Consider the following 86528-nt stretch of genomic DNA (forward strand, 5'->3'; position numbering starts at 1 on the left):
CGCGCTGCGCAACACGATCAAGAGCGTCGGCGACAAGTTCGACCTACGTACCGCGCAGATCCCGCTGATCGATCCGGTCAAGGGCAAGCTGCCGACCGGCGGCAATGCCGTCGTCATCCTCGCCCGCAATGCCGAAAAGCAGCAGGCCGCCTGGAAGTTCGCCAAGTTCGCCGCCGGTCCGTATGGCGCCTCGGTCGTCGTTCCGGGCACCGGCTACGTTCCGAACAACGAGCTTGCCGCCAAGTCGCCCGACTATCTCGGCAATTTCTACAAGGAAAACCCGCTCTTCGTCGCCGGCCTCAGCCAGATGGACCGCATGGTTCCGTGGTACGCCTTCCCGGGCACCAACGGCGTCAAGGTCACCCAGGCGATCGTCGAGAACTTGTCGCGCATCGTCGAACAGCAGGCGACCCCGAAGGAAGCTCTCGAAGACGCTGCTTCCGAAGTGAAGGGCCTGCTGCCGCGCAGCTAAGATCCGTCCCAGCTTGATCGCATCATGGACCCGCCGTTTCCGACCGGAAGCGGCGGTTTTCCTTTTGCATGAAGCGTTAGTGGATTGCCCGCACTGTGCCGCCCCGGCGCAGCATATAGGCAACGTCGAGATGCCGGGGGGGCGCCGCATTCTCGGCCATGTCCAGCAGCAGCGAGGCCGCCGCCGCCCCCATGCTCGCATCCGGCATCTCTACCGTCGTCAGCGGCGGGTCCATCAGCCGCCCGATGGCGATCCCGTCGAAACCGGCGACGGAGATGTCGCGGGGTACGGAAATTCCTTCGCGCCGCAGCGCGCTGATGACGCCGAGTGCAAGAAGATCGTTGGAGGCGATGATCGCCGTCGGCGACACGGTCGCGAGCGCCGGGGTGAGATCGAGCTGGTCATAGCCGTTGAGGAAGGAAATCTCGACCGCTTCCAACGGTTCAACGCCATTCTTGTTCATCGCATCGCGATAACCCTCATGCCGACGACGCGCGCGGTCGGAGGCCACGAAATTTCCGGAGACGAACAGGATGCGTCGATGGCCGAGACCGATCAGCATCTGCGTCAGCTCCCGGCCGGCACCGCGATTGTCCACGGTCACGGCGGCAGGAAACAGCGAGGTCGGCATGTTGTTGAGAAGCACGGTCGGCGGCAGCGAGGATGTGAGGGCAACGCTCGTGGCGGGGTCGCAGACGGTCAGGATCAGCCCGGTCGGCCGGTCGTTGAGAAGCGAGGCGACTGCATCCGCCTCGCGTGCAGGGTCGTAGTTCGACTGGGCGATTAGCACGCCATGGCCGGCAACCAGCATGCGGTTCTGGATGCTGGAAAGCGACGAGGCGAAGACGGGATTGGTGATGCTGGGGATCAGCACGCCGACCACCGGCCGTTGCCCGGGTCTGCCGGCCGCTGAATTGATCGGCCGATACCCGAGCTCTGCCGCCGCGCGGCGAACCCTGCGGGCCATGCGGTCGCTGACATTGCCGTTGCGACTGAGCGCCCGGCTCGCCGTCGCGAGCGAACATCCGGCTCGTGTCGCCACCTGCTGCAATGTCGTCATCGGAGAAGGTCCTCTTCCGTTTGCCAGGCCTCGAGGCCTGCCGACAGCAGATTTCCTCCCGATATGTAAGAGTTTTATGTCAGCAACGACGGATTTTCCTCAAACGGCAAGGCCGACTGCCGCCAGGCAATCTGTGAGGTCCTTTTGTCCTGCCGCGTCAAACCCGCAAGCTGCCCGGCGCTGACGGCTAGCGTGAACCAGGCAAATGTCACCATCGCAGGGATTGACAACAGCCGCCTATGTAATGTTATTACGCTCAATACTGAATGTAACGATATAACATGCATAAACCCGCAACCGAGGCAGCCGTAAATCTGCAGGCAAGTCATGTTCCGGATAGCCGCTCGGCGCGACAACAGTTCAAGCAATAAGGAAGGAACCTCATGAATTTGTCCCTCACTCCAAACCGTCTCCTAGCCGCTGTCGCATCAGGCCTGATCTTCGCAGCGTCCGGAGCGTTTGGCGATGAAGATCACGAGACGAAGGAAGCATGGCGTCTGTTTGTCGGCGATCACACGAACCCCGTCGTGCGTGCCATCAACTTCGAGGACGGCAAGGAACTCGGCCGCTATGACCTCAAGGGTCCCGCGGCCCTGACCGCTAGTGCCTCCGGCCAGACCGTATTCGCTACCCAGTCAGATCATGACATCGTGCACGTCATCAGGACTGGCATCGATTTCTCCGATCACGGGGAGCATCGGGATCTGGAGGTTTCCGACGTCGGGCTGTTGCCCGTGACTTTCGAGGGCAAGCGTCCTTTCCACGTCGTTCCGCATGACGACCATGCGATCCTCTTTTACGATCGAGGCGGCAAGGCGGATATCATCGACGAAACCGCTCTTCTCGGTGGCAGTGCTGACGTGAAGACAGTCGACACGACGAAGCCGCATCACGGCGTAGCGGTGACGATCGGTCGTTTCGTGCTGGTGTCGGTCCCAAACGCTGACGTCGAAACCAAGCCCGACGAACTGCCGCCGAGGATCGGCCTTCGCGTCGTCGATGAGGCAGGCAAGCAGCTCGGCGACGTCGCGAAATGCACCGATCTTCACGGCGAGGCCACCTCGGCCCGGCTCGTTGCCTTCGGTTGCAAGGAAGGCGTTCTCGTTGCCCGGCCCGGCGGCATTGATGGTCCGAAGCTGGAAATGCTCGCTTACCCGACAGACCTGCCAAAGGGCAGCACCGGGACCTTGCTTGGTGGCAAGGCGATGCAGTTCTTCCTCGGCAACTACGGCGAGGACAAAATCGTCCTGATCGATCCGGACGCCGAGGAGCACTTCCGGCTGATCGCCCTGCCTACCCGCCGCGTCGATTTCCTGCTGGATCCGGCAACGCCGCGCAATGCCTACATCCTGACCGAGGACGGCGATCTTCATGTGCTGGACGTGATCAAGGGCGAGATCGCTCGCAAGGCCAAGGTCACCGAGCCCTACAGCAAGGACGGCCATTGGCGTGATCCGCGGCCGCGTCTTGCCGTTGCGGACGGCCATATCGTCATTACCGATCCGCGGCACTCGCTGGTTCGCGTCGTCGATACGGAGAGCCTGAAGGAGGTCCGGACGATTCCCGTCGAAGGAAAACCCTTTACGATCGTTGCCGTCGGCGGCTCCGGAGCATCGCATTGACGCGGTAGCGTTTGGGTCCGGAATTCCCACGGCAGTTCCGGACCAGGATCCGTTCAGGAGATGACGATGCAGCAGCCGGCGCCTGATCGACAGCCTGTCTTCCTGCCTGACCTTTGGCGAATCTTCCGGATCCTTTTCGCACCTTGGGAACGACGAGCCGCGTGATGCGGCATGAAGCGGCGCCGTTGACAGTCGGCAGAGGGAGTGTAAGTTCGCGGCGTCAAGGTTCTTCCATCTCGCGATGGAAGCTAAGAGGGAATCCGGTCAAAACCGGAGCTGTCCCGCAACTGTGAGCGGTGAGCCGTTCGCCCAACATGTCACTGGCAGCCAATGCCGGGAAGACGGGCGATGACGGCTTTGACCCGCGAGCCAGGAGACCTGCCTGACGATAGAAGTTCCGTGGTCGGGGTGTGCCACAGGAATGACGGTTCGTCGGGCCATCGTGCCTGCCGCAACCTTCATTTTTGCTGCTCCTCCTTGAGTGAGACGAAGGCAGTGAAAACACAGGGATTATCTTCCCAGCACGTATCCGGGCGCGCCGTCCTCCTGATCGGCAAATCCGCCTTTGCGGCATCACCGCATCTGGAAATGCAGCGGCTCGCGGAGCTTGCGGCCGGCATGACCGGGGCCGGAACGGTGCGCTTCGCCTTTACCGAACAGGGAACCCCCTCGCTGCGCCAAGCGGTCCAATCTGGTCGCTTAGCTGCCGCATCGTCGAGGACTTCGCCTATCATCCAACAGGCCGCAAGCAGCGGCTTCGCACCCCATCCGAACAGAACAAGAGGAGAGACAATTGAGGTCGCAGACTTTATCGCGCCTGGCCGCCGCCTGGCTCACCGCCACAACCTTTGCCACCGCAGGCACCGTCTTCGCAGGCGAGCCGCTTCGCGTCGGTGCCACCTACATCACCAGCGGCACGGACCCGGCCAAGGGCTCGAACGGCTGGGCGCTGGTCAGCCATGGCGTCGGCGAGAATCTCTTCACCGTCGATCGGGACGGCAAGCTCGTGCCGGAGCTGGCCGCGAAGGCGGAGCGCATCGCAGACCTGACCTGGACCGTGACCCTGAAACCAGGCCGCCGGTTCTCCGATGGCACGCCTGTCACCGCCAGGGCACTGGCAGCCGGTTTCGATACCACGTTCGCCATCAACAAGGCGACGCTCGCGACCGGCGGCAAGCTGACCTTCGAGGCGGTCGACGACCTGACGCTGAAGGTGACGACCGAAAAGCCGGTGCCGTTCATTCAGGCGCTCTTCGCCGAATGGCCGCTGATTGCCTACAAACCCGCCGAGGCCGGCAATGCCGTCTTCAGTGGTCCTTACCGGATCTCCGCCTTCAAGACGGATGCCTCGATCACGCTGGAGCCCAACGTGCATTTCGCTGGCGCCGATGAGCGTTCGCCGGTCAATTTCCGCAAGTTCGGTGATGCCCAGACCCTGACGCTGGCGCTGGAAGCAGGCGAACTCGACATGGCCTTCGGCTTGCCGTCGGAGGTCGTTACCCGGCTCAAGACAAATCCGGACCTGACGATCAAGTCGTTCCCGGTCGGATACCAGTATCTTGCTTTCTTCAACACCGCCCGGCCGCTGATGGCTGACGTGAAGGTACGCCGGGCGATCGATCTGGCCTTCGACCGCAAGGAGCTTGCAGCCGCGATCAACGGCGGCGAACCCGCGACCGGTGCCTATGCCGCCTATTTCCCCTTTGCCGGCAGGCAGGCCCGTCCGACCGATCTTGCCAGGGCCGGCGCGCTGCTCGACGAAGCCGGCTGGGCAAGAGGCAGCGGCGGCATGCGCGAAAAGGACGGCATGCCGCTGCGCCTGCTGGTCATCACCTACCCGCAGCGCCCCGATCTCGTCACCATGCTGCCGGTGGTCAAGGCGGAACTCGTCAAGATCGGCATCGCGGTCGATACGCAGGTGGTGGAGAACATCCAGCAGGTCGCTTCGGCCGGCGACTTCGACATTGCGCTCTGGGCGCAGCATACGGCCCCGAGCGGCGACGCCGCCTTTTTCCTGAACTCGATGCTGAGAAGCCGCGCTTCGCTGAACTATGCGAAATATGCCTCGCCGGATTTCGATGCGATCCTCGACCGATTTGCTTCCGAGGGCGATCCGGCAAAGCGGGTGGCGATCGCGCTGGATGCCCAGCAGAAGATCTTCGCCGATGCGCCCGCCTCCTTCCTGGTATCGCCCGTGTGGTATGTCGGCCTGTCGAAGCGGCTGAAGAACTACGAGCCGTGGGGATCCGACTATCACGTCCTGCGCGCCGATATCGGCGAGACGGAGTAGGGCCACGTGATGCGACTGGCCCGGTTCGGCATACAATCGATAACAGGGTTGCTGGCGGTTTGGCTCGCCTCTTTCTCGGTCATCACCTTGATGCCGGCCGATCCCGTCGCGATCGCCATTCGCGTCTGGAGCCTGCCGGCGACGGAAGAAACCGTCGCCGCGCTGAGGGCGGAGTGGGGGCTCGATCGGCCGTTGCCGGTCAGGTATCTGCATTGGCTGGCGGATTTCCTCGGCGGCGACTGGGGCCGCTCCTTCCGGACCGGAGAGCCCGTAACTGCCGAGTTCGCCGAGCGGTTGCCGGTCTCGTTGACGCTCGGTCTCGCCGGCCTGGCACTGGCGATCGGGCTGGCAATTCCGCTCGGGTTCTTCTCGGCAGCCTATCCGGGGGGTATTGCGGATCGGATGAGCCGGGCTCTGTCGGTCTTCGTCCAGGCGGTGCCTGCCTTCTGGCTGGGCCTTGTTCTTCTCTGGGTGCTCGGCGTGCAGCTGCGCTGGCTCAGACCCTTCGCCAATGATTGGACCGCGATCGTCCTGCCCGTCCTGCTGATCGCGCTGCATTCCGTTGCTGTTCTCTCCCGCGTCTATCGGCGCGACTTGAAGGAGACCGCCGGGCAGCCGCATTTCCGCACGGCACTTGCCAAGGGCCTGTCGGAAAAGCAGGCGCTCTGGGGGCATGGCCACCGCAGCGCGCTCTATACTCTCTTGTCGGCAGTCCGTTCCGAAGCGGGCTGGGTGATCGGCAGCACCGCGACCATGGAAATCCTCTTCGGCCTTGCCGGCATCAGCCAGTTCCTGGTGCAGAGCATCGCGGCACGCGACCAGATGGTGCTGCAGGCCTATGTCATGGTCATTGCGATCTGGATGCTTGTGATGAATGCCGGCGCCAATCTGGCCATGCGCCTTCTCGATCCGCGTCTCGCCTGATGCCCCGGCTGATCATGCTCGCGGCGCTCGCCGTTTGTCTCTGTGCCGGCGGCTTTTGGCAGCCATATGATCCCGATGCGGTGGACATGCTTGCCCGTCATTCCGGCATGACCGCCAGCCATCTGCTCGGTACCGATCATCTCGGTCGCGATCTTCTGTCCCGGATCATGGCCGGCGGGTGGCGGACGGCCTGCGTCGTCCTCTCGGTCGGTGCCATAGGCTTTTTGTTTGGTACCCTGCTGGGCACCACCGCCTCCGTCCTTGGCGGCTGGCGCGAAACGGTGATCCTGCGCTTTTGCGAGTTCTTCGTCATGGTGCCGACGCTCATCGTCGCCCTAACGGCGGCCGCGATTTTCGGCCTGTCGCCGCTCAGTGCCGGACTGGCGCTGGGCCTGGCCGGCATCGGTCCGCATGCCCTGCTTGCGCATTCGCTCAGTCAGCGGGTGCTTGGCCGGCCGTTCATCCTGGCGGCGAGGAGCCTGGGCGTTGGACCCTTGCGGATGATCGCCCGGCATCTACTGCCCAACACCCTGCCCCTGATGTTCGCCTATGTCGGCAACCAGGCGGGACTTGCGGCGGTCGCCTATGCCTCGCTCGCCTTCATCGGTCTCGGGGCCGACCCCTCCAAGCCGGATTGGGGATCGATGCTCTTTGAGTACCGCATGTTCATTTTCGACCACCCAATGCTGATGATCTGGCCAGGCGTCGCGATCGCCCTGGTCACCGTCTTGCTCAACGGTTTTTTTGATAATGATCGAGCGTGACGCTGGCCGAAGGCCCGGCTTTCACACCCACCAGGGAGAATGGAGGACCCTGCCGCCGTCAGCGGTGGCGGCTCACCTATCGCGCAAGAACCCCGAGTGGCGAGATGGTCTTCAGGTCCGGGTCCACCAAGCCCGTCGCCTTCGCCACCTGGGCCTGGCTCATGCTGTAGCCGTAGTCGAGGACGCGGACCCCGTCCATGATGAAGAGTTGGGTCTTGTCCAAACCGGGCCGCAGATTTCCCGTCACGGTGACGACCTCATAGACTCGCGAGAGGTGGAACGGCTCGGCAGCGACCACATGCACCAATTGGTTCGGCGGCGGCGCAGCGCTGTGGCTGCAGGCTCCCGCCCAGGGGACCAGCATGAACTCGTAGACGTTCTCGCCGTCCTGATCGACCGGCAGGATGAACCCCGTCAGCTCCACCGTACGGGCTTCGTCACGCCAGGCAAGCGTTTCCCCTTGAGGCCGGCTGGACGCCATGCCCGGCAGGGCAGCATCCAACCTCGATTGATCCGCAGGCCGCAGGGCGCTCCAAAGAACCGGCTGAGCACCGGCAAAGACGCCGGATGCCGGACAAACCGTCCCGATCATCATCGTCGTGAATTTCAGGAGGAAAAGCGCGCGCCTCATCTGCATCTCCGTTCACAGGGCGTTCCCCAGCCGACAGGCCGCCGCCGCTGTCCCGGATGTTAGCTCTATTTCTCGATTGAGGTCAAAGCCAGGATGGGAGAGATTGCTTCTCGGCCTTCGCTCAAACTCTGGCTACGGTCACTGGAGTGGGTGGCTTCGAATTCCATACCACTTCGTCTGTGGGAGCCGCCACAGACGAAGGCTCATCCCAGGGAATGCGAAGCCAGGGCATAAACCCTCGCATTGCCATTTTGTCCGGCGCCGTAGCCGGCTGCCTCCTCGGTCACCATCGTCGTCAGGGTGGCGTAGATGCTAAGCCCGCACTGCTGGACGAGCGCGGCAAACGGGCCGCTATCGAAATGTGTATCTACGCGCAGGAACCCGTCGGCATGGGCGGCAATATGCGGGTGGGTCACCGTGATGGCGTCCTCGTCGTTGCCGGCGACCACCGGCCCGACCACATGCCCCCGCCCAAAGCGCCGGCGCATCGAAAACGCGCGCATCCGCTCTCCCTGGTAAAGACCGTAGCAGATCGAACTCTCGAACAATCGCAGGAGATGCAGGCCTCGATCAGCACCGAAGGCAGGAGCATCGACGGCGATCACCGTGTCGAGATCGCCGCGGTCCAGCCGCCTCAAAACAAGCCCCTTCTCCAGAGGCGGAAGCGCCATCGGGGCTATCGCTGTGCCCTGATACTGATAAACCGTCTGCTTCGGCTTCAATCCCAACGAAGCATAAAGCCGCTGGGCTTCCCGCGTCGAGTTGAGACGAATGCGGTTGCGGCCGCACTCCGTCATGATCCGATTCATCAGCCACCTGGCCGCGCCGTTGGTCTGCAGCCTCGGAGAGGTAATCAGCATCCCGAACGTGGCAAAGCCGTCGCCATGGGGAAACCACATGCCCGAGGCTCCCACGCGGCCGATCTCGTCAAGCGCGACGTATCCTTTCCCGATGTCGAGCAGATGCTGCCAGTCGGCTGCCCTGTGGGGCCAGCCCACCGAGATCGACAAAGCCTGCAGCTTGGAGATTTCGACACTCGAGATATCCGCAAAGCGCATCTCGAAATTATCGACATTCAAGGTTCCTGGTAATTCACTATCCATCATTGTCCAGCCGAGATCGTATATCCTCCTGAGGTGAACCGCTCGGATATCCCGGCAGTCACGTTAGTCGAGATCCCGCGAAACATTTCACTGCTGAAGCGAAACCGAACACAAGATTTGACCGTATCGCGTCCACTTTCGGCAGCCATTGGTTTCTTCTGCCTCTAACCTTGCCTGCCAGGATTGGTTCGCATGCTCTGCAAAAGCAAGGTGTGGCGGCCACGAGGTCATGGCTTTGAGAGGCGGGAACAGTCGATGCGCGCTTTGGACATCCTGGAGAAGCTGGTCGGCTTTGCCTCGGTCGTCGGCACGCCCAACGGCAATATCGTCGAATGGATTGCGGACTATCTCAAATCCTTCGGGATCGCCGCGCATATCCTGCCGGGGCCTGAAGGCGACCGGGCCAATCTTTTTGCCACGATCGGTCCTGCCGGCCAGCCGGGCTACATCCTGTCCGGCCATATGGACGTGGTCCCGGCCACCGAGGCCGGTTGGGGCAGCGATCCCTTTTCGTTGAGGAACGAAAAAGGCCGGCTCTACGGACGCGGAACAAGCGATATGAAAGGGTTCTTGTCGGCCGCTCTGGCAGCCGTGCCCGCGCTTCTCGCAAGTCCGCTCTGCCGCCCGATCCACCTTGCCTTTTCCTACGACGAGGAAGCCGGTTGCCGGGGCGTGCCGCATATTCTTGCCCGGTTGCAGGACCTGTGTGCCCCGCCGCTGGGTGCGATCATCGGGGAGCCGAGCGGAATGCGTGCCATTCTGGCTCATAAGGGAAAGGCGGCAGCCCGGGTGACGATCAAGGGCCGTTCGGGCCACTCCTCCCGGCCGGATCTCGGCCTCAACGCGATCCATGCCATGACGGACGTGCAGCAGGCTGCGGTTGCCGCGGCCGTCGATCTTTCCCGCGGACCGTTCGAGGCAGAATTCGAGCCACCCTATTCCTCTCTGTCGATCGGTACGATCCGTGGCGGTCAGGCGGTCAACATCGTTCCCGAAATCTGCAGCCTTGAACTGGAGGCCCGCGCCATCTCTTCGGTAGATCCCGAAGCGCTGCTTGCCCCGGTGCGGGCGGTTGCCGAAGCCTTGGCGATGAAGGGCTTCGACGTCGACTGGCAGGTTCTCAGCGCCTATCCGGCGCTGCTGCTGGCGCCAACCTCTCCCCTCGCCGGTCTCTTGCAAGATCTGACGGGGATCGAGCCGCTGGCGGCTGTCAGCTACGGGACGGAGGCGGGTCTCTACCAGCGCGCCGGCGTTGATGCGATCATCTGCGGGCCTGGCGACATTGCCCGCGCCCATAAACCCAATGAGTTCATTCTGGCGAGCGAACTCGACGACTGCCAGGCCATGCTTGAAGCACTTGGTCGGCATTGCCGTGCGGAACTCCAATGAGCAGGAACGTATCCGGACCATGACATTCCTCTTCAATTCCGATGCGGCCCGCGGCCGGATTTTCCAGGATGCGTTTGCTCGGGAAATCCCGGACCTGCCATTCTCCATGGATCCGGCGACGGTGGATCCCGAACGGGTGCGCTATCTCATGACCTGGACAGTGCCGGAAAATCTGGCGCGTTACCGCAATCTCGAAGTGCTGTTTTCGACCGGCGCCGGTATCGACCAGTTCCGGGCCGCCAGCGTGCCTGACGACGTGAAGATCGTGCGCATGGTCGAAGAAGGCATCGTGCGGATGATGCAGGAATATGTTGTCCTCGGCGTCCTGTCGCTCCACCGCAACCTGGCGCCCTATCTGGCGCAGCAGCAGGCGGAGGTCTGGAAGGTCCTGCCGCAGGCTCAGGCCGCAGAGCGCCGTATCGGCGTCCTGGGGCTCGGCAATCTCGGCCAGGCCGTGCTTGAGCGGCTGAAACCTTTCGGTTTTCCCTTGTCCGGCTGGAGCCGGTCCGCGCGAGAGATTGAAGGTGTCAGGTGTTTCTCCGGCGAGGACGGCCTGAAGACCATGGTTGCCGAGACCGATGTGCTGATCTGCCTCCTGCCGCTGACCGACGAGACCCGCGGTTTTCTCGACGCGGAGCTTTTCGCCAGGTTGCCGGCGGGCGCTGGACTGGTTCATGTCGGACGTGGTCCCCAGCTCGACCAGGACGCGCTTCTCGCTGCACTCGACAGCGGGCACCTATCCGGCGCCGTGATCGACGTCACCGATCCGGAACCCCTGCCGCCCGGCCATTCCATCTGGCGTCACCCGCGCATCCTGCTGACCCCGCATATCGCCAGCATCACCCAGCCGCATACCGCCGCGCGCGCTGTCATCGACAATATCAAGCGGCTTCGCGCCGGGCTCGACCCGATCGGCTTGATCGATCGGCAGCGCGGTTACTGAATCTTCAACCTCGAAAGGAATACCATGTCGCTTCTCAAGACCATCGCGCCTCGCCCGTCCTTTGCACCGCGCGAAAACATTCCCGCACCGGACCGGCTGATCTCCGGCGATCCACAGTTCAAGACCTGGGCGCAGGACACAGCCCATGGCGAACTGGTGCATACCGGCGTCTGGGAAGCGACGCCCGGCGTCACACATTCGATCAAGGGCCAGACCTTCGAATTCTGCCACATCCTGTCGGGCGTCGTCGAACTCACCCCCGAAGGCGGCCAGCCCGTTGTCTACAAGGCAGGCGACAGTTTCGTCATGAAGCCGGGTTTCGTCGGCGTCTGGAAGACCATCGAGACCGTCCGCAAGATCTACGTCACCGTCACCCCTTGATAGGTGCGGCCGCGGCGCGGCAACCGCTTCCGGGCCGCTCCGCAGAATACGCCGTGATTGACCGCCAAAACGGATTTTTCCGCTGCGGCCCTTCGCTCTACCGGATCAAGCGGTTCCACCGATCCGGTAATATGCCGCCCAGTGACCGGAGATAAGCCGATGAGCCTGAGTTTCGATCCCGACAGCCTGGCCATGCCGATGGGACATTTCATCGGCGATCGCCTCGTGGCGGCCGAAGGCGTCATTGCAATGCACCGTCCGTCCGACGGCAAGGCCTATGCCGATTGCCCCATCGCCGGTGCGAATCTCGTCGACCAGGCGGTGCAGACGGCGAAGGCGGCGCTGAAGCAAAGCAATTGGGGCGGCATCCGCCCGCGCGAGCGTGTGAAGGTGCTGCATCGCTGGGCCGATCTCATCGAACAGGACGCCGTGGCGCTTGCAAGGCTGGAAGCCGTCTCTTCCACCCGTCCGGTCGGCCACCTGGTCGAGGGGGACATCGCCGTCTCGGCCGAGCAGATCCGCTTCTTCGCCGAATTTGCCGACAAGGAAGGCAGCGACCTGGTGCCGACCGACGACGGCAATCTCGGCATGATCATGACGGAACCCTATGGCGTCGTCGGCGCCATCACGCCCTGGAACTTCCCGATCAACATGGCCGCATGGAAACTCGGTCCCGCGCTTGCCGCCGGCAATGCCGTCGTGCTGAAGCCGTCCGAGATGACGCCGTTCTCAACTATCCGCCTGGCGGAACTTGCCGTGCGCGCCGGCATCCCGGCCGGATTGATCAACGTCGTGCTCGGCGACGGCATGACCACCGGCAACGCCATCACCGGCCATCCCGATATCGCCAAGGTAAGCTTTACAGGCTCCACCCGCGCCGGCTCGGCGATCATGGAAAACATCGCCCGCACCGGAATCAAGCCGATGACGCTGGAACTTGGCGGCAAGAGCCCGCAGCTGGTCTTCGCGGATGCCGATATCGACCGGGCCGCAGTCGCGGTGACCGCCAGCATCACCAGCAATGCCGGCCAGGCATGTGTCGCCGGATCGCGCCTGATCGTCGAAAAGAGCGTCGCCGCACCGCTGATCGAGGCGATATTGAAGAAAATGCAGGGGATCGTGCCCGGCCCGACCTGGGATGCGGCAAGCCAGTATTCGCCGATCATCTCCGACAGGCAGCGCCGGCGCATCGACGACATCATCGCGGCCTCCGTCGCAGCTGGGGCGGAATGCCTGACGGGAGGGCGCCCCATGGACGGACCGGGATATTTCTACTCTCCGACCCTGGTCACCGGCGTCGACCAGACGTCGCCGGCGGTGATCGAGGAGATCTTCGGGCCCGTTCTGACGCTGCAGACGTTCGAGGATGAGGAAGAAGCCATGATGCTTGCCGACCATCCGAGCTACGGGCTTGCCGCCGGCCTGTTTACCAGCGACCTTTCGCGGGCGATCCGCCTTACCCGCCGGCTGCAGGCCGGCACCATCTGGGTCAATCGCTACGGCCGCTCGCGCGACCATATCCTGCCGACCGGCGGTTACAAGCAGTCCGGCATCGGCAAGGATCTCGGCCGGGAAGCTTTCCACGCCAATCGCAAGAGCAAGAGCGTCTTGATCAGTCTTTGAGGACGAAGAACATGAAATCATACCGGATTGCCCTGATCCCCGGCGACGGCATCGGCCGCGACATGACAGCGGCCGCATGGTCGGTGCTGCAGAAGGCTGCCAACGGGCGCGGCTTTGCGCTTGAGGGCACGGAATTTCCCTGGTCCTGCGCCTTCTACAAGCAAACCGGCGCAATGATGCCGGCAGACGGGATCGAAACGTTGCGCAGCTTTAACGCGATCCTGCTTGGTGCCGTTGGCTGGCCGGCGGAAGTGCCGGATTCGGTGTCGCTGCATGGCCTGCTGCTGCCGATCCGCAAGAGTTTCGTGCAATACGCCAACATCCGCCCCCACCGCCTGCTGGCCGGTGTCGAAGGGCCGCTGAAGGCGACCATCTTCGACATTCTCTGCATCCGCGAAAACACCGAGGGCGAATATTCGGGCGCAGGCGGGCGTATCCATCAGGGCACGGCCGATGAAGTTGCCGTCGAGACGTCGATCTTTACCCGCAAGGGCGTTGAGCGCATCCTGCGCTTTGCCTTCGAACAGGCCCGGTCGCGGCGCGGCAAGCTGGCCTCGGTGACCAAGTCGAACGCCCAGAAATATTCGATGGTGTTCTGGGACGACGTCACCCGGCAGCTTTCGGCGGAATATCCTGACGTCGAGGTCACCAGCTATCACATCGACGCCATGGCGGCGCGCATGGTGATGGCCCCCGAAACGCTCGACGTCGTGGTCGCTTCCAACCTGTTCGGCGATATCCTGACCGATCTCGGTGCGGCCATTCAGGGCGGCCTCGGTTTTGCCGCCTCGGCCAATATCAACCCGGAGCGCAATGCGCCTTCGATGTTCGAACCGGTGCATGGCTCAGCACCCGATATCGCCCATCTCGGGATCGCCAACCCGATCGCCACGGTCTGGTCCGGCGCGATGATGCTCGATCATCTGGGCGAAAAGGATGCGGCGAGCGCCGTCATGACGGCCATCGAAGCGGTCACGGGAAGCGGCATCGGCACGGTTCCCGGCAAGGACCGGACAGACGCCATCACTTCGGCGCTGCTCGCCGCACTCTAAACATCGTATCGAGGATTAGACATATGCGGAATTTGAAGCTCCCCTCCCTGTTTCGGCAAGAAGGTTTGATCGACGGCACCTGGGTCGGCGCCCGCTCCGGCAAGACCGTCGACGTCTTCGATCCGGCGAGCCAAGAGGTGATCGGCACCGTTCCCGACATGGGAGGCGACGAGACGCGCGCAGCGATCAAGTCTGCCGAAAAGGCCTATCCTGCCTGGAAGAAGCGTACCCATGCAGAGCGCGCCGCCTTGCTTGAAACCTGGTACGGCCTGATGATCGAACATCTCGAAGATCTGGCGCTGATGCTGACCACCGAACAGGGCAAACCGCTCGACGAGGCGCGCGGTGAAATCCGTTACGGCGCCTCTTTCGTCAAGTGGTTTGCGGAAGAGGCGCGCCGCATCGGCGGCCAGACCATTCCCTCGCCGACGCCAGACCGCCGCATCATCGTCCTGAAGGAGCCGGTCGGCGTCTGCGGCATCATCACGCCCTGGAACTTTCCGAACGCTATGATCACCCGCAAGATCGCGCCGGCGCTCGCGGCCGGTTGTACCGTCGTGGTGAAACCTTCGGAATTCACCCCTTATTCGGCACTTGCGCTCGGGGTTCTGGCCGAAATGGCCGGCATCCCGGCAGGTGTCGTCAACATCGTCACCGGCATGCCGAAGGAAATCGGCACCGAGATCATGGCCAACACCACCGTGCGGAAGATCTCGTTCACCGGCTCCACGCCGGTCGGTTCGCTGCTGATGCGCGGCGCGGCAGACAGTATCAAGCGGCTGTCGCTCGAACTGGGCGGCAACGCCCCCTTCATCGTCTTCGACGATGCGGATATCGACCTTGCCATTGAAGGGGCAATCATTTCGAAATTCCGCAATGGCGGCCAGACCTGCGTCTGCGCCAACCGCATTCTCGTGCAGGCCGGCATCTACGATCGCTTCGCCGAAAAGCTCACCGCCCGGGTGAATGCCATGAAGGTCGGCCCCGGAACCGAGCCGGGCGTTTCGATCGGTCCGATGATCAACGATGCTGCAATCGCCAAGATCAACCGCCATGTCGAGGATGCGCTCGCCAAGGGCGCGAAGATCGTCACGGCCAAGGCCGATCTGCCGGCCGGTGGCCAATACACGGCTCCGATCGTGCTGACCGGGGCCACCACCGACATGCAGCTTGCCAGCGAAGAGACGTTTGGCCCGGTCGCGCCGCTCTTCCGTTTCGAGACCGAGGAAGAAGCGATCGCCATTGCCAACGGCACGCCCTTCGGGCTGGCCGCCTATTTCTATACGGAAAGCCTCAAGCGGGCGTGGCGTGTCGGCGAGGCGCTGGAATTCGGGATGGTCGGGCTGAATACCGGCCTGATCTCGACCGAGGTCGCCCCCTTCGGCGGCGTCAAGCAGTCGGGCCTGGGGCGCGAGGGTTCGCAGTTCGGGATCGAGGAATATCTGGAAGTGAAGGCCTTCCATATCGGCGGGCTCAACTGAGCCCGTTTCCGCACCCGGAACGCTTATCCAAAAAAGGTGGGGTTGCGGTCGCAACCCCACCTTTTTTGTTCTCGACGATGGCAAGAGTTCCGTTACTGGACCTTGTCGAGCATCTTGTAATAAAGCCCGACCAGCGGCAGGAACCACGGTTTGCCGAAATGACCCGGAACTGCCGGCCAGTCGAGCCCCTTGACGGGGTTCCTGTCAGGCCGGCCGAGGATGGCGTCGGCGACCGTCATGCCGAGGTGGGTTGCCAGCTGCGCACCATGGCCGGAATAACCCATTGCGTACCATAACCCGTCATGGAAACCCGCCCGCGGGTAACGATCCTTGGTGATGTCCACCAGACCGCCCCAGCAATAGTCGATCTCCACATGGGATAGCTGCGGAAAGATCCGGGTCAGGCTATCGCGAAGAATTGCACCGCTTCTCGCATCCGAACGCTGGTCGGAGGTCGCCGAAAATCGCGCGCGGCCGCCGAAGATCAGCCGGTTGTCCGGCGACAGGCGCCAGTAGTTGCCGATGTTCATGCTGTTGACGCAGGTGCGGTTGCCCGGCATCGTCGCGGCGACTTCCTGCTCCGAAAGCGGCCGCGTGGCGATGATGAAACTGCCGACCGCCATGATCCGCCGGCGGAAATAACCGAAATTCGGCGTCGTGTAGGCGCCGCTTGCCATCAGGACATTGTCGGCGGTGACCGAGCCTTTGGCCGTCTTCAGCACATGTCGGCCACCCGATTTCGAAACATCGGTGACCGTCGCCTTCTCGACGATAATGGCTCCGCGCCTTTTTGCCGCTTCGGCGAGGCCGACGACGTAGCGTCCCATATGCATCATGGCGCTCTTCTTCGACAGCATGGCGCCGTGGAAAGGTGATCCGATCTCTTGAGCGAGGTCTTGCGGCGACAGCAATGCCGTATCCGGATCGACCTCCGCGTGAACCACTTCGAAATTCCGGGCAAGCCCTTCGAAATGCTGCGCCTTGGAAGCAAGCTTCAGTTTGCCGGCGCGGCGGAAGTCGCAGTCGATGCCTTCCTCGGCGATGATTGCTTCTAGCGTGTCGATCGAGCTGTCGAGCGCCTTGTAAAGCGCGATTGCCCGCTCCTTGCCGAGCTCCTGCTTGGCCGAGAGGTAGCTGTGGGCAAGGCCGTTGTTCAGGTGGCCGCCGTTACGGCCGGACGCTCCGAAGCCCACCGTCTCCGCCTCCAGCACGATAACCTTCGCGCCGGCCATGGCGAGCTGGCGCGCCGCACCGAGCCCGGTAAAGCCGCCGCCGACCACGGCAACGTCGTAGTGACCTTCGATCGGCCCTTCCACGGCGCCCGTAAAACGGGGCGCCGTATCATGCCAGTAGGAGACATATTGCATCGGCTTCGGCCTTCCTTAGAGACCGACCACGCCCGGCAGGCCGGAAATGTCGGAGATTTCCACATAGCCATAGAAAGGGTTGGCCGGCTCGTGACCCCGGTTGACCCAGACCTTGTTCTTGATGCCGAGGTCATGCGCCGACATCAGGTCGTAACGGAAGGACGAGGAGCAATGAAGAATGTCCTCCGGGCCGCAGCCGAGCATATCGAACATGTATTCGAAGGCCCGAAAGCGCGGCTTGTAGGCGTTTGCCTGTTCCGCCGTATAGACGGCGTGGAACGGAGCGCCCAGCTTTGCGACGTTTGAGTGGATCTGGTCGTTCATCGCGTTCGAGAGGATGACGAGCGGGATTTCTCTGGCGACCTTGGCAAGACCGGCAGGAACATCCGCATGGGGACCCCATGTCGGCACGCGCTCGTAGACCATCCTGGCGTCTTCATCCTTGAAGGCGACGCCGTTCGCCTTGCAACTGCGCTCCAGCGAGTTGTGGACGACATCTGCATAGGGTTTCCAGTCGCCCAGGATCTCGTCCAACCGGTAGGCTGCGAAATTCTTGATGAACTTCACCATGCGCGGCTCGTCGAGACGATCACCATAGAGGTCACGCGCAGCTTCGGCCATCTGGAAGTTGGTCAGCGTGCCGTAGCAGTCGAAGGTGATGTATTTCGGGCGGAACGTCGTCATGCGCTTGGTCCTTGCGTGATGGCCCATCGAGCCTTTCGGTTGACGACATGATCATAAGGCCGCTTCGGGCAGCCGAGCCGACTGATTTCCCCCAATCCGAAGCAGAAAGTTTCGTATCGTGGCGCCGGTTTGGCATTTGGTTGCAGATCGTGGCCGGCGTGGCGACCGACGACCAGGCTTTTTTCGACCACGATTGCGGACGTGCGGCATAAGATGCGGTCCCGTGCCGCCGGTTTGGCGAAAGATACCGCCGCCGGCCCCGCCTTCGGATAATCGTCCGGCCCCTTCCCCTCGAAACTCGAAGCTCAAAATGGAGAGCATTGTCGATGCAAGTCGGAGACATCGAAACCATACCTTTCGGCATCGAGCACCTGGATCGCGCCACCCAGCTTTCGCGCGAAGCCGACTGGCCGCACCGCCTGCAGGACTGGCAGGTCGCCCTGCACCTGAGCCACGGCGTGGTCGCGTTGGACGAGACCGGCGAAGTGGTCGGCACGGCATTGATGACCCCTTACGGCGATGACTGCGCCACGATCAACATGGTGATCGTCGGCGCCAACATGCGTGGCCGTGGCGTCGGACGCCGCCTGATGGACGCAGTCCTCGGACTTGGTGGCGAGCGCCCGCTTCGGCTGATCGCCACCTCCGACGGCCTGCCGCTTTATGAAAAGCTGGGTTTCCGAAAGACCGGCGCCGTTTTCCAGCATCAGGGCACCGTTGGCGAAGTACCGGCGCCCACCGACACCGAGACCGCCACGGCTTCCGATCTCTCCGAGATTGCCGCCATCGATCGCGACGCCTTTGGCGCCACCCGCTCGGCGCTGATGGCAAAATTCGCCGAAATCGGCGAGTTCACGGTGATCCGCCGCAGTGGCAAGATCGCAGGGTTTGCCTGCATTAGGGCGTTCGGTCGCGGCGAGGTCGTCGGACCCGTCGTCGCGACGGATCTCGAGGATGCCAAGGCGCTCGTCAGGCATTTCATGAGCCGCAGGTCCGGTGTCTTCCTCAGGGTCGATACCGGCGATGCCGGCCTCGCCGCGTGGCTGGCCGAGCATTCGCTCGCCCATGCGGGCGGCGGCATCGCAATGGCACGCCCGGTCGTGGTCCGTCCCGCGACCTCGACATTCACCACCTTTGCCCTGGCCAACCAAGCCCTCGGCTGATCCGGAGACGACCATGCTCAGCAATTCCCTCATCGAACTCGACCGCGCCCATCTCGTCCATCCTGTCGCGTCTTATCGCGGCCATGAACAGCAGGGCGTGCGGGTGCTCGCCTCGGGCAAGGGCGCGACCGTCACCGACGCTCAAGGACACCAACTGATAGACGGTTTTGCCGGTCTCTGGTGCGTCAATGCCGGTTACGGGCATGAGTCGATCGTCGAGGCCGCCGCCCGTCAGATGCGGGAGCTTCCCTACGCAACCGCCTATTTCGGCCTCGGTTCCGAGCCGGCCATCCGGCTTGCCGCCGAGCTTGCCGACCGTGCACCGGGCGATCTCGACCATGTCTACTTCACGCTTGGCGGCTCGGATGCCGTCGACAGCACGATCCGCTTCATCCGCTATTACTGGATTGCCAAGGGTCAGCCGCAACGCGATCAGTTCATCTCGATCGAGCAGGGTTATCACGGTTCCTCCACGGTCGGCGCCGGCCTGACGGCACTGCCGAACTTCCATGCGGGCTTCGGCATTCCCTTCGACTGGCAGCACAAGATTCCGTCACCTTACCCCTATCGCAACCCGGTCGGCGACGACGCGAAATCGATCATCGAAGCCTCGCTTGCTGCGCTGAAAGCGAAGGTCGAGGCGGTCGGCGCCGATCGCGTGGCGGCCTTCTATGCAGAGCCGATCCAGGGTTCCGGCGGCGTCATCGTTCCGCCCAGGGGCTGGATGAAGGCGATCCGCAACCTCTGCAAGGAATACGGCATCCTGTTCGTCGCCGACGAGGTAATTACCGGCTTCGGCCGCACCGGACCGCTGTTCGCCTGCAGCGAGGATGACATCGTCCCCGATTTCATGACGACGGCCAAGGGCCTGACCTCGGGTTACGTTCCGATGGGCGCTGTGCTCATGGCGGATCATGTCTACCAGGTGATCGCCGATGGCGCCGGTGCCTCGGCGGTCGGGCATGGTTACACCTATTCGGCCCACCCTGTCAGCGCCGCCGTCGGTCTGGAAGTGCTGAGGCTCTACGAAGGCGGGCTGCTCGAGAACGGTATCAAGGCCGGCGCGCGGCTTATGGCAGGTCTCGAAAGCCTCAAGTCCCACCCGCTGGTCGGCGATGTCCGGGGTCGCGGCATGCTGGCGGCCATCGAGCTGGTTACCGACAAAGCCGCCAAAACGCCTCTGCCGGCCGAAGCCGCGCCGGCCCGCCGGGTGTTCGACCGCGCCTGGGACAATGGACTGGTGATCCGGGCCTTTGCGAACGGCGTCATTGGATATGCCCCGCCGCTCTGCTGCACGGAGGCGGATATCGACGCGATTATCGAACGCACCGCAAAGACACTGGATCAGACCCTGGAAGATCCCGATGTCCGCCGCGCGGTGAAGGGTTGACCCGGCCTCGGTGCTGCCGGCCGAAATATCGTCGACAGCCCGTTTTCGAAATTTTGTGCCGAGCGGCCCTACCGATTCGGCGAAAACCGTTCCGTCGAACTGTCACTATTATCGCTAACGAGGGCCTTAAAGCCCGAAAATCCGGGATTTTTGATAGAAAAAGGTCCAGGTTGGGAACAGCATATTCTTTCGCAGACGGCGCTCCGCCAGCAGCATCAACTGGGGATATGGAATTGACAAAAGCTCTTCCGGAATTCAAGTACATGACCTTCGACGTGGTCGGCACGCTCATCGATTTCGAGAGCGGCCTGACGTCCTGCCTGCAGGGGATCGCCGCCGAAGCCGATGTCGCCATCGACAGCGAAGAGGCGCTTTCCCTGTATCGCGCCGCCCGGTATTCCGGAGATGCCGATCTTTTCCCCGACGACCTGGTGCGCGTCTATCTTGCAATTGCGCCGAAGCTCGGACTGCCGGCCGAGGAGGCCTATGGCATTCGCCTGCGGGATTCCGCCAAGATCTGGAAGGCTTTTCCCGATAGTTCCGCGGCGATGGCAGAGCTTGGCAGGCGTTATCGCCTGATCGCCATGACCAATGCGCGCCGCTGGGCTTTCGACTATTTCGCAGCGGCGCTCGGCAATCCGTTTTATGCCGCTTTCACCGCCGACGACACCGGTACGGAAAAGCCTGATCCGGCCTTCTTCCACAAGGTGTTCGACTTCGTTGCCAAGGATGGGGACGACAAGAGCGACATCCTGCATGTCGCCCAGAGCCAGTATCACGACATTGGCGTTTCCCGCGATCTCGGCATGACGAATTGCTGGATCCAGCGTCGACATGCGCAGCCTGGCTACGGCGGCACGATCGAGCCGTCGCAGTTCACCGAACCCGACTATCATTTCAAGTCCATGGCCGGACTGGCCGAAGCTGTGAGGACCGCGCACGGCAGCTGACAGAATTCACGATTTTCAAGCATCGGGCCAAAACCACGGAAGATGGGTTACCCGCCAACCAGCGAAAAGGGGAATGACATGAACGACAAGATCACGAACTGGACCACGTCCGACGACGCTTTGATCGAGACCGCCATCCGCCGGGGCGCAAGCCGCCGCGAACTGCTGACGATGATGTTGGCAGGTGGCGTTGCGCTTTCCGCAGGTGGCCTGATCCTCGGCCGCGCCTCCAGCGCGGTGGCGGCCACCCCGAAGTCGGGCGGGCATTTGAAGGCGGCCGGCTGGTCGTCGTCGACCGCCGATACACTCGATCCGGCCAAGGCGTCGCTGTCGACCGACTACGTCCGCTGTTGCGCAATCTACAATCGCCTGACTTTCCTTGATAAGGGCGGCACCGTTCAGATGGAACTTGCCGAAAGCATCAAGAGCGGAGACGCCAAGGTCTGGACCGTCAAGCTTCGCTCCGGCGTCACCTTCCACGACGGCAAGTCGCTGTCGTCGAAAGACGTCGTCTTCTCGCTGAAGCGGCATCTCGATCCTGCCGTCGGCTCCAAGGTCAACGCGATTGCCAAACAGATCGCCGACGTCAAGGACGTCGACTCGCTGACGGTCGAGATTACCCTGGCCAACCCGAATGCCGACTTGCCGACCATCCTGTCGCAGCACCATTTCATGATCGTGCAGGACGGGACGACCGACTTTTCGAAGGGCATCGGTACCGGCGCGTTCAAGATGGAAACCTTCCAGCCGGGCGTCAAATCGATCTTCACCAAGAATCCCAACTACTTCAAGGCTGACGGTCCCAACGTGGATTCGTTCGAATTCTTCGCCATCAGCGACGACAACGCGCGCGTCAACGCTCTGCTTTCGGGGGATATCCATCTCGCGGCGTCGATCAAGCCGCGCTCGATGAAGCTGGTGGAAAGCCAACCCGGCTTCGTGCTGTCGCAGACGACGTCGGGCAACTATACCGACCTCAACATCCGTCTCGATCTCGCCCCCGGCAACAAGGCCGATTTCGCTGCCGGCATGAAATATCTAATCAACCGGCAGCAGATTCAGAAATCCGTGTTGCGTGGCCTCGCCGAAATCGCAAACGACCAGCCGGTCTCTCCGGCCAGCGTCTATCATAATGCGGAACTGAAACCGAAAGCCTACGATCCGGACAAGGCCAAGTTCCATTTCCAGAAGGCCGGCCTGCTCGGCCAGTCCATCCCGATGATCACGTCGGAAGCGCCGAACGCGGCGGTTGAAATGGCGACGCTCCTCCAGCAGTCGGGTTCCGAGATCGGCATGAAGTTTGACGTTCAGCGCGTTCCTTCCGATGGCTATTGGTCGAATTACTGGCTGAAGGCACCGGTTCACTTCGGCAATATCAACCCGCGGCCAACGCCGGACATCCTGTTCTCGCTTCTCTATGCCTCCAACGCACCGTGGAATGAAAGCCAGTACAAGTCGGAGAAATTCGATAATATGCTCGTCGAGGCGCGCGGTCTTCTCGACGAGGCCAAGCGCAAGGAAATCTACGGCCAGATGCAGGTGATGATTTCCGAGGAAGCCGGTACGGTCATCCCGGTCTACATTTCGAACGTGGATGCGATCTCGGGGAAATTGAAGGGCCTTGAAGCCAACCCGCTCGGCGGCATGATGGGTTACGCCTTTGCCGAATACGTCTGGCTCGACGCCTGAGGCTTGATCCTTGGCGGCAGGGGAAGCTTTCTCTGCCGCCGTGGTTGCGCCTGATAGCGCTGTCCTGGTTCGTCCATGGATGGTGCCGGCTATCTCGAACTTTTCAGGCAAGGAGATCCCATTGCGCACCTACGTCCTTGGACTCATCACGAACCGGCTCGGCAGTTCCGCGCTGACGCTGCTGATCGTGTCCTTTGCGGTTTTCTTTGCAACGGCAATGCTGCCTGGCGATACTGCCACGATCCTGCTCGGTCAGGCCGCGACGCCGGACGCCGTTGCCGGCCTCAGGGCCGCGATGCATCTCGACGAACCCGCCTTCCTCCGCTTCGGGCGATGGCTCATCGGATTGCTGCAGGGCGATCTGGGGATATCCTATGTCAACAATCTACCGGTCGCAGAGCTGATCGGAGCGCGGTTCGTCAACACGATGCGCCTTGCCGGCATCGTCACTCTTTTTGCGGTTCCCCTGTCGCTGACGCTTGGCATCACCGCCGCTATGTTTCGCGGTTCGGTCTATGACCGTATCGTGACGATCCTGACGATCGGCATCATCTCGGTGCCCGAGTTCATGATTGCGACCTCGGCCGTGCTCCTGTTCTCCGTCTATCTCAAATGGTTGCCGGCGCTTTCGTTCGCCAGCGATGTCACGTCCTTCTGGCAGGTGCTGAGGATTTACGCCATGCCGGTCATCACGCTCACCTTTGTCGTCTCGGCCCAGATGATCCGCATGACCCGCGCCGCCGTCATCGATACGATCAACACGCCCTATGTCGAGGCCGCGATCCTCAAAGGTGCGTCACGCTGGCGCGCAGTCCTGCTGCACGCATTGCCGAATGCGGTCGGCCCGATCGCCAATGCGATTGCTCTCTCGCTCTCCTATCTGGTCGGCGGCGTCATCATCGTCGAGACGATCTTCAACTACCCGGGCGTCGCAAAGCTGATGGTCGATGGTGTTTCCACGCGGGATCTGCCGCTCATTCAATCCTGCGCCATCATTTTCTGCGTCGGCTACCTCACACTCATCACGTTCGCCGACATTGTTGCAATCCTGGCCAATCCGAGGGTGCGCTGACCATGACGACGCTTACAACGCGGCCCCGTAGAGTGAGTTATCGTTTCAGCTGGGTTGGAATGATCGGTTTTGCGATCATTCTCTTCTGGGCGGTGATCGCCCTTCTCGCGCCCCATATCATCCCCTATCCCGTCGGCGAGATCATCGACGAAGACTATTTCGGCCCGATGAGCAGCAAACTGCTTCTCGGCTCCGACTATCTGGGCCGGGACATGTTCTCGCGCATCATGATGGGCGCCCGCTATACGGTCGGCATCTCGCTTGCGGCCGTCTGCCTTGCGTGTTTCAGCGGTGCGGCGCTCGGCATGGCGGCTGCCGTTATCGGCGGCTGGTTCGATACGCTATTGAGCCGCCTCCTCGACGCCCTCAACTCAATTCCCAGCAAGCTTTCGGGTCTGGTCGTCGCTGCCGCGGTCGGGTCGTCGCTTCCCGTTCTGATCATCATGCTCGCCGTGATCTACACGCCCGGCGCCTATCGGTTTGCCCGATCACTTGCCGTAAACGTGAATACGATGGATTACATCACGGTCGCCCGAACCCGTGGCGAGGGCATTACTTATGTCGTCTTTTCGGAAATCCTGCCGAACATCACCGGGCCACTGCTTGCCGATTTCGGCCTCCGCTTCGTGTTCGTCGTCCTCCTTCTCTCCGGGCTTTCCTTCCTGGGTCTCGGCGTCCAGCCGCCCTATGCGGATTGGGGAGCACTGGTTCACGAGAATATCGGCGGCCTGCCATTCGGGGCGCCTGCCGTCATCGTTCCCTCGCTGGCAATTGCGAGCCTCACCATCAGCGTCAATCTGCTGATCGACAATTTGCCCAAGAAGATCCGCGATCGGAGCACGTGAATGGAAAATCTCGTAGAAATTCGCGATTTGAGGGTCGAGGCAACCACCGATGCGGGCCGTCGCATCGAGATTATCAAAGGCATCGACCTCGATGTTGCGCCGGGCGAAATCGTCGCCCTAATCGGAGAAAGCGGATCGGGAAAGACGACCATCGCGCTGACAATCATGGGCTATGCCCGTCCCGGCTGTCGGATCTCGAGCGGCAGCGTCACAGTGGCCGGCAAGGACATGGTGACGCTGAGCGAGCCTCAGCGCGCACATGTGCGTGGCCTCGAGGTCTCCTATGTGCCGCAGTCAGCCGCGGCCGCGTTCAACCCGTCGAAGCGCATCATCGACCAGGTCGTGGAAGTGACGCGCATCCATCGTCTGATGCCGATAGCGCAGGCCAGGGAGAAGGCGATTTCCCTGTTCAGGGCGCTTTCGCTGCCCAATCCCGAGCAGATCGGCAACCGTTATCCGCACCAGGTTTCTGGTGGCCAGTTGCAGCGTCTTGCCGCCGCGATGGCGCTCATCGCCGATCCGAAGCTCGTCATATTCGACGAGCCGACAACCGCGCTCGACGTGACCACCCAGATCGAGGTGCTGCGCGCCTTCAAGGCGGTGATGAAGAAAAGCGGCATCGCCGGCGTCTATGTATCCCACGATCTGGCGGTCGTCGCACAGATCGCCGACCGCATCGTCGTGCTGCGCGGCGGCGATGTGCAGGAAGTCGGCAGCACCGCCGATATCCTGTCCGATGCCAAGCATCCCTATACGCGCGAGCTGCTGTCGGCGTTTGAACCGAAGTCTCGCGGCGAAAGCGTCGTCGTTGCAGCGCGGGAACACGCGCCGCTCCTGAAGGTCAATGGCCTGATTGCCGGATACGGCCCAGTCCAAGCCGACGGTCTGCCGCTCGTCAAGGCCGTGCAGGAGGCAAGCCTCTCCCTGGAACGAGGCCGCAATCTCGGCATCATCGGTGAATCCGGCTGCGGCAAGTCCACGCTTGCTCGCTCGATTGCCGGTATCCTGCCCGCATCAGCCGGTCAACTAACCCTCGACGGGCGCGACCTTGCCCGCTCCGCCCGGCAGAGAAGCCGCGAGCAGTTGCGCGAGCTGCAGATCGTCTTCCAGCATGCCGACACCTCGCTCAATCCGGCCAAAACGATCGAGGAAATTCTCGGACGGCCGCTGAAATTCTACCACGGCATGAAGGGCAAGATCCGGGATGCCCGGATCGACGAGCTTCTCGACATGGTCCGCCTGCCGAAGACCCTTCGCAGCCGGACCCCCGCCGAGCTTTCGGGCGGTCAGAAACAGCGCGTCAATTTTGCCCGGGCGCTCGCCGCCGAACCGAAACTGATCGTCTGCGACGAGATCACCTCTGCCCTCGACACCGTCGTTGCCGCGGCGGTCATCGATCTCCTCAAGGAAATGCAGCGGGAACTTTCCCTCTCCTACATCTTCATCAGCCACGATCTCTCGGTTGTCGAGGCGATCTGCGACGAGATCGTCGTGATGTATAACGGCCGCAAGGTCGAGGAAATCACGCCTGCGATCTCGAAGGTCCCGCAGCACCCCTATTCGAAACTGCTGTTCTCGTCCGTGCCGAAGCTCGATCCGAGCTGGCTCGATCGCCTGGAGCGCGATCCGGAACTCGTCAAAACCTATGTGCACGGCTGAGGCGGCAATTGCCGTCTAACTTCCATGGGCAATGCGGCTTGGACCCAAGCGCGGCTATACCCGGAACAGGCTGATGAGCGGCATATGCGCTTTGACGATCGGTGACTTCAGGACAACGAAGCTGAAATATTTGTCGATTCCGATATCCATATCGGTCAGCCGTTCCATGATTGTCTGATATTCGCCGATACCGGCGGTGACGAATTTGAGCATATAGTCGTACCCGCCCGACACCAGGTGGCATTCGATCACCTGGTCGACTTTTTCCACGGCTGCGAGAAAACGCGCGAAGTCGATCTGCCGATGGTTTTTGAGCGTGATCTCGGTGAAGACCGTCAAGGTCTGGCCAAGCTTGCCGATGTTGATCTGGGCCGAATAACCCTCGATATACCCTTCTTGCTGAAGCTTCTTGACCCGCATCAGGCAGGGGCTGGGTGAAAGATTGACCAGTTCGGCAAGCTCGACATTGGTGATGCGACCGTTCTTCTGCAACTCGTAGAGGATCTTGATGTCGATACGATCGAGCTTCACGTGAGGACACCTCCCAAGGGCAGCGGCATTTTATGCCGCAGATTTCCGAGATCGACTTTAACGTATTGGCTTGTCTTGTCTATTCCATTCTGCGCACGAACGGTCGGCACAATAAGTTGCATCATCGGCCATGAGCGGAATCTTGTGCGGTTCAAGCGGCGTGTGCAGTAACCTCGATACGGGATGCACCATTATGATGACGCACCGACCCGTCTGCGCCAGGAGATCGATTGTCATGCCAGCACCGCTCACGCTCGTCGAAACCGACGCCCGACTGCCGACTGCCGCCGACGCGGTCGTCATCGGGGCCGGTATCGTCGGCGTCTTCACGGCTTATTATCTCGCCGGACGCGGCCTGAAGGTGGTGCTCGTCGAGAAGGGGCGTGTCGGCGCCGAGCAGTCGAGCCGCAACTGGGGCTGGTGCCGGCAGCAGAACCGCGATGCGCGCGAACTTCCGATGGCGACCAAAAGCCTCGACCTGTGGGAACGCTTTGCCGCCGAGACCGGCGAGGATACCGGCTTCCGGCGCTGCGGTCTCCTCTATCTCAGCAACAACGAGGAAGAACTGGCAGGCTGGGCCCGCTGGCGGGATTTCGCCCGCACGGTGGGCGTCACCACCCACATGCTCGACAGTGCCGAGGCAACCGAGCGCGGCAAGGCGACGCGACGCAGCTGGAAAGGCGGCGTGTACTCGCCGACGGACGGGACCGCCGACCCCGCCAACGCGGCCCCGGCAGTCGCCCGCGCGATCGTAAAACTGGGCGGGGCGGTGCTCCAGAACTGCGCGGCGCGCGGCATCGAGACGGAAGGCGGCAGGCTCTCGGCTGTGGTAACCGAACACGGCACGATCCGGACCAAGGTCGCAATCCTTTCCGGCGGTGCCTGGGCGTCGTCCTTCTGCCGCCAGCTCGGCATTCGGTTCCCGCAGGCCTCGACCCGCTCCTCCATTCTCTCCGTCGGTCCCGGTGACGGGAACCTGCCGGATGCGCTCCACACCGCCCGCGTCTCGGTGACCCGCCGGGGTGACGGTGGCCACACGCTCGCCATCAGCGGACGCGGACGGATCGACCTGACGGCCCAGAACATCCGTTTCGCGGCGCAGTTCCTGCCGATGTTCATGCGCCGCTGGCGCAGCCTGTCACCCGGCGGCCTTGAAGGTCTGCGCAGCGGTCATGAAAGCCTGGCCCGCTGGCGGCTGGACCGGCCAACGCCGATGGAGCATATGCGCATCCTCGACCCGGCCATCGACGCCAGCACGATCAAGCTGACATATAAGCGCGCCGTCGAACTGCTGCCGGCGATCGGCGGGCGCCGCATCACTGCGAGCTGGGCCGGCTATATCGACTCGACCCCCGACGGGGTTCCGGCGATCGGCGAAGTCGCGAGTGTTCCGGGTTTCGTTCTGGCCGCGGGGTTCAGCGGCCACGGTTTTGGTATCGGACCCGGCGCCGGCCACCTGATCGCCGACATCGTCACCGCCGCCACCCCGATCGTCGACCCGCTACCCTATCATCCCAAACGTTTTCAAACGTCCGCCTGGGGCAAGGTGGCGGATTTCTGATCTTGGAGCCTATAGACTAGAGTGAGACCCGCGAACCAAAGGACACGGTGAACCGGATGCAGGCACGCCAGCTTGAGGTCTTTTGCATGCTCATGCGGACCGGAACGGTGACCGGAGCTGCAGCGATGCTCAACATATCGCAGCCGGCGCTCAGCCAGATCCTGCTGCATGCCGAGGACCAGTTGGGCTTCAAGCTTTTCAACCGGGTCCGCGGGAAGCTGGTTCCGACCCGGGAGGCCGAAGAACTTTATCCGGAGTGCGAACGGATTTTCTCCGAACTCGGCGCCCTTCGGCGCCGCACCACGGACATGCGTTTCGGCCGCACCGGACTGATCCGGGTCGCCGCATCGGCACCGCCGGCGATGGCGATCGTACCCAAAGCGCTTCTGTCGTTCCGTGCGGCCCATCCCGATATCGTCGTGCGCTCGCTGATCGCCCCGCTGGTCAACGTCGTCGATATGATCCGGGACGGTGATGCGCCGCTTGGAATCGTGATGAACAACACGGCCCGCCCCGGCATCGAGGTGGAGACACTCGGGCACACGCAGCTTGTCTGCATCGTCCCTGAACACCATCGGCTGGCCGAATTGGATCGGATCGGCTTTGCCGACCTGCAGGACGAGACTTTGATCTCCTACCGGGCCGGCACACTGCCGGGCCGCCTTCTGGTCAGCGCCGCGGCCGCGGAAATGCAGATATTCAACCCGGCGATCGAGATCGATATCTCGATTACCGCCCTCCCCTTCGTCCGCGACGGCTTTGGTGTCGCAATCGTTGACGGGCTCCTGCCATGGCAGCAATTCCCGGGCCTTGTCCTCAAGCCGCTGCGGCAGAAGATTTCCGTGCCGATTGCCCTGCTCACCAGCCGGGACCGGCCTTTGACGGGAAGCCATCTCGCCATGCGCGACAATCTGCGCGACGCCTGCGCCAGCGTCCTGAAGGCAAGCGGTCTGGTACCATAAGCCTGCTAGCCAACCGGTCAGGCATCGCGAACCCACAGGCCGATCGGCAGGGGCCTGGCCGGCGCCTGTTCGCGGAGCCGTCCCGCATCGCAAACCTTGATGCACGCCTTCTCGGCGATCAACTCGGCACAGGCGAGCTGACAGTAACGCCCCTGGCAGCGGCCCATTCCGACGCGCGCCAGCGATTTGACCCGGTTGGCTTCGCCCCCGCCATAAACGACGCTCTCGCGCAACTGGCCCGCCGTCACCCCTTCACAGCGGCAGACGATCGTACAGTCGGGAACGGCGCGGACCATGTCGCCGGGCCAGGGAAAGGCACGTGCAATGGCGCGGGCAAACCGTTCATATCGGCCCAACCGGCGCAGATCCGACCCCGCGTCCGGCGAAGGAAGCCCCATATCGGCAAGGCAGGCAGTCGCGGCAAGCCGACCGGCGACCTCCGCCCCGTCCGCACCGAGAATTCTCAGGCCATCACCGGCCAGATAAAGCCCCTCGGCCGCCCTGCCCATCCGGTCGGTCCGGGGCAGCCATTGCGACCAGCTTTCGTCGTAGTCGAACCTGCAGCCTGCCAGGCCCGCGAGCTGCGTTTCGGCGCGCAGATGCCAGCCGAGGCCAACCATGTCGCATGCCGTCACATGGGCCCGGCCGTTTGCATCCCGCCAGCACAGGCCGACGGGGCCGCGTTCGTCTGTTTCGATCCGCTCCAAGGTCACACCGGCATGATAAAGCCGGCCGAGCTTTGTCCGCATCAGCAGGCCACGCAGGACCAGGCCCGGCCTTGCCAGCATGCCCGGAAGACCCGCCGCCTGATCGCGGATCGCGGACGTGTCGAGGATCGCGGCGATTTTGGCGCCGGCGTTCGCCAACTGGGTCGCGACGAGTGTCAGCAGCGGCCCCGAACCGGCAAGAACGATCCGGCTGCCGAGGGCCACGCCCTGCGCCTTCAGGGCGATCTGTGCCGCCCCGAGGCTGTAGACACCCGGCGCCTGCCAGCCGGGGACCGGCGCCAGGCGATCCATGGCGCCGGTGGCAAGGATCAGGCGGTCGTAGGTGAAATCCCTGCGACCGGCCGGCGTCAGCGCCTGCAGGAAATGGCCGGCGATCGTCAGGACCGAACTTTGCGGATGATAGTCGATCTGTCCGGCGGCAACCATGCGGTCGAACACCGTATGAAGCGCCGCGGCCTTGCGGGCTACCGATCCGTAGAGCTGGGCCGGCGGTCGCGCGAAACCGTGTGGCGGGCGTCGATAGATCTGGCCGCCGGCTTTGATGCCCTCGTCGATGACGATGGGTCTGATCCCGGCATGGACCAGACGCTCGGCGGCGCGGATTCCGGCCGGGCCGGCGCCGACGATCACCACGTTTTCAGCGCCCGGCGGCGTCATGGCCATGTTTCCGGCGGCACAGTCCGCAATTGCATACCCTCGGTGACCAATGTGGAACACGCACGCAGCCGCCCGCCCTCTTCCTGCCACAGCCAGCAATCCTGGCAGGCTCCCATCAGACAGAAGCCGGCCCGTTTCTCTTTGCCGAATTCCGACTGGCGCACGGCAGGCGCGCAGACCAGGACGGCGGTGAGCACCGTGTCGCCGGCCAGTGCCTCGCAATCGACGCCATCCAGCCGGAACCGCACCGGCGGCCTGCCCTTTTCGGCAAGGCGCACAATTCGGCCCCACAGGCCGGCAGGCTGCAATCGCGACGTCATTCGGCAGCCTCTTTCCGTGCCTCGGCAGGGCTTGGCATGTTCGTGAAACGTGCGCGCACATCCGCGAACGCGGCGGCCACGCCTTCGGCTCCGATCCGCCCCTTCATCCGACGGAAGATCTCCGTCTTGGTGAAGAAGCGCCAATGGATGGGAAGGCCCTGCAGCAGGTCGGTCAGCAGGTCGTAGGCCTCAGGCGTCCATTGCGCCTCGTAGCCCTCGCGCTCGGGACCATAGTGGAAGTGCCCGGTCGGCGCGGTCCGAGCGGCTCTCACCTTTTCGGTTTCAGCCTCGTCCACGATGCCGCCGCGGATGACGACGCCGTAGTCACGCCCGGCAGCCTCGGAGGAAACATAACCGCGTGCGACGTCCTGCGCGACGCGCCAGGTCTCGCGCTCGATCGGGTTGCCGCGCCCGCCGCCGCCGGCTGAGCGGATCTCCAGGACATCGCCGGGCTGCAGAACCGCGGTATCGATATTGCCGAGCCGCTGAAAGTCGTCGCGGCCGGGGTTCAGCACCATGTCGGAGAGGCCGGCCGCTCTGCCGCCCAGCGTGCCCCAGGGTCGGAAAAAGCTGCGGTCGCGGTTGCGGGCGGTGATACGGCTGCCGGGCGAGAAGACCCGGAAGGCCATTTCGGTCGCCAGCCCGCCGCGCCAGCGTCCGGCGCCACCGCTGTCCTTTGCCAGGCCGTATTTGACGAACTCGATCGGCACTTCCGTCTCGGTGATCTCGATCGGCGTATTCTTGAGATAGGCGGCATCGGCGCCGGAGCCGTTGGTGCCATCGCGGTGGGGCATGCCGCCGCCGCCGCCGACCACCGGATTGACGGCGGCAATCACGGTACGGCCGTTTCGTTCGTCGGTCGTCATGACGTTGACGATGCAATTGTTGCCTGCAGGTGCTGCCGGCAGCTTTTCAGGCACGGCCTGGCAGAAGGCGCCGAATATGACGGATCGCAGCCGCGCGCAGGTCAGCGAGCGCATGCCGACCGCAGCCGGCGCGATCGGATTGAGGACACTGCCCTTTGGCGTGATGCAGGTGAACGGTCTCGTCAGGCCGGTATTGAGGAGGATCTTCGGGTTCAGCGTGTAAAGTACGTAATAGACACCGACCAGAAGCATCGTATGGCGCGGATCGCCGCCCGACGGGACATTGAGCGAAGAGCCGAGCTGCGGATCGGAACCGGTGAAATCGAGAATCGCCTCGTCGGCCCGGATCGTCAGCGTCAGCTTCAGCCGGCACGGGTTGGCTTCGACCGAATCCTCGTCGGCATAATCGACGAATTTCCAGGTCCCGTCAGGCATCGAGCGCAGAAGATCGCGCGCCTGCGCTTCGGCGTGGTCGAGCAGGACCTCGGTGCCTTCGAGAAAGACCTCCCTCCCGAATTTTTCAACCATGGCGAGGATCTTGCGCTCGCCCGTGTTGAGCGCCCCGACCAGGGCCTTCATGTCGCCGATATTGAGATCGGGCTTGCGGACATTGGTGGTCATGATCTTCAGGATGTCTTCGTCGAAAACACCTTCATTGACCAGTTTCATCGGCGGGAAGCGGATGCCCTCCTGATGGATTTCCGTCAACGCTCGCGACAGGGAGGCCGGCACCGCGCCGCCCATGTCGGTGTTGTGGATATGACCGCCGGTCCAGGCGATGATCTCGCCATCGTAGAAGACCGGTTTCCACAGATGGGTGTCCGGCGCGTGCGTCGCCACGAAGCAGGAATAGGGATCGTTGGTGAATGCCACGTCGCCGGGCTTGTAGTCGTCGATCATCGCGATCGCGCGGCCATAGGTGAGACCCGGATACCAGGTCGCGCCCATTCCCATCGGTACGCCGAACGTCTCGCCTTTGCGGTTGACCAGCATGACCGTGAAGTCTTCCGTCTCCTTGACGAAAGCGGAATGCGCGGTCCGCTGCAGCGTATAAGCCATGTTTTCGGCGGCAGCGCGGGTGTGATTGGCAAACACCTGAAGGTTCAAGGGATCGAACATGGGCCATTACTCCGAAAAGGTGAGGTGCAGGTTCAGTTGACGATCGACCTCGACATGTGTGCCGCTCGGGATTGCAAAGGTCGTATCTTCCTGGGCAACGACCGCCGGGCCGGCGAAGCGGCTGCCGGGACGCAGGCGATCACGCCGATAGAGGCCGATCCACTCGTAGCTCTTGCCGGTAAAGACCGGGATCTCGCGCTCGGGGTTAGCCGCCTCACCGTCCTCTCGGGCATTGACCGGGATTTCCAGTGCCGGGCCGGCCCCGATGGCCGAGAGACGCAGGTTGACGATCTCGATCGCTCCGTCGGGATCATGGAAATCGTAGAGCCGGGCATGCATGGCATGGAAGGCTTCCTCGATCGAACCGAGCTTGCCTTCGGCGATCCAGGCTGGCTGGATTGGCACCTCGATCTCGAAGCTTTGGCCGACATAACGCATGTCGGCGGAGACATTGAGCGTCGCGGCACCGGCATGCCCCTGCTTGGCGAGCCAGTTGCGCCCCTCGACGGCAAGCGCGTCCAGCGCCTCGCGCATTTGCGGCGCCGCCTGGTCGGAGAGATGTGTAAACACGGTGCGGATGAAGTCGCCGCGCAGATCTGCCACCAGGCCCCCGAGCGCCGAGACGACACCCGGGCGCGGTGCGCCGATCACCTTCGCCATATGAAATTCGCGGGCGAGGAACGCGCCGAGCATCGGGCCGCCGCCGCCGAACGGCATCAGCGTGAATTCCCTGAGATCGACGCCGGCGCGCGAGGCGAGTTTCTCGACCTCCACGAACATTTCCGAGATGGCGACGTCGAGGATGGCCTGGGCGGCCTCCTCCGCGCTCCGGCCTATCTTTTCAGCAAGCCGCGTGACGACCGCGCGAGCAAGGCCGACGTCGATCTGCAGTTGACCGTAGGCCATCTGGCTGTGACCGAGCCAGCCGCAGACGGCCATGGCGTCGGTCACAGTCGCCTGCTCTCCGCCCCCTCCGTAACAGGCTGGTCCAGGTGTCGAGCCGGCCGATTCCGGTCCGACCCGCAAAACGCCCTGCGCATCGACGCTGGCGATAGAACCGCCGCCTATGCCGATCGAGCTGACCGACACGGACGGGATATGCAACGGGAACTCGCCGACCAGTTCACCGGTGCCGAATTGCGGTTCGCCGTCGATGATCAGGGCAAAGTCGGCCGAGGTGCCGCCGATATCGAGGGTAAGGATATGCTTCTCGCCGGCACGACGGGCGAGCCAGGCAGCGCCTATGACACCGGAGGCCGTGCCGGACAACAGCATCTGCACGCAGGACCGTTTGCCTTCGTCGGCATTCATCACGCCGCCGTTCGACTTGGTCAGCAGCGCCGGCGCCGTGACGCCACGCGACAACAGCGTTTCCTCGAGTGCGGTCAGATAACCGGAGACGCGGGGATGGACGTAACCGTTGAGGATAGCAGTGGTGGTCCGCTCGTATTCGCGGATCACCGGCCAGACCTCGCACGACGTGAAGACGAAGAGTTCGGGGGCGATCCGGACGATTTCTCGGCGGACCGCCACCTCATGGATGTCGGTGCGCCACGAATGCAGGAAGGAGACGATTATACCGGCGGCGCCATTGGCCTTCGCCTTTGCAACCGCTGCCGCAACCGCCTCCAGATCCGGCGCCTCGACCTCGCTTCCATCCGCCCGCAAACGAGCGGGGATGCCGAAGATCATGTCGCGGGCGATGAGCTGGTCCGGCCGGGAGCAGAACAGGGAATAGACGTCCGGCATCCGCAACCGCGCCAGCTCGATGACGTCTTCGAAACCGGCATTGGTCATCAGCGCCAGCGACACGCCGCGACGCTGGATCACGGTGTTGATGCCGACGGTCGTTCCATGGACAAAACGGCTGACGGCTGCCGGTTCGAGCCCTTCCCGTTCGGCCAGAAGCGACAGTCCCGTCATCAGTTCCGCACCCGGATCGTCTGGTGTCGTCAGAACCTTGAGCGAGGCAACCCGGCCGGATCGCGTTTCCAGTGCACAGAAGTCGATGAAGGTCCCGCCGATATCGACGCCGATCTTCCAGTCCTGCTGATCGCTGGTTCCCTTGCCTGGCGCGGCCGCACTGTCCATGTTGCTCAATCCTTTCCTGCTGCTTGTCATTAAGCTGGCACGAATGGGCAAAGGCGGTCCAAGAGCGAAAAAGCCGCCGCCCATAAGTGCGGCTTATGCCTCGCCAGGGGACGTCCCATAGGTCCGGCTTATGGGATGATGAAAACCTCGACTTTGACACCGGCCGCCCGCACCGGGATGGTGGCGGGGATGAACGACATTGCGGAAACGGCCTTATGGATGTGATCGTGCTGGGTGGTGGCCTGATGGGGGCCGCATCGACCTATTTCCTCGCCCGGCGTGGTCTGCGCGTGACGCTCATCGAGCGGAACCGGGTCGGCAGCGGCGCGACGGTCGCTTCCTTCGGCAATATCCGCCGCAGCGGCCGATACCTGCCGCAACTTCCCCTCGCCCGACGATCCCTAACGGTTTGGGGCAAGGCGGCGGAGATGCTGGATCGGGACGTCGAGTTTCGGGCGACCGGCCATGTCCGGCTGGTGTTCAGCCAGGCGGGTATCGACGAGATGCGCAGCTTCGCGACGACTGCCAGACCTTGGGGGCTCAACCTTGAGGAACTTACCGCGACCGAGCTCCATGCACGTTTTCCGGGGCTCGGACCCGAGGCGATCGCCGCATCCTTTTCCCCGGAGGATGGAAGCGGCAATCCGCGCCTGATCGCTCCGGCTTTCGCGGATGCCGCGAGACGTTTGGGTGCCGAGATCGTCGAGAGCGTAGAGGTGAAAGCGATCCGGCGAAGCGCCTATGGCTTCGAGGTAGAGACCTCGAACGGCGTCCATGCCGCTGCCTCCCTCCTCAACACCGCGGGCGCCTGGGGCGCCCGGATTTCTGCGCAGTTCGGGGAGGCCGTTCCGATCGTCGCGAAGGGGCCGCAGATGGGGGTAACCGAGCCGCTGCCGCATCGCATCCTGCCGGTCGTCGGCGTCTGGGCTCATGACCACGGCGGCGGGTACCTGCGCCAGGTGGAGCGCGGAAACATCGTCTTCGGTGGCGGCGCGGAACGTACCGATGTTTCGCTTGACACCGGCCATGCCAAGGCCGACCCCGCCCGGCTTCCTGGCCAGTTGCGTGCCCTCCTGCCGATCCTGCCGGCGCTTGCCAATGTCTCGGTGATCCGCACCTGGTCCGGCTGCGAGGGTTATGTTGCCGACGGCCTTCCGGTCATGGGACCATCGGCGACGACGCCGGGCCTCTTCCATGCCTTCGGTTTTTGCGGCCACGGCTTCCAGCTCGGTCCCGGTGTCGGCGAGGTGATGGCCGAATTGATCTCGACCGGCACGACCAAGACGCCCATTGAGGATTTTCGCATAGAGCGATTTCCCAGGCGGCACGAATGGGAAGGGCTAAGCTCAAGGACTGAGGCGCGACCTTCGGAGGACGTCCGGGAGGCAGTGGAACCCCCGAGACGGCTGGAAGGGTCGGGATTTTCCTGGTCGCCAACTCAACAAGCCGCGCCCATCAAGACCGGTATTTGAGCATAGGCTCTTCCGTGGGAAATGCCCGGGAGCGAACGTCGCCCGCCTATACCGCCGCCAAGGCTTTTACCTCGCTCGCCATACCGCCTCAAGACGTGCAGCAGGGAGCCTTGGAATACTGCAAGCACTGTCAGCTCCTGCTCTAACTGCCTGTCAAATGCCATGACGGAGCGGAAAGATCCGTGACCGCAAGATTGTCAAACGCCGGTGCTCAGTCCTGCTGATCAGCATCGAATGCGTAGCCGATGCCGCGGACAGTGCGGATGACATCCGGCCCGCCGTTTGACCGCAGTGACCTCCTCAGCAGTCCGATCCGGACATCGACGGTACGATTGTCGACGAATGTATTTGCGGGCCAGCCGAGTGCGATCAACTCCTCGCGTCGAAAGACCCGACCCGGATTCTGCAGGAATATTTGTAGGAGGTTGAATTCGAGGGCGCCGAGATTGATCATCAAACCGTCGCGCTGGACGCGGCGGGTCCGGACATTGAGTTCGATCCCACCCGAACTCAATGTTCCTTGCTGGTCCGAGCGTTGCCGGTCGGCAGACAAGGTACGAAGATATTCGAGAAGCTTGATTGGTTCGAACGGGCGATGGAACGGCCTATCAGCCCCTGCCTGGATCATCTCGAGGTAAAGTGCCTCCGCACCCGGTTCGATCAATGGTATGAACGCTATCAAGCGCGTCGAGTGGGCGGTCTTCAGCTGTATACACAGTTCACGGCACATCGTGCTCGAGGCACGGCACTCGGCGATCACCGCTTGCGGTTTGATCATCTCGACCCGTTCGACGACCTCATCGGGATCTTTGGCCAGTACCACCGCGAAACCATCTGTTTCCAGCATGTGCTTCATGAAAAGAAGAAAGTCCAGGCTGGGGGAAACCAGCATCACAGTCGGAGACACCGTCCATCCTCACGAAGCTGCGCCAGGATATGGCCGGAATACTGGATGTCTCTCGGCCAGTCGGCCTGGCTATCCCTATCAAGGCGCGCTGTTTCCGGCAATTATGGCTCGTGTTTGGCGGGCTGCAAGTCGCAGAATTGCGAGCCCTTTCCCGACACACCAATCGGCAGTTAGGCATCTTCCCTCGACTGGTCCCTGGCGGGTCGATTGACGACATGCGGCAGGGGCGACAATGCCTGCCAAGGGTTGCGCAAGTCTTGCATGACGCAGATCCTGCCCTTTGCAAAGATCTCAACAAAAAATTGCACAATCTTAACGAAGCTCGCGTCGAATTCCTCCCCGCTCGGTGACACGATCAGTCCGTCACGTCTGTCATCCACGGGAGCATGGGGAGGTCGAAATGCCGAACGGGCGAGGAATTGGAGAGGCTCGGGCTCATCATGGCGAGATCCTGCAGGGTATATTCGAGGACGAGAGATGTCATAGACATAGGGGACTGGTTTCCCTTCCCTGCCGCCATCTGCGGTCAGAAGCGGTCTTTTTCCCCAACGCACGTGAACATGTAACTGTCTCTCCCAGCTCCTGTGAAAAGGCGCGAAGGGCCGCCGAACTCGCCATGCTCCAGGCAGGGTGCGAAAGTTGCGGCGGGCACCTTGTGATTGCGTCCGACATACCCGCCGGCCGAGGTCTTGGTTCATCAACCGCCGATGTGCTGGCGGCCATCCATGCCGTCATCGACTATCTGGATGTCAGTTGGACCAATGAAGAGATCATGCGCGTCGCCGTTGGGGCGGAAACGGCCTGTGACGCGACTCTCTTTACGCAGAACGCCGTGTTGTTTGCCCAGCGGGAGGGGGAAGTAATCGAGCCATTCCATCGGCCGGTTCCTCCGATCGATATCATTAGTGTCGACACCGAGCCGTTGAAGACGGTCTCGACACTCGATTTCGTGCCGGCTCAGTACAACACTTTCGAGGCCGAGGCCTTCAAGTCTCTGCGCAGCCTCCTTAGAAGGGCCATCAGGCTTGGAGACCTGGATCTCCTCGGAAGAGTCGCAACCGCGAGTGCCAACCTGAATGAGAGGTTCCTGCCGAAACCAGGTCTCCGCGCGCTCCAGGAAATAGCCGGCCAATGTGGAGCCTTCGGCATCCAGGTTGCCCATAGCGGGACCGTTGTTGGTCTGATGTTCGACCCCCGAGCCCCAGAAACGCCGCAGAAAATCGATCGCGCGAGCTCCGCGCTCAGCGCAGCCGACTTCCAGTTCCGGATCTTCAACGCGTGAACATCCAACCCAAGGGGCCCCTATGGCGTATTCCAATTTTCGAAATCTCGAGGACTTCGAAGATCCTCGCCTGATACAGATCGGAAGCAATCTGTATGGCGCCGCATTCTTCCTGATGAAGCTCCTGCCCGCGAGATTTATCCTTGAACACGCCTTCGAGCGCGGCGAGATAACGGCCGAGAGCTGTATCTGCGAGACCTCGTCCGGCACCTTCGCACTGGCGCTGGCAATGTTGACGGCACAGTCTGGCAATGGGCTGTTCATTGTCTGCGACTGGGCCATCGATCCAAAGCTGCAAAGGCGGTTGCTGGAACTTGGCGCCCGCCTCGAGATCATCATGGATCCGCAGCCGCGGCATGGCTTGCAACAGGCGCGGCTCGACCGCCTGCACCTGCTGCTTTCCGAAAATGGATCCCGATTTTGGCCCTGCCAATATGACAATCCGGACAACCCGCTGTCATACGCCAAAGTCGCCGCGAAGCTGGTCGAGCGGATCGGCCGCATCGACTGCCTCGTCGGAACCGTGGGATCAGGCGGTTCGCTCTGCGGCACAGCTCGCTATCTGCGGATGTTGTTTCCGGACCTCTTCGTTATTGGCGTCGACACGATGAACAGCGTCCTCTTTGGGCAGCCGGATGCACCGCGCTTGATCCGTGGGTTGGGCGGCAGCATGCTTCCGAAGAATATCGACCATGCACAAGTGGATGAGGTCCACTGGCTTTCCGCAGCCGAGACGTTTCGGGCAACCCGCGATTTGCACCACCGCCATGCCCTATTCATGGGCCCAACGAGCGGAGCAGCGTTCAAGGTCGCCGCCTGGTGGAGCGCCAGCCACCGGGACAAAAATACCGTGGTACTAATGCCCGACGAAGGCCATCGATATATCGACACCGCCTATGACGACGACTGGCTGGCGGCAAACAGTCCCGAATGGATCAAGAGCAGTCCCGAACGTCCCGCAACGACAGCGGAGCCGAGCTCGCAATTTACCAGCTGGACGCGCTTCGCCTGGTGCAGACGAGCGTATAGCGAGGTTCTGCCCCAGGACAGTGGTGCAGGCGACATTGCCGGCTGGCAACGGCCATGAAGAGAAAAAGGAGGCAAGCACGATGCCAGACAGAACAATGGTTTTCCTTGAAAGCAGCACTAGCGGGCATCTCTTCGTCCAAGCAGCCCGCCGCCAGGGTCTTCGCCCCATCCTGGTGACAAGCGGGAGTGACCGCTATCGAAACCTGGCAGGCGAGGCGGTCGATACGGTTATCGCCGACACCGTCGACATTAAGGAGATGGCGCGAGTTTGCGATGAACTCCAGGCGCAGGCTCCGATTGCAGGGATATTGTCCACCTCAGGTGCCTATGCGGCAATGGCCGCTCGCCTCTGCCACCGGTTAGGACTTCCCGGCGCCGATGGCCAAGCGATTGAAAATTGCCAGAACAAATTCCTCCAGCGGGGCACGTTCAAGAATGCCGGCTTGCTCACGCCGGCCTATGAACTTGTCCACAATATCCCGTCCGCCGTCGAGGCGGCGACCCGGATCGGCTTTCCGGTGATCGTGAAACCGGTGGTCGGAAGTGGAAGCACCGGCGTGCGTCTTTGTTTGGACGGTGGAGATGTTGGAGAGCAGGTGGCATATCTGCTGTCGACTGACGGGGGAATAGCCCGGGGTGTTTTGATCGAGGAGTTCATCGTCGGATTGGAATATTCCGTCGAGACCGTTGGAGACGTCGTGCTCGGCATCACCAAGAAACATCTGGGGGAATTGCCTTATTTTGTCGAAGTTGGCCATGACTTCCCGGCTGCCTTGCGTCGGTCGGACGAGGTTGCCATTGCCGACACGGTCGTGTCCGCACTTAACGCGCTGCATCTTCATTGGGGACCGGCGCATACGGAACTGCGGCTGGATAGTCGGGGTCCGGTCATCATCGAGGTCAATCCCAGGATGGGCGGGGACATGATTCCGGAACTGATACGGCTGGCGATAGGCGTCGACGTCATCTCAGAGACAATCAAGCTGGTCACCGGCGCAAGGATCGACCTGACACCGCAAGGCCACCGATCGTCTTCCATCCGATTTCTCAATCCGGGCGCCGAGGGTTTCGTGCGATGGATGTCGGATCTGAATGTCGCTCGCGCGATACCGTCGGTCTCGGAGGTTGAACTCTACGTGGCGGACGGGGGTGAAGTTCGGCGGTATGGCGACTATCGGGACCGGATCGGCCATGTGATCGTGGCAGGCGAGACGCCGTATCAGGTCGAAACCAGTCTCGCGAATGTGACGGCCCAGTTGCGATACGATATAGAGGCCTTTCCCGATCGACGTGATGGCTGATGGTCCAAGCCAAGCCTTGACCACAAGCGTCTTTACTCGGGCGAACCGTCATGGTGTGTGTCCGTGAGGGCACGGCGGGGGCGCCGGAACTGCGAGGACGGCGACGGCAGGTCAATGCCGGAACGCCTGACGGCTGCAGAGCAGGCGCCTGCGCATGGTCAGCGTCTAAAAGCCCCCTCGTCGAGCGTGTAGTAGAATTTGCCCTTTTCTCGAATGGCACCAATGCTTTCGTAGAACACCAGCGCCTCCGTGTTGGCACTGGAAACGCCCCATTTGATACGGAAGCAACCCAGGCTCTCGGCCTCCCGACACAAAGCCGCCATCAACTCACGGGCGATCCCACGTCGCCGATGGGCTTCATCAACCATCAGGTCGTTGAGATACAGGACGGGCCTGTTTCTGAACGTGAATTCGAGAATAAGATAAAGCGCAAACCCGACAATCTTTCCTTCGGAGTTCTCGCTGACGACGATGTTACAGGTCGGAGGTGCCCGATCGAGCCCCAGCCGGCTTAATGCCTGCTCGTCAACGGCAAAAATGTCGTCGTAGTTCTCCAAGTGCGCATGTCTCTGCATCTAGGCCAGGACACTTGCCAGATCGCCATGCTGAATCTTACGGACCGCCATGCGACACCCTTGATAGACTTTCGACGGGCTCATCTTAGCAGGGTAAGGAGGTGAGAATTCCAAAGTTCGCGTGAATTCTTTCGGCAAGATTGCGAAGCTTTGCAAACCCGCGCCCGAAGTATGAAGAGGATTTCGACAAATGCAGCCTGCCGCAAGCGCTCAATGAGAGCTACCGCCGGCTCAGCGTGCACGGTGCGACCCTGCCGCCCAGCGAACAATGTCTTCGCCGAACGGTTCCGGCGGTCGATCAAATACGAGAGGCAATTCCCAAGAAATGGCCGGGTCACTTCAGCTCCCGCGGAGGCGGGTACTTTGATCAGCGATCCTAAGCTCCGACACAGCGCCAACCGCTCTCGCCCTCAAAGGTCTCCTCTTGGAGACTTCATCAGCCCTCCTTATAGCCATGTGACGTCAGGATCAGCACAACCGATGCATCCTCGGCAATGACCGACTGATCACGCAAGATCCAGAGGCCCGCAAGGACAATCGCGCTGGAACCCTCGACGAAGAGACCGGCTCGTGCCAATGCAAGCTGCGCGGCAATGGTTTGATCAGCCGAAGGTCCGACGACCGCTCCTCGCGAGCAAAGCAGCGCTTTGATCGCCTGATAGGTGACGGTCGTCCCACCCAGCGAGACAAGCGGTGACCGCCCCTCAAACTGTCCCACATAGTCTTTCCCCGCCATCACCCGCGAAATTCGGGGAAACGGTTCAGCTGCGTGAATTCGCGGGATGTCCGTCACGAGCCCTGCGGAAACAAGATCGGCATATCCCTTTGCCAGTCCCCACAAGAGATCGCCTCGGGACACGGGCACAATGATGTCACTTGGTTGTTCCGCTCCCAAAGACAGATAGAGTTCAAGCGCGATCGCCCTGTATCCATCGACTGCAAACAGGTTGCTGCCGACGGCCGGGATTGTAAAATTGCTGGCCGGATACCACTCACCTGACTTGGAGTGGAGGGAAACCAATTCCCATCGCGCGACGGCGTTCGGCGCCACGATGACTTCGGCGCCGTGCAGCTCGATCGCTTTTCGCCAGCCTCTGGCCATTGCTTCGGTGGTAACTACCACGCATTTGAGACCGGCATGGGCCGCAAATGCTGCGAGCGAGGCGCCGGCATTTCCGCTTGAAGCGACAGCGAGCGTGCGGGCGCCGATATCGAGAGCTCTACGAACGACAGCCGCACTCATTCTGTCCTTGTGCGAGCCCGTCGGATTTGCGCCCTCGTTTTTTATTCCCAGCCATTTGATCTTGTTCTTTGCGGCGATCTCGATCAGCTCGATGAGAGGGGTATTTCCCTCACCTAAATGGGGACGACCCGGATAAGCGAGCCAGTTTGCGATATCCCCGGCAGCGATCAATTCTGGAAATTTCTCAAAAACAGGCGCTACGCTCGCGGGCGCCCCTGCCGCCGCGCAGGCGGGGCAGCCGCCAAAATAGTCGCCGATCGGCCAGGACCTTTGGCATTTGATGCACCGCATGCCGGACAGCATGGGATTTGGCTCGGCGACACGAACTGGTCGGCTCGTCTCATTTGCCTCACTGATCATTGCCTTATCGCCGGAGTTCATCATTGAGGAAGGTGCACAGCTCGTCGCCCCTGCCAACCAGGGCAGGTATATGGCGGGACAGGACATAGCCAGAGGTTTCGAAACGCACTTCCGCGGGCTCGCGAAGGGGGAAGTCCGGGAAATGAATGAGCCCCGCGAGCTTGCCGGCTGAAACATATTCGCCGAGCTGGATGCGAGGTTCGAATATTCCAGCGGCAGGAGCATGCAGGCGACTGTTTGAACCCTTCTCCATCCAGCGCGTTACGTTTGGTGTCGTAACGGTGATGGAGGGCAGGACGCCGATCTGGTTGAGGATCCTCTTCACGCCCTCGCTGGCAAGCTGGAGCCCCTGCCGGGACAGCATTTCACCTCCGCCGAGCTCGACCGTCAGGCAGGCTATGCCCTGCCTCGTGCATTCACCCGAAAGGGTCAGGCTGCCTCCTCCACCCCTGCCGGTGCTGAAAAAGCTGACAGGCGCGCCGAACCATTCGGCCAGACGCCGCGACTCGGGAAATACTCGTCCACTTCCATCCTCGCGCAACAGCGCGCAGGGGATGAACTCCGAAGAACGCCCCCCTGCGTGCAGGTCGATCACCAGATCGGCGCGGGGCAAAAGGACCGTGCTGACGTAATGCGCGATCACTTGCGTCGGACCGCCCAAGGCGTCGCCCGGAAAGCATCGATTGAGGTTGGCTCCATCAAGCGGGGAGGATCTTGTCCCGGCCATCACCGCAGGAAAATTTAGCGATGGCAAGATTATGATCCGACCTTGCACCCACTCTGGCTCCAGATCCCGGGCAAGGTTCATCAGCGCAACGATGCCTTCATATTCATTGCCGTGATTGCCGCCGACCAACAGGGCGGTCGGACCAGCGCCGTTCTTGACCGAGATCGCCGGGATCGGGATGTAGCCATAGCCGTTGGTTTCCCGTGAATGGTAAAGGTGAAGGGAGCCGTCTTGCTTGCCGTCCTTGTCGAAGTCCAGAAGCGTCGAGATCGGCGTTTCCACAGCAGTCCCGAATAGCTGACCCGTCCGGTTCGCCGATCCGGCTTGTGCTGGTTGCAGGTTCGTTGATGGCTTAATTTTGACCATAGCGGCATCCTCCCTTCCGTCGGATCAATTCCGAAACCACGATGATGATGCTCATGAATACCAGCAGGAGGCTGGCTACGGCCGCCAGACGCGGGCTCACCGATAGCAGGGCGTCCTCGTACATGAGCTTGGGCAGGGTGGTGACGCGACCGCCGGTGACAAAAAGAGCGATCGTCAACTCGTCGAAAGAAATGATGAAGGCAAACATGAACGACGCGATGATGCCTGAGCGGATCAGGGGAAAAGTCACACGGCGGAAGATCTGCATGCCGCTTGCGCCCATGGTGGCGGCCGCATAGTCAAGATTGCGATCGTAACCCTTGACGACGGCAAGCACGGTGATGACGATGTACGGGATCACGATGACCGTGTGACCCAAGACGACAGCAAACGTGGTACCGGCAATTCCAATCCGCGAAAAGAGAAAGAACAGACCAACGGCGATGAAGATGTTCGGCACGATCATCGGCGCAACAACCAGTCCGAAGAGGGCTGGCTTCCCGCCAAAACTGTCGCGTGCCAGTGCGAAGGCACAGGGCACGGCAAGCAGCATCGCGATGGTGGCGGCGAGGAGCGCGACGATGAAGGATCTCGCAGCCGCACCGAGCCATACCGGCGAGTCCAACACCAACTGATACCATTGCAGCGAGAAAAGCTTTGGGGGCCAGGTGAGAAAGGCCTCGGAGGTGAACGAGACCGGCAGAACAAAAAGCGTGGGGAGCGCGAGAAAGGCCAGAACGAACGTACAGGCAGCATAGAGTCCGACGCGTGTGCTGCGGCCTCGGCGTCTTTTTTCCTTTTTCAGAGCCGTCAACGCGAAGATGGCCGCATCGGTAAGATTTGCTAAAGCGGAGGTGATCGCGTTTCCGGCAAAGACCGCCAACCGGCGTATGGACGACTTCTTCGAGGGCACGCGCGGTGCTGCGTTCCCCCCGATAACCGAGAGGCCGAAAATCCGGTCGTAGACGAGAAAAATCGCCATGAAGGTGATGACGAGCAGAACGCCGATTGCACCGGCGAACTGCCAGTTCAGGACCTCCCTGATCTGGAAAATGATGAGCTGGACGATCATCGTGTCTTGAGGACCACCCAACAAAGCCGGGGTGATGAAAAAGCCGAGGGACGTGATGAAGACAAGAAGGGCCGCGGACGCGACGCCAGGCATCGTCAAGGGGAAGTAGATACGCCAGAAACGCGTCCCGCCCTTTGCCCCCATGGTGGCCGCAGCCTTGGACAGGTTCGGGTCGATACCCTCCATCACCGCCAGAAGGGTCAAAATCGCCAGCGGCATCAGAGCGTGGGTCATGCCGATCATCACGCCGGCGAAATTGTAGATTAGCTGCAGCGGGGCGTCGACGATCCCCACGGAAAGCAGGAATTGATTGACGGCGCCCCTACGGCCGAGAAGCACGATCCATGCGAACGTCCTCACGAGGAAACTCGTCCAAAACGGCATCAAGACCAGAATGATGAGCCAGTTGCGCGTCGATCCCCGGGCGATCGCCAGGAGATAGGCCACAGGATAGGCGCCAACGATGCAGAGCAGCGTCGTGTAGAAAGCGACCTTGATGGTTGTGAGCAGGACCTTGCCATAGAGCGGCACGTCGACCAGCCGCTGGTAGTGCTCAAGAGACGGGAGGCTGCGATCATCCAGGAAGCTTAAGCCCAAAAGCATCACGACCGGAATCACGAACAACGACAGCAGGAACACCGCCACGGGTCCGGTCTGCCAATGGAGCTTGTTCCATGTCGGCCAGATGCGCAGCGGCGGGGCGGTTCCGGCGACAAAATCAACTCTCGCCATCATGCAGCCTCCCGCTCGTTGTCCGAAAAAACCCTGCCGACGTCATCGTTCCAACCGATGGTGAGCATCTCGCCCTTGCGCACGCTTCGCGCACCGCATGTCAGCTGCGAAACCTGCAATGTCGATGTCTCTCCGATACGGATGAACAGTTTGGTGATCGCACCCGAGACGACGACTTCGGTCACCTGACCACACAACCGGTTTGCCCTGTTGTCCGTATCGGAAAGGATCTCGATGGATTCCGGTCGCGTGAAGTGGACGACATCGGGGCCATGCACATCCGACGATGTGCGACGGGTCCGGATCGTCCCGATCCCCGGCAGATCCAGGACGAGACACTCTGCTTCTTCGGCGATGATCCTGCCCTTGATCAGGTTCGACTCCCCGAGAAAATCCGCCGCAAACAGACTTTTGGGCCTGAAGTAAAGGTCGCCAGGGGCGCCGATCTGCTCGATCCGTCCAAGGTTCATCAGGCAGATGCGGTCCGACATGACCATTGCCTCCTCCTGATCGTGCGTCACGTAAAGAACCGTCATTCCCAGCTGCTCATGCAGCCGCTTGATCTCCAATTGCAGATGGTCGCGCAATTTCTTGTCGAGCGCTCCAAGCGGCTCATCCATGAGAACGATTGAAGGATTGGCGACGAAAGCCCGCGCCAAGGCGATGCGCTGTTGCTGTCCGCCCGAAAGCTGGTTGCAATAGCGGTCTCCCACATGCTCGAGCTTTACCATTTCGAGTGCTCGCCTGATGGCCGGCAGGCGCTCGCCGGCAAGCATTTTCCGCATCTCGAGCGGAAACGAGATATTTTCGGCGACCGTCATGTGCGGAAACAATGCATAATTTTGAAAGACCATGCCGATGTCGCGACCTGACGCGGGCAGATCAGTCGCCTCGCGACCGTCGATCCATATCTTGCCGTCATCGGGCGCATTGAGTCCCGCGACCGCCCACAGGAGCGTCGTCTTGCCGGAGCCGGACGGGCCCAGCATGGTCAGAAACTCGCCGTCCGCCAGATCAAGATCGACGTGATTGAGGGCCGTGGCCGATCCGTATCTCTTTGTCAGCCCCCGGATCGCCAGCTTGTTGATGCGTTCTTTCAATGTAAACCTCCCAGTTATGCGATTTGAACGACGCCCGTGTTCAGGCCATCGTGAAGTCCGGCCAGGCCTTACCCGACGAGCCAGTTCTCGTAGCGCTCTTGCGCCACGGCGTTGTTGCTCCCCCACCATCTCGCGTCCATGACGAACATCTCCGCGAAATAGTCGGGATGTGTGGGAAGGATCTCGGCAAGTTTCGGCTCGATGAAGTCGAAGGCCCTTGGATTGCAAGGGCCGCTCGTCGAATACTTGACGAACTCCGCCTGACGTTCGCCCGCAGACGCGAATTCGATGAATTCGCGCATCAGCTCAACATTGGGGCCGCCTTTGAGAATGGCGAAACCGGCAAACGAGAACATCCCGTCCTTCCAGACGATGTTCACCGGCGCACCGTCGTCGATTGCGACCTGGGCGCGCGCGTTCCAGGTCAGGAGGCAGTCCACCTCGCCGGTCTTGAGCATCTGAGAGGTCTGCGCGCCACCGGTCCACCACACCGCGATATCCTTCTTGATCCGGTCGAGGCTCCGGAATGCCCGATCGAGGTCGAGCGGGTATAGATCCGCCTTTGCGACCCCGTCCGCCAACAGAGCCGGTTCAAGTGTTCCATTGGGATGTTTGCGAAGCGAACGCACCCCGGGGATTGCGGCGGTATTCCAGAAATCCGCAAGGTTTTTCGGTGGCTGCCTACCCATTGTGTCGGTGCGATAGGCCAGGACCGTGGCATAGCCCATGGCTCCGATCAGGAAGTCGTTCCGCAGGTCGGCGGGGATCTGCAAGGCATTCGGCCCGAGCCCGCCAGGTCCCGACACGGTTTCGAGATACCGGCGATCGGTGAGGACAACCACATCGCTCATATCAAGCAGCGCGCCGTCCCACGCATAGTTGCCTGCCTCGACCATCGCCTTGATCTCACCGGTCGGGCCGTGAGAGGATTGCACGCCAATGACGTCAATCCCGGTCTGCTTGCTGAACGGTTCGAAGAATGCTTGCCTATAAGCTTCTCCGACCGGACCACCGGGATCACGAATAGTCAGAGTGCGACTTCTGGCCGAGGCGGTTCGTATGAATGGCGCGGCCAGCAGCGCGGTACCCGACGCCGCCATGAAGCCCCTGCGATCGATGGCCGCTATCCTTGTTTGCGTTTTTGACTGCATGTCTGCCTTCCCCTGTTGGCTCGTCCATCGTCTGGCGCGACGGATTGTTGGCAATCGAGATCTCCAGTCGGCGGAAACCGTTTTGCTGGCGCTCGATGCCAAGGCATTCGAAGCAGCGATAGCGACGCGATCAGAACGCGCCGGTCGGAATGATTGAAACGGTTGGCTGCCGAACTACCGCGAATTCAGCGGATCCAAGGGTCGGCGTCCAATCGAAATATGATCGCAACTCATGCATGAGTGTAATATATGCCGACGCCGATCTAGGCGATCCCGCGACATCGGCCTCGCCAGTTCGGCTGAGAAAACCGAAGCCAATCAAGAAAATGGCGGGTGTCGGCTGTCCGTTGCCTCCACCCTTCCCAGCGGTTTCCGTAAAGCAGTCACAGAGCGTCAGTCGCACGAGGCCGGGCCATATTGAACTGCGCGAGGGCGCAATCCCGTTCCTCTTTCAAAACCGCAACGAACCTGCTGGTCACCGCCGACTGGGGTCGCAAGCTCGGCCTCGCCATTAGATAGTCCAGTTTGACCGCTGGGCGGAAGGGGCGCATAACTAGCCCATGTCCTGCAAAGTCCAGCGCGGCAAATGGACTGACGATCGACACACCGGCGCCGTTGGCGACGAAATTGCAGACGGTCGCCGCATACTGGGTTTCGATATGCAGCTTCGGTTTGACACCCGCATTGGCGAAGATCTGGTCGACCTGCCGCCGGGTGACGTCATCCTTGACGAACCCGATGAAAGGCATGCCGGTGAGGTCACTGGGTAGGATTTCGGGTTTTTCCGCGAGAAGGTGGCCTGAGGGCAGGATGCATATCCCCTCGACACTGGCGAAATGTTCTAAATGCTGGTCGCCGTCATTCAGGGGACCCGGTAGAAATCCGAGATCGAACTCCTGCGTGGCCGTCACGCCTCTGACGGAGCCAGCGCTGCGAACCTGCAGCGAAACCTCGACGTTCGGATACTGTTTCGAAAAGCGCGTGATGACACGCGGCAAAAAACCGGATCCAAGTGCGGATATCGACGTAATGCGAAGATGGCCGGTGTTGAAATTGCTGATCGTATCGGCGATGTGGCGAAGGTTTTCCAATCCCACGAATGCGCGCTTCACCTCTTCATAAAACGCCGTGCCCTCAGGAGTTGGCTGGATGCCGCGGCCGACACGACGGAAGAGTTTGAGTTTCGAGACCTGTTCCAGCCGCTCGATCTGACGGCTGACGGCGGGTTGGGAAAGATTGAGCAATTCGGCGCCGGCCGTGATGCTGCCGGTGCGCATCACAGCCTGAAAAACTTCGATCTGCCTGAGATTCATCGCCGGTCACCCGCATATCGGGATGACAGCCCCGGCACGGCGGACACGGCGAGGTCCGCGTCGACGGCTAGAAACAACCCGCGGATTTCATCGGAAGCAAAGCCAAATGTCGCCTGAAAATTCCCAGCCAAGAGCGGCCCCGAAACCGTCCGGCGCGGGCATGGCGACATGCCATCTCGGTCCGGACGTTACCCAAAGGCGAAATGCGCGGTCGTAGATTCGCGCAGTCCCTTGCCGACGACAGCAATGAATATATGGCAGAAGATGCCAGGGGGCGCAACGCGGCAATGGTGTTAAGCCGGAAGATCACACCTTCGCTGGATAGTGCAGGCTTGACGAGCATCATCGATCCGAAAATGGCCGGTGAGAGCTCCCACGCTTAGCGCGAAAGAATACTAGGAGGATACCACCGCCTGTTGTTGCCGAAGGCTATGTTGCAGATTGTGCCGCCGCGGCGAACACTTCGGCATGGGTGTGGGGCGCGTTTCTCGGACACTCCCGAAGCCCCCGTCGCTCCGGTCAATCGCGGGGTGACAAAATGCGGGCGGCTCGGTCGAGTGATGCTGGTCGAATGGGCGCGCGCCGACCAGATTTCAAGTAGCGCAGTAAAAACGCCGATCGACATGGACGAGCATCGTAAAGCGCCCTATCACCATTTTATGGGCATAGAGGACAAGTGGACGTTCTCTGGACGAGGTAAGAATATGAACGAGAACGATCGGACCGCCGCCGCTGAATTGAAGGAGCTGGAGTATAATATAGCCCACCTGGAGAACGAGAAGCAGAAGGGCTGGCTATCACCGACCAAGCAGAACCAGCTTGCCGAGGATCGAGCACGACGCGACGAAATCATGGAGGGACACCACGCATCCGCTATCAAACAAGGCGCTGACGCCATAAAGGCGCTCAAATATCTGACCTGACGCCCCGTAGACGCTGAGCTTTAAATGGGATCAAGACTCGATCCGAGTGCGGACCCTGCAACGGTGACCGGCAGCACAATGGTTCTTCGCAGCATTCGCTCGCTCAAGCAGGGCAGCGACCGACGCCGATCGCGACCTGCTGCATGTTCTGTCTTGCCGATGCGTTGTGGTGTTCTGCCCCCGCCGCTAATCCAGAACGCGCTGAGCGAACATCAGCTCGATTAAGTGCCAGAGGCAATGGCACGTTCAGCGTTCGAACCGCTCCAGCATCCTCTTCAGTTGCGCATTTTGCAGCTGAAGCTTGCGCGCCAGCTGGTCCCGCAGCAGCCTGATCTCCTCATCGAGGCGGATTGCGGCGTCGGAAACGGCGGGAACGCCTGGAGAGGGTGGCGGAACGGCTTCACCCCCTGCCGCTGTCTTGCCCCGCGTGCGGCGCTTTCGCGTTGCACCTTCGCCAGTCTGCGTGGGTTTCGGTGCGTCGTGCACGGCCGAATTGGCGTTACCGGACAAGGCCGGATCAGCCGCCTCCACGCGCCCGGCGCCTTCGATATCTGCCGTGCCGTCAACAGCGCTTGCCGTTTCTTCGGAATGATCCGGGGCCGCTGACACCACCTCCGATTGTTCGTAGGCGACCGGCTTTTCGTCGACCGGAGGATCGACGGCGTTCAATCCGTTGTCGGCGACCGTTTCGGTCGGTTTGGCGATGGCCAATACGTCCGGCTTCACGTCATCGGTCCGGCCCTGTTCGTGGTGCTGCTGACGTCGCGGCGACACAAGCCGGGTAAGAAGTTTCCAGGGAGACGCCATTTTATTCGACCTCGTATTCTACCTCGCATGCAGGCTGCGAGCAAAAGCGTTGGCGGCGGGACTAGCCGCCGCCAAGATATTCGTCTCGATATAGCCTTGAGAATGCGGCCGGCGCTTGACCGACGGCTGCCGATCAACCGAGGTTGAGCCGCTTTCGCAAATCGGCATTTTCAGCACGCAGCTTCTCGGCCAGCTGCTTGCGCAGTCTTTGGTTTTCGTCTTCCAGCTGCAGGAGATCCGCAAACTCGTCAACTGCCGCCACCGACGGAGCGGTCGCTGCCTGCACCGCCTTCGCAGCACGTTTGACAGGCGCACGTTTGGCGCTTGGCGCACCTTCGTCGGACCTTGCCTTGCGTCCTCTCTTCGGCTTGACCGCTGCGGCATTCGAAGCCGCTGCCGGTTGCGCCGAAACTGCGGCTGAGCCCGTTTCAGCGGCCGCCTTTTTGGCGCGAGGTTTGCGCTCCTTCTTCGGTGCGGGCGTCGCAACCGTCGGCGTGTCAGCATCTGTCATCGTATTAATATCGTCGGCCATTATGGTCTCCTGTAAAGCCGCTGCATTTGTCTCCTGCTCAATCGACGGTGTCAACAACGCCGCCGCCTGTTGTTCGCCGGCGAAAGACATTCCGGGACTGTTAACCTGGGACGTTTCCGCAAGGACTGGCATTGCCTCGTCCTGCAGATCCTGCGCAACGGACTTGAGATCCACGTCTCCCCAGATCGAGTTCGGATTGGAATTGAGTTTTCGCCGACCCGATCTGTACTCGACGGCAAAACTGCGCTGGACTTTTTTCACTTTAAGAGGCCTTGGGTGTCTGCGGTGATGTTTCGGCGACGCTTCAGCATCGCGACAAGCCCTGCAGATAACCCCAATCGCCCCGCCGGTCCAGACCCATGGCGATGCCCGGCCCGAACGCGGTTCCGAACTGCCGCGGGTTCGCTCAAAACAATGACCCCTGGCGCCCAATGGGGCAGGAGGCCGGACCGCCGCAGTGCATTGGCTCATGCGTGTGGAAAGTACTGACTAGCAATTTGTCAATTGCCTGTGCGAGAAACAATGTTGATCAGCCTTTGCGCTTTCTGAAGAAGAAGTTGCAGCACGAAGAGCTGTTCCGGCAGACGCGGCTTCGAGAACATTGCGAGAAGTGTTCCGAGAACCCCGCCGGCGAGAAGGCATCCGGCGGACGCGCAAGGGTGGCACTGAAAAAGAACCGGGCGGTTTCTACAAGTGCGCCGAAGAAGGGGAAGGCCGCGACCCCCCAAATGGCCGGCTAGCTGCTGGTTAGGTACCTAAAGCTCGACCTGCGCCATGATGTTCATGGCCTGCAAGTTCGCTTCCAAGGATGAAACTGAAGACCGTTTCAGGCTGCCTTTCGTCCGCTCGCTGCAATATCGGCGGAGCGACTGCGATTGCCTCTGCATAGCCGGCAAGCGCTTTCGACGGCAGGCCGAGCGCCTTTTCGAAGGCATCACGCGGCGGGTGTGCCAGCTGGCGGAACAACGCCGCCGCGCGTCCGGCGTGGCGCTTGGCTGCAACGCGTTTGCCTTCCCTGATTTTCACACCGGCGGCGCACAGCAAGATCAGGCCTTTGAGGAGGGTGCGGATATTGCTGCCCTTGTCCGCAACCTGCCAAAGCCCTTCCCAAGCCTCATGAGCCTCCCAGTAGTAGCCGTGGTTAAACAGGTCTTCACCCCAGGAGAATTCCTCCGATTCAACCGCGGCGACCAAATGGACAGGCTGCGTCTGATAACTATGTCCCGCTGGATGGCGAACAGGATGCGGCTGTCGGCCCGGCAAGTATGCGTAGGCGGGAAACAGTCTGTGGGGAACCAACCGTGGACGGTTCATGGTTTTGCCGCTAAACGGATCTGAGGTGGGCAACAATCCCTCCGGTGATCAGCGGCGAAATCCTGGCGGTCAACTTCCGAGGGACGACGACCTGCGCCACTAATCGGCCGCCAGTGTCCAGGACTGCACCCTCGCCCTGCTCGATGGCCTCGATCAAGGCTGAAAGATTCTGCCCCATGGCAGCGATATCGTCAGCAGCTTCGGCACATTGCGCGGGATCGACACGCCCTTGATCCATGGCAACAACGAGGCAGACCAGCAATGCAGCGTCTTTGGCTGAGACCGGGCGATCCGGCAGCGACAGAATCCTCTCTCCGGCCGCCCCGGCCGGATCCAAAGAAAAAAGAATCTCCGCGCTCAACACGAAGTCGCTGTGCTGAAGGTCCATTTCGTCTGCAATCAAACCGCAGAATTGTCCGAACTTCATGATTGACCTCCCTCCGTAATGTCGTGAACGCTCGCAAAGCGAGCCCCATTGGAGATAGGGTCATCTTCAGGAAACACCAGCTATGTCCGTCTTCGATGTACCGCGGTGCGCCTGTGGCCGAGTAAGTGGCCGGCGCCGCTCGCGGTAATCTCATAGTTTCCGTCGAACATCCGTACCTCCCGCAATAGAGTTAGCGGAGCGGTGATGCGGCAATATCAGGAGAGACAGCTTGCTGCGCCATATTGCTGATTCGGAACGGGATTATTCAGGCCCTTTGTCAGTAGCTCACCCTCGATGCCGGCTCCCGCAAATCTGCACCAGATCAGAAAGAATGGTTCCGAGCTTCGGCCACGGCGCTTCCTCCAGGAGCCTAGCCGGAATTCTCTGTCTCCTGCACGCATTGCAGCAAAACTTTTGGTGATGCCCAATTAAAGGAACGACTGAGATGACGTCTGGTTAAGCTCCAAGCGGAGATTTCAGGCATGTCGGGCACAACCGGGAAGTTTAAACCACTCCTAAGCCTGCGATCGCTTGTCGCGATGATCCTTGCCATACAGTTCGAGGCGAGCGCTCGGGCGCCGCCTGGCAAATGTGTGGCGCCGTCACAGCCAAACAAGGACCGCGGTTCGGCGCGCGGTTCTCAAAATTTCTCCAAAAACTGGAGGAACGAGCTCAAAGCCCTTCTGTCGACGACGGCAAAATGGTGGAGCCCCGGCCCGACCTCGGCAACCGGCGCGCCATCCGTCCGGGAGAGTTACCGCCCAATGCCAATCCGCCGAACAATTCCGATAAGCAGGTTCACCTTCCATTTCGGTTCGGCATCACGAGGTTACCCGCTGGTGGAAATTAAAACCCGCTCTTACTCTTTCGACACTCCGTCCGCCAACGCTTCGCGATCCCTGAGGATGCGGTCGATCAGGCCCCATTCCAGAGCCTCTTCGGCCCTCATAAAGCGGTCCCGATCCATAGCCTGCTCGAACTCCTCATAGGATCGCCCGCAATGCTCGGCATAAAGGCTTGTCATGAGATGCTTGGTCTTCCGGATCTCCTCGGCATGAATCAGAATGTCGGAAGCCTGACCCTGGAAGCCGCCGAGGGGCTGGTGGATGAGGATGCTGGCATTCGGAAGGGCACACCGCTCTCCCGGCTGGCCGGCCATCAGTAGAAACGACCCCATTGAACGGGCCGTTCCCATGCAGAGCGTATGGACCGGCGCGCGGATGAAGCGCATCGTGTCGTACATGGCAAAACCGCTGGTCACGACTCCACCGGGCGAGTTGATGTAGAGGTTGATCGGCTTGTTCGGATTTTCGGCTTCGAGAAACAGCAGCTGGGCGCAGACGAGGGCGGAAACGGTATCGTTGATCTCACCGTTCAGGAAGATGATCCGCTCGCGAAGCAGACGGGAGTAGATATCGAAAGATCGCTCCCCTCTCGAGGATTGTTCTACGACCATAGGGACGAGTTGCATCGCTTCGCGCATCGGCGAACTCCAATCTTCAGCTTTGGGTGGGGCGAGGCTGGCCGCGTCAGGCGGCCAGCATAAGGGGCGGGCTGTTGGCGTTGGCGACGGATCTCGGCAACCGCTCGACCGTGGCGCCGGTTAGTTCATGGATGATCCGCAGGCTCGTTCCACCTTCTGCATTCGGGGCGATCGTGAAAGTGACGAAGCTTTCGAGAAATGGTGGGGTGTCGTCGCGCAGCCTGTAGCGAACCCGCTCGCCGGGCGTCACGGAAACCGATTCCGGATCGGCGAGCGTCTCCTTCGGCAGCCATTTCTCGCGAAACTCCGAGATGCTGATTGCCCGCCAGACCTTTTCGGGTGGTGCATCCAGATCATAGCGCTGTTCGAACCCGCTTTCCTGCGCCTTGGTCATTTGGTCGTTCATTGATCCATATCCTTCAGCAAGAGCTTGAGAGCGTCGATGCGATCCGGCCAGTAGGCGCGGTATTTCACCAGCCATTGGACGATGAGGGCGAGCCCATCCGGATCCACCTCGTAATTCACGAAACGGCCCTCCCGCTGCTCCCGCACCAGCCGGGCGGCGCGCAGCACGGCGAGATGCTGGGACATGGCCGGCTGGCTGATATCCATGCCCTGGCGGAGCGCGCTGGCATTCATGCTGCCCCCCGCCAGCTTCTCGAAGATCGTGCGGCGGGTCGGGTCGGCAAGGGCTCGGAAAAAATCTTGTTCCATGATGAAAATACATAAGCACAGACTTATGTCATTCACAAGGGGTTTTGTCGCTGGGGACTCACTGTCGGAATAGAGGGATTTCGAAGTGAGGTCGAGGGTGTGATACCCCCTCTATCCTGCCGGACATCTCCTCACAGGGGGTGGAGATTGGCAAGTGGCTAGATCTGCCGGCATCCCGACATGGACGCCGGCCTTTCCGGCGGCTGCGTCGGCAGCCGGCCCCCGGCGTTTCGAGCGGCTTCCGGCGATCACGGCGCCCGCCTGTCCAGGCGGCATAGACGGATCGCAGCGACTGGGGCTTTGGGAGCTGCGGCCCATCTTCCAAAACAATGTTGAAGCTCGCGGTTCGCCTCCTCGGTCAGATCAACGGCAACCTTCTGAAAGACCTTCCGCAGGGAAATCCGGCTGGCCTTGTCATCGATGAGAAGGCCATCGAAATATTCGGTTCTGGTGCTGGCCGCTTCGATGTGCATAGCACACGCCACGGCCCTGCGAGCCATGATCCGAAAGCTGACCTGTTCGTTCTGCCGAAGCAAAGTCACTGCTGACATTGGGAACCGACGGCTTGGTCGCACGACAGGATTGTGGCGAACAGCCGCCACGTGTCGATTACCGGCTGACGGACAGGGGTCGGGGGTCGTGCCGGTCTTTATGTCGGCACGAGAACCCTCGCGGCAGTACGGGGAAAATCCGGCTAGCGTCACGCCATTTCTAGTGATGAAGATCCGGTCATCGAAGCGGCGGTCTCCGATTGATCGTGGGAGGCATTCAGCCGCCGCGCCACGATATCATGGTTCAGCCACTGGACAGGCCCCGATGGGTTCGAGGATTCGGCAAAAATAAGCTGTCCGGTCGCCTCGACCACGAGGCTGCTCAGATGGTCGCTGATCATTGCCTTGGTGCCACGGTGCATAGCGGTGATCTCATTGGACGTGCCGATAGTCAGATCGGCCTGTGCCTGGCTATTGGCCATCGGCCACGCCGCGAAATCGTAAAACGGGCGCATGACTTCGCTGGCCTGCATGGCGGTGATTTTGCGGAAGACATCATCCATGGTGAAGCCGTCCGCCAGAAGGTGCTGGCATGCCTGCCATTGCTCATCTGCCCATCGCCCGCCGTTCTCCTTCTTTAACGCAAGCAGCAGCGGAATAAGCGGCAGCTCGATCCCGGTGAATACGTCGGAGGAATTCGTGCGGATTTCGGGACAGTTAAAGACCGTGGCCTTTACACCCGCGGCCCACGCCTCCTCCGCGATACGCTCAAGCGCCATCTTGGCGTAGCCCTGGGTATAGTTCGTGTAGGTCTGCCAGCGATAGCTCCCGTCGATGAGAACTGCCGATCCGTGGTAGCCGTAGGCCGCGTACCGGACCTGCCCACCCGACGCCTCCACACGCTCACGGATGGCCGCACTAAAGTCGATGAGGTGTCGGTAGGTGTTTGCGGAGACGTCATCGAAATTCTGCAGGATGAGCTTGCCCATATCGCTGTCGAGTAGCGCCTGTGACGACATATGACGGCTTCCGCGTCCCTTGTAGATTCGATTGGCGACGACGAGAAATATCTTCGCCTTCGGAATGCCTCCAGCCATCGTGTGGGCAAAGAATACATTCCGCCCGCCCACAATCATGCCATCGAGGATGGCCATCACCTCGGAGAGAGCTGTTGTGAACCGTCTGGTGGCAATCGCCCGGCACTGCGAGACGTAATCCCAGTCAAGCTTTTCCTGCTGCCAATTCTCGAGCGTCATCGCAGCGAGCAGGTCGGTCGGCGTCGGACCGCCTTCAGGCGCGTCGAGATCGAAACCCGCCATCAAAGGAATGTTGATGATCCTGCCACCCAGCCGGGACTCGGCCGCTGATAACTCCTCGGCATTAAGCGGACGCAAAAAATTGTTCTCGTCGCGCCGTCCAACGGTAATGCCGACGATATCCATGCCAGCCTTGCGGGCTTCGTCCAGCAAGCCTGTGGCATATCCGCGTCCGAAAAGCTCACCGAATAGGACGAACACGTCGCCCTTTCGGAAGACGGTATTTTCGGACAGACGGTTCAGTGCGACCGGGTTTTCCATACGTTCGGCTCTTTGGTTACACGTCGCCGAGCGAGACTCGGCGACCTCTGATTGTCACAAGACCGCGGCGACACGGAAAAGGGAAGTCATTTTGCGTGACTGTCCATTTCAAAACGTGATGACGGTGGGTGTTGCTTCGGTCCTTTTGGCCAGGCCGAGTGAAGGATAGTTCAAATGCCCGGCCCCCGGCTTGATTTGCGACATCGCGCAGACTTGTCCAAACTGAACGTCAGATCCGACAGCTTGGGACATCGATGAAATGGCAAAAGCGAGCTGGTGATTATAGCGCAGCCCTGGAAATCTTTTCGCAGGACATCAGCGGGGGCGGCCCGCAAGTGAACCCGGGCTGCCGTCCTGCGAGCGGCGGAAGAGGCCGACCTCGATGTCAGCGGCCACTAACGATACGGTGCTCTCACGTTCATCTGGGAGGTTCGCACTTTGGACGTATCGAATTCGTTCAACTTGCCTTTAGCTGCTCAATTCTGATTGCGGGACCGCGCTTCTGGTTGAAGAGAGACGGCAGAAACCCGTCGGGAATTCTGTACGCAAGATTTTGCTGGTTTGGCTGGCTGGCCGCATGCGGCACAGCCGCTTGGGATCTGCCCAAGCACGCCGCGACGCTCGACTAACCATCGCTGGCCGCAGATCCGCATTATCGCAGCGTCTAAACATATTCGTGGAGCACAGGGCAGGCTTCCCTCGAACGCGATAATCCTCGCGAAACCATTCACCATTGAGGACCTCGCTGAGCACCTCCATGACAAGTCAGTCGATTGGTATAGTATGAAACTAGACCAGGTCTGGTTAGGCATCCAAGGCGCGCGCAGATGAGCTGCAGGTGTCATCGAGGGAGCCGAGAGGCCGCATCCGTGCTTTTCAGAAAACTGATTTCTTTGGCGGACGAAAGAGACGGTGCCTTGCCCATATGCTTCGGCCAGAATCGTGATGAACTTTGGCGGCTTCGTCATTGAGGTTCGTCGGGCTCAGTAACCAATCGGACCGGCAGCCTTCAAGACATCGCAAGATCAGGTTGAATGACCACAATGGTGCGCAAAGCGGCCGTTGCACGTTCAGCATGATTGCAGCCCGTCTGATCGTCGAGGCGCTAGAACACCTGAACGAGTTATCCTCCTCGGTGGATCACTCGGTCGCGAGCGACCTTCACGTCGGAGCCGCAATCATCAATGCCTCCTTTGCCGGCATAATCATGGCCGTGAAGATCAACCTGGAGCCCGACCGCATGGTCGATCTGCACCAACATACGGCGGAGACGCGGGCAGAGCTTGCTGCGCGCCGCCACCGCATTCGCGGCCCTCAAAAGTGCCGCTGCGCAACAGGCTTCCAAAATGAAACCTGCGCGCCCGAATCGACCGGCCGAGAGCGTCGATCATGGGCGGTTGCCAGGCAGTTTGTTCGTGGGCTTTGCCTCAGCAACATCATGTCGCGGATTTGCTCCCCCCTCGGACCGACCATTTCCTCCCAGCGAGGACGCTTCCTCCACAATCCGGTCGCGGGCCACGTCATGAACCTCGGTGGCGATGGAGACTGCCTTGTGGACGGCGTCCGAGGCCAGGTCCTCAGCCCTATCCAGTACCCTCGACGCCCCAGACGATAGCCCGTCTTTTACGTTGTCGGCCGCCGCGCCAACCGCTTCATCCTCCTGGCTGGTGTGTGGCAGGGCCGCTCCAATTGCGGCGCCGACCGCGAAGGCGAGCGCACCGCCCACCAACGGCTGATCCTTGAAATGCCTGACGATTGCCTCGTTGAACTGAGCACCCGTGTCCAGCGAGTTGCGTCCTACGCCTGAAATCGCGTCGCGCATCTTTCCGGCGGAGCCTGCCACGGCCTGCCATGTTTCGGAGGCCCATCCGGAGGCCTCATCGAAAAGCTTACCCGCCTCGTCACGCAGATCATTGATGTGTCGACCGGAAGCATCTGCAAAGCCGCGGAACGTTTTCCCACTCTCGTCGATGAAGTGCCCGGCTCGGCGGCCACCTTGGTCCGTCAGCGCCTTGAAGCGCCTTCCGGTACTATCTGCGAAGTGGCTATAGCGATCGCCGCCGTTGCTCTCGACAGGACCGATCCGTCGCATATCGCCTTGGACTACAGCCAATGGATAATCGGGGCCGCTGTCGTTGCTCGGGCCTTCACTGGTTTTCGGACCCGCCATCAGCCATGCAAGGCTAACTCCCATCAACGCGACCGGAATTGGGTTGCTCTTCAGCGCATTCACGAGATTGCCGACATATTCGCCACCGCCGCTGGACTTCGCGTAGGCTATTACCTCGTCCACCAACTGGCCCGGTGACATTCGCTGCTGAATGTCATCAATCCGTTTCTCGATGCGCTGACGATCTTCCTCTATCTCGCGCTCGATATCGGCCGCGTTTTGCTTTCCCGAAGTCTGGGCCATTATGTTCTCTCCTTGATGATCTGTGCATCGCGCTTCAGCGATGCAGACGTCCGGTCGAGATTGAGATTGTTGCCCCTGAAAGCGGCCAAGCCACGAGAAATCAGGCCCCAGGCGACCAGCGCAACGACGATCCCGACGACGACAGAGGAGATCGCGTCGGCACTCGGTTCCGACATGCCACGGGTGACGAGGAACGCCGTCAATCCCCGGACCAGCGCGGCGAGCAAAACACCGATCGCCGCGATGGCGAACACCAATCCGGCTGCAAACGCCTCCACTCCGGTGACCGCAGAGGACATTTTTTCCGCAGCCTCGGTTTTGGCAAGATTAATCTCCTTGCGGAACAGGCCAGTTATATCCTCGACCAATCCGCTGATGAGTTGGGGGAGCGACGAGTTTTCCGATGAACTAGCCATTGAAATTTCCTTCCGATTTTTGCCCCGCTGGGGTGGGCCGGTTCGACGGGTTGCCTCCGCCCGTTTCTCCAGAGGCAGCAAAGGACGAAGTTCTCTCCGCCGCGCCGTCGCTGCGGCGAGCCGAAGCAGTCAGAAAGCGGCTTGCCGCCAACCCGGCGATAGCCGCCATGCCGAGGAAGGCGAAGGGCTGTTTGCGCCCGAAATCCTCTGCCATGCCAGCAACTTCGCCCATCTTGCGATCATGGATGTCGTTTGCGAACCGCTGGATACTTGCGCCAATGCCTTTGGTCATCCGGCCGATATCGGCTTGGTCGCCTGTCTGGAGTTCCCCTCCTACCTTTTCAAGGGCAGCAGCGACTCCGGCAAGCTGCGTCGCAAGGAAATTCTTCTGGTCGGTAGCACCGTCCCTTGCCTTGTCGCTGACGCTTGATATTTGATGCTGCGCAAGATCCTTGAGTGTTTGCATGTCTTCCGAAAGTGTCTCGCGCAACTCGTCGGCGGACGAGGCCGTATCGGCACCAGCGTTGCCGGCCGTTCGATCTTCCTTAGCCGCGGCGTAACTTGAGGACAAAGCGCCTCGGCCGCCCTGGCCCGTACCAGTCTCAGTCATAGAATCCTCCCGGGTTGAAATCGGCTTCACGGCGAACCATCGCAATGATCTGACCTCCAACCGGAAACAGGTGATTTTGTTCCTGAAGGCGTGGGAAAGGACGGAACGCAGCAGCCTGTTTGCTACGGCGCGCCCGTCGATCTTTCGGCAGCGATTCATTTCCCGTTGCATCAAGACTCGACCTGCACCGGATACGGCTCCTCGGGCTCTGACTGAACCATCAACATTCCCTTGTTCGGGAAGCCTCATGCGCGGGTTTCGTCGGCTTTTGCGGATCCGTCAGCAATGCCTCGGAGGGTATCCTCCACTATGGGATCAAGCGCTCCCGCGAATAAACAGCGCGGGGGAATGCATGACCGCTGGAAATCCCAGGCTGGCAGCTCGGACCTGCTTGTCGTGCCGGAAGGCCCTCATGCTTCGAGCGGCTGCCGACCCGGCTGGCTCTCAAGACGCGGCAGTTTATGGCGGACTAGATCAGCAGGACATTGTCTTAACCCAGCCGGAAAATCCCGTCGCAATAGCACATTTGCTCCGCAAAAGGAGCAGGCGGCACAACGACCTATGGGCCTTACTGATCTGGAATAGTTGTGAGCCTCGAACGTTGAAGCTCGGAAATTCTCAGGGTGGAGATTTTTCGAACTAGGAGAAGCCTAAGCATGGGGACCGCAAATGAAGCGGGGTGCGGCCAACCCCAAGAGGCATCGCAGGTAACACGTGCTGAGGAGATCGCGGCCAACTCAACCCGCTTTAGGTGTTGGAATTACGGCCGTAGCAGGAGCGACCGGCTTTGGAGCGGGCTAGGTAGGTGCAGGTTTCGACGGCGTTGGTGCAGTATTGCCGCGCCTGCTTCTCCGCGCTGGCAGCCTGCTGCTCGCGCCAACCTTCCCACCTCGAAAAGGATCCGTCTGCTCGGCGTGTCTCTCTTCGCTGGAACGGCAAGCACGGGCCGCGGCACCACAGCTGCGGCTGGCCCTTTAGAGTGTCAGCATAGTCTGAGCAGCAGAGATTGAATGGCACTGGACCTTCAGGCGATTTCGTTCCAGCGTAGCCCGGGCCGATTCATGGAAATAGTAAACCGTTAGGTCTAGCGCGAATTCGCACAATTGACGAGTGACCATCTAGCCCTAGCTCTGTACTTTCATTGCGGCTAGGATCCGATGTCAGCACTTACTTCCGTTCTCCGCCAAGCCATCCAGCGCTCCAACGATACCACGGTCGCAGGGCGGCAACGCATCTATGCCTCCGCCCGCCGTGGAATAGAACGGCTTCTTGCACGCGCAGACATGACGATGGTGCATGGTTCTCCCCAAACCCAACTGCACAGGCTCGAAGAGGCGATCAAGGAAATCGAAAGAGAATTCTCGGCGGATGACCGCGACTACACCGGCCTGCAGCTGGATGGCAATCTGCCCGATCTTTCGACCGATCGCCGGCCGCGGCGTAGCCGTGCTAAGAACCGTACGTGAGGATGGCGCGTTCGCAATAGGTTGATCCGCTCTCGTGGCTCTCCGCTGTCGTTGCGCCAGCCGGGTTCGCTTCCCGGCCGCCATGTCCGCAATGGCGGCCCTCTCGTGGGCCGTGCCGCGACGAAATTCGATCGCACACGAGGTCGGGCATGTCAGAGATCGTCGCGCTGCCCTTAGCCACGGATGTCGAATGGGTCACGATCGGCGGAGCAGCGAAATACGGCGATGCACGCGCCCGCCACGTTTTGAAGCCTTCGGAGGCGCGGAACGTGACCAAGTTGTCTTCGAGGCTCTGCCAGGTCACCAGAAGCCTGTGAGTATTCGGCGTTTCGATCACCCGGTGCAGTGCCAAGTCCAAGCAACCTTCCGCCGACACGAAAGGGGGCCTTGCCGCCGCGGTGGGATGTGGGGCATCGCAAGCAGCAGCTGTCGGCCGCTACGGCGTTGTCGAGACGCATCGTTCTCTCAGCACGTCGTGTACGAGCTGGGCGCTGAAGGGCTTTGAGATGAATGTGGCGTTCTCAGGGATGTCCCCAGGCCTCGGCTTGGCCGCGCCTGACGCGACTATGACGCAGATATGTGGCCAACATTCGGCCACCTTGCGAGCTAGATCGAAGCCGTCAAGATGTCCGGGGGTCTGAACGTCGGTGAACAGCAACTGGAGGGAGGAGTATCGGGTAAGGAACTCGAAAGCCTCGTCCGCGGTCCTCGCTTCGACAATGGCATAGCCCTCGTCAGCGATCATGTCCGCAGTATCCATGAGGATCAGGGGTTCGTCATCAACGACGAGAGCGATAGGCTCGTTCAGCCTGGCAAATTCAACTTCATCCATGGATGCTAATGCACCGGATGATCGAATGTTCCGTATCACGAGAATGCCAGACGAAAGCTTCCAGAGGTGACCGGGTCAAAAAGCTGATTGCTCGGCGACATCATCTGCTTATATGAACTCCTCGCGGATCTACGGCCGGAGTCATTGGAAATAGCCGATCAGCCAGTACGGCGGATCCTGCCCTGACGTCGGGCACACGATCGCTCGCTGTGATGTGGCGGTCGTGGCACGGAAATTCTACAATGTGCTGCGTTGAAGGTTCATCGATAGCGGCGACGGTAAAGGACGAGCTCGCGAAATTGACAGCCGAGAGGTGGAGATGGCGGAGAACCGGGAACAGCCCGGCTCTTGAGGGGGAAGCGTGGTAGAGGGTCAGAAGACTAATAAGCGAAGCAAAAACCGATCGCGGCAGTCCGGCTGTTCTGGCGCCGCTGATGCGAAGGAATATTATAACCAAAGATACTAGGGTATCCTCGTCGCTGATCGGGAAGTGTTTTCTCGTTGCGGGAGGAGAGCGTACCGGCCTAATCCCTTACTCCAGATCACAGGAGATATCAATGACTGCAGAATTCGGCCCGTACATACAGATGCGCAAGCTCGCTCAGCAGATGGCCATCCAGTATCAGAAGGATAGCGACATAGACCTGGCGCCTCTTCTTGCTCATTTCATGGATGAGGTCGAAGTTAACGTCGCTTCCGATCGTTTCGATCATACAGGGTTCATGGAAAAGATCCGCGCGCCCTTGACGCTTGATGCTGAGGTGACATTGGACCAGCGCCGCAAGGAATTCCTAAAGGCCGTCGCGGACGCGCTGCAGGAGCGCCTCCAAAGCGAAGTCGATGCCGCCACCGTCCCAGCGTCGTAAGTCCGCTCCCATGGAGGCCTGCCGGTTTGTCCTGCTGTGAGGCTTTTCATCCTTGCTCCCGCTTTGCGCGGTCGGTCTGGCCCTGACATGTTTCGCTTGCCAGCCCGAACGGAAAAGCTCCGCAGCCGGGCTCTATTCGTTGGTCGAGAATTCTTGACTCTTAACCACGTCGTGTCAGTTTCCAGGACAAGCCAGCCCTGCGCATGATGCTAGACGAAGCGGACATGTACGTTGAATTGATAACTCCGGCGATCAGACGCCGGAAGAGGAGACCTTACAGTGAGCAAGAAAGAGATCACCACTGATCAGTTGATGGATGCCGTGGTCCACATGAACCTAGCGCATTGTGCGGCGATAATGACCTTGGTGAAAACTCTTGAGCAATCGGGAATGATGACCGCCAATGGCTATGGGAATAATCTCCGGCTGGCCTCCGCAGCAATGGCTAACAAGGGCCAAGTCGGAGCAGCGGGGCTTCTCGATGACCTCGCCGATCTGATGGGCCGGGAAGAGAAGACACACCAATAAGCAATCTTCCCGACTGCATTTCGAGCTGGTGCGGGCCACGAATGAGGTCGAGACACTCTCTCCCTAGCGAAGTAACGCCGGTGATCGGCGTATTCCTGACTGGCTTGGCGGGTTATGGGGATTCTTGAGCGCCACGAAGATGAACGGCGGCACGGACTGAAAGAGACGATTCCTGTTGACTCATCCTCAAGTGAGAACATAACTAGAACATCCAAGCCGCCCGATGAGGTTGCTATCCACACATTATCCACAGCTTGAGCACGCTCGGGCGTGAAGGAGTAGCTATGCCTGGAATTCACGAGGCGCTTCGATGATCCGATTTTCACCTGTTGATTCGGTATCGCCTGAGCCCATTAAGACACCGATCGCCCCAGTGGTCGACATAGCAGTGCCGACCCAGCCTGCGCCAATTCTAGAACTTGAGCCTACACCGGAGGCAATGTCTCGTGCGAAATCGATCAAGCCCCGGTCACCGAGGCGGAAGACTGCACCGGCAGCAGAACTCGTTCCCCAACTCGATCTGGAGGCAGCGCTCGGTTTAAGGGTCAGGAAAAAAGATCATCGTGACTGATCGATGATCGAACCGGCACTTGGGGGAGCCAATCTTCGCCACTTGTGGCGGCGGCCTTGAGTGCCACGGCGGCAATTCACAGCCTGAAGATCGTCTCCTGAAGTCATAAGGGAACTAACTGCAGACAAGCCAGCGATCTGGTCGGGTCCGAGGTCCCCGAAAAGCACGGCTATACTAGGCTATATTCAAGAGACGCCTCTTACCAACGCGGTACGATTCGCAGGATTGAGAATCGCAGACCACAGTAAGGCGCCGTTAACCATGAAGGAATATAAGAGCCTACTTGCTTCATCGCAGGTAACGTTGAGCTGCGGCCTGCCGCAACCAAACTTCGCCGGGGGGATGATGAAGTTCACAATTGCGCGAAATCTAGCTGCAGTCGGAATTACCGTTTCCTTCGGAATGTTCGCTTCGTTCGGCCTGCAGCAAATGGCGCTGGAGCGGCTGAAGATCAACGGGCCAATTTATGAGCAGATCGTCTATGGGAAGGACTTGATCGCCGATATCCTGCCGCCACCGCTCTTTGTCGTCGAATCCTACATGTTGTCACATGAGGCCAACGACTTTCCCGACCTCACCGAAGCCAACCTTGGAAAGATCGCGACGCTCAAAGCCGCTTACGAGGATCGTCGCGGATACTGGCGCACGACACGCCTGCCCAAGGTGCTGCAAGACGAGCTCGACGAGGAGGTGTTGAGCAAGGGGAATTCCTTCTGGACCGTCATGGAGAGCGACGTCATACCGGCGCTAAAGACAAAGAAAGCAGGTGCTGCGGCCGATGCGATCCTCAAACTGAAGACCGCCTTCCACGAGCACCAATACGCGGTCGAAAAACTCGTGATCAATTCGGACTCCTACCTCAAAGGACAAGAGAAGAACGCAGCCGAAGAGATCTTTACCTGGACATCGTCGGCCGCCGCAGCGGCACTCGCATCTTTCCTGTTGCTTCTGTTCGGGCTCTATTTTTTCCACGTTCGTGCGATCCTCCCTATCGACGGGATGAAACGATATATGAGCGGGCTCGCCAACGGCGACTTCTCCGAAGAAGTACCCTATGCCGAGCGCGCGGACGAAATTGGGCAGATGGCGCGGGCTGTCGTCGTCTTCAGGATCAATTCGATGGAACGTCGCGAAGCATATCTGCGCGAAACCGCGTCAAAAGAAGCCGAAGCCGCCCGCGACAGAGAGCAATCCATCCAACGCCGGGCGGACGAGGCTGACCGCGACAGCGTCATCGCTTCGCTGACCCTCGCGTTGGACGAACTGTCGCGCGGCAATCTTGGCGTCCGCATCAACGCACGGTTCACTACGGCCTACGAGAACTTGCGTATTACCTTCAATGAAAGTGCCGAAACACTGGCAAGCTCGATTGATGCCGTATCCAGCGCGGCCGGCACATTGCGTCGCACCTCCGAGGATATCGCTCATGCGATTGAGGCACTTTCCCAGCGCACCGAGCAACAGGCTGCGACGATCGAGCAAACCTCCGCCGCACTAACCGAAATCACATCCGCCGTCGGAAGCTCCTCGTTGCAATCCCGAGAAGCCAGTCGCGTGATGTCAGAAACAAGCCGCGCCGCCCTGCAATGCGCAGGTGTTATGCGAGAAGCTATAGACGCGATGCAGCGCATCGAAGGGTCCTCCGGTCAGATTGGTCAGATCATCAATGTCATCGATGAGATCGCCTTCCAGACGAACCTGTTGGCCCTCAACGCAGGCGTGGAGGCGGCGCGCGCGGGTGAAGCCGGCAAAGGGTTTGCGGTCGTCGCCCAGGAGGTGCGCGAACTTGCGTCCCGATCTGCCAATGCCGCAAAGGAAATCAAAGGGCTGATCTCGGCATCCTCCGAACAGGTCGGCAGTGGGGTCGCCTTGGTTAATCGGACGGGCGTGGCGCTTGCTGGTATCGAAACCAAGATGGAGAATGTGGGCCAGCAGATCGAAGCGGTCGTTACCTCTTCCGGCGAGCAGTGGTCGGCGATCGGCGAGATCAACAGCTCGGTCCATGCGCTGGACGAGGTCACTAAACGCAATTCTGCAATGGCGGCGGAAACCAATTCGGCTTGCAAGGATCTCAACGAGCAGGTCCATACGCTGGAGGAGATCGTTGCCCGCTTTCGCGTCAACGCTGTGCGCTCATTCAGCAGGATTTCCTCGGCGGCCTGACTCGATCTCTTTCCGTTCGTCATTGCCTCGTCCACTCCCGCCACGTCCTGGAAGGTCACCCCTGTATCCGTCTGGACGTAGACCTTCGCGTTCGAATTGCCGATCTGCATCAGCCCTCCGCCGAGCTGATCATGAAATCCCCACTCCTACGAAGAGAGTCACCGGGATCAGCCATGACAACAGACCACGAAGGAAGGTGCTCTCGACCTGACCTGTCACCACGTGCTGCAGGTACTGCTGGGCCAGATCAGGATCGCCCCGTGTGGCGAGGAAGCACGGCCGCTCGTTTTGCGGCTCCTGGTAGCGGCCCTGGATGAAATTGTCGGCACCGCGACCTCGGCGATCTTGCCATCCTTCGGGCCGGTCTCGAACTGGCTGTAGGGAAGCCGCCGCCCCGATCGCGAGCGACGATGGAGATCGACTGATGCCCGGCAAGCCACGCTCCAGACGTATCCAATGCTCAATCCGGTAACAGGATGACGGTCTTCCGCCGCTCCAACCCGCAGACGATCGCCCCATAGGTTCCTGAGCGGGAATGCGGTCCCCCGCGCTTGGCGCCAACGATTGCGTTGTCGATACCTGATCACCACGATCGAAGAACCCCGAGGCAGCTGCAGCCCCCACAGGTGGGTACAGCCGGCTTCGGCTTGGCCCGCGGATCCGGCCCACCGCCCCTGGCGAACTCATCGCCACGGCCGGCCGGCAGCTTGAACTCTTCATCGCGATCGGCAAGGTCGCCTGACAGGTCGAACAGCTGCAGGGCGACAAGATGCGCGACCTCCCCTTCCCGCTGGATCCAGCCATCATCGAGGATCCGAGAACGACCCGCCGTGGTTTTTTAAACCGCATGGGCCAGACAACGAGATCGGCAGCCCCGGTCTCGTCCTCGATGGTGATGAACAGGACGTCCTTGGCCAATCCGGGCTTTTGCCGCACCAGAACGAGGCCGACGGCATTGACCCACCGCCCGTCCCTCGAATTCATCGCCTCCCTCGCCGAGATTGTTGTCGGTCAAGTCACGATCCGCCTTGAGGAAGGCGCGTCTGCTGCCCGGATCGCCGCCCTCGCACGTGCGTTGGTGGCTGCGACAGGATCTTTCCATCCTATCCAAACTTAAGGTGAAGGTCGAGCAAGCCGTCAGGCGCAAGTGATTGGGCTATGGAACTAAGCGGCTGAGCCGTTGTTCGACCATTTCCACCGACCCAAAGTAAAGGGAAATCCTTTGAGCGAATTGCGCCAGGAGTTTGAGCTTCGAAGAGATTTTCTGCCGACGGGCCAGGAGGACGAGTGGATTTCACTTCGTCGAACGATATCAACGGTCGGTGGATCGGCGACACCGCAAATTTCGGAGTCGTCGAGGCCGCTTGTCATCGACCTTGATGGCACCTTGGTCCGATCCGACCTCCTGATCGAGACCGCGTTCTCTGAACTCAGGCGCCGCCCCTTTTCCGTCGTTGACCTTGTCCTCTCAATGTGCCGGGGAAAGGCATGCCTCAAGCACCGCCTTTCCGCACCCGCGGATTTTGATCCGGCCATCCTGCCCTTCGATCCCGAGGTTCTGAACTTAATTCAGACGGCGCGGGAAGAGGGACGTCAGGTCTATCTCGCGTCCGCGACGCACGAACGACTTGTCTCCCGCGTTTCCGATCATTTAGGTGTCTTCGCCGGTTGGTTTGCAACGGACGAGATGACGAACTGCGCTGCCAAGGTAAAGGCGGAAAAGCTCGTAGCGGCCTTTGGGGATGGCGGCTTCGACTATGTTGGCAACGACGCCGCAGATCTACCTGTATGGCGTCATGCCGGAAAGTCATATGCAATTCGGACGTCCGCCAGGGTTGCCCGGCAACTGTCACGTCAATGCGACAATGTCGAACATCTTGCGCACGACAAGCCGACCTGGCGCACTTGGGCGCGGTTGCTGCGGGTGCATCAATATGTCAAGAACGGGCTCGTCTTTATCCCGTTGCTGACAAATCAGCTCTTCGACGTCCACAGTCTCGCCAATGCCGCTTTGGCTTTGGTCGCCTTCTCGCTTTGCGCGTCGAGCGTCTATGTGCTGAATGACCTAGTCGACCTGCAGGACGACCGCGGACATCGCAGCAAATGCAGCAGGCCGCTGGGTTGCGGCGATATCCCGCTCTCACACGCGCTCATGGCAATCCCCGTTCTCCTGCTGCTGTCGTTTATGGTTGCCGTCATGATTTCACCCGCCTTCATTTTGGTGCTCGCCGGATACTTTGCGTTGACCACCGCGTATTCATTCTTTCTGAAGCGGAAGATAATCCTCGACGTCGTCACCCTTGCCGCTCTTTACACCGCACGCGTGGTGGGAGGCTCGGCGGCGATTTCCGTTTGGCCTTCTCCTTGGCTGCTCGCCTTCATGATGAGCTGGTTCCTCTCGCTTGCACTCGTCAAGCGATATACGGAGCTCATTTCACGCCGAGCCGCGAACCTACCCGACTCCAAGAGCCGCGATTACAAGAATGGAGACGTCGGCATGATCGGCGCATTGGCTGCCGGGGCCGGGATGAACGCGCTGACATTGTATGCTCTCTACGCTGCAAGCGACAGCGTGCAGGATCTCTACACCCGGCCAGGGATTTTATGGCTGGCGGGGCCAATCCTGGCTTGCTGGATTGCCCGCATCCTGTTGCTGGCCCATAGGGGGCAGATGCATGACGATCCGGTCGTATTTGCGATCAAAGACAAGGTGAGCCTCGCGACTCTAGGCGTTGCCGGCGCCTTTGTAGTCGCCGCGCTTTGAGGTGAGCGAGATGCGTTCCCATTATATGCGTGGAGGGATTCAGACCCGCATCGCGGTTCGCTATGTCGCGTTCGCGATCCTCTCGACTTTGGCAAATTTTGCGGTTCAGGCGGCTGTCGTGAAGATCTACCCGTCGCAAAGCCTTGTGCCGTCAATGTCCGCGGGCACCGCCGCTGGGTTCGGGCTCAAATACTTCCTCGATAAAAGGTGGATCTTCTTTGACCGATACGAGTCGCATGGTGACGAATTGCTCAAGATCGTCCTTTACGGCCTGTTCAGCGTCGTGACGACGATCATATTCTGGGGGTTCGAAATCGTCTTCTGGACAGTCTGGAGAACGGATCTTGCGAAGTATGCGGGCGGGGCGATCGGTCTGGCGATCGGCTACGTCTCAAAATTCGTGCTCGATCGAAAATTCGTGTTCAAGTTGGAGGGGGCGTGACAGGCTGATGGAGGGATGGGGACGTTATCCAAGGCATGAAAGTGAAGTGCTTGATTGCAGGTTGCCGGAAATGCTGCCTGGAACGGTGTCATCGCGCGCGGGTCTGATTGCTCGCGGCAACGGCCGCTCGTATGGCGACGCCGCGGTCGGTGAGCATCTCACGTTGACCTGCGGTGCATTGAGCCGAATGAAAAGCTTCGACGAGATGAACGCGTCGCTGACTGTCGAAGGTGGCGTCATGCTGTCGGACATTCTCAGGTCGTTCATCCCCCGGGGCTTTTTCCCCCCGGTGGTCCCAGGCACGAAGTTCGTCACGGTTGGCGGAATGATCGCATCCGATGTGCACGGGAAGAACCATCATCGCGACGGTGGGTTCGGTGAACACGTTCGCGAAATCAAGCTGGTTGTTGCCGGTGGTGAGATCCTTACCTGCAGCAGAACCAAGAATTCGGAGCTATTTCTCGCGACCCTCGGCGGTATGGGCCTGACGGGCGTCATCGCTGAAGCCACCTTTACGCTGAGGCCCATCACTACCGGCTGGATTGTTCAAAAGACGGTCGTGACAGAAAACCTCGGCGATACGCTGAAAGCCCTGAAGCAAACAGACGACGCCACCTATTCCGTTGCCTGGATTGATTGCCTTTCGCGCGGGGCTTCGCTCGGCCGCTCGCTTATCTTTGTCGGCGAGCACGCCAGCCCGACCGAAATCGCTCAAATGCCAAAAGCAGCGCTATTGCCTCCCTCCAGGGCCGCCCGCTTTCGGCTGCCGGTCGACCTGCCTGGTTGGGCGCTCAACAGGGCGAGTGTTTCCGCATTCAACGAGCTTTACTATCGGATGGGTGCCGGCAAAGCAGCCCGAGCCTCGTTGGTCCACTGGGACAGCTACTTCTTTCCGCTTGACGGTCTGCTCGAATGGAACCGCCTCTACGGCAAGCGCGGCTTCCTGCAGCATCAATGCGTAGTGCCTGACGAAAATGCGCTTGCGGTTCTGAGCGGTATGCTCGATCGTTTCGCTCGTTCTGGGAAAGCTTCATTCCTGGCCGTTCTCAAAAGATTGAGGGGTGGCGCAGGCCTTCTGTCATTTCCGGCCCAAGGGTACACCCTGGCACTCGACCTGCCGATCGCGCCTGGCGTGTTCCAGCTGTTAGACGAAATTGACAAGCTGGTTGTCGCGGCGGGAGGGCGGCTCTATCTCGCCAAGGATGCGAGGCAATCCCGTTATACATTCGAAGCCGGCTACTCCCGACTGCAGGCGTTCAAAGAGGTGCGACGAACAACGGGGGCCGACCGTCACTTTAGTTCGCAGTTGGGAAAAAGGCTTGGCATATGAAAGCCATCGGCAAGACACTGCTCCTGATTGGCGCGACGTCGGATATTGGTCGTGCGACTGCCCTGGTCTATGCCGAGGCGGGCTGGGACATTCATTTGACCGGACGCAGGCGTGAACTTGTCCAACGCGAAGCCGATGACATCGTCACGCGGACCGGCGCCGCCGTCGCCACCCATGAACTGGATATTCTTGATACCGGCCGCTTCGAAGAGTTTTTGAGCACCGTGTCGCCATTGCCTGACACCGCCATTTGCGTCGTCGGCGAACTCGGCGAGCAGGCCCGCGCCGAAAGGGAACTCGAACACGCAGCCATGGTGATGCGGACAAACTTCGAAGGACCGGCTTTGATGCTCGGCCTCCTGGCTAACCGCTTTGCCGCGCGCGGGGCCGGCACCATCGTCGGCATAAGTTCTGTCGCCGGCGACCGCGGGAGAGGATCAAACTATGTGTATGGCGCCGCGAAAGCTGGCCTAACGGCGTTCTTGTCCGGTCTCAGGAACAGACTATCCACAGCCGGGGTCCGCGTCCTCACCATTAAACCCGGTTTTGTCCGAACGCGGATGACTGATGGAATAAAGCTTCCACCAATGCTCACGGCCGAGCCTGCGGAGGTCGCTCAAAGGATCTTCGCCGTTGCCGATGGCAGCAAGGGAGGGGACGTCGTCTATGTCCGGCGGATTTGGTATCCGCTCATGGCGATAATCCGAGGCATCCCGGAACCGATCTTCAAGAGGTTGCGGCTGTGATCGAAACCTGGGGAATAGAAGATAGAGATTGCCCTGGCCGCGCAATCGTCCGCATGCTCCATCTTGTTGATCTGCCTTTTCCGCGCGCCGATGCGGATCAAGACCTGCCCTCGGGAAGGACGGGGTCTAGATGAGGCGCCGCCTTTTTTCCCCACAAGTCGCGCTCTTGGCGGTCGCGGCAATTTGTGCCGCCATGCTTGCCCTTCCTGGACGGACCATCAACACCGCTTTCATCAACGACGTCTTGATATTCATTGATGGAGCGCATCGTATCGCTGTCGGGCAGGTGCCAAACCGTGATTTTCATACGGCGCTCGGACCGTTGGTCTTCTATATCCCTGCCTTGGGATACCTCCTGTCCGGGAATTTTGGCGCCGCGATACCGATGGGAATGGCGCTCCTGATCGTCGCGTTCATGCCTGCGATGATCCGTATCCTTCTTTCGCGCCTCAGCTCACCCTCAGCCATCGCCTTGGGCATATTCCTGATTCTTATTCTCGCTGTTCCGATCAATCTCGGAAGTCCGGTCCGGCTTCTTTCTTTCGCGATGTTCTACAATCGAATCGGGTGGGTAGCTCTCGGGCTCATCCAGGTGATGTATCTGAAGCCGAGATCCGACGCCGCGCGCAACGACGTTGCAGACGGTCTCGCGACGGCCTTTCTTCTACTTGTCCAATTCTACACCAAGGCGACCTACGGACTCTGCGGCGTGGCCTTTTTGATCTTCCTGTTGTTGGACCGGCAGCAACGTTCCTGGATCCTGCTCAGTCTGTTCCTGACCGCACTGGCAATGATCGTAATCGAGTTCTTCTGGCGCGGCACGCTCCAGCATATAGAGGATCTGGGGGCTGCCGCACGGGTCAGCGGTGATCATGACATCCACAGCATACTGAAAAATATCCGTGAGAACTTCTCGGATTTGGTCGTTTTCACGGTCTTTGCGCTAGTCGCCTTCTGGCACATCCGCAGCCTTCGAGACCTCCTCTACTGCGGGTTTTGCGTGGGCGCGGGATTGGCAATCATCAACCAGAACGCCCACAGCTGGGGTATCATCACCCTCTATTGCGGAGCGGCCGTCCTGGCGGAAAAAGCAGGGCGCCTTCAATCACTCCACCAAGGCGCGCAAACCGGGATGACTCGCCTTGCAGCTGCACTGCCGCTGCTTCTAATCTTCTTTCTGTTGCCGCCCATCGTCCACCACGGCGAGGCGATCGCTCTTCACACGGCACTTGCCGCGGAGAATGTGGGCAAGCCCCTTGGTCCTCGGCTTTTTGAGGACGTCCGGGAGATCGACCCACCCGGTGGCGAGCCTGATTTCATTCAGCGCTACCTCGATAGTATCGAAAGTGGAGCGGCTCTACTTCAGGCCCTGCCGATTCCGCTGGAGCGGGTATTCGTGCTCGATTTCGTCAACCCCTTTTCCGCGGGACTTGGGATACGCCCTCCCACAGGTGACACTGCGTGGTTCCACTGGAACCGCAACATCAATGAGAAGACCTATATCCCACCCGAAGCACTGTTCGCCGACGTGAAGATTTTGATGGTGCCGAAGGCTGGCATCAACAGCCTACCGTTACAGGCGCTGTATGGCCCATTCATCTCGAAAAATTTCGAGATGGTGCAGAAAACGCCGGAATGGACGATTTACCAGCGACCACAGGCGTCGTTGGAAAGCGAGGAGCGGTGACGCAGGCAGTGAGGTCGATGCCGGAGCAGGAAGACGCATCGCCACGGGCCGGCCGCCAATACATCTGGTGGACCACCGTCGTGTCGTTTGCGCTGGTGCTTTCAGCTCTTCTCGCTCTGCCCAACCAGACGATCACCAGCAAATACGTCAACGATCTCTTTGTCTTTCTCGACGGTGCGCATCGCATCTGGTCGGGACAGGTTCCGAACGTGGATTTCCATACCTCTCTTGGAGCACTCACCTTCTATATTCCTGCTGCCGGCTATGGCCTTTCGGGAAGCATGGGCGGCGCGATGCCGGTGGGCATGGCCATAGTCATCCTCCTGTTCGCGGCCGTTGCCGCAGCGATTCTCGGCAGCCGTATGCACAAGGCGCTCGGCTTGCCCTTGGCGGCATTTCTGCTTTTGCTCATCGCGGCTCCTGCCAATCCCGGAGAGCGGATCGGCGATCTCACATTTGCGATGTTCTACAATAGGCTGGGCTGGGCCTCGCTCGGTCTTCTTTTGGTGATGTACCTGCCCCACCTATCCAGCGCTCGGAGCAAGGTCGTGGATGCCGCCTGTGCAAGCCTCCTAGTGTTGCTCATGCTCTACACAAAGATCACCTATGGCGTTGTAGAGCTCGCATTTTTGGTATTCCTGGCAACCGATCGACGTCGAATCGGGTGGGCCCCGCTGGCGCTTGGGATGATCGCGAGCAGCGTCCTTGCAATCGAACTTGTCTGGCGCGGCAGCCTCAACTACCTTGCGGATATGCGCCTTGCAGGCGAGAATAGCGGCGGGCTCCCGACGCTCGGCGCTCTGGGGCAGGTCCTTCAGAACAATCTCGCCGACCTTACTGTCTACGCGCTTGTCGCTGGCATCTTTCTTGTCCTCGCACCAAGCTACCGCCATTTTCTTTTTACAGCTTTTTGCGGCGTAACCGGCGTGCTGCTCATTGAACAGAACTTCCAACACGCCGACATCCTGACGCTGGGGCCAAGCGCAGCTGTGATCACTCAAACTCTTCTGAGGACCGAGCTTCCCCGACTGCACCGGAAGGCTCGTCTCGTCTTGCCGCCACTGCTGGCATTTCTGCTTGTGCCGGCCGCGATAAACAGCGCCGCGGCTGTTGCCATTCATGCCCGTTACGCCATTGCCGGATGGGGCGAGCCTATTCCGCTGCCGGCATTTTCGGGAATTCGGCTTGTCGAGACATGGAGCATTGGTCAGTACGACTATTTTGTGCAGTATAACCGCACTCTGGCCGAGGCGTCGGACGTGCTGTCCCAATTGGGCCCTAGCCAAGCGACTGTCGCCGTGCTGGACTTCGTCAACCCCTTCTCGGCCGGCTTGGCGCTCCGGCCGCCCGTCGGCGACAGCGCCTGGTATCACTGGGGTCGAACGCTCGGTCCCGACTACCATCCACCCGCGGAGGAGATCTTTGCAGACGTCGATCTGATCCTCGATCCCAAATGGCCAATCGAGATCTGGACGGCGAATGGTATGCGCGACATTTTTGCTCACTATATCGCCCGCCATTTCGACAAGGTACGGGAGACAACGAATTGGAGAATCTACCGCAGGAAAACATGAGCAGCAGACTGCCTTTCCGCTCAGCAGCGAGCAGGCCGATGAGGAGCAGGACGAGGGCCCAGGCGTTGCCGGCATCATGATCGGTTTGTTGATCTCGATCAAACCGAATTTTGCGGTCTGGCCCGTGCTGCTTTTTCTCGCAGGCCACCGCACGCCGAGCGTCGTCGCGATTGTAACGGCCGTCGTCATAGCCGCGGTCCCTTTGCTCATTTTCGTGTCCGGAATCTATCTCGATTGGCTGCACTTGGTGGCGACAGACGGCGGGCGGGCGGTGTTCTTGAGGAAACGCGTCGTTTGCAGGACTTGCAGTGCGGGCGGGCCTCCCGGCCGTGGGCACCGCTCTTGCAGTCGCATTATTGCTTTCGCTGGCAGCGTGGGCTTTTTTTCCGCCGGCCGCCAGTGATCGTCGTCAGCGGATTTGCTCTCTTGGCGTCCCTCCAGGCGTCGCCGCTCGGCTGGATCCACTATGCACTCTTCCTCTTTCCCGTTCTTTTGCATCATTGGCAGCGGCCTTGGACATGGCTGTCGGCCGCAGCTCTGGTGATACCGGTCCCGGTCATACTCGGTTACATCGGTGCTCCCCGCCTAGCACAACTAGGGGGCGGCTCGGTCTGGCGTTAGCGGCGGATAGATCCCGAGGGGTCCTACCCCGTCGCAGCCGCCCGTCCGGAAGCAACAAACGCGCCGAAATTCCAAAGGCCATTGTCTGAGGCGATACGCGGGAATTCTGCGCGAATGGCCCACGCTGATAGTAGCTCGATGCCAGTGGCCGCAGTAAAGTAGAGCGGTCGCCACCGCGACCGCCGGCACTCAGTCTGATCGAGAGGCCCCTTTCTGTCAGATCGCACGGCTCACTTCCCCAGACAAACCGGTCTGAGATCTGATAAGCGAGCGTTTAGCGTCTATCGCTCCGGACTTGAGATCGTTCACGCAGCCTCTGTCGCCAAATGGATCGCGAAAGCGTTCTTCACTAGGGTGCCGGGCCTTTAGTCGGAATAGACCGCTTTCCCGCCATAGGTCAGGCGGGTTGGCACGGGCCGCGTTTGCATATCATTGGCCGAGCAGCTGCCGAGAGCTATGAGCTGACCTACTGGAACCTCCCTGCCCGTCCCGAAGCCGAGCCGGGATCAACCATCGGCGGTCATATCGGCATGTTTAAGGAAAATCGATCAGACTCACACGGAGGTCATTGATGACCGCGGCGAGCCCTGGCGGACCGATCAGCGGTACGACCCGGGCTGGCGCCAGCTTGAAGACCGCACGCCCCAAGACGGCATATTCGTGTGGCGAGATGGATAGATGATGCCGTCGGGAAGCGACTGGTGATCGTAGAACGCGAGGGCCCAGAAGCGCGCAAGGCTCTGACGCGTGGATTTCGCCAGGTCGGTTGGCACCCCCATCCTGATCGCGCGATCGTCGCGCAGGTCAACAAGCCTGAGGTCTGCGAGCGTCTCGATCCCAGCCTAGCGCCGCGCATAGATGTCTTTTTCCTCAATTGGAAAATCGCCCACAAGACCGTCGCGGCGATGACGCTACCGCCTCAAGGACGCAGGACCTTGAGTGTTTCTTCCAGATAAGGAACGCCACAGCGCTTCGTTGCGTCACGTCGGTGTGGATCGCTGAACTGGCTCGCCCTTTTCCCAAATCCGAGGGTCCGGAAAAGCGCTTGCGTAGATCCGACCATAGCGACGCCCTGAGGGAATGGTTTCGATTTCGAGCGGCTGACGCTCGAAACCGGCAGACGGTTTGATACCAGCCATTTAGCGCAAATCACTGCGGGCAACGCCCCCAGCTGCGGCGATCACGTCGCTATCCTTGCCTGGCTTTAGGGCGTCGAGCCCGGCACGACCATCAAGAGTGACGTGGGGCGAAACAAGGAAGCGGTAAAACGGCCCAGGCGCGGCGGCGGCCGGCTCTCGTGCGCCGGACAAGGCCGCATAGAGTTCGTTATTCGGTTCGCCAGCCTGGGGTCGCTCCGACACACGCCCCAGCTAGGGACGGAACGATCAAGTCTGGACCTGGTTTAACCCACATTATTGACGCTAGCGGAGGCCACCATGTTGGCGATCCTGATCGGTGCCGCTTTCATAATCGGCGGACTTCTTATTCTCTTTTCATCGGCACTTGGTCGAAGACCGAGTGATCCACATCAAAGGCCGCAAGGCGGCAGCACACTAGAGCCACGCCACCAGGGCCTCGTGTACCTCGGCATATCCAAAAACTGGCGAGGCCTCGCCATCATCGCGGTCGGCGCACTTCTACTCGCTGTCGGAGGGTATTCATGACGCTCGGCACGGCTTGACCGTTCCGACCTGTTCTGCCAGACGGCGATCGAGATCCCGCTGTGGGATCTAGTTCAGGCCGCGGTGAAGGCCGGATGGGACAAGCCCGACGTGCTGACGGCCCTCATAGAAGTGGCGGACAACCTTATGCTGGCATGGGTCGAATGCGGAGCTCGATGCACTGCTGAAGGCGATAAGGCCGAACATCGGCTGACTGGCGAGAAAAGAAGGTCCCACCGAAGCGGGCCGAGTCGAGGGACATTTCTGGAGTAGTCTGGAACGGAGCGCGGTGAAGTGCTGATGGGTGGAAGGGCGGGCGCTACGTCGAAAGTTCAAACGTTGACCGACGAAAACGTTCAGTCCCTTAACCTGATTTCCTCTTCGCCCCCTATTTTCGGAGTTCCCTCATCCCCGCCGGCGGCTATGCCTGTGAGGGCGTTGCTTGCTGGCGGACTTATGGAAGTGATTGTATTTGGGTATCCGACCGTGCCCGGCCGGGACGAGCCCCTGCCTTCGCGGCGTCCCTTGAGGAATGTCAGCGAGAAGCCTTATCAGCTTCGTTGTGTTTTCCTATGGCTTTCTCGGTTCGTGTTTGCATGGCGGTGCACTCGACGGCGCGCGCCTCCTCCTGGCGGTGATGACACTCAATGGGATGTCCATTGTGGTAGGGTGATATTTTGTTGCAAGGCCCCTAGGCGAGGAACCTTACGAGGCGAAGGAAGTTAGCCGCCGAAATTGGAGCTCGCTACATGGCAAATTATATATGGCTTTTCATCGTCGCAGGCGGCGCCGCCATATTGGGCAGCACTCTTGCATTCGGCATGATCAATCAGAACGGGAAAAGATCCGCGGTCGCAATCGCTGGCGCATTCATAGTCTCGGGCTTGGCCCTCATCTTGGGCCTCTATGTATCATCCGCCCCAACCGCTCCCCAAGTGGCATCCGACCCGCAAGCATCAGAAACCAGTCGTCCCGCACGACAGTCCGATCAGAACGCTCTTCCCGGCTTGGCGCAGCCTAACCGTTGAGGAAATCTCGCCGTGAGCAACGGCAGGTGATGCCCGTATCGTTGCAGCAGGCTACAAGCATGATTTTCTCGATGTTGCTTCGCTGCCCGGCGAAGATGTCACGACGACACGCCAGCGCGTTTCGAGATGAAAAGCTCGTACAGTCATCGAAATCCAGCACGCCAGAGCGGGCCTGACGCGTGGAGTGTTGCTGGGCCCGGCGTTCGGCGGCACGATAAACTCGACCGAGAGCTGAGAGTTGGGACAGCGGCTCCCTCGAATGCTCCGGCGTCTCGAGAGTTCTGCCGATCGTGGTACCACAATGCCCGTGTCAATATTGCTCTTAACCAAGCCGTCCACCGTCACCGCCGATTGAGGAAGATGAGCGCTGTGCGGCTTCCTTAGATTGGCGCAGCTACCTATCTTGATGTGGTGCGGGAACCTGCACGTCAAGAAGCCGTCGCCGGGAGAGTTCCCAATACACCCGCAGGTTTCATGTCCCGCAATGGGCCAAGCGGGCGCCGTACGAGATCGTACGAAGCGATTCCGTCAGGAACGTAAGATCTTGGCAGATGTTCCTCTTATGAAACAGGAGGAAAAAATGCACGATTGTGAGCATGAAACAGGCTTTACCGAAGCAGAACTTCTCGAACACATTCCCGCAGTCCGGCAATTCGCGCGCCGCTTTCATGCCGCACCGACCGATGTGGACGATTTGGTCCAAGAGACATTGACTAAGGCGATTGCCAATTCAGCCAAATTTCGGAGGGGGACCCAGTTACGGTCGTGGCTATTCACGATCCTGCGGAATAGCTTTTGTTCGAAATACGGCCTTGCCAAACGCGAGTCGGTCGGGCTAGGCGAGGATTCGGCGGCGTGGGTGATCATTCAACCGTCCCAAGAGTGGAGCGTCCGCGGGCGAGAGCTTGAAAAAGCTATCGCTGCTCTGCCAGTGCATTATCAAACTGCTTTGGAACTGATCTTTGTCGATGGTCAGACTTATGAAGATGCTGCACACCGGTGCGGATGCCCAGTGGGAACCATGAAAAGCCGGGTCAACCGCGCCCGCTTACAGCTTTCCAAATTTTTGATGGCCGATGCCATTTAGATGAATTCGCTGACGTCATTGCTGCTTTTTCAGAGTTATTAACGGACGCGGTTGTAGCTTCCGGATCTCGCAGCCTCCATCCTGTGTCTCCTGCCGTTTTCCGTCCCGTTGCCGTGGGGCGCATCGTGATCTTCGGGGCCGGATCATGGGAATTCGAAATGCAAGCCGTGTGCGGTCTACCGGTCGGTCTCTTGGTATCGGGGGCCGTTGGTCGAAAGGGCTGGGCCCCTCGACGGCAATACTAGATGGCGCGGCCGGTCTCCTCCTCACGGTGATTATTTGCACGCATTGGGTCCGAGATCGTGGCCGTCCAAGGCTCAACCAGCGATGAGAGACGGGACCGGTGTTTATTGGCAGGCAGGGACGGGGCGCCTAGCTGCTCTCGTTCTCATGTCAGAAGAGCGTGGCTCCTGGTCAAGGCCGGATGCCCATGGCCGGAGGGTTTCTTGTGCCGGCAATCAGGTTCTCGACAAAAACCACTCTGTCGAGCCCGCTTTCTGTCTCATGCTCAAAGATCAAGCGGGAATCCCGTACCTCCGCCTTTCGAAAACGCGTCAATAACTTGATTGTCTTCTGCAGCGGCTTTCCGGCAAAGCTTATTGCTATTGCAACGGGACCACCATCCAGCTTGGTGATCCCCAATCGGGTCGCAGCTATTCGCAGCTTGGTGAGGCGAAATAAGACAGTGACCTCCTCAGGAAGTTCGCCAAAACGATCCTCAAATTCTTCAGCGAATGCGTCAACTTGGCCGTCGGCAGTGGCTTGAAACAGTCTGGCATAAAGATTAAGCCGCACCGCACCATCGGACACATATTCTGGCGGTATCGTGCCGTTTATACCCAGGTTCAGAACAGTGGCCTGTTCCGCAATGGCCGTCTGCTTTTGCGACGCTTTAACCGACCGTTCCAAGAGCTTTTGGTAGAGGCTGATGCCGATCAGCTTCATATGCCCAGCCTGATCCTTACCCGCAATGTCTCCAGCTCCGCGAAGGTCGAGGTCCTGCATGCTGATCGCGAGCCCGGCGCCGAGACGGTCATTTTTCACCACAGCTGAAAGACGCAAACGAGTTTCTTCGGAAATGTCTTCGCCGTCGGCCGTCACAAGATAAGCGCTCCCCTGCGCTTTACCTCGTCCAACCCGGCCCCGCAGCTGATGCAGTTGCGCCAAACCGAACCTGTCGGCGCGCCACACGAAGATCGTGTTGGCGCGAGGCACGTCAAGACCGCTCTCAATGATATTGGTGGACAAAAGTACGTCGCCATCGCCGTTGGCAAAACCGACCATGACCTCGTCCATCACGGCAGGCTTCATTTTGCCATGGGCGACCCGAACCGCGAGGTCCGGCACAATGTCACTGAGGATCCTGTGAACAGGCGTGATATCCTCGATCTGCGGCACGACGAAGAAACACTGTCCACCGCGGCGATATTCCCGCACCATCGCCAGCCGAAGCGAAGCCCGGTCGAACGGACAGAGCGTCGTCCTGACGGGTCGGCGTTTTGAAGGAGGCGTGGCAAGAATGCTAGCATCCTGCACGCCGATCAGCGCGGATTGCAACGTTCGAGGAATAGGTGTCGCAGACATGGTAAGCGTGTGCAAGAGAGGTGCCATTTTCCTCATTGCCTGCTTTTCTCGCGTGCCAAACCTATGCTCCTCGTCGACGATCAACAACCCCAGGTGACTGAAACTGACATCCTTGGCGAGGATTGCTTGGGTCGCGACGACGATACGGAATTTGCCGTTGGCGAGACCTTCCTTCACCTCTTTTGCTTTCTTCGAGTCGACGACGCGAGACAGCATCGCAACCTGAACTCCGGTCTCCGCAAATCGGCGCTCGAATATGGTGAAGTGCTGGCGAGCAAGCACCGTGGTCGGAGCGATGACAGCGACCTGGCCGCCGGCAAGCGCGACAGCTGCCGCAGCACGCAGCGCAATTTCCGTTTTACCAAAGCCAACATCGCCGCAGATCAAACGGCTCATAACAGTACCCGATGCGAGGTCCTTGAGCACTGCCTGAATTGCAGCTGTCTGGTCGACGGTCTCGGCATACGGAAAGCGGTCAACGAATTTTTTATATTCCACGCGCGGCGGCACAAATGATTCAGCCTGCGTGTCCTGCCGCTCTTTTGCGAGGCGCAACAAGTGGCGGGCGGCCGCGCGAATATCCTTTTCAATGACAGCGCGCCTTTTCGCCCATGCTTCGGTGTGAAGCCGATCGAGTGTCACCGCCTCAGGCTCTGATCCGTACCGCCAAAGTTTCCCAAACTCATCCATCGGGACAAGAAGTGACGCGCCGTCGCGGTATTCCAGTCGGGCAGCATCGTGGTTGAGGCCTTCGACGTAGACGCTTTCCAAGGACTTCAATAGACCAACACCATGGTCTTCGTGAACGACAACATCCCCGAGCTGGAGCTCGGGTTCGGCAAGATGCGCCACGATCCCCGTGGTCTGGGCGCGGTTGCCAAGTACATCCTTTACAGAGATCACGGTGACATCTGCCGCTGCGAAGCCGTGGTCTAAAGCGCAGTCCATTGCCAAGAGCACACCGGGCGGTGCTCTTCTGTACTCCTTCCAGGCGCAGATTCGTTCGAGTTCGCTTCCGATTTCGCGCTCCAGCCGCCGAACAAGACCGGTCCACATCTGACCTGTTCCCGCGAGCACGATGGTGCGTCCCGCAAGCTTTTCCCCCTTCACGAAATCGATGAAAGCTCTGCGGGGATTTGAACTCTCCGCGAATGCGGGGATCCGTCGCTCATCCTCGAGATCCAGGTGGAACATGGAAATGCCCGCCACGGCACTAGCCCACGTGGATTGTTCAAGATATAATGAAATGGCTCGGTCCTTTTCTTGGCCATCAAAGCGCTGTCGAGCCTGTCGCGCTTCCTCGATAATCTCGAAATAGGCGGTCAGGCGCTCTTCAGCGCCCTGTTCGAAGGCAATTTCGACGTCTCCCAACATATCAAATACAGTCTCCATACTGCCGTAGAGGTCAAACAGGCGCCGCTCGGAGATTGCAGGCTGCGGCGTCAGTTCATCGAAATTCCCCTCCCCGACAATCGCTTCCGATGCCGGTCCGAACACCATCGCGTCTACCGTGTTTGTCGTCCGTTGCGTTGTCGGATCGTAAGACCGCAATTCCGCAATCCTCAAATCTTGTGCCAGAACGATACGCACCGGCCTGGCCGCGCCGGCCGGAAAAAGGTCTATGACATCCTCGCGGAATGCCAACTCGCCAGGTTCATCGACGATACCATCTTCTAAGTACCCGGTGCGCCGGACAAATTGGTCGAAGGCCTGCCGATCGAAGGCATCTCCGACGCGAACCTCGAACCAGCAATTTTGGACGATCACCCTCGGAGGAATGCGCTGAAGGACCGCCTCCAGCGAGGAGATGAACACCTTGGGTTTCGAAGAGGGTCGCGACCAGACCCGCAATGCGTCCATCCGCCGTCCCATTGCCTGTCTGGACGGAGGCACTCGGTCATACGGAAGGCAATCCCATGGCGGAAGTACCACGATGTCGAGGTCTGGGTCGAGGCAACGGATCGCATCCGCAACTCGGTTAGCGCCACGTTCGCTGATGGCAACATATCCGAGAGATCGCTCCCGGGTCGCCATTATGTCGATGAGGTTGGCAGCGATTAGTGTGGAAGGAGGTCGATGCGAGGGATATGTTTTATCCGGGCCGACAGGACCTGTGTATTCGATAACGCGCAACGAACCTCCCAACCATTTCGCCTGCGAGAACTCACTCACCAGGCGCCGCCAATCCATACTACTGCTAAACCTGATTTCCCACTGATGGTTCCGGCGATAGCGAATCAATGGGTTTCAGATAAACCGACCAAAGCATGGCGGGGCCGCAGTCGACGGTGTCAGCAATTTGCAACCGAACGTATTCCCCTGTCTATCCGATCCAGATATCGCTTATCCTGTCCCAGGCGAAACTAAGGGATCTTTTGTCAGCACGGTTGCCCGTGTTCTCACCGCTGAGCCTGCTCTGCTGGACCCAAAAGACGTGCGGTCAAATGCGACCTCGACCAATAGTATTTATGAGCGGCTGGCAGGGGAGCAGCGATCACACTTGCCGTTGATCGCCATCATCCTGGCGCCAGCAAATCACAGGACTGAGGTATATCCACCGGTACTTACGGAGGCTTGACAGGCTCATTGCATGTGATGGGGCATCTTTTGGTTCACCTACCCTGGCGCGGAGCGAGGACACCGATGTCAATGGCTTGCGGAATCTGACGCAACAAAGCTCAACCTACTCGTCTCGAAACAGAATGCTCCTGCTTAAACACATTTTAACAGTCGTTCCAACGTTGTCGCCGTCGCTCAACTTTATTTGCCCCACTGTGTTCTGGGCATGGAGGCCGGGGCCCTCAGCGGTGGAACTAATCGTCGCTACACTTGTTCGTCTTCCCGATCGACTAACCAGGAGAGTTGAATGAGCCGACGGATGCTGATTGTGATTGTCGCAGGGCTGATCGCCGTCGTTGGGATTGTCACTGCGGTCGTCGATCAGGCTCAGATGAGTTCAACGGGCGACCACCCGACCCCAGCGGCTCGCGATCCGCGCAATCCGGCTGCGCCTGCGCCATCTAACTAGCTCCCCTTGCCAACCTCCTTTTCGATTACTCCCATGGCCTATTATAGGGCTGTCGAAGCGGGCACGACTATGGCGACGACTCGATTCGCATCGCGGTGTCCGCAGGGACAGCCTGGCACAAGACAATGCGACTAACCATAGCGCGATATGATAGGAGAGGCCGCATCCTGCTTCCGGCAGCGACGAGGATGAAATGCTGAAACAGGCAGATACGTCGTCAAAGACACCACTTTCGCCTGATGACCTGGAGGTCTTAGAGGAATTTCTCAAGGCCTGGTGCGAAGAGAATGGAGCCGACAGGTCCGACGAAGCCGCCAAGGACGTCGCGTCAGCTTTGATTGCTTGGTACCAGGAGGATTCTAAGTACCGCCGCCGCGTTCAGCTGAAGAACACCGACGACATCCCACTATCGCGTGAGATCGAGATCCTCCTCCGAAAGATCACCTGACCTGGAGCCGTGGAGGGTCGACTTGGCCCTGCGAATTTCCCAAGGATCCCGGCGCGGTCGGGCTTCAAACTCACCGAAATGGCGGTCTAAGCCTCGCGGATCTTGCCTCCAAAACAGCCAGAGTCTTGACGGCCTGTAATCCCGAGCTTCGGGGTTACTATCCGTATTCCGGACGTGGCGCCATCAAGGGGCGTGCTACCACCGGGCTCGCCGTACTTGCAGCCATTTCTCTCGAGCCCCGGAAGCAGCGTAAGCGCTGTCCTGACCCCACCTTCCGGATCATCACTTGATCATTGATGTTCAGCCTCGAAAGAGGGCTTGGACATATGTCGATTTCAGAGCTTACGCTTAACTCCAAGGATGAGCCGGTCCACCG

General features: G+C 60.5%; 77 protein-coding genes, 3 pseudogenes and 1 riboswitch (1 of these 81 running past the window's edge). Of the genes and pseudogenes, 46 read left to right on the top strand and 34 right to left on the bottom strand.

Translation table 11 applies throughout. The features are described 5' to 3' along the window. On the top strand, window positions 1-472 hold the final stretch of the coding sequence (locus tag C5L10_RS01800) for an ABC transporter substrate-binding protein (protein WP_105428263.1). 794 nt of this gene lie to the left of the window's left edge; only the last 472 of its 1266 coding nucleotides appear in the window; the start codon falls outside the window, past its left edge; it ends in the stop codon at window positions 470-472. Between the two features lie 76 nt (window positions 473-548). Here the strand turns inward: C5L10_RS01800 and C5L10_RS01805 are convergent, their stop codons facing one another. Next, complete coding sequence (locus tag C5L10_RS01805; protein ID WP_105428264.1) at window positions 549-1532, bottom strand: substrate-binding domain-containing protein; 984 nt, start codon at window positions 1530-1532, stop codon at window positions 549-551. Window positions 1533-1915: 383 nt separating this feature from the next. On the opposite strand from C5L10_RS01805, the gene aztD reads away from it, so the two are divergent. The 4 genes from aztD to C5L10_RS01830 all read left to right on the top strand — a co-directional run bounded on the left by aztD (window position 1916) and on the right by C5L10_RS01830 (window position 7132). Then, window positions 1916-3154, top strand: coding sequence for a zinc metallochaperone AztD (gene aztD / locus C5L10_RS01810; protein WP_105428265.1), 1239 nt, complete (start codon window positions 1916-1918; stop codon window positions 3152-3154). 206 nt (window positions 3155-3360) lie between these two features. Beyond that, window positions 3361-3555: riboswitch (cobalamin riboswitch) on the top strand. 392 nt (window positions 3556-3947) lie between these two features. Further along, the gene (locus C5L10_RS01820; RefSeq protein WP_105428266.1) at window positions 3948-5444 is read left to right on the top strand and encodes an ABC transporter substrate-binding protein; all 1497 of its coding nucleotides are present in this window, start codon (window positions 3948-3950) and stop codon (window positions 5442-5444) included. A gap of 9 nt (window positions 5445-5453) precedes the next feature. Beyond that, window positions 5454-6368, top strand: coding sequence for an ABC transporter permease (locus tag C5L10_RS01825; protein ID WP_245447904.1), 915 nt, complete (start codon window positions 5454-5456; stop codon window positions 6366-6368). Further along, a complete protein-coding gene (locus tag C5L10_RS01830; RefSeq protein WP_105428268.1) occupies window positions 6368-7132 on the top strand; it encodes an ABC transporter permease in 765 nt (254 codons plus the stop codon). Before C5L10_RS01825 ends, C5L10_RS01830 begins: the two co-directional genes overlap by 1 nt. Before the next feature lie 76 nt (window positions 7133-7208). Here C5L10_RS01830 and C5L10_RS01835 read toward each other — a convergent pair whose 3' ends face one another. Continuing rightward, window positions 7209-7763, bottom strand: a complete 555-nt coding sequence (locus tag C5L10_RS01835; protein WP_105428269.1) for a DUF3299 domain-containing protein — start codon at window positions 7761-7763, stop codon at window positions 7209-7211. Between the two features lie 203 nt (window positions 7764-7966). Beyond that, on the bottom strand, window positions 7967-8842 hold the full coding sequence (locus C5L10_RS01840) for a GNAT family N-acetyltransferase (protein WP_245447892.1): 876 nt from the start codon (window positions 8840-8842) through the stop codon (window positions 7967-7969). A 279-nt stretch (window positions 8843-9121) separates the two neighbouring features. Between C5L10_RS01840 and argE the strand changes: the two genes are divergently transcribed. The 6 genes from argE to C5L10_RS01870 all read left to right on the top strand — a co-directional run bounded on the left by argE (window position 9122) and on the right by C5L10_RS01870 (window position 15735). Then, window positions 9122-10255, top strand: a complete 1134-nt coding sequence (gene argE / locus C5L10_RS01845; protein ID WP_105428270.1) for an acetylornithine deacetylase — start codon at window positions 9122-9124, stop codon at window positions 10253-10255. Between the two features lie 19 nt (window positions 10256-10274). Next, window positions 10275-11198: a glyoxylate/hydroxypyruvate reductase A gene (locus C5L10_RS01850; protein WP_105428365.1), complete on the top strand. Its 924-nt coding sequence runs from the start codon at window positions 10275-10277 to the stop codon at window positions 11196-11198. Window positions 11199-11222: 24 nt separating this feature from the next. Next, on the top strand, window positions 11223-11579 hold the full coding sequence (locus C5L10_RS01855) for a cupin domain-containing protein (RefSeq protein ID WP_105428271.1): 357 nt from the start codon (window positions 11223-11225) through the stop codon (window positions 11577-11579). 159 nt (window positions 11580-11738) lie between these two features. Then, complete coding sequence (locus C5L10_RS01860) at window positions 11739-13202, top strand: aldehyde dehydrogenase (RefSeq protein WP_105428272.1); 1464 nt, start codon at window positions 11739-11741, stop codon at window positions 13200-13202. 11 nt (window positions 13203-13213) lie between these two features. Next, window positions 13214-14254: a tartrate dehydrogenase gene (locus tag C5L10_RS01865; RefSeq protein ID WP_105428273.1), complete on the top strand. Its 1041-nt coding sequence runs from the start codon at window positions 13214-13216 to the stop codon at window positions 14252-14254. A 23-nt stretch (window positions 14255-14277) separates the two neighbouring features. Further along, complete coding sequence (locus tag C5L10_RS01870) at window positions 14278-15735, top strand: NAD-dependent succinate-semialdehyde dehydrogenase (protein ID WP_105428274.1); 1458 nt, start codon at window positions 14278-14280, stop codon at window positions 15733-15735. 92 nt (window positions 15736-15827) lie between these two features. Here C5L10_RS01870 and C5L10_RS01875 read toward each other — a convergent pair whose 3' ends face one another. Together C5L10_RS01875 and C5L10_RS01880 are read right to left on the bottom strand one after the other, a co-directional pair. Further along, the gene (locus tag C5L10_RS01875; protein ID WP_105428275.1) at window positions 15828-17102 is read right to left on the bottom strand and encodes an FAD-binding oxidoreductase; all 1275 of its coding nucleotides are present in this window, start codon (window positions 17100-17102) and stop codon (window positions 15828-15830) included. 15 nt (window positions 17103-17117) lie between these two features. Next, entirely contained in the window at window positions 17118-17786 is a 669-nt protein-coding gene (locus tag C5L10_RS01880) for a haloacid dehalogenase type II (protein ID WP_105428366.1), read from the bottom strand. A gap of 326 nt (window positions 17787-18112) precedes the next feature. Here C5L10_RS01880 and C5L10_RS01885 point away from each other — a divergent pair, with 326 nt between their 5' ends. From C5L10_RS01885 to C5L10_RS01915, 7 genes are all read left to right on the top strand, one after another. Further along, window positions 18113-18949, top strand: coding sequence for a GNAT family N-acetyltransferase (locus C5L10_RS01885; RefSeq protein WP_105428276.1), 837 nt, complete (start codon window positions 18113-18115; stop codon window positions 18947-18949). A 13-nt stretch (window positions 18950-18962) separates the two neighbouring features. Beyond that, window positions 18963-20339 (top strand): aspartate aminotransferase family protein, encoded by a 1377-nt coding sequence (locus C5L10_RS01890; protein ID WP_105428277.1) that lies wholly within the window; start codon window positions 18963-18965, stop codon window positions 20337-20339. A 233-nt stretch (window positions 20340-20572) separates the two neighbouring features. Further along, window positions 20573-21289, top strand: coding sequence for an HAD-IA family hydrolase (locus C5L10_RS01895; protein ID WP_172716868.1), 717 nt, complete (start codon window positions 20573-20575; stop codon window positions 21287-21289). 78 nt (window positions 21290-21367) lie between these two features. Continuing rightward, window positions 21368-22978, top strand: a complete 1611-nt coding sequence (locus tag C5L10_RS01900; protein ID WP_105428279.1) for an ABC transporter substrate-binding protein — start codon at window positions 21368-21370, stop codon at window positions 22976-22978. 79 nt (window positions 22979-23057) lie between these two features. Continuing rightward, window positions 23058-24050: an ABC transporter permease gene (locus tag C5L10_RS01905; protein WP_371411906.1), complete on the top strand. Its 993-nt coding sequence runs from the start codon at window positions 23058-23060 to the stop codon at window positions 24048-24050. Between the two features lie 2 nt (window positions 24051-24052). After that, on the top strand, window positions 24053-24895 hold the full coding sequence (locus C5L10_RS01910) for an ABC transporter permease (RefSeq protein ID WP_172716869.1): 843 nt from the start codon (window positions 24053-24055) through the stop codon (window positions 24893-24895). After that, window positions 24896-26554: an ABC transporter ATP-binding protein gene (locus C5L10_RS01915; RefSeq protein WP_105428281.1), complete on the top strand. Its 1659-nt coding sequence runs from the start codon at window positions 24896-24898 to the stop codon at window positions 26552-26554. It abuts the gene before it with no gap. Window positions 26555-26608: 54 nt separating this feature from the next. Here C5L10_RS01915 and C5L10_RS01920 read toward each other — a convergent pair whose 3' ends face one another. Next, window positions 26609-27085, bottom strand: coding sequence for an Lrp/AsnC family transcriptional regulator (locus tag C5L10_RS01920; RefSeq protein WP_105428282.1), 477 nt, complete (start codon window positions 27083-27085; stop codon window positions 26609-26611). A 235-nt stretch (window positions 27086-27320) separates the two neighbouring features. Here C5L10_RS01920 and C5L10_RS01925 point away from each other — a divergent pair, with 235 nt between their 5' ends. Further along, on the top strand, window positions 27321-28646 hold the full coding sequence (locus C5L10_RS01925) for an FAD-binding oxidoreductase (RefSeq protein WP_105428283.1): 1326 nt from the start codon (window positions 27321-27323) through the stop codon (window positions 28644-28646). A 56-nt stretch (window positions 28647-28702) separates the two neighbouring features. After that, a complete protein-coding gene (locus C5L10_RS01930; protein ID WP_105428284.1) occupies window positions 28703-29608 on the top strand; it encodes a LysR family transcriptional regulator in 906 nt (301 codons plus the stop codon). Between the two features lie 17 nt (window positions 29609-29625). Here C5L10_RS01930 and C5L10_RS01935 read toward each other — a convergent pair whose 3' ends face one another. Genes C5L10_RS01935 through C5L10_RS01950 form a run of 4 tightly spaced genes read right to left on the bottom strand, consistent with a single transcriptional unit; the run spans window position 29626 to window position 35389 of the window. Beyond that, on the bottom strand, window positions 29626-30993 hold the full coding sequence (locus C5L10_RS01935) for an NAD(P)/FAD-dependent oxidoreductase (RefSeq protein ID WP_105428285.1): 1368 nt from the start codon (window positions 30991-30993) through the stop codon (window positions 29626-29628). After that, complete coding sequence (locus tag C5L10_RS01940) at window positions 30990-31313, bottom strand: (2Fe-2S)-binding protein (RefSeq protein WP_105428286.1); 324 nt, start codon at window positions 31311-31313, stop codon at window positions 30990-30992. The genes C5L10_RS01935 and C5L10_RS01940 overlap by 4 nt, the downstream gene beginning before the upstream one ends. Next, window positions 31310-33298, bottom strand: a complete 1989-nt coding sequence (locus C5L10_RS01945; protein ID WP_105428287.1) for a hydantoinase B/oxoprolinase family protein — start codon at window positions 33296-33298, stop codon at window positions 31310-31312. Before C5L10_RS01945 ends, C5L10_RS01940 begins: the two co-directional genes overlap by 4 nt. 6 nt (window positions 33299-33304) lie before the next feature. Beyond that, the gene (locus tag C5L10_RS01950; protein ID WP_105428288.1) at window positions 33305-35389 is read right to left on the bottom strand and encodes a hydantoinase/oxoprolinase family protein; all 2085 of its coding nucleotides are present in this window, start codon (window positions 35387-35389) and stop codon (window positions 33305-33307) included. A gap of 215 nt (window positions 35390-35604) precedes the next feature. On the opposite strand from C5L10_RS01950, the gene C5L10_RS01955 reads away from it, so the two are divergent. Beyond that, on the top strand, window positions 35605-36861 hold the full coding sequence (locus C5L10_RS01955) for an FAD-binding oxidoreductase (RefSeq protein ID WP_105428289.1): 1257 nt from the start codon (window positions 35605-35607) through the stop codon (window positions 36859-36861). A 211-nt stretch (window positions 36862-37072) separates the two neighbouring features. On the opposite strand, the gene C5L10_RS01960 is transcribed toward C5L10_RS01955, so the two are convergent. Together C5L10_RS01960 and C5L10_RS34700 are read right to left on the bottom strand one after the other, a co-directional pair. After that, on the bottom strand, window positions 37073-37768 hold the full coding sequence (locus tag C5L10_RS01960; protein WP_172716870.1) for a response regulator transcription factor: 696 nt from the start codon (window positions 37766-37768) through the stop codon (window positions 37073-37075). A 355-nt stretch (window positions 37769-38123) separates the two neighbouring features. After that, complete coding sequence (locus tag C5L10_RS34700) at window positions 38124-38258, bottom strand: hypothetical protein (RefSeq protein WP_256384635.1); 135 nt, start codon at window positions 38256-38258, stop codon at window positions 38124-38126. Window positions 38259-38423: 165 nt separating this feature from the next. On the opposite strand from C5L10_RS34700, the gene C5L10_RS01970 reads away from it, so the two are divergent. From C5L10_RS01970 to C5L10_RS01980, 3 genes are read left to right on the top strand one after another with little or no spacing between them, the layout of a single operon-like run. After that, on the top strand, window positions 38424-39050 hold the full coding sequence (locus C5L10_RS01970; RefSeq protein WP_245447893.1) for a hypothetical protein: 627 nt from the start codon (window positions 38424-38426) through the stop codon (window positions 39048-39050). 22 nt (window positions 39051-39072) lie between these two features. Continuing rightward, on the top strand, window positions 39073-40137 hold the full coding sequence (locus tag C5L10_RS01975; RefSeq protein WP_105428293.1) for a pyridoxal-phosphate dependent enzyme: 1065 nt from the start codon (window positions 39073-39075) through the stop codon (window positions 40135-40137). Beyond that, a complete protein-coding gene (locus C5L10_RS01980) occupies window positions 40103-41380 on the top strand; it encodes an ATP-grasp domain-containing protein (RefSeq protein ID WP_172716871.1) in 1278 nt (425 codons plus the stop codon). Before C5L10_RS01975 ends, C5L10_RS01980 begins: the two co-directional genes overlap by 35 nt. Before the next feature lie 158 nt (window positions 41381-41538). On the opposite strand, the gene C5L10_RS01985 is transcribed toward C5L10_RS01980, so the two are convergent. The 7 genes from C5L10_RS01985 to C5L10_RS02015 all read right to left on the bottom strand — a co-directional run bounded on the left by C5L10_RS01985 (window position 41539) and on the right by C5L10_RS02015 (window position 50019). Beyond that, complete coding sequence (locus C5L10_RS01985; protein ID WP_172716872.1) at window positions 41539-41937, bottom strand: GNAT family N-acetyltransferase; 399 nt, start codon at window positions 41935-41937, stop codon at window positions 41539-41541. A 454-nt stretch (window positions 41938-42391) separates the two neighbouring features. Beyond that, window positions 42392-43558 carry a pyridoxal-phosphate dependent enzyme gene (locus C5L10_RS01990; protein WP_105428296.1) on the bottom strand — a complete coding sequence of 389 codons (1167 nt, stop codon included), beginning with the start codon at window positions 43556-43558 and terminating at the stop codon, window positions 42392-42394. 4 nt (window positions 43559-43562) lie between these two features. Further along, window positions 43563-44651: a succinylglutamate desuccinylase/aspartoacylase family protein gene (locus C5L10_RS01995; protein WP_105428297.1), complete on the bottom strand. Its 1089-nt coding sequence runs from the start codon at window positions 44649-44651 to the stop codon at window positions 43563-43565. After that, a complete protein-coding gene (locus tag C5L10_RS02000; RefSeq protein WP_245447894.1) occupies window positions 44638-46368 on the bottom strand; it encodes an ABC transporter permease subunit in 1731 nt (576 codons plus the stop codon). The genes C5L10_RS01995 and C5L10_RS02000 overlap by 14 nt, the downstream gene beginning before the upstream one ends. 86 nt (window positions 46369-46454) lie before the next feature. Further along, window positions 46455-47555: an ABC transporter ATP-binding protein gene (locus tag C5L10_RS02005; RefSeq protein WP_105428299.1), complete on the bottom strand. Its 1101-nt coding sequence runs from the start codon at window positions 47553-47555 to the stop codon at window positions 46455-46457. A gap of 68 nt (window positions 47556-47623) precedes the next feature. Then, the gene (locus tag C5L10_RS02010; RefSeq protein ID WP_172716873.1) at window positions 47624-48808 is read right to left on the bottom strand and encodes an ABC transporter substrate-binding protein; all 1185 of its coding nucleotides are present in this window, start codon (window positions 48806-48808) and stop codon (window positions 47624-47626) included. A 281-nt stretch (window positions 48809-49089) separates the two neighbouring features. Continuing rightward, window positions 49090-50019, bottom strand: a complete 930-nt coding sequence (locus C5L10_RS02015; protein WP_105428301.1) for a LysR substrate-binding domain-containing protein — start codon at window positions 50017-50019, stop codon at window positions 49090-49092. A 557-nt stretch (window positions 50020-50576) separates the two neighbouring features. Here C5L10_RS02015 and C5L10_RS02025 point away from each other — a divergent pair. After that, a complete protein-coding gene (locus tag C5L10_RS02025; protein WP_172716874.1) occupies window positions 50577-50942 on the top strand; it encodes a hypothetical protein in 366 nt (121 codons plus the stop codon). Between the two features lie 246 nt (window positions 50943-51188). Here C5L10_RS02025 and C5L10_RS02030 read toward each other — a convergent pair whose 3' ends face one another. The 7 genes from C5L10_RS02030 to C5L10_RS02065 all read right to left on the bottom strand — a co-directional run bounded on the left by C5L10_RS02030 (window position 51189) and on the right by C5L10_RS02065 (window position 56219). After that, a complete protein-coding gene (locus C5L10_RS02030) occupies window positions 51189-51749 on the bottom strand; it encodes a hypothetical protein (protein ID WP_105428304.1) in 561 nt (186 codons plus the stop codon). A 133-nt stretch (window positions 51750-51882) separates the two neighbouring features. Further along, complete coding sequence (locus tag C5L10_RS02035) at window positions 51883-52542, bottom strand: transcriptional regulator (RefSeq protein WP_105428305.1); 660 nt, start codon at window positions 52540-52542, stop codon at window positions 51883-51885. A gap of 486 nt (window positions 52543-53028) precedes the next feature. After that, window positions 53029-53628: a DUF309 domain-containing protein gene (locus C5L10_RS02045; RefSeq protein ID WP_245447895.1), complete on the bottom strand. Its 600-nt coding sequence runs from the start codon at window positions 53626-53628 to the stop codon at window positions 53029-53031. Next, window positions 53606-54022: a hypothetical protein gene (locus C5L10_RS02050; protein WP_105428307.1), complete on the bottom strand. Its 417-nt coding sequence runs from the start codon at window positions 54020-54022 to the stop codon at window positions 53606-53608. Before C5L10_RS02050 ends, C5L10_RS02045 begins: the two co-directional genes overlap by 23 nt. Before the next feature lie 859 nt (window positions 54023-54881). Continuing rightward, complete coding sequence (locus tag C5L10_RS02055) at window positions 54882-55505, bottom strand: ATP-dependent Clp protease proteolytic subunit (protein WP_105428308.1); 624 nt, start codon at window positions 55503-55505, stop codon at window positions 54882-54884. Window positions 55506-55551: 46 nt separating this feature from the next. Then, a complete protein-coding gene (locus C5L10_RS02060) occupies window positions 55552-55911 on the bottom strand; it encodes an SRPBCC domain-containing protein (protein ID WP_105428309.1) in 360 nt (119 codons plus the stop codon). Then, entirely contained in the window at window positions 55908-56219 is a 312-nt protein-coding gene (locus C5L10_RS02065) for a helix-turn-helix transcriptional regulator (protein WP_245447896.1), read from the bottom strand. Before C5L10_RS02065 ends, C5L10_RS02060 begins: the two co-directional genes overlap by 4 nt. A gap of 329 nt (window positions 56220-56548) precedes the next feature. Here C5L10_RS02065 and C5L10_RS02070 point away from each other — a divergent pair, with 329 nt between their 5' ends. Together C5L10_RS02070 and C5L10_RS02075 are read left to right on the top strand one after the other, a co-directional pair. Next, entirely contained in the window at window positions 56549-56767 is a 219-nt protein-coding gene (locus C5L10_RS02070) for a hypothetical protein (protein WP_105428310.1), read from the top strand. Window positions 56768-56784: 17 nt separating this feature from the next. Continuing rightward, window positions 56785-56934 (top strand): hypothetical protein, encoded by a 150-nt coding sequence (locus C5L10_RS02075; protein ID WP_245447897.1) that lies wholly within the window; start codon window positions 56785-56787, stop codon window positions 56932-56934. Here C5L10_RS02075 and C5L10_RS02080 read toward each other — a convergent pair. Continuing rightward, window positions 56920-58287 (bottom strand): hypothetical protein, encoded by a 1368-nt coding sequence (locus C5L10_RS02080; protein ID WP_105428312.1) that lies wholly within the window; start codon window positions 58285-58287, stop codon window positions 56920-56922. The two genes, C5L10_RS02075 and C5L10_RS02080, sit on opposite strands and share 15 nt — an antisense overlap. 1030 nt (window positions 58288-59317) lie before the next feature. Here C5L10_RS02080 and C5L10_RS34860 point away from each other — a divergent pair. Continuing rightward, window positions 59318-59506: pseudogene (locus C5L10_RS34860) on the top strand (hypothetical protein); the annotation flags it as partial. Between the two features lie 168 nt (window positions 59507-59674). Here C5L10_RS34860 and C5L10_RS02090 read toward each other — a convergent pair. From C5L10_RS02090 to C5L10_RS34120, 3 genes are read right to left on the bottom strand one after another with little or no spacing between them, the layout of a single operon-like run. Continuing rightward, the gene (locus tag C5L10_RS02090; protein ID WP_105428314.1) at window positions 59675-60700 is read right to left on the bottom strand and encodes a DUF3618 domain-containing protein; all 1026 of its coding nucleotides are present in this window, start codon (window positions 60698-60700) and stop codon (window positions 59675-59677) included. Then, window positions 60700-61116, bottom strand: coding sequence for a phage holin family protein (locus C5L10_RS02095; RefSeq protein WP_105428315.1), 417 nt, complete (start codon window positions 61114-61116; stop codon window positions 60700-60702). Before C5L10_RS02095 ends, C5L10_RS02090 begins: the two co-directional genes overlap by 1 nt. After that, window positions 61109-61897 (bottom strand): hypothetical protein, encoded by a 789-nt coding sequence (locus tag C5L10_RS34120; RefSeq protein ID WP_205837006.1) that lies wholly within the window; start codon window positions 61895-61897, stop codon window positions 61109-61111. Before C5L10_RS34120 ends, C5L10_RS02095 begins: the two co-directional genes overlap by 8 nt. A 693-nt stretch (window positions 61898-62590) precedes the next feature. On the opposite strand from C5L10_RS34120, the pseudogene C5L10_RS34235 reads away from it, so the two are divergent. The 3 genes and pseudogenes from C5L10_RS34235 to C5L10_RS33475 all read left to right on the top strand — a co-directional run. After that, window positions 62591-62704: pseudogene (locus C5L10_RS34235) on the top strand (DNA polymerase IV); the annotation flags it as partial. A 179-nt stretch (window positions 62705-62883) separates the two neighbouring features. Beyond that, on the top strand, window positions 62884-63192 hold the full coding sequence (locus C5L10_RS33470) for a hypothetical protein (RefSeq protein WP_172716875.1): 309 nt from the start codon (window positions 62884-62886) through the stop codon (window positions 63190-63192). Between the two features lie 149 nt (window positions 63193-63341). Then, window positions 63342-63509, top strand: coding sequence for a hypothetical protein (locus tag C5L10_RS33475; protein ID WP_172716876.1), 168 nt, complete (start codon window positions 63342-63344; stop codon window positions 63507-63509). Between the two features lie 119 nt (window positions 63510-63628). On the opposite strand, the gene C5L10_RS02110 is transcribed toward C5L10_RS33475, so the two are convergent. Continuing rightward, complete coding sequence (locus C5L10_RS02110) at window positions 63629-64024, bottom strand: response regulator (protein ID WP_105428317.1); 396 nt, start codon at window positions 64022-64024, stop codon at window positions 63629-63631. Between the two features lie 557 nt (window positions 64025-64581). On the opposite strand from C5L10_RS02110, the gene C5L10_RS02115 reads away from it, so the two are divergent. The 3 genes from C5L10_RS02115 to C5L10_RS02125 all read left to right on the top strand — a co-directional run bounded on the left by C5L10_RS02115 (window position 64582) and on the right by C5L10_RS02125 (window position 68152). Then, complete coding sequence (locus tag C5L10_RS02115; protein ID WP_105428318.1) at window positions 64582-64890, top strand: hypothetical protein; 309 nt, start codon at window positions 64582-64584, stop codon at window positions 64888-64890. A 279-nt stretch (window positions 64891-65169) separates the two neighbouring features. Further along, complete coding sequence (locus C5L10_RS02120) at window positions 65170-65418, top strand: hypothetical protein (protein WP_105428319.1); 249 nt, start codon at window positions 65170-65172, stop codon at window positions 65416-65418. A 916-nt stretch (window positions 65419-66334) separates the two neighbouring features. Beyond that, a complete protein-coding gene (locus tag C5L10_RS02125; RefSeq protein ID WP_105428370.1) occupies window positions 66335-68152 on the top strand; it encodes a methyl-accepting chemotaxis protein in 1818 nt (605 codons plus the stop codon). A gap of 129 nt (window positions 68153-68281) precedes the next feature. Here the strand turns inward: C5L10_RS02125 and C5L10_RS02130 are convergent, their stop codons facing one another. Then, entirely contained in the window at window positions 68282-68587 is a 306-nt protein-coding gene (locus tag C5L10_RS02130; protein WP_245447898.1) for a hypothetical protein, read from the bottom strand. A gap of 148 nt (window positions 68588-68735) precedes the next feature. Further along, window positions 68736-69154 (bottom strand): annotated as a pseudogene (gene dnaE2, locus C5L10_RS34240) (error-prone DNA polymerase); the annotation flags it as partial. A gap of 307 nt (window positions 69155-69461) precedes the next feature. On the opposite strand from dnaE2, the gene C5L10_RS02145 reads away from it, so the two are divergent. The 10 genes from C5L10_RS02145 to C5L10_RS02205 all read left to right on the top strand — a co-directional run bounded on the left by C5L10_RS02145 (window position 69462) and on the right by C5L10_RS02205 (window position 81092). Next, window positions 69462-70916, top strand: coding sequence for a UbiA family prenyltransferase (locus tag C5L10_RS02145; protein WP_371411907.1), 1455 nt, complete (start codon window positions 69462-69464; stop codon window positions 70914-70916). A 10-nt stretch (window positions 70917-70926) separates the two neighbouring features. After that, the gene (locus tag C5L10_RS02150) at window positions 70927-71358 is read left to right on the top strand and encodes a GtrA family protein (protein ID WP_105428321.1); all 432 of its coding nucleotides are present in this window, start codon (window positions 70927-70929) and stop codon (window positions 71356-71358) included. Window positions 71359-71365: 7 nt separating this feature from the next. Then, window positions 71366-72688, top strand: a complete 1323-nt coding sequence (locus C5L10_RS02155) for an FAD-binding protein (RefSeq protein WP_105428322.1) — start codon at window positions 71366-71368, stop codon at window positions 72686-72688. Next, complete coding sequence (locus C5L10_RS02160; RefSeq protein WP_105428323.1) at window positions 72685-73434, top strand: SDR family oxidoreductase; 750 nt, start codon at window positions 72685-72687, stop codon at window positions 73432-73434. Before C5L10_RS02155 ends, C5L10_RS02160 begins: the two co-directional genes overlap by 4 nt. 130 nt (window positions 73435-73564) lie before the next feature. Continuing rightward, window positions 73565-75121 carry a hypothetical protein gene (locus C5L10_RS02165; protein ID WP_105428324.1) on the top strand — a complete coding sequence of 519 codons (1557 nt, stop codon included), beginning with the start codon at window positions 73565-73567 and terminating at the stop codon, window positions 75119-75121. Beyond that, window positions 75070-76695 carry a hypothetical protein gene (locus C5L10_RS02170; protein WP_245447899.1) on the top strand — a complete coding sequence of 542 codons (1626 nt, stop codon included), beginning with the start codon at window positions 75070-75072 and terminating at the stop codon, window positions 76693-76695. The genes C5L10_RS02165 and C5L10_RS02170 overlap by 52 nt, the downstream gene beginning before the upstream one ends. Beyond that, on the top strand, window positions 76601-77098 hold the full coding sequence (locus tag C5L10_RS02175; RefSeq protein ID WP_105428326.1) for a glycosyltransferase 87 family protein: 498 nt from the start codon (window positions 76601-76603) through the stop codon (window positions 77096-77098). Before C5L10_RS02170 ends, C5L10_RS02175 begins: the two co-directional genes overlap by 95 nt. A 919-nt stretch (window positions 77099-78017) precedes the next feature. After that, on the top strand, window positions 78018-78272 hold the full coding sequence (locus tag C5L10_RS33480; protein WP_172716878.1) for a hypothetical protein: 255 nt from the start codon (window positions 78018-78020) through the stop codon (window positions 78270-78272). Window positions 78273-78752: 480 nt separating this feature from the next. Beyond that, the gene (locus C5L10_RS34245) at window positions 78753-78980 is read left to right on the top strand and encodes a hypothetical protein (RefSeq protein WP_105428327.1); all 228 of its coding nucleotides are present in this window, start codon (window positions 78753-78755) and stop codon (window positions 78978-78980) included. Window positions 78981-80549: 1569 nt separating this feature from the next. Continuing rightward, the gene (locus C5L10_RS02205) at window positions 80550-81092 is read left to right on the top strand and encodes a sigma-70 family RNA polymerase sigma factor (protein ID WP_245447900.1); all 543 of its coding nucleotides are present in this window, start codon (window positions 80550-80552) and stop codon (window positions 81090-81092) included. A 414-nt stretch (window positions 81093-81506) separates the two neighbouring features. Here the strand turns inward: C5L10_RS02205 and C5L10_RS02210 are convergent, their stop codons facing one another. Beyond that, window positions 81507-84536, bottom strand: coding sequence for a DEAD/DEAH box helicase (locus tag C5L10_RS02210; protein ID WP_245447901.1), 3030 nt, complete (start codon window positions 84534-84536; stop codon window positions 81507-81509). Window positions 84537-85542: 1006 nt separating this feature from the next. Here C5L10_RS02210 and C5L10_RS33485 point away from each other — a divergent pair. Both C5L10_RS33485 and C5L10_RS02215 read left to right on the top strand, forming a co-directional pair. Beyond that, entirely contained in the window at window positions 85543-85704 is a 162-nt protein-coding gene (locus C5L10_RS33485) for a hypothetical protein (RefSeq protein ID WP_172716879.1), read from the top strand. A gap of 193 nt (window positions 85705-85897) precedes the next feature. After that, window positions 85898-86152: a hypothetical protein gene (locus tag C5L10_RS02215; protein WP_105428329.1), complete on the top strand. Its 255-nt coding sequence runs from the start codon at window positions 85898-85900 to the stop codon at window positions 86150-86152. Window positions 86153-86528 lie beyond the last annotated feature (376 nt).

The sequence above is a fragment of the Neorhizobium sp. T6_25 genome, from assembly GCF_002968555.1.
Taxonomy (GTDB): Bacteria; Pseudomonadota; Alphaproteobacteria; order Rhizobiales; family Rhizobiaceae; genus Neorhizobium.

What these genes read in the sequence shown, in the direction of transcription:
- C5L10_RS34120 (WP_205837006.1), bottom strand. Translation starts at nt 61,897, where the DNA reads ATGCAACGGGAAATGAATCGCTGCCGAAAGATCGACGGGCGCGCCGTA.
- C5L10_RS01955 (WP_105428289.1), top strand. Translation starts at nt 35,605, where the DNA reads ATGGATGTGATCGTGCTGGGTGGTGGCCTGATGGGGGCCGCATCGACC.
- C5L10_RS01940 (WP_105428286.1), bottom strand. Translation starts at nt 31,313, where the DNA reads ATGACGTCGCGATTGCAGCCTGCCGGCCTGTGGGGCCGAATTGTGCGC.
- C5L10_RS02125 (WP_105428370.1), top strand. Translation starts at nt 66,335, where the DNA reads ATGAAGTTCACAATTGCGCGAAATCTAGCTGCAGTCGGAATTACCGTT.
- C5L10_RS01870 (WP_105428274.1), top strand. Translation starts at nt 14,278, where the DNA reads ATGCGGAATTTGAAGCTCCCCTCCCTGTTTCGGCAAGAAGGTTTGATC.
- C5L10_RS33485 (WP_172716879.1), top strand. Translation starts at nt 85,543, where the DNA reads ATGAGCCGACGGATGCTGATTGTGATTGTCGCAGGGCTGATCGCCGTC.
- C5L10_RS01910 (WP_172716869.1), top strand. Translation starts at nt 24,053, where the DNA reads ATGACGACGCTTACAACGCGGCCCCGTAGAGTGAGTTATCGTTTCAGC.
- C5L10_RS02160 (WP_105428323.1), top strand. Translation starts at nt 72,685, where the DNA reads ATGAAAGCCATCGGCAAGACACTGCTCCTGATTGGCGCGACGTCGGAT.
- C5L10_RS34245 (WP_105428327.1), top strand. Translation starts at nt 78,753, where the DNA reads ATGTTGGCGATCCTGATCGGTGCCGCTTTCATAATCGGCGGACTTCTT.
- C5L10_RS01855 (WP_105428271.1), top strand. Translation starts at nt 11,223, where the DNA reads ATGTCGCTTCTCAAGACCATCGCGCCTCGCCCGTCCTTTGCACCGCGC.
- C5L10_RS33475 (WP_172716876.1), top strand. Translation starts at nt 63,342, where the DNA reads ATGTCAGAGATCGTCGCGCTGCCCTTAGCCACGGATGTCGAATGGGTC.
- C5L10_RS02170 (WP_245447899.1), top strand. Translation starts at nt 75,070, where the DNA reads ATGGACGATTTACCAGCGACCACAGGCGTCGTTGGAAAGCGAGGAGCG.
- C5L10_RS01885 (WP_105428276.1), top strand. Translation starts at nt 18,113, where the DNA reads ATGCAAGTCGGAGACATCGAAACCATACCTTTCGGCATCGAGCACCTG.
- C5L10_RS01835 (WP_105428269.1), bottom strand. Translation starts at nt 7,763, where the DNA reads ATGAGGCGCGCGCTTTTCCTCCTGAAATTCACGACGATGATGATCGGG.
- C5L10_RS02175 (WP_105428326.1), top strand. Translation starts at nt 76,601, where the DNA reads ATGGTATGCGCGACATTTTTGCTCACTATATCGCCCGCCATTTCGACA.
- C5L10_RS02060 (WP_105428309.1), bottom strand. Translation starts at nt 55,911, where the DNA reads ATGAACGACCAAATGACCAAGGCGCAGGAAAGCGGGTTCGAACAGCGC.
- C5L10_RS02050 (WP_105428307.1), bottom strand. Translation starts at nt 54,022, where the DNA reads ATGAAGTTCGGACAATTCTGCGGTTTGATTGCAGACGAAATGGACCTT.
- C5L10_RS02115 (WP_105428318.1), top strand. Translation starts at nt 64,582, where the DNA reads ATGACTGCAGAATTCGGCCCGTACATACAGATGCGCAAGCTCGCTCAG.
- C5L10_RS01990 (WP_105428296.1), bottom strand. Translation starts at nt 43,558, where the DNA reads ATGATCAGTGAGGCAAATGAGACGAGCCGACCAGTTCGTGTCGCCGAG.
- C5L10_RS02015 (WP_105428301.1), bottom strand. Translation starts at nt 50,019, where the DNA reads ATGAATCTCAGGCAGATCGAAGTTTTTCAGGCTGTGATGCGCACCGGC.
- C5L10_RS01925 (WP_105428283.1), top strand. Translation starts at nt 27,321, where the DNA reads ATGCCAGCACCGCTCACGCTCGTCGAAACCGACGCCCGACTGCCGACT.
- C5L10_RS02090 (WP_105428314.1), bottom strand. Translation starts at nt 60,700, where the DNA reads ATGGCCCAGACTTCGGGAAAGCAAAACGCGGCCGATATCGAGCGCGAG.
- aztD (WP_105428265.1), top strand. Translation starts at nt 1,916, where the DNA reads ATGAATTTGTCCCTCACTCCAAACCGTCTCCTAGCCGCTGTCGCATCA.
- C5L10_RS02095 (WP_105428315.1), bottom strand. Translation starts at nt 61,116, where the DNA reads ATGGCTAGTTCATCGGAAAACTCGTCGCTCCCCCAACTCATCAGCGGA.
- C5L10_RS01975 (WP_105428293.1), top strand. Translation starts at nt 39,073, where the DNA reads ATGGCGTATTCCAATTTTCGAAATCTCGAGGACTTCGAAGATCCTCGC.
- C5L10_RS02070 (WP_105428310.1), top strand. Translation starts at nt 56,549, where the DNA reads ATGTTGAAGCTCGCGGTTCGCCTCCTCGGTCAGATCAACGGCAACCTT.
- C5L10_RS02215 (WP_105428329.1), top strand. Translation starts at nt 85,898, where the DNA reads ATGCTGAAACAGGCAGATACGTCGTCAAAGACACCACTTTCGCCTGAT.
- C5L10_RS01945 (WP_105428287.1), bottom strand. Translation starts at nt 33,298, where the DNA reads ATGTTCGATCCCTTGAACCTTCAGGTGTTTGCCAATCACACCCGCGCT.
- C5L10_RS33470 (WP_172716875.1), top strand. Translation starts at nt 62,884, where the DNA reads ATGTCAGCACTTACTTCCGTTCTCCGCCAAGCCATCCAGCGCTCCAAC.
- C5L10_RS01830 (WP_105428268.1), top strand. Translation starts at nt 6,368, where the DNA reads ATGCCCCGGCTGATCATGCTCGCGGCGCTCGCCGTTTGTCTCTGTGCC.
- C5L10_RS01995 (WP_105428297.1), bottom strand. Translation starts at nt 44,651, where the DNA reads ATGGTCAAAATTAAGCCATCAACGAACCTGCAACCAGCACAAGCCGGA.
- argE (WP_105428270.1), top strand. Translation starts at nt 9,122, where the DNA reads ATGCGCGCTTTGGACATCCTGGAGAAGCTGGTCGGCTTTGCCTCGGTC.
- C5L10_RS01805 (WP_105428264.1), bottom strand. Translation starts at nt 1,532, where the DNA reads ATGACGACATTGCAGCAGGTGGCGACACGAGCCGGATGTTCGCTCGCG.
- C5L10_RS01935 (WP_105428285.1), bottom strand. Translation starts at nt 30,993, where the DNA reads ATGACGCCGCCGGGCGCTGAAAACGTGGTGATCGTCGGCGCCGGCCCG.
- C5L10_RS01905 (WP_371411906.1), top strand. Translation starts at nt 23,058, where the DNA reads ATGGTGCCGGCTATCTCGAACTTTTCAGGCAAGGAGATCCCATTGCGC.
- C5L10_RS01950 (WP_105428288.1), bottom strand. Translation starts at nt 35,389, where the DNA reads ATGGACAGTGCGGCCGCGCCAGGCAAGGGAACCAGCGATCAGCAGGAC.
- C5L10_RS02210 (WP_245447901.1), bottom strand. Translation starts at nt 84,536, where the DNA reads ATGGACGCATTGCGGGTCTGGTCGCGACCCTCTTCGAAACCCAAGGTG.
- C5L10_RS02030 (WP_105428304.1), bottom strand. Translation starts at nt 51,749, where the DNA reads ATGGCGTCTCCCTGGAAACTTCTTACCCGGCTTGTGTCGCCGCGACGT.
- C5L10_RS02055 (WP_105428308.1), bottom strand. Translation starts at nt 55,505, where the DNA reads ATGCGCGAAGCGATGCAACTCGTCCCTATGGTCGTAGAACAATCCTCG.
- C5L10_RS02065 (WP_245447896.1), bottom strand. Translation starts at nt 56,219, where the DNA reads ATGGAACAAGATTTTTTCCGAGCCCTTGCCGACCCGACCCGCCGCACG.
- C5L10_RS01850 (WP_105428365.1), top strand. Translation starts at nt 10,275, where the DNA reads ATGACATTCCTCTTCAATTCCGATGCGGCCCGCGGCCGGATTTTCCAG.
- C5L10_RS01860 (WP_105428272.1), top strand. Translation starts at nt 11,739, where the DNA reads ATGAGCCTGAGTTTCGATCCCGACAGCCTGGCCATGCCGATGGGACAT.
- C5L10_RS01865 (WP_105428273.1), top strand. Translation starts at nt 13,214, where the DNA reads ATGAAATCATACCGGATTGCCCTGATCCCCGGCGACGGCATCGGCCGC.
- C5L10_RS01880 (WP_105428366.1), bottom strand. Translation starts at nt 17,786, where the DNA reads ATGACGACGTTCCGCCCGAAATACATCACCTTCGACTGCTACGGCACG.
- C5L10_RS01875 (WP_105428275.1), bottom strand. Translation starts at nt 17,102, where the DNA reads ATGCAATATGTCTCCTACTGGCATGATACGGCGCCCCGTTTTACGGGC.
- C5L10_RS02150 (WP_105428321.1), top strand. Translation starts at nt 70,927, where the DNA reads ATGCGTTCCCATTATATGCGTGGAGGGATTCAGACCCGCATCGCGGTT.
- C5L10_RS01825 (WP_245447904.1), top strand. Translation starts at nt 5,454, where the DNA reads ATGCGACTGGCCCGGTTCGGCATACAATCGATAACAGGGTTGCTGGCG.
- C5L10_RS02155 (WP_105428322.1), top strand. Translation starts at nt 71,366, where the DNA reads ATGGAGGGATGGGGACGTTATCCAAGGCATGAAAGTGAAGTGCTTGAT.
- C5L10_RS01930 (WP_105428284.1), top strand. Translation starts at nt 28,703, where the DNA reads ATGCAGGCACGCCAGCTTGAGGTCTTTTGCATGCTCATGCGGACCGGA.
- C5L10_RS02110 (WP_105428317.1), bottom strand. Translation starts at nt 64,024, where the DNA reads ATGGATGAAGTTGAATTTGCCAGGCTGAACGAGCCTATCGCTCTCGTC.
- C5L10_RS01915 (WP_105428281.1), top strand. Translation starts at nt 24,896, where the DNA reads ATGGAAAATCTCGTAGAAATTCGCGATTTGAGGGTCGAGGCAACCACC.
- C5L10_RS01890 (WP_105428277.1), top strand. Translation starts at nt 18,963, where the DNA reads ATGCTCAGCAATTCCCTCATCGAACTCGACCGCGCCCATCTCGTCCAT.
- C5L10_RS02080 (WP_105428312.1), bottom strand. Translation starts at nt 58,287, where the DNA reads ATGGAAAACCCGGTCGCACTGAACCGTCTGTCCGAAAATACCGTCTTC.
- C5L10_RS34700 (WP_256384635.1), bottom strand. Translation starts at nt 38,258, where the DNA reads ATGTCTATGACATCTCTCGTCCTCGAATATACCCTGCAGGATCTCGCC.
- C5L10_RS01900 (WP_105428279.1), top strand. Translation starts at nt 21,368, where the DNA reads ATGAACGACAAGATCACGAACTGGACCACGTCCGACGACGCTTTGATC.
- C5L10_RS02165 (WP_105428324.1), top strand. Translation starts at nt 73,565, where the DNA reads ATGAGGCGCCGCCTTTTTTCCCCACAAGTCGCGCTCTTGGCGGTCGCG.